The sequence below is a fragment of the Vibrio sp. STUT-A11 genome (genome assembly GCF_026000435.1).
In the GTDB taxonomy this organism is placed as follows: Bacteria; Pseudomonadota; Gammaproteobacteria; order Enterobacterales; family Vibrionaceae; genus Vibrio.
The window spans coordinates 1,439,777-1,555,119 of sequence record NZ_AP026763.1; the positions used below are offsets into that span (position 1 = coordinate 1,439,777).

Annotated in this window: 82 protein-coding genes and 15 pseudogenes (1 of these 97 cut by a window edge); 55 read left to right on the top strand and 42 right to left on the bottom strand. The window is 43.8% G+C overall.

Annotation, left to right across the window (positions count from 1 at the left end; all coding sequences use genetic code 11):
- Positions 1-735: 735 nt before the first annotated feature.
- A pseudogene (locus tag OO774_RS06875) lies at positions 736-1,266 on the bottom strand (transposase); the annotation flags it as partial.
- Positions 1,267-1,952: 686 nt separating this feature from the next.
- On the opposite strand from OO774_RS06875, the gene galE reads away from it, so the two are divergent.
- From galE to galM, 4 genes are all read left to right on the top strand, one after another.
- Positions 1,953-2,963 (top strand): UDP-glucose 4-epimerase GalE, encoded by a 1,011-nt coding sequence (galE, locus tag OO774_RS06880; RefSeq protein WP_264905769.1) that lies wholly within the window; start codon positions 1,953-1,955, stop codon positions 2,961-2,963.
- 55 nt (positions 2,964-3,018) lie between these two features.
- Positions 3,019-4,071, top strand: a complete 1,053-nt coding sequence (locus OO774_RS06885) for a UDP-glucose--hexose-1-phosphate uridylyltransferase (protein WP_041170237.1) — start codon at positions 3,019-3,021, stop codon at positions 4,069-4,071.
- Positions 4,072-4,194: 123 nt separating this feature from the next.
- Complete coding sequence (gene galK, locus OO774_RS06890; RefSeq protein ID WP_264905772.1) at positions 4,195-5,355, top strand: galactokinase; 1,161 nt, start codon at positions 4,195-4,197, stop codon at positions 5,353-5,355.
- A gap of 9 nt (positions 5,356-5,364) precedes the next feature.
- Complete coding sequence (gene galM / locus OO774_RS06895) at positions 5,365-6,429, top strand: galactose-1-epimerase (RefSeq protein WP_264905715.1); 1,065 nt, start codon at positions 5,365-5,367, stop codon at positions 6,427-6,429.
- 64 nt (positions 6,430-6,493) lie between these two features.
- Here galM and OO774_RS06900 read toward each other — a convergent pair.
- Positions 6,494-6,730 (bottom strand): annotated as a pseudogene (locus OO774_RS06900) (substrate-binding domain-containing protein); the annotation flags it as partial.
- A 10-nt stretch (positions 6,731-6,740) separates the two neighbouring features.
- On the opposite strand from OO774_RS06900, the pseudogene OO774_RS06905 reads away from it, so the two are divergent.
- Positions 6,741-6,890 (top strand): annotated as a pseudogene (locus tag OO774_RS06905) (IS3 family transposase); the annotation flags it as partial.
- Positions 6,891-7,251: 361 nt separating this feature from the next.
- Here OO774_RS06905 and OO774_RS06910 read toward each other — a convergent pair.
- Positions 7,252-8,142 (bottom strand): annotated as a pseudogene (locus OO774_RS06910) (DDE-type integrase/transposase/recombinase).
- Positions 8,143-8,526: 384 nt separating this feature from the next.
- Here OO774_RS06910 and OO774_RS06915 point away from each other — a divergent pair.
- Positions 8,527-8,799 (top strand): annotated as a pseudogene (locus tag OO774_RS06915) (DUF2007 domain-containing protein); the annotation flags it as partial.
- 11 nt (positions 8,800-8,810) lie between these two features.
- Positions 8,811-9,139 (top strand): annotated as a pseudogene (locus OO774_RS06920) (DDE-type integrase/transposase/recombinase); the annotation flags it as partial.
- A gap of 491 nt (positions 9,140-9,630) precedes the next feature.
- Here the strand turns inward: OO774_RS06920 and OO774_RS06925 are convergent.
- Complete coding sequence (locus OO774_RS06925) at positions 9,631-11,865, bottom strand: beta-galactosidase (protein ID WP_243978686.1); 2,235 nt, start codon at positions 11,863-11,865, stop codon at positions 9,631-9,633.
- 299 nt (positions 11,866-12,164) lie between these two features.
- Here OO774_RS06925 and OO774_RS06930 point away from each other — a divergent pair, with 299 nt between their 5' ends.
- Together OO774_RS06930 and OO774_RS06935 are read left to right on the top strand one after the other, a co-directional pair.
- Entirely contained in the window at positions 12,165-12,923 is a 759-nt protein-coding gene (locus tag OO774_RS06930; RefSeq protein ID WP_148263132.1) for an FCD domain-containing protein, read from the top strand.
- 373 nt (positions 12,924-13,296) lie between these two features.
- On the top strand, positions 13,297-13,767 hold the full coding sequence (locus tag OO774_RS06935; protein WP_014232240.1) for a YhcH/YjgK/YiaL family protein: 471 nt from the start codon (positions 13,297-13,299) through the stop codon (positions 13,765-13,767).
- Positions 13,768-13,971: 204 nt separating this feature from the next.
- On the opposite strand, the pseudogene OO774_RS06940 reads toward OO774_RS06935, so the two are convergent.
- From OO774_RS06940 to OO774_RS06960, 5 genes and pseudogenes are all read right to left on the bottom strand, one after another.
- Positions 13,972-15,070 (bottom strand): annotated as a pseudogene (locus OO774_RS06940) (IS3 family transposase).
- A gap of 212 nt (positions 15,071-15,282) precedes the next feature.
- Positions 15,283-17,067, bottom strand: coding sequence for a methyl-accepting chemotaxis protein (locus OO774_RS06945; RefSeq protein ID WP_014232237.1), 1,785 nt, complete (start codon positions 17,065-17,067; stop codon positions 15,283-15,285).
- A 170-nt stretch (positions 17,068-17,237) separates the two neighbouring features.
- Positions 17,238-18,245: an Ldh family oxidoreductase gene (locus OO774_RS06950; RefSeq protein ID WP_014232236.1), complete on the bottom strand. Its 1,008-nt coding sequence runs from the start codon at positions 18,243-18,245 to the stop codon at positions 17,238-17,240.
- 18 nt (positions 18,246-18,263) lie between these two features.
- The gene (locus OO774_RS06955) at positions 18,264-19,280 is read right to left on the bottom strand and encodes a zinc-binding alcohol dehydrogenase family protein (protein WP_014232235.1); all 1,017 of its coding nucleotides are present in this window, start codon (positions 19,278-19,280) and stop codon (positions 18,264-18,266) included.
- 22 nt (positions 19,281-19,302) lie between these two features.
- On the bottom strand, positions 19,303-20,763 hold the full coding sequence (locus OO774_RS06960) for a mannitol dehydrogenase family protein (RefSeq protein WP_243978685.1): 1,461 nt from the start codon (positions 20,761-20,763) through the stop codon (positions 19,303-19,305).
- A 375-nt stretch (positions 20,764-21,138) separates the two neighbouring features.
- On the opposite strand from OO774_RS06960, the gene OO774_RS06965 reads away from it, so the two are divergent.
- The 5 genes and pseudogenes from OO774_RS06965 (at position 21,139) to OO774_RS06985 (ending at position 25,391) form a co-directional block, all read left to right on the top strand.
- Entirely contained in the window at positions 21,139-22,104 is a 966-nt protein-coding gene (locus tag OO774_RS06965) for a sugar kinase (protein WP_014232233.1), read from the top strand.
- Between the two features lie 11 nt (positions 22,105-22,115).
- Positions 22,116-22,736 (top strand): bifunctional 4-hydroxy-2-oxoglutarate aldolase/2-dehydro-3-deoxy-phosphogluconate aldolase, encoded by a 621-nt coding sequence (locus tag OO774_RS06970; protein ID WP_243978684.1) that lies wholly within the window; start codon positions 22,116-22,118, stop codon positions 22,734-22,736.
- A 14-nt stretch (positions 22,737-22,750) separates the two neighbouring features.
- A complete protein-coding gene (locus tag OO774_RS06975; RefSeq protein WP_014232231.1) occupies positions 22,751-23,839 on the top strand; it encodes a 3,6-anhydro-alpha-L-galactonate cycloisomerase in 1,089 nt (362 codons plus the stop codon).
- A gap of 81 nt (positions 23,840-23,920) precedes the next feature.
- Positions 23,921-24,307, top strand: a pseudogene (locus OO774_RS06980) (VOC family protein).
- A gap of 163 nt (positions 24,308-24,470) precedes the next feature.
- Entirely contained in the window at positions 24,471-25,391 is a 921-nt protein-coding gene (locus OO774_RS06985) for a DUF4382 domain-containing protein (RefSeq protein WP_264905778.1), read from the top strand.
- Between the two features lie 52 nt (positions 25,392-25,443).
- On the opposite strand, the gene OO774_RS06990 is transcribed toward OO774_RS06985, so the two are convergent.
- The 4 genes and pseudogenes from OO774_RS06990 to OO774_RS07005 all read right to left on the bottom strand — a co-directional run bounded on the left by OO774_RS06990 (position 25,444) and on the right by OO774_RS07005 (position 29,035).
- Complete coding sequence (locus OO774_RS06990; protein WP_264905780.1) at positions 25,444-25,890, bottom strand: ricin-type beta-trefoil lectin domain protein; 447 nt, start codon at positions 25,888-25,890, stop codon at positions 25,444-25,446.
- A gap of 158 nt (positions 25,891-26,048) precedes the next feature.
- Positions 26,049-26,582 (bottom strand): annotated as a pseudogene (locus tag OO774_RS06995) (dihydrofolate reductase family protein).
- Positions 26,583-26,685: 103 nt separating this feature from the next.
- Positions 26,686-28,038, bottom strand: coding sequence for an MATE family efflux transporter (locus tag OO774_RS07000; RefSeq protein ID WP_014232226.1), 1,353 nt, complete (start codon positions 28,036-28,038; stop codon positions 26,686-26,688).
- A gap of 142 nt (positions 28,039-28,180) precedes the next feature.
- A complete protein-coding gene (locus tag OO774_RS07005) occupies positions 28,181-29,035 on the bottom strand; it encodes an AraC family transcriptional regulator (RefSeq protein WP_014232225.1) in 855 nt (284 codons plus the stop codon).
- A 187-nt stretch (positions 29,036-29,222) separates the two neighbouring features.
- On the opposite strand from OO774_RS07005, the gene OO774_RS07010 reads away from it, so the two are divergent.
- The 10 genes from OO774_RS07010 to OO774_RS07055 all read left to right on the top strand — a co-directional run bounded on the left by OO774_RS07010 (position 29,223) and on the right by OO774_RS07055 (position 41,399).
- Positions 29,223-30,731, top strand: a complete 1,509-nt coding sequence (locus tag OO774_RS07010; protein ID WP_264905783.1) for a hypothetical protein — start codon at positions 29,223-29,225, stop codon at positions 30,729-30,731.
- Positions 30,731-31,675: a carbohydrate kinase family protein gene (locus OO774_RS07015; protein ID WP_014232223.1), complete on the top strand. Its 945-nt coding sequence runs from the start codon at positions 30,731-30,733 to the stop codon at positions 31,673-31,675. The genes OO774_RS07010 and OO774_RS07015 overlap by 1 nt, the downstream gene beginning before the upstream one ends.
- Complete coding sequence (locus tag OO774_RS07020; RefSeq protein WP_243978680.1) at positions 31,659-32,477, top strand: class II fructose-bisphosphate aldolase; 819 nt, start codon at positions 31,659-31,661, stop codon at positions 32,475-32,477. The genes OO774_RS07015 and OO774_RS07020 overlap by 17 nt, the downstream gene beginning before the upstream one ends.
- A gap of 130 nt (positions 32,478-32,607) precedes the next feature.
- On the top strand, positions 32,608-34,203 hold the full coding sequence (locus OO774_RS07025; protein ID WP_264905786.1) for a solute:sodium symporter family transporter: 1,596 nt from the start codon (positions 32,608-32,610) through the stop codon (positions 34,201-34,203).
- A gap of 80 nt (positions 34,204-34,283) precedes the next feature.
- Positions 34,284-35,486 (top strand): hypothetical protein, encoded by a 1,203-nt coding sequence (locus OO774_RS07030; protein ID WP_014232220.1) that lies wholly within the window; start codon positions 34,284-34,286, stop codon positions 35,484-35,486.
- A gap of 25 nt (positions 35,487-35,511) precedes the next feature.
- On the top strand, positions 35,512-36,990 hold the full coding sequence (locus OO774_RS07035; RefSeq protein WP_264905787.1) for an aldehyde dehydrogenase family protein: 1,479 nt from the start codon (positions 35,512-35,514) through the stop codon (positions 36,988-36,990).
- A 9-nt stretch (positions 36,991-36,999) separates the two neighbouring features.
- Complete coding sequence (locus OO774_RS07040; protein ID WP_014232218.1) at positions 37,000-37,977, top strand: phosphotransferase; 978 nt, start codon at positions 37,000-37,002, stop codon at positions 37,975-37,977.
- Complete coding sequence (eno, locus tag OO774_RS07045; protein WP_014232217.1) at positions 37,974-39,272, top strand: phosphopyruvate hydratase; 1,299 nt, start codon at positions 37,974-37,976, stop codon at positions 39,270-39,272. The genes OO774_RS07040 and eno overlap by 4 nt, the downstream gene beginning before the upstream one ends.
- A 196-nt stretch (positions 39,273-39,468) precedes the next feature.
- A complete protein-coding gene (locus OO774_RS07050; protein ID WP_158308258.1) occupies positions 39,469-39,615 on the top strand; it encodes a hypothetical protein in 147 nt (48 codons plus the stop codon).
- Between the two features lie 633 nt (positions 39,616-40,248).
- Positions 40,249-41,399 (top strand): IS3 family transposase gene (locus OO774_RS07055; protein WP_264905791.1). Its coding sequence is split into 2 segments (ribosomal slippage): positions 40,249-40,492 and positions 40,492-41,399, totalling 1,152 coding nucleotides; the frame shifts between segments, so codons are not numbered across the junction.
- 162 nt (positions 41,400-41,561) lie between these two features.
- Here OO774_RS07055 and OO774_RS07060 read toward each other — a convergent pair.
- Entirely contained in the window at positions 41,562-44,762 is a 3,201-nt protein-coding gene (locus tag OO774_RS07060; protein ID WP_264905793.1) for an FG-GAP-like repeat-containing protein, read from the bottom strand.
- A 14-nt stretch (positions 44,763-44,776) separates the two neighbouring features.
- Here OO774_RS07060 and OO774_RS07065 point away from each other — a divergent pair, with 14 nt between their 5' ends.
- The gene (locus OO774_RS07065) at positions 44,777-45,433 is read left to right on the top strand and encodes a hypothetical protein (protein WP_264905795.1); all 657 of its coding nucleotides are present in this window, start codon (positions 44,777-44,779) and stop codon (positions 45,431-45,433) included.
- A 95-nt stretch (positions 45,434-45,528) separates the two neighbouring features.
- Here OO774_RS07065 and OO774_RS07070 read toward each other — a convergent pair whose 3' ends face one another.
- The 4 genes from OO774_RS07070 to OO774_RS07085 all read right to left on the bottom strand — a co-directional run bounded on the left by OO774_RS07070 (position 45,529) and on the right by OO774_RS07085 (position 50,061).
- Positions 45,529-46,782, bottom strand: a complete 1,254-nt coding sequence (locus tag OO774_RS07070) for an ABC transporter substrate-binding protein (protein ID WP_014232211.1) — start codon at positions 46,780-46,782, stop codon at positions 45,529-45,531.
- Positions 46,783-46,973: 191 nt separating this feature from the next.
- On the bottom strand, positions 46,974-47,873 hold the full coding sequence (locus OO774_RS07075) for a carbohydrate ABC transporter permease (protein ID WP_014232210.1): 900 nt from the start codon (positions 47,871-47,873) through the stop codon (positions 46,974-46,976).
- On the bottom strand, positions 47,873-48,739 hold the full coding sequence (locus OO774_RS07080) for a sugar ABC transporter permease (RefSeq protein ID WP_041170236.1): 867 nt from the start codon (positions 48,737-48,739) through the stop codon (positions 47,873-47,875). Before OO774_RS07080 ends, OO774_RS07075 begins: the two co-directional genes overlap by 1 nt.
- A gap of 68 nt (positions 48,740-48,807) precedes the next feature.
- Positions 48,808-50,061: an ABC transporter substrate-binding protein gene (locus tag OO774_RS07085; protein WP_014232208.1), complete on the bottom strand. Its 1,254-nt coding sequence runs from the start codon at positions 50,059-50,061 to the stop codon at positions 48,808-48,810.
- 303 nt (positions 50,062-50,364) lie between these two features.
- On the opposite strand from OO774_RS07085, the gene ugpC reads away from it, so the two are divergent.
- From ugpC to OO774_RS07100, 3 genes are all read left to right on the top strand, one after another.
- Positions 50,365-51,456 carry a sn-glycerol-3-phosphate ABC transporter ATP-binding protein UgpC gene (gene ugpC / locus OO774_RS07090; protein WP_014232207.1) on the top strand — a complete coding sequence of 364 codons (1,092 nt, stop codon included), beginning with the start codon at positions 50,365-50,367 and terminating at the stop codon, positions 51,454-51,456.
- A 504-nt stretch (positions 51,457-51,960) separates the two neighbouring features.
- Positions 51,961-52,716, top strand: a complete 756-nt coding sequence (locus OO774_RS07095; RefSeq protein ID WP_014232206.1) for an FCD domain-containing protein — start codon at positions 51,961-51,963, stop codon at positions 52,714-52,716.
- A gap of 180 nt (positions 52,717-52,896) precedes the next feature.
- Positions 52,897-54,339: a 3,6-anhydro-alpha-L-galactose dehydrogenase gene (locus OO774_RS07100; RefSeq protein WP_014232205.1), complete on the top strand. Its 1,443-nt coding sequence runs from the start codon at positions 52,897-52,899 to the stop codon at positions 54,337-54,339.
- 52 nt (positions 54,340-54,391) lie between these two features.
- Here OO774_RS07100 and OO774_RS07105 read toward each other — a convergent pair.
- Positions 54,392-54,669 (bottom strand): annotated as a pseudogene (locus tag OO774_RS07105) (integrase core domain-containing protein); the annotation flags it as partial.
- A gap of 53 nt (positions 54,670-54,722) precedes the next feature.
- Positions 54,723-56,233: pseudogene (gene ltrA, locus OO774_RS07110) on the bottom strand (group II intron reverse transcriptase/maturase).
- Between the two features lie 1,172 nt (positions 56,234-57,405).
- Here ltrA and OO774_RS07115 point away from each other — a divergent pair.
- The 5 genes and pseudogenes from OO774_RS07115 to OO774_RS07135 all read left to right on the top strand — a co-directional run.
- Complete coding sequence (locus tag OO774_RS07115) at positions 57,406-57,747, top strand: transposase (protein WP_243978674.1); 342 nt, start codon at positions 57,406-57,408, stop codon at positions 57,745-57,747.
- A gap of 15 nt (positions 57,748-57,762) precedes the next feature.
- Positions 57,763-58,446 (top strand): annotated as a pseudogene (locus OO774_RS07120) (IS110 family transposase); the annotation flags it as partial.
- 346 nt (positions 58,447-58,792) lie between these two features.
- Positions 58,793-59,038, top strand: a pseudogene (locus OO774_RS07125) (DDE-type integrase/transposase/recombinase); the annotation flags it as partial.
- Between the two features lie 190 nt (positions 59,039-59,228).
- Positions 59,229-59,525, top strand: a complete 297-nt coding sequence (locus tag OO774_RS07130) for a transposase (protein WP_014232200.1) — start codon at positions 59,229-59,231, stop codon at positions 59,523-59,525.
- A gap of 754 nt (positions 59,526-60,279) precedes the next feature.
- Positions 60,280-60,474 (top strand): annotated as a pseudogene (locus OO774_RS07135) (IS3 family transposase); the annotation flags it as partial.
- 214 nt (positions 60,475-60,688) lie between these two features.
- On the opposite strand, the pseudogene OO774_RS07140 reads toward OO774_RS07135, so the two are convergent.
- A pseudogene (locus OO774_RS07140) lies at positions 60,689-61,635 on the bottom strand (IS110 family transposase).
- A 199-nt stretch (positions 61,636-61,834) separates the two neighbouring features.
- Complete coding sequence (locus tag OO774_RS07145; protein ID WP_041170347.1) at positions 61,835-63,424, bottom strand: sugar porter family MFS transporter; 1,590 nt, start codon at positions 63,422-63,424, stop codon at positions 61,835-61,837.
- A gap of 1,205 nt (positions 63,425-64,629) precedes the next feature.
- Between OO774_RS07145 and OO774_RS07150 the strand changes: the two genes are divergently transcribed.
- Positions 64,630-65,391, top strand: a complete 762-nt coding sequence (locus tag OO774_RS07150; protein WP_014232197.1) for a MalM family protein — start codon at positions 64,630-64,632, stop codon at positions 65,389-65,391.
- Positions 65,392-65,990: 599 nt separating this feature from the next.
- Here the strand turns inward: OO774_RS07150 and OO774_RS07155 are convergent.
- Together OO774_RS07155 and OO774_RS07160 are read right to left on the bottom strand one after the other, a co-directional pair.
- Positions 65,991-68,411: a glycoside hydrolase family 2 TIM barrel-domain containing protein gene (locus OO774_RS07155; protein ID WP_264905800.1), complete on the bottom strand. Its 2,421-nt coding sequence runs from the start codon at positions 68,409-68,411 to the stop codon at positions 65,991-65,993.
- A 109-nt stretch (positions 68,412-68,520) separates the two neighbouring features.
- Positions 68,521-69,603 (bottom strand): family 43 glycosylhydrolase, encoded by a 1,083-nt coding sequence (locus OO774_RS07160; RefSeq protein ID WP_014232194.1) that lies wholly within the window; start codon positions 69,601-69,603, stop codon positions 68,521-68,523.
- Positions 69,604-69,995: 392 nt separating this feature from the next.
- Between OO774_RS07160 and OO774_RS07165 the strand changes: the two genes are divergently transcribed.
- From OO774_RS07165 to OO774_RS07180, 4 genes are all read left to right on the top strand, one after another.
- Entirely contained in the window at positions 69,996-71,324 is a 1,329-nt protein-coding gene (locus tag OO774_RS07165; RefSeq protein ID WP_014232193.1) for a carbohydrate porin, read from the top strand.
- 86 nt (positions 71,325-71,410) lie between these two features.
- Entirely contained in the window at positions 71,411-74,269 is a 2,859-nt protein-coding gene (locus tag OO774_RS07170; RefSeq protein WP_014232192.1) for a beta-galactosidase, read from the top strand.
- A gap of 68 nt (positions 74,270-74,337) precedes the next feature.
- Entirely contained in the window at positions 74,338-77,358 is a 3,021-nt protein-coding gene (locus OO774_RS07175) for a beta-agarase (protein ID WP_264905803.1), read from the top strand.
- A 192-nt stretch (positions 77,359-77,550) separates the two neighbouring features.
- Positions 77,551-80,466 (top strand): beta-galactosidase, encoded by a 2,916-nt coding sequence (locus tag OO774_RS07180; RefSeq protein WP_243978669.1) that lies wholly within the window; start codon positions 77,551-77,553, stop codon positions 80,464-80,466.
- A gap of 216 nt (positions 80,467-80,682) precedes the next feature.
- Here OO774_RS07180 and OO774_RS07185 read toward each other — a convergent pair whose 3' ends face one another.
- Together OO774_RS07185 and OO774_RS07190 are read right to left on the bottom strand one after the other, a co-directional pair.
- A complete protein-coding gene (locus OO774_RS07185; RefSeq protein WP_014232189.1) occupies positions 80,683-82,404 on the bottom strand; it encodes a solute:sodium symporter family transporter in 1,722 nt (573 codons plus the stop codon).
- 132 nt (positions 82,405-82,536) lie between these two features.
- Positions 82,537-84,639, bottom strand: a complete 2,103-nt coding sequence (locus OO774_RS07190) for an alpha-galactosidase (protein ID WP_264905806.1) — start codon at positions 84,637-84,639, stop codon at positions 82,537-82,539.
- Positions 84,640-84,870: 231 nt separating this feature from the next.
- Here OO774_RS07190 and OO774_RS07195 point away from each other — a divergent pair, with 231 nt between their 5' ends.
- Entirely contained in the window at positions 84,871-85,932 is a 1,062-nt protein-coding gene (locus OO774_RS07195) for a LacI family DNA-binding transcriptional regulator (protein ID WP_243978667.1), read from the top strand.
- Between the two features lie 215 nt (positions 85,933-86,147).
- Here the strand turns inward: OO774_RS07195 and manA are convergent, their stop codons facing one another.
- From manA to mngA, 4 genes are all read right to left on the bottom strand, one after another.
- Complete coding sequence (gene manA / locus OO774_RS07200) at positions 86,148-87,341, bottom strand: mannose-6-phosphate isomerase, class I (RefSeq protein ID WP_264905809.1); 1,194 nt, start codon at positions 87,339-87,341, stop codon at positions 86,148-86,150.
- 13 nt (positions 87,342-87,354) lie between these two features.
- Positions 87,355-88,494: a glycerate kinase gene (locus OO774_RS07205; RefSeq protein WP_264905811.1), complete on the bottom strand. Its 1,140-nt coding sequence runs from the start codon at positions 88,492-88,494 to the stop codon at positions 87,355-87,357.
- 42 nt (positions 88,495-88,536) lie between these two features.
- Positions 88,537-91,176 carry a mannosylglycerate hydrolase gene (gene mngB, locus OO774_RS07210; RefSeq protein ID WP_264905812.1) on the bottom strand — a complete coding sequence of 880 codons (2,640 nt, stop codon included), beginning with the start codon at positions 91,174-91,176 and terminating at the stop codon, positions 88,537-88,539.
- 156 nt (positions 91,177-91,332) lie between these two features.
- Positions 91,333-93,267: a PTS 2-O-a-mannosyl-D-glycerate transporter subunit IIABC gene (gene mngA, locus OO774_RS07215; RefSeq protein ID WP_264905813.1), complete on the bottom strand. Its 1,935-nt coding sequence runs from the start codon at positions 93,265-93,267 to the stop codon at positions 91,333-91,335.
- Positions 93,268-93,567: 300 nt separating this feature from the next.
- Here mngA and OO774_RS07220 point away from each other — a divergent pair, with 300 nt between their 5' ends.
- Entirely contained in the window at positions 93,568-94,287 is a 720-nt protein-coding gene (locus OO774_RS07220; RefSeq protein WP_243978656.1) for a GntR family transcriptional regulator, read from the top strand.
- A 230-nt stretch (positions 94,288-94,517) separates the two neighbouring features.
- Here the strand turns inward: OO774_RS07220 and OO774_RS07225 are convergent, their stop codons facing one another.
- The 3 genes from OO774_RS07225 to OO774_RS07235 form a co-directional block, all read right to left on the bottom strand.
- Positions 94,518-95,291 carry a hypothetical protein gene (locus OO774_RS07225; RefSeq protein ID WP_243978654.1) on the bottom strand — a complete coding sequence of 258 codons (774 nt, stop codon included), beginning with the start codon at positions 95,289-95,291 and terminating at the stop codon, positions 94,518-94,520.
- Positions 95,292-95,305: 14 nt separating this feature from the next.
- Complete coding sequence (locus tag OO774_RS07230) at positions 95,306-96,148, bottom strand: hypothetical protein (protein WP_243978653.1); 843 nt, start codon at positions 96,146-96,148, stop codon at positions 95,306-95,308.
- A gap of 142 nt (positions 96,149-96,290) precedes the next feature.
- Positions 96,291-97,703, bottom strand: a complete 1,413-nt coding sequence (locus OO774_RS07235) for an integrase arm-type DNA-binding domain-containing protein (RefSeq protein ID WP_264905814.1) — start codon at positions 97,701-97,703, stop codon at positions 96,291-96,293.
- Between the two features lie 255 nt (positions 97,704-97,958).
- Here OO774_RS07235 and OO774_RS07245 point away from each other — a divergent pair, with 255 nt between their 5' ends.
- A complete protein-coding gene (locus OO774_RS07245; protein WP_264905815.1) occupies positions 97,959-98,612 on the top strand; it encodes a GIY-YIG nuclease family protein in 654 nt (217 codons plus the stop codon).
- A 745-nt stretch (positions 98,613-99,357) separates the two neighbouring features.
- Here OO774_RS07245 and OO774_RS07255 read toward each other — a convergent pair.
- On the bottom strand, positions 99,358-100,557 hold the full coding sequence (locus OO774_RS07255) for an IS4 family transposase (protein WP_263837029.1): 1,200 nt from the start codon (positions 100,555-100,557) through the stop codon (positions 99,358-99,360).
- 213 nt (positions 100,558-100,770) lie between these two features.
- On the opposite strand from OO774_RS07255, the gene OO774_RS07260 reads away from it, so the two are divergent.
- From OO774_RS07260 to OO774_RS07280, 5 genes are all read left to right on the top strand, one after another.
- Positions 100,771-101,052, top strand: a complete 282-nt coding sequence (locus OO774_RS07260) for a type II toxin-antitoxin system Phd/YefM family antitoxin (RefSeq protein WP_011080399.1) — start codon at positions 100,771-100,773, stop codon at positions 101,050-101,052.
- Entirely contained in the window at positions 101,049-101,336 is a 288-nt protein-coding gene (locus tag OO774_RS07265; protein ID WP_053815743.1) for a type II toxin-antitoxin system RelE/ParE family toxin, read from the top strand. Before OO774_RS07260 ends, OO774_RS07265 begins: the two co-directional genes overlap by 4 nt.
- A gap of 178 nt (positions 101,337-101,514) precedes the next feature.
- On the top strand, positions 101,515-101,805 hold the full coding sequence (locus OO774_RS07270; RefSeq protein ID WP_264905825.1) for a hypothetical protein: 291 nt from the start codon (positions 101,515-101,517) through the stop codon (positions 101,803-101,805).
- A gap of 162 nt (positions 101,806-101,967) precedes the next feature.
- Positions 101,968-102,672 (top strand): hypothetical protein, encoded by a 705-nt coding sequence (locus OO774_RS07275; protein WP_264905827.1) that lies wholly within the window; start codon positions 101,968-101,970, stop codon positions 102,670-102,672.
- Between the two features lie 136 nt (positions 102,673-102,808).
- Positions 102,809-103,195 carry a tautomerase family protein gene (locus tag OO774_RS07280; protein ID WP_045595986.1) on the top strand — a complete coding sequence of 129 codons (387 nt, stop codon included), beginning with the start codon at positions 102,809-102,811 and terminating at the stop codon, positions 103,193-103,195.
- A gap of 127 nt (positions 103,196-103,322) precedes the next feature.
- On the opposite strand, the gene OO774_RS07285 is transcribed toward OO774_RS07280, so the two are convergent.
- A complete protein-coding gene (locus tag OO774_RS07285) occupies positions 103,323-104,522 on the bottom strand; it encodes an IS4 family transposase (protein WP_263837029.1) in 1,200 nt (399 codons plus the stop codon).
- 150 nt (positions 104,523-104,672) lie between these two features.
- On the opposite strand from OO774_RS07285, the gene OO774_RS07290 reads away from it, so the two are divergent.
- From OO774_RS07290 to OO774_RS07300, 3 genes are all read left to right on the top strand, one after another.
- A complete protein-coding gene (locus OO774_RS07290) occupies positions 104,673-105,140 on the top strand; it encodes a GNAT family N-acetyltransferase (protein WP_264905830.1) in 468 nt (155 codons plus the stop codon).
- Positions 105,141-105,293: 153 nt separating this feature from the next.
- Positions 105,294-105,653 (top strand): VOC family protein, encoded by a 360-nt coding sequence (locus OO774_RS07295; protein ID WP_264905831.1) that lies wholly within the window; start codon positions 105,294-105,296, stop codon positions 105,651-105,653.
- Between the two features lie 136 nt (positions 105,654-105,789).
- Complete coding sequence (locus tag OO774_RS07300) at positions 105,790-106,299, top strand: ClbS/DfsB family four-helix bundle protein (protein WP_264905833.1); 510 nt, start codon at positions 105,790-105,792, stop codon at positions 106,297-106,299.
- 736 nt (positions 106,300-107,035) lie between these two features.
- Here OO774_RS07300 and OO774_RS07315 read toward each other — a convergent pair.
- The gene (locus tag OO774_RS07315) at positions 107,036-107,224 is read right to left on the bottom strand and encodes a hypothetical protein (protein WP_264905836.1); all 189 of its coding nucleotides are present in this window, start codon (positions 107,222-107,224) and stop codon (positions 107,036-107,038) included.
- 374 nt (positions 107,225-107,598) lie between these two features.
- Between OO774_RS07315 and OO774_RS07320 the strand changes: the two genes are divergently transcribed.
- Positions 107,599-107,871, top strand: coding sequence for a hypothetical protein (locus OO774_RS07320; protein WP_346015259.1), 273 nt, complete (start codon positions 107,599-107,601; stop codon positions 107,869-107,871).
- Positions 107,872-108,043: 172 nt separating this feature from the next.
- Positions 108,044-108,391, top strand: coding sequence for a hypothetical protein (locus tag OO774_RS07325; RefSeq protein ID WP_188052772.1), 348 nt, complete (start codon positions 108,044-108,046; stop codon positions 108,389-108,391).
- Positions 108,392-108,531: 140 nt separating this feature from the next.
- On the opposite strand, the gene OO774_RS07335 is transcribed toward OO774_RS07325, so the two are convergent.
- Entirely contained in the window at positions 108,532-109,731 is a 1,200-nt protein-coding gene (locus tag OO774_RS07335; RefSeq protein ID WP_263837029.1) for an IS4 family transposase, read from the bottom strand.
- Positions 109,732-109,882: 151 nt separating this feature from the next.
- On the opposite strand from OO774_RS07335, the gene OO774_RS07340 reads away from it, so the two are divergent.
- Together OO774_RS07340 and OO774_RS07350 are read left to right on the top strand one after the other, a co-directional pair.
- Positions 109,883-110,464, top strand: coding sequence for a hypothetical protein (locus OO774_RS07340; RefSeq protein WP_029842326.1), 582 nt, complete (start codon positions 109,883-109,885; stop codon positions 110,462-110,464).
- Positions 110,465-111,146: 682 nt separating this feature from the next.
- Positions 111,147-111,656 (top strand): ClbS/DfsB family four-helix bundle protein, encoded by a 510-nt coding sequence (locus tag OO774_RS07350; protein ID WP_031850736.1) that lies wholly within the window; start codon positions 111,147-111,149, stop codon positions 111,654-111,656.
- Positions 111,657-111,783: 127 nt separating this feature from the next.
- Here the strand turns inward: OO774_RS07350 and OO774_RS07360 are convergent, their stop codons facing one another.
- The 3 genes from OO774_RS07360 to OO774_RS07370 form a co-directional block, all read right to left on the bottom strand.
- Positions 111,784-112,983 (bottom strand): IS4 family transposase, encoded by a 1,200-nt coding sequence (locus OO774_RS07360; protein ID WP_263837029.1) that lies wholly within the window; start codon positions 112,981-112,983, stop codon positions 111,784-111,786.
- A 130-nt stretch (positions 112,984-113,113) separates the two neighbouring features.
- Positions 113,114-113,431 carry a CcdB family protein gene (locus tag OO774_RS07365; protein ID WP_026050327.1) on the bottom strand — a complete coding sequence of 106 codons (318 nt, stop codon included), beginning with the start codon at positions 113,429-113,431 and terminating at the stop codon, positions 113,114-113,116.
- Positions 113,431-113,676, bottom strand: a complete 246-nt coding sequence (locus OO774_RS07370) for a type II toxin-antitoxin system CcdA family antitoxin (protein WP_026050326.1) — start codon at positions 113,674-113,676, stop codon at positions 113,431-113,433. Before OO774_RS07370 ends, OO774_RS07365 begins: the two co-directional genes overlap by 1 nt.
- A gap of 176 nt (positions 113,677-113,852) precedes the next feature.
- Between OO774_RS07370 and OO774_RS07375 the strand changes: the two genes are divergently transcribed.
- Both OO774_RS07375 and OO774_RS07380 read left to right on the top strand, forming a co-directional pair.
- A complete protein-coding gene (locus tag OO774_RS07375) occupies positions 113,853-114,308 on the top strand; it encodes a GNAT family N-acetyltransferase (RefSeq protein ID WP_140210238.1) in 456 nt (151 codons plus the stop codon).
- A gap of 293 nt (positions 114,309-114,601) precedes the next feature.
- Positions 114,602-114,817, top strand: coding sequence for a hypothetical protein (locus OO774_RS07380; protein ID WP_228841545.1), 216 nt, complete (start codon positions 114,602-114,604; stop codon positions 114,815-114,817).
- Positions 114,818-115,046: 229 nt separating this feature from the next.
- On the opposite strand, the gene OO774_RS07390 is transcribed toward OO774_RS07380, so the two are convergent.
- Positions 115,047-115,337 (bottom strand): type II toxin-antitoxin system RelE/ParE family toxin, encoded by a 291-nt coding sequence (locus OO774_RS07390; RefSeq protein WP_264905861.1) that lies wholly within the window; start codon positions 115,335-115,337, stop codon positions 115,047-115,049.
- Positions 115,327-115,343 carry the 3' portion of a type II toxin-antitoxin system Phd/YefM family antitoxin gene (locus OO774_RS07395; RefSeq protein ID WP_005377003.1) on the bottom strand. The gene runs 232 nt beyond the window's last position, so 17 of the gene's 249 nt are visible here — the last part of the coding sequence; the start codon falls outside the window, past its right edge; it ends in the stop codon at positions 115,327-115,329. The genes OO774_RS07390 and OO774_RS07395 overlap by 11 nt, the downstream gene beginning before the upstream one ends.

Below are 115,343 nucleotides of genomic sequence, written 5' to 3' on the forward strand. Positions count from 1 at the left end.
CCGATATTCCTGACGAGATACAAAACCTTCCAGCAAATCCTCACGATCTTGTAAGCTAAAGCAGTAAGAACAACATGATAGCAATGTGTCGCTTCGAGTTTTGCTATCCATTGGCCAAGTGCTGACTTGTCTCGCTTCATGTGTATCTTTACTGCCTTAGCTCCTTGTATCACCTGTCGTCGCAGATAGACGTTCCCCCCTTTTGGCTGATACCACCGAGGTTACTCTTCCCTCAGTTGAGTATTGTCTGGGAACCCAACCTAACTATGACGACATATCTCTGCCTCGTTTAAATTGTGTACCAGAACCAACAGCGGCAATTAATCCAGCAGCAACAATAGGACCGATGACTGGATCACTTGGCGATCCATAGCGACAATGAGAAACCTGTTTTTTCCTAAGTCGATACCGTAGATATATACCTCTAAGTTTAACATGGGTGCTCTCCTTGGTTTTGGCTTTCCTTGCTGAGTATAGATATCAGAGGGAGGAGCAGACCATCCCACTAGGCCGCAACCTACTTCGTATATGGAATCCACGGGTTTTACAAGACAAAAATGTGCAATGGATAAGATGCGGTTGTATATTCGGTTTCTTATTGAAGGAGCTATCCTCTAACCTTTGATGTATGCGCACCTACAGTCCTTGTCGCGAAAGAAGCTTTTAATAGTATTACGAAGTAGTTAGGGCCTCAGTAGGCTGGTCTAACCATTGAACATTATTATTTGTAATCTGTTAATTCATATAGCTAAATAGTAATGGCTTTGGCTGATATTCTGTTTCATAGTGGAGCATTGTCCAAGCAGTCCTCATAGTCTTGTTTGCTAAGGCGATACAGGCTCTTTTGAAGTCAACCCTATCGACTATCTTGATAAGCCGTGCCTGCTTCTGGTTTTTTGCGAGTCGGGCAGTCGGTAAATATATGCCATGGCACCAAGGTATAGCATTGAACGGAGGCAAATTGACACCGCCAAATTTATCTATGCCCAGCATCATCACTTTACCGTCTGAACTGTATTGTTTCGGTGTTAGCACAACAAACGCTGAAGCTTGCCGTCCATTGGTAAATTGCGTTCCGTTACCTAAAGTAGCGTAGAGCATGGAAGCTGTTGTTTCACCCACACCTTCCAGTACCATGAACCTTTTACAACGTTCTATTTGCCGAGTTGGAGAGTTCATGGATTTCTGGAGCTTGCTTAATTCATCTTTCAGGTTACGGTATTGCTACCTTAGTATTGACAAGGTTGTGGCCAAGTTTGCTGGCAGAACATCGCTTTCATAGAGTGTCGAAGTGACCAATGCAGCCAGTCCTTTAGTACCGAAACCAGCACGCAAGTTTAAGTGTACAACCGAGAGTAAAAAGTTCTTTCGGCTTCGTCTGCATATTTCACGATTGTGTATAATTTTTTCCTTGTGGGCCTAATTTACAGGTCTGAAAGACATTTTTGCCAAACCGATCGCTATAACATTATATTTCTGCATTGTATGGACTCTTAGTTAGGTTTTGGTCAACTTAAACCGTAGTTCCTCGAGGGGAGGGAGTCCGTACATCTTAGGAGGGTGGCACTCGGTAACGAGTGCTACCGATCCGACAAAGTTATGTTACAAGTACATAACTTTTGATGTTTATAAAGAATATATTTTATGGTAACGGTTACAAATTTAATGGTTGTTTTGTAAGTCACATTTTACCAAACGGAATGATTACTGTTTAATTCTGGTGTTTGAGGATATTTATGTCCGTTGTGTCTACAAATTATCTAAAGTAATTCTATTTTATTTAGTGGAAACGTTTACACTAATTTGAGTTTGATCACGGATCTAAATCGGTTTTGGTTGATAGAATTTTAACCAGTGAAGAATTGGGCGTATCGACTTGGTGTGTATAACGCTGGCTCAGTGAGCATCAGGTCCGGTACCGAGCAGGAAGTAGCAATAGCGGAGAAGCAAAAGTGAAAGTTCTTGTCACAGGTGGTATGGGTTACATCGGTAGTCACACATGCGTTCAGATGATTGAGGCTGGTATGGAGCCCATCATTGTCGATAACTTGTGTAATGCCAAAACAGAAGTATTGAGCCGTATTGAAGCGCTAACTGGAAAACAGCCAGCGTTCTACCAAGGCGATATTCGTGATGAAGTATTTTTGGACTCAGTATTCGCTAAGCATGACATTCAAGCGGTGATCCACTTTGCTGGCCTGAAAGCGGTAGGTGAGTCAGTCGTCAAGCCATTGGAATATTACGATAACAACGTCAATGGTTCATTGGTGTTGGCGCGCAGTATGCGTAAAGCGGGTGTGAAGAGCATCATATTCAGCTCTTCTGCAACCGTCTACGGCGATCCAGAAATCGTTCCGATCACAGAAAACTCATCAACAGGCGCAACCACAAACCCATATGGGCGCAGTAAATACATGGTGGAAGAGTGTTTGAGTGATTTGTTCAATGCAGAAAGGGATTGGAGCATCACTTTGCTGCGTTACTTCAATCCTGTTGGCGCGCATCCATCGGGCACAATGGGCGAAGACCCACAAGGTATTCCAAACAACTTGATGCCGTTCATCGCACAAGTCGCGGTTGGCCGTCGTGAAAAACTCTCGGTATTTGGTAACGACTACCAAACGCCAGACGGTACAGGGGTGCGTGATTACGTCCACGTAATGGACTTGGCTGATGGTCATATTGCGGCATTGAAATCAGTGGGTGAGAAAGAGGGGTTGCACATTTACAACCTAGGTACAGGTAAAGGCTCTAGCGTAATTGAAATGCTGGAAGCTTTCGGTGCTGCTTGCGGTAAACCTGTACCTTACGAGCTATGCCCACGTCGTCCGGGTGATATTGCGGAATGTTGGGCGAGCACAGATAAGGCAGAGCGAGATCTGGGTTGGAAAGCAATTCGCAGCATTTCTGAAATGACTGCCGATGCTTGGAGTTGGCAATCTAAGAACCCACAAGGTTACTAATTTAAATCCGGTGCAGCGCGTCGGACTAGCAAGAATATTAAGTTGAGTAAGTAAAATGTCGAACGTTGAATTTAACCCAGTGGATCATCCACACCGTCGTTACAACCCACTAACGGGTCAATGGATTTTAGTTTCACCACATCGTGCAAAACGTCCTTGGAGTGGCGCGGATGAGAAAGCTGCGATAGATGAGCTACCAAGCTACGATGAGAACTGCTTCCTGTGCCCGACAAATGAGCGTATTTCTGGCGATGTTAACCCAGATTATCAAGGTACGTACGTGTTCAATAATGATTTTGCTGCTCTGATGGTGGATTCACCAGATGCGCCAGAATCAGAAAGCTCACTATTTAAAACCCAAGGTGTGCGCGGTTTAAGCCGAGTGATTTGTTTCTCTCCAGACCACAGCAAAACCCTACCTGAACTACCCGTGGACAAAATTCGTGGTGTGATTGACACGTGGAACGAGCAAATTGAAGAGCTAGGCAAAGAGTACGTTTGGGTTCAAGCATTTGAGAACAAGGGTGAAACTATGGGCTGTTCTCAACCGCATCCACACGGTCAAATTTGGGCGAACAGCTTCTTACCAAACGAGATTGAACGCAAAGAGCAGAACCTAAAAGCTTACTACCAAGAAAACGGCACTAACCTGCTGGTGGACTATGTGCAGGCAGAGATAAAAGACGGCTCCCGCGTCGTGGTAGAAACCGAACATTGGGTTGCGGTTGTCCCTTATTGGGCGGCGTGGCCATTCGAAACCATGCTGCTACCGAAAACACACATCCGCCGTATGAGCGAGTTAAGTAATGAGCAGCGTGACGACTTGGCTGTCGCTATTAAAAAGCTGACCAGCCGTTATGACAATTTATTCCAATGTTCTTTCCCTTACTCAATGGGTTGGCACTACGCCCCTTTCTTTGAACAGGGCACAGACATCGACCATTGGCAGCTTCACGCACTGTTCTACCCGCCACTATTACGTAGTGCGACAGTACGTAAGTTTATGGTGGGTTACGAAATGCTGGCTGAAAGCCAACGCGACTTAACCGCAGAGCAGGCGGCACAGCGTCTGCGTGATGTAAGTGATTTGCACTACAAAGAACAGTGATTTGGGCGGTTCTAGGATCCTAGGTCCTAGAACCTAAAAACAGAAAATCAAATAAGTGGTTCACGATCGCGAATGAACAAAGGGTTCGGGGATCTAAATTCAATTTGAAACCGAGATTTAACTATGTCTGATTTAATCCAAAATGTGAAAGCGTCTTTTGAGAACGTGTTGGGCTATGCGCCAAGCCATATTATCCAAGCGCCTGGTCGTGTAAACCTGATTGGTGAACACACCGACTACAACGATGGTTTTGTACTGCCATGTGCAATTAACTATCAAACGGTTGTTGCGGCAGCAAAGCGTGAAGACAACCTAGTACGCGTGGTATCGGTTGATTACGATAACGCGGTTGATGAATTCGATATCACTCAAGAAATCACGTTCCAAGAAGACAAAATGTGGGCAAACTACATTCGCGGTGTCGTGAAGTGTCTGTTGGCTCGTGGCTACCAGTTTACCGGTGCTGATATCTCTGTCAGCGGCAATGTTCCTCAAGGTGCGGGGTTGAGCTCATCAGCGGCACTGGAAGTCGTGATTGGTCAGACGTTCAAAGTGCTCTTCAACCTGGAAATTAGCCAGGCGGAAATCGCATTAAATGGACAGCAAGCCGAGAACGAATTTGTTGGTTGTAACTGCGGCATCATGGATCAAATGATTTCGGCAGAAGGCCGTGAAAACCACGCCATGTTATTGGACTGCCGTAGTCTGGAAACAGAAGCCGTTTCTATGCCAGAGGACATGGCTGTCGTGATCATTAACTCGAATAAAAAACGTGGTCTGGTTGACAGCGAATACAACACTCGTCGTGAACAGTGTGAAGAAGCGGCACGAATCTTTGGTGTTAAAGCTCTACGCGATGTCACCATTGAGCAGTTCAACGAGAAAGTCTCTGAGTTGGATGAAATGGTGGCAAAACGTGCGCGTCATGTGATCACCGAAAACGACCGCACAGTCGAAGCGGCAAAAGCGCTCCGTTCGCATGATATTAAACGCATGGGTGAACTGATGGCTCAGTCGCATACATCAATGCGTGATGATTTCGAAATTACCGTCAAAGAAATCGACACCTTAGTTGAGATGGTGAAAGAGGTGATTGGCGAAGAAGGAGGTGTGCGCATGACCGGCGGTGGCTTCGGTGGTTGTATTGTGGCGTTGGTTCCACCTGCATTAGTGGATGAAGTGAAATCGACGGTAGAAGCTAAATATGAAGCTGCGACAGGTTTAACAGCGTCGATTTATGTTTGTAAAGCCCAGGATGGCGCAGGTCTGATCGAAGCGTTGTAAGGGCAGGCGATGAAAGAATATTTTGAACAATTAGAACAAGCGATGATTCAAACGCCATCGTTTGACGGTCAAGCGGCGAATCTGCTCCAGCTTACTAATGCAAATGGTATGACGGCATCGTTTATGGATATTGGTGCGACTTGGTTGAGTTGCACGCTGCCGTTAGATGGTGAACACCGTGAAGTGCTATTGCGCTCGCCAAATATGGCAGAACACATGAAGCAAGACGCCTATTTTGGTGCCATCGTCGGTCGTTTTGCCAACCGTATTGCAAATGGTCGATTTGAGATCGATGGAGAGCATTATCAACTTGGTATTAATAACGGTGAAAACTCGCTCCACGGAGGCTTGGATGGGTTCGATAAACGCCGTTGGAAGATTGCCGAACAAAGTGATCGACAAGTTGTTTTTACGCTTCGATCGCCTGATGGTGACCAAGGTTATCCTGGCAATCTCGATGTCAAAGTCACATACACGTTAACCGATGAGAATGAACTCGTTATTGCCTATGAAGCGAATACCGATAAAACCTCTCCGGTGAATTTAACTAACCACGCTTACTTTAACTTGGCGGGCGAGGCGAGCAACGCGAAAAGTTTGGACCATACGTTGCAGCTTAGTGCAGAGCATTACTTGCCAACGGATGCGGGTTTAATTCCTACGGGTGAACAAAAACCTGTCTCTGGTACCAGTTTTGATTTCACCGAGCCAAAACTTATTGGCCAGGCATTTCTTAGCGAGCAGGATCAGAAAAACGCGGGTGGCTACGATCACGCCTTTGTGTTCAAGCCTAAAGTGACCGATTGTGTGTCTGTTGCCGCGGTTCTTATTGCACCCAAAGAAGATGTGGTGATGAAGGTCAAAACCACTAAACCAGCCATACAGTTCTATTCTGGAAACTTTTTAGCAGGTGTGCCGGGCGCAAGCAAAACTTACGCGCTTTATGACGGCCTTGCCTTGGAAACGCAATACTTTCCTGATGGACCAAATAAACCAGAATGGGGACTCAACAGTGGGGTGTTGAGCTCAGGGGATTGCTATCAGCATCGAACCGTGTATCAGTTTGAATTTTAGATAGCATTTTTGGTGGGCTCTATGCCCACCTTTTTTTGATTCCTAGTCAATCGGATACAGATAATCAACAACGCTCAACAGAATTTCTGCGCACTAATGTTGGGCTGAAAATAATAGTTTCATCTTCATCTTCATCTTCATCTTCATCTTGTTCGTTACGAGACAGTGTCAAAGCCAATCGAGTGGCACGTTCAATCATTATATCTATTGTATAGCGCACTGCAGTTAAACGAGGATGAACAAAGTGTGCAATTAAGCCATCATCAAATCCTACCATTGATACTTTAGCTGGTACCTTAATGTCCTGAGCAGAGGTTGTACAATATGAGCCTATAATGACAACGGATTAGAGATGTTAAACGATCTTCGAATACATCGAGATTAATTATAATCGAACCAGAAGGTATGGTGTTCTGTGGTATCTAAGGTCGGTTAACCTTAAACAGCAAAATGTCGCTTAATAGAGTATCCAATCTGGCTGAAGCAGATCATTGATGCAAAACTAACGGTCATTAATTTCATAGTCGAAGTTACCGCCGTATACCCAGAAATACCTACCATTTCATCCTAATGACCTAATCCCAGATGAAGCTACCTTTATATGTGAATAAACTCACGGAACGCATCCTAGTACTCGTTAAAGTTCATTAAAGAGATGCGTCCAATTCGAATGATGATACCGAATTCGGATACTATTTGTTAAAAAGTGGTTTATCCTCTAAACCTTATGAGTTGTATCATACGGTAAATTGACAATAGTATGATCTTTTGCTGGGGAGATTTCGGCGTTTTTCAAGACAGTTGTCACTACATGCTTAACTATTAAGCAGCTTCTTTTTCTGGATTTAGGTAAACCTCTCCGATCGGCTCGCAGTTCCTGATATTCCGCGACCAGCTCTCTGGTTATTGTCTTTTAAGCTCCATCAGCACTTCTGCTCGATGACTTAAAATCGCTGCATCTTGATCACTGTGACGTTCTGATGGGGTAACGTAGTTCAAACGGCAGTGCTTATGCTCAGTGTTATACCAAGCAACGAAGGTCTCTACCCATTTGCGGCTTGCTTCAAGACTATTGAGTTATCATCACTAACTCTTGGACGGCTATAGGAAGGCGTGATACCCAGCTCTTCCGTTTTGGCTTTAAGCGTCAACGACTTCATTGGTCCGCCGTTATCTGAGTGCAGAACCAGAGGCTGATTGAAGCACTGCTCACGCATCAGTGTGCGTTGCAGTAACTGCGCAGCCAGTTCGCCACACTCTCGGTCATGCACCTCATAAACCACGATTTTCCTGCGGTAGATATCTTCTATCACGTACAGATAACAGTGCTGACCTCGCTCTCCTGACGGCAGATAGGTAATATCCCAAGTGAAGACTTGGTTCGGACCTTTTGCCGTATAACTTGTTGGTTTAGATGCCTTTTGCCAACTGCTCTGTATACAACCCTTTCTCACGGCAGTACTGGCTCAGTTCATTCTCGGTCATGGAATAAGTTTCTGCGACAACTGCCAGTGTGGTTTGAGCTGACCACTGCTCGGAAGAAGTATTACTGTCTGGCACAACGGCTCCTGATTCTCTTAGCGCTTGTCGCCAATTGTACAGGGTTGCTTCATGGATTCCTTCTTCTTTTGCGACCTCCGCTACTGAGCGAGAGTATGGTGGTAACAACTTCCTTAGTACTGCTTCTTTTCTTTCCTGCGAATAACGAGACATTCTTTACTCTGCTACCGCCCCAAACTTGTTAAATTTTAACAGTGACAACTATCCTCCCAGAGGGGGATTTACGGAAACGATGTCTTTAATCTCCATAAATTGCTCGCGAGTTTGCCCTGTCATTAGTATTAATCCATACTAGAATTTATACTCTTAGGTCTTACAATTGCTAAGGAAAACTATAGATTATTAGTATGAGTGGTGGACTTATCTAGGATAATAATTTTTTGAATCAAAAGCATAGATGCAAAAGTTGTTGACTAAGTAGAAACTGGATGAATGGGACCATCGAACATGGTGTCTACAGTTTAAATAATTACCATACTAGTGTTGTCGATTTACGGGAGAGGGTATACCACTCGTCTCAACCACAAGGAGAAATATATGATTGTAGTAGCGAAGTTTTCTTTTGCTCATGAAGCTCATATTGTGAAAGCGAGTCTACAAAGTGCAGGGATAGAAAGTCATATCCCTGACGAAGACGCGGTAAATACTCAGTGGCTTTACACGATCACCATGGGTGGTGTTCGCCTGATGGTGTCTGAGAGTGATATCGAGAAAGCGATACAAATACTTAGTGGTGAGTTATCAGAGTCATTGGATAGCGAAGCTGTGGTGGATGAAGAAAAATGTGTTTGCAAAAACTGTGGTAGTGCATAGATATCTGAGCAACAAAGCTTATGAGAACTCTTGGTTTAGTGAGTTGCCAAGAGCCAAAGCTCCACTACAGAAAGGCTTAACAAGAACATATTGAAGTTCCAAATCACTTAGGTCGTCAGTTAGACGTTACCGCCCCAAATGAGGTATGGGCTGGTGATGTCACGTATATTTGGACGGGTAATCGGTGGATGTTCTTAGCGGTTGTTATCGATCTTTTGCTCGCAAATTGATTGGTTGGTCGATGACTCTATCACCTGATTCTAAGCTAACAGGCAAAGCTCTTTTGATTGCTTATGAGTCTCGTGGTAAGCCTAAAGGTGTTATTTTTCTTAGTGACAGCAATAATGTGTTGGCTAGATTTCATCGTGCTCTAACTAGGAATATTGGTTCATGCATGAAAGATGGTACCAATAATGTACTGAGCCTTCTGACCCATATAGCGATCGACCTTATGTATACTGCCTTGGCTCTGTCGATTGCTTATTATCGCTATTTGGTGAGGGTTGTCTCGCCAATATTTTTGACTCAAGAAGGGCATGACGCCTGTCTCATTACTGTCTTGTCCAAGTATTTGGTTGTGTGGCCGTCCATTTGACATTTCAAAACCGTAGTCTGTCATTTTGTCGAAAAATATCTATATATTTTTCAGTTTCTCAAGCAAATATAGTCTCTACTTCGCACAATATGCTCCCTGTCACAAAAATATGGCTATAAATCAAAATCATAGCTAGTTTTAAGATTTTCGTACCGAACATTATGCATGGTTCTAAACTTCAGACCGATTAAAGGCCCATGAGAATAGTTAGTATGGGCCTGATGAATATATGATTACTTATAACGCCGTTTATACATACAGCTATGGAGACGCTTGGCGGCTTTAATCATAGGTTTGTATGGTATATCCGCTATGGATACAAAGCCTACGTTGTAATTTTCTCCATCGTAGGAGCGACCGGTGATAGGTGAGTCGACATATTGGAACCAATGAGCACCAACGAAGTACGGGTTGTCGATGACGGAATGCAAGTACGCCTCGAACATTTCTCCACGTTCTTGTTGGTTACCTGCCGTGACTAGGCCTGGGTGATAAAGCCCCGTGTCTTTAGAACCAATATGGAATTCACCAATGATACTCGGCATATCTACTTCGGCTAAGAACTGCCAAGCCTGTGGATGTAAACCTTCTTTATAGTAATTGTAACTTATCACATCACAGTATTTAGCAGCAGCACGAACAACATTTGGCGTCATACCCCAGTCAGCAAATCGACACCCTAGGTAAAGGTGATTTGGAAGTTCGCTTTTCAGTGCTTCACGAACGACTTTGAAGTACTGAGAGGCATATGTTTCAAGCAGTAAACAGTAATCTTCAAGTTGAGCTTCGTTGTGCTTTAACCCATTAACTCCGGAACTTAACGCATCCCAAGAGGCGATATCTGTATTCCAACAGATGTTTAGAGCTTCAATACTCAAATACTTTTTTTTCAGTACTTTCATGAACTCAGCTTTTGTTGGTGATTCTTGTGCATCACGACTTAAGGTATGGATGGCAATTCCGTGTTGGCCTTGAATTGTTCCCATACGACCCCAGCTCTTTTCATTGTCGATAAAGATACCTACACACCAAGGCGTGTCTTTAATTTCGGCTCTGACTTGTTTCACTGTCGCAATAGCGCGCTCTTTAAATATTGGATCGAATGGATCAGGCAGTGGTGACCAGAAATCATCGCCGCTGCTAACCGTTTTAAACTCACCAATGATCCACCCATTGGCGAAAAAAGGCACTTTTTCATTTGAATAAAACTCAGGAGCGGTCCAGTTACCAAGTGATGTAAAGCCCCAGTTGAGCATACGATCCAGTGTGACTTCACGCCATTTCTGCATGTAGTCTTTACCATACTTGCGTTGTAAGTTTGCAGCGTAGAAACTAAAGGTTTCACCTTGTTCAAGTGCTCCTTCAAAGTTTTCACGCATGTATGCATAGTGCTCGCCTAAATCTTCTTGATAACTCGGTAGCCATTGGAAGCAATTACGACGTACAGTACTGCCAACGAAGGCGGTCTTCTTGGCTTCCATTGACACTTCAAATTTCTCAATAGAGTCTTCAGGGGTCGTGTCATCTGGGGACCGCTGCTCCACTTTTGAATGATCATAGTCGATACCGGTTTGAGTATATGAGTTGGCTAGGCGGATGACATCGATACCTGTTGCAAAGTAGAGGTAGCCTTCTGGATCAATAAGTGACCATTTCCCATCAACTTTTTCAGTACGATAGAAACCAGTGGCTTCATAACGTTTACCTTGGATATAACCACCAAAGCGTGAACGGTCAGCCATTGCTCCTTGTTTTAAATCCTGAAGTTCGCGCTCAGTAAACAGTTTGAGTTCTTCATCATTGTACACTTTTTCTGGATATTCGCAGTTAGCGTTTTGCCCGTAGCAATCAATAATTTGAGATAAATAATTTGGATTGTACTCTGGGCTGAGCATTAATCGGAAATTAGATAATTCTAGCTTATGATCAATGAGTGTACCATGAATACTCAGCTCGATTTGTACTATGTCCGACAAGTCAATATTCATTACTCCCCACATCCATGTAGCATAGACAAACGGACTGTCCCATGGAGCAGGGGGGGAACGAAAACCAGAATAGTGATTTGTATTGCCCTTTAAGTAATCTCCTTTAAGTTCAATTAAATAAGAGTTACTTGTGTTACCTGTGACATTAACGCAGCGGCTGTGCATTTGTCCTTTTGAATCAAAGATGTTGATAAAAACTTGTGTCGATCGCGAACCAAGGTTTTTAGCTTCAAATGCAAAGCAAAAATTTGGCATTTGGCTCCAGTCCCATTTGTCACCATCTACAGGTTCTATTAAAACTGATGTATACATGTTTTCAGCGCTGTGGCAATGAATTTTCAATTTGCTTTCTAATGTCATTGATGCATCTATGTTGTTAAAGCGGAATTCAGCAGGTATATCTTGTGTGGAAAAATCAAATAAAGAGATGGAACTATCGTGCTCTGAGTGTCTAACCACATCATTTATAGTTGGTGTCATTGTTGTATTCTCCTGTAAAGGGTCTTTTTAAATTTTAAGTTTTAAATTTTCATTTGTTAACCAATATTATCTTTGGTAAGACCAATAATTGATCGTAATCGCACTATTTACAGGATCGCTACCAATTACTACTCTTTGAGCTATTACGTTATAACTATATATTCCCTATCTTGTCTTACAGATAGGGAACCAAAATGCGACCTATCGGTCTTTGCGCGCTATTGGTAGACTGGTACAATAGAATAAACAAACAATAACGCCAGGTAGACCGTTGGGCTGGCATTCAGGTTAGGATATAAATGATGAAAACAACAAAGCGCCGTTACTACGACATTGGTCTACAGATTGAAGAGTTGCTCTACTCAGGTGTGTTCAAAGCAGGAGAGAGACTTCCTTCTGAACGTGATCTGAGTGAACGTTTTGACACCAGTCGTGCTACTATACGAGAAGCTATAATCATGTTGGAGTTGAAAGGTTTGGTTGTAGTTCGCCAAGGAGCAGGTATCTACTTTATTGATTCTCCAGATAAAGTTGCTTCTTGCACCATTGTTCCACACAATGATATTGGCCCATTTGAACTCCTTCAAGCGCGACAAATTATCGAGAGTAATATTGCGGGATTTGCTGCTACCCAGATTAAAATTAATGAGTTACGAGAACTTAAGCGAGTGCTCTTAGAGCAAGAGAAGGAACTGAACGGGGACAGTGAGCGTTTTGAAGAGCTTGACCGTAAATTCCACATTCTAATTGCTGACTCGACACAGAACCGTGTTCTTATTAATCAAGCAAGCGAGATGTGGCGCAGTGTTCGTACTCAGAATCCTTTGTGGAAAGCTCTAAATGACAAGTACTTGCATGAAGAAGTACTAAAAGAAGTTTGGTTGGAGGACCATAAGAAAATCTTCATGGCTTTACAAAAACGTAACCCTGAGGAAGCAAAGCAAGCTGTATGGAATCACATCGAAAATAGTAAGCAAGAGCTATTGAAAATAGCCAGTGCTGAAAGCGTAGAAGCGGATCTGGATGATTACTTCTTTACAATGGACTTAGAAATATAATCGATCTTTTAATTTTTTTGGCTTTGCGCAGCAAAGCCTTTGTTCTCTTCAGCCTTTCTATCTATTAGTGTGAACAACCTCACGCAAATCAATAAATAAATTAAAAAACACATAATCTCTGTGTTTTTTTGGTTAACCAGTGGTTATATTGGTTTTCCGCTTTGGTCTGTTGAGCTTTTGTTTTAGTGTAATTGATGAACAACAATTTTGACTGACTCTAATTGTATTGCAACGGGTATTCTTAGTTTAGGTTGCTGCTTCAACATCAATTACAATATCGACATTGAGTTCATAGAAATCATCAAAGCCAGAGACCATGAGGTAAGAGTTGTTGGCAGCTTAGCGACACATTGAGATATTTAGAGGACAAAAAATGTTATTTGGAAATATACACAGATTAGAACTAGTCGGTTATATCCACCCAACAATGAAAGCATTGATTCGAGAAGCTTGGGTTCTCGCGAACGATGAATCTATAGAAGACGGTAAGTATGAGCTTTCACATCAGGGCGCTTTCGTTGTGTTAGTGTCTGCGAATACAGAGCCGTTAGAATCTCGTAAGGCTGAGTATCATAAAGAATATATTGATGTCCAAATCGTTAAATCGGGGGAAGAAAAACTTGGCTATTCGAACCATCTATCGGCGGATAAACTGGCTCTCGTACGTTTGAACAATGATGTGGACTTTCTGCGTGACGTAGAGCAAGAGCAGTTTGTTTCGTTGCGAGCGGGTGACTTTGCGGTGTTTTATCCGAACCAAGTCCATCGCCCCTTATGTGCCGTTGAAGAGCCTTGCAAGGTTGTGAAAGCGATCATCAAGATACCGTATACTTTGCCGGTTTAGCTTTTTCTTTGTAGCACTTTGGTATCACTGCTAGATTAACAAACATTACGTAAAAAGTGGCGTCAGAGACGATGAGCAATATTGGTACAACTAAGCTCTAGTTGGATAGTAGTGATAGCCCATCAAAGTCGACCCCATCGATGACATCTCGTAATCAATAACCTGTGTAAGACCTGTAATATGGCAGTGACCTACCCCCAAGAACTATTCCAAAACTTTGTTAGTGGTTCTTGTTAAATTACCACTGTTTCGTGCCGTTCTTGTGGTCGCTGCAAACTCAGACGGTGTCAGGTAACGCAGAGCTGAGTGGGGGCGATTTTCATTGTAATCCAATCGCCAGAGGCTGATTAGGTCACGAGCATGACTCAAATCCCTAAACCAGTGCTCGTTTAAACATTTATCTCTGAACTTACCATTAAAACTTTCAATATAAGCATTTTGTGTCGGTTTCCATGCCTGGATTAATTTTAAAATCACACCATGCTGATAAGCCCATTGGTCGAGCGCTTTCCCTGTAAATTCTGGGCCTTGATCCGTTCGAATCGCTTCTGGATAACCTCGAAAAGTAGGGATAGACTCCAGTGTGGTCATAACTTCATCCCCGAGATCCCTGTAGCACCAGGAATATCTAGGCAGTCCTTTGTATAGTCATCCACAATCGTCAGGCGTTTAATCCGTCTGCCGTTACTGAGCGCATCCATCACAAAGTCCATAGAGCAATAGAGCAAGTGTGATTTGGTACTGAAGGAAGCAAGAGAGGCTCTCGCACAACACTCTGTGATTTTCTACTGGTCGTTAATCCTAATTCGCAGTACAAGCGATAAAATCGCTTATGGTTAACATCAAAACCTTCTCGCCTAAGAAGGCGATGGATTCGACTATAACCAAATCGACGTCGTTCCAATGCCACCTCCTTTATACGAGCCTGAAGCTTATCATCCTCGCGGTAAGCTTGAGGTTGATATCGCATTGACGCGCGTTGAATACCGACGAGCAGACAGGCTCTTCGTTCTGAAAGCTGGGTGCCTTTCTGAATGACTTTGACAGCCTTGCGTTTGTCCTAGACGGTCAGTACTTTTGGCTGAGAGCTATTTTCAGTGCTTCTAAGTCCAGCAGCGTTTCAGCCAGCAGCTTTTTGAGCCGAGCGTTCTCGTCTTCCAGCGCCTTAAGGCTGCGGGTTTCAGAGATATCCAGTCCTGCGTATTTTTACGCCATGTATAGAAAGTCGCATCCGGTATCCCATGTTTGCGGCAAAGCGCTCTGGCGGGGATACCTACTTCCGCTTTATTTAAAATGGCAGGATTTATTGTTCATTGAATCGTTTTTTCATGTTCATCATCTCCTTAGTTGGATGCACATTACTAAGTATAGACTGGACTAGAATAAGGGGATCTGGTTAGTACCGATTAAACCTCATATTACAAAACTCTTCACGCCACAAATATTAGGCTATAAATCAATGTCTTTAATTGCTCGGTTTTATGATGTTTATAGACACTTATTAAGTCATTATCATTAATGGAGTTTGAATCGCTTAACTATGTTTTCCAGTGATTGATTGGTCGCGGCTAATTGCTCCATGTTAACGGTTGCTTGCTGAGAGTTCGTATCCAAAACCTGAACCATTTGGTTCATCGAAGTCATATTTGAATCAATCTCACTACTGACTTTAGTTTGTTCGGCAGCAGCTTGAGCGATCTGTTCACTGGTTTCACCAATGGCATTGATGGCATTGATCACCTCTTCGAGTGATTGTGTTATCTGTGTTGTTGACGCCGAAGTTTCTCTGCAGCGCTGTTGAGTGTCATTCAGTGAAGTGACGACCGTTTCGCTACTGGAGTGCAAAGAGTTCAACATCTCATTGATCTGGCTAGTACTGTCTTGAGTTCTTGCCGCTAAAGCGCGAACTTCATCAGCGACAACAGCGAAGCCGCGGCCTTGTTCGCCCGCCCGCGCAGCTTCAATTGCAGCATTGAGTGCAAGTAAGTTAGTTTGCTCGGCAATCCCGCCAATCACACCCAGCACAGAATGAATTTGTTCTACGTCCGACACCATCGAGTTAATTGAGCTCGACATCACTTCAAACTCTTGATTGAGCGCGTCAACGCTTGCTACCGCAGAGTGAACGACATTATCGCTTTGTTGTGCATGAGTAATGGCTTGCTGAGTAAGTTTGGCAGAGTGGGAGGCACTTTGTGAGACTAGCTCGGCCGTTGCACTCATTTCTGTCACTGCCGTTGCCGCTCGTTCCATCTCTTCGTTATGCTGTTGTACCATTTCTTTGTTTGACACTGTTTGCGTATGGAGTTGATGGATTTCGGTTGTAGAGTGACCACTAAGCCCTTGAACCTCTCGAAGCATGGTATTGAGTTGTCGAATGAACTCGTTGATGCTTTTCGCGATATTGCCTAAATCGTCATCGCTTTTAACGATGAGTTGTTGGGTTAAATCACCTTCACCATTGGCTAGTTCACCAACTAACGTTCTTAACTCTACAATTGGTTTGTAGGCAAAGTGAATGATTGTCATGCCAATGGCGACTAGGAGCACAGCTGCGAACAATGTGGTCAAGAGGATCTTTTGGTTGAGCGCTGAGGTGTGTGCGTCGATGTAATCACTGTCAACGTGCCCGATCACCTGCCATTGCTGTTGATCGAATTGAATCGGTAGGGTAATGCTATGAGTGTTTGACGAGTCTTTGTTCGTGAACAGCATTTGAGCGTTGTTATCGATGAGTTCAATGAAACTGCCTTCGCGATTCAGCATCGAAAGGTTATCTAGTGATGGTTGCAAGTTAATTTCGAAGATATCGATGCCACCGCTACTGTCTATAGATGGGTGTGCAATGGCAATGATAGGTAAACCATCTACGTGCTCGATAGAGCCAATGTAGTCGTTTGTCTCAGCAAACTTAGCTATTTGGCGGTATCGCGCCTCTTGAGTTGCGTCTAACTCCAAAAAGGTTGGAGGATTGTTCTCTACAAACGGAATGGACGGGTCTGGGCTGAAAACCGAACCATACATCACTTTTGTGATGCGGTGGAAGCTTGATGATTCGAGTACTTGTGCTACATTTGATAGGTTGACGGGAATGCTGTTAGCCAATTGGATATAGTATGAAAACTGATTTTCAAGTTGTTGGCTTATCAGCGATATTTGAGTTTGTACAGCTCGAGTGTCTGATTCAACAAACTCATCTTGAATAAAATATCGAGAGCTCATGAACGAGACAGTGATTGAAGCAAGCAACAGTGTGAGAATGACGGTAAATATTGTTGTTTTGAAAGATAACCGTTTCATACCTTTTCCTAGAAGTTTCACGCGTTAAAAGTAGTGACAAGTGCTTTATTTGCGTTGGGTTATGCAATTAAAAAAGGCTACACCCCGTGACTATCGAAGGGAATGCAGCCAAAAATTAACTAACAATGAAGAAGTTAGCTAAAGAGTAGGACCTAAATCCAAAAGCAAAGTTAGCTAATAAGGTAGTCATATACACTTTGCGCAACTGGGATGCCCTGCTCTTCACACTGTGCCTTGTACTCGACCTGAGGGTCATTGGGGGCGCGAACTTTATCTACTCCAGGAACTGGGCGAACCTCACGTAATTCTCGCATCATTACCGCCATAGTGGCGGAGAAGAGCGGTGTGCCCAGGCGAGTTGGGTCGATAATGATGACAAGGCTAGCTAGTTTACGCATCTTGTCGTATTCACCGTACATGCGAGTGATGTGGTTGCCGAAGTTAGCACCCATCAAAACACCTGTTAGTGCGTCAATTGCCAATGCGATACCTGAACCTTTGTGGCCTCCAAATGGGAGTAGGTTTTCTACCTCGTGAGGGTTGGTTGTTTCGTTACCTTCTTTGTCGATAGCCAAACCTTTACCAATCTTTTGTCCCGTTTCTTTGGCATGCAGCAGCTTACCAAATGCCGTTGCGCTGGTGGCCATATCAACGATCATTGGGTGAGAGCCTTCAACCGGGAACCCAAAGGCAATAGGGTTAGTACCCAAGAAGCGCTCTGCGCCGCCATGAGGTGCAACACAAGTATCGGTTTGAGTCATTGCAATCGCAATCATGCCTTGTGATGTTGCTTGTTCCATGAAGTAAGACAGTGCACCGCAGTGAGACGTGTTTTTCACGGTCACAAAACCTAGACCTGTCTCGGCTGCCATTTCAATACCGTGCTCAGTTGCTGCAATGAGTGCAGAGTGACCCATGCCATCATCAGAGTCTAGTATCGCGACTGATGGAGACACTTGTTCGATACTGAATTTCGCTTGTTTGTTTAAGCCACCAGCCGCTAGGCGAGTGCAGTAATGTTCTACGCGCATTACACCATGAGAGTGAACACCCGTTTTGTCAGCGTGCACCAACACATCAGTAACTTCTTGTGCAGTTGCAGCATCTAGCCCAGCCGCAGTCAGCTTGCTAAGGGCCAGTTCACGAAGCTGTCCTTCATTAACACGTACAGTTGTCATAATTTAATCCTTAATTCCTTAAAAGTTGATAACGCCTTTAACCAATTCGCGGTTTTCTACGACATCTTCGTTGTAGCGTTCGCCGAACGTTTGAAAGTCGTACTCTTTGTTTTTCATAATGTTTTGAGAAACCTTGCCATCGGCCATGAGCTCAATCACTTTTTCGAAATCTTGACGAGTCGCATTACGGCTGCTCAGCAATGTGGTTTCTTTTTTGTGGAACGTTGGATCATCTAGAACCAAATCACCTATATAGAGACCGATAAAAACGATCTTACCGCCGTGGCGAATCAGCTCTACGCTTCGACTCATCGAGCCTTTGTTGCCTGTAGCGTCAAGGACGGTGCAGGGTAAGCGACCGTTAAACGCGTCTTTGAGCGCTGCTTCGTAGTTATCTTCAAGAGGGTTTAGTGCTAGCACACCTAGGTTTACCTCAACGTGTTCACGGCGACCTGCATCGACATCAGCAACCGCAACCGTTGCGCCTTCTGCTTTTGCAATTGCTGCGGCAGCAAGACCAATTGGACCTGAGCCAACAACAAGAACATTGTTACCTTGACGTACTTCAGCACGGCGCACTGCATGAGCACTGATAGCAAAGCACTCAACCAACGAACCTTCAGATGCGGATACATTTTCTGGAAGCTTAACCAGGTTATCTTCGTATACCGCTAAGAACTCAGAGAAACCTCCATCTTGGTGTACACCGTACAGCGAAACGTTTTCACAACAGTTCGTTTTGCCTTCTTCACAAGCTGCACAAGTGCCACATGGAATACACGGAATAACAGAGAAGCGTTCACCAACTTTTGCACTCTTACAAGCCGCACCGACTTTTTCGGCAGTGCCACAGATTTCATGACCTAATACACGAGGGTAAGAGAAGAACGGCTGACGACCTGCATAAGCGTGAATGTCAGTGCCACAGATACCAACCGCATTGATTTTAAGAAGTACCTCGTTGTCTTGTATTTCTGGAATATCACGTTCAATGTACTCGATTGAGTGAGGTTCGTTACAGATTAGCGTTTTCATGTTAATACCTTAATTTTTTGAATTAGTGAGTAAGCTCAGCGAACATCGCTTTGATGCCATTCTCTTCGATGAATTCGAAGGCGCTTAGAATTTGTTGTTTGAATAACTTGTGTTGCTCTGCGTTGTCACCGAAAACTTTTTCTACTTTCAGCAGCGTTTCAGCGATTTGTAGTTTGTCATTAGCTCGAGAGACAATGTCGGTGAACTCTTCTGCCAATGGGTCAGCTAGAGCTTCACCTGACTTAATCGTGTTGATGACGTAGTGCATCCATCCGGCGATGAGAACAGGCAAGCAGCGCGTTGCGATTCCGCGATCGTACAATGTGAGGAAAGGATCAACCGCTCGTTGTGGAAGTTTTTGCGAACCGTCCATCGCGATTTGTCCGGTCTTGTGCTTGATGTTCTGGTTACTAAATCGTGCGACTAGCAGTTCGGCATACTGTTCTAGATCGACACTTAGGCTTGGGCTAAGTGATTTGGCTTGCTCTTCTCTCATTAGAGTCAGAGTGACTTGGCGCAACTCTTCGTCTTGCATACATTGATAGATGTATTCATAGCCCGCTAACGTGCCGTTATATGCAAGGAATGAGTGGCTACCATTGAGCATGCGGAGCTTCATCTCCTCATACGGAAGCACGTCTTCTACCAACATTGCGCCTGCTGCTGTCCAGTCAGGTCGACCTGCGACAAAGTTGTCTTCAACAACCCATTGACGAAAGTCTTCACACACTACGCCACAAGGGTCGCGATACCCTGTTTCTTGTTCAATTACATCAAATTGGTCAGGAGTCATAGCGGGGACAATGCGGTCGACCATCGTGCTTGGGAACGATGCGTTCTCTTCGATCCATGCACAAAGTTCTGGGTTACAAAGTTCTGCGAAGTCCAGTACTGCATTACGAGTGAGATGTCCATTTTCAGGAATGTTGTCACAGGACATAACACTAAATGCAGGTAGACCGAGTGCTTTGCGCTGCTTAAGAGCCTCGGTGATCAGACCAATCGCAGATTGTGGTTGAGTCGGGTTATCAAGGTCATGAGCAATCAGTGGGTTTGTGGTGTCAAGAACACGTGATTGTGGTTCAACACAGTAACCTTTCTCTGTAATTGTCAAAGAGACAATCTTAACCTGTGGCTCAATCAACTTGTTTATTGCTGTAGCGATGCCAGTATCTGGTGTATGGATTTGCTCAGTGATCGTGCGCACTAGACGGGTTTCTGTTTTGGTCGCAGATTTCTCGACCACAGTAAATAAACCGTTTTGCGTTTTCAAATCATCGATCAGTGCAGAAGGTCCAAACATGTTTATTTCACAAATGCCCCAACGAGAGCCTGTTATGTCATTTGTTAAGTCGTTATAAACAGCTTGATGTCCGCGGTGAAAAGCACCAAAACCAATATGCACAATGTTTGTTGCAAGTTCTTCACGAGCATACGTAGTTTTCGTTGTGTATCTCGCTTTCTCAATATTTAAACCGTTCATGTTCAACCTTTGTAGTTAATTGATTAACCAATGCGTCATTTATACTGTGGAGAAGTGGTTATTTCAGTGATAAAAGTCACAGATAGCATACCAAATAATTTTTATTGGTCAACCATAATGGGGCTGTATCTGTTTTTGTGATTTAATTAACGTTATATGTGATGTTTTTGAGTGGTTTCATAAAATCTTTGGACCTTATTTTTGGCCCTTATGAGGGTTAAAACAAGAACTGTGATCTTAGTTGGTAAATCAAAAGTTTGATTGGTTGACCATGTGGCGTCTCTAACTTAATATCTTTTACATTCCTTTGCTGGAGCGTATTTCAGCAAATATATTTGGTTTCAAGATTAAGATTAAGATTAAGGTTGAATGACAATGAGTTTGGAAATAAAACAAGATACGGAGTCTAGCTATAGCGATATTCTTAGCTTTGGTGAGCCAATGTTTGAGTTTAGCCAAGTTGGACAAGCAGGTTCAGGCCAGCCTGATTTCTTGAGTGGTTTTGGTGGTGATGCTTCGAACTTTGCTATCGCAGCAGCAAGACAAGGCGCATCAGTTGGAATGTTGACACAACTTGGCGACGATGAATTCGGTAAGCGTTTTGTTGAGCTGTGGGAACAGCAGGGTGTTAGCAGTTCAGCTGTGTGTATACTACCAAATAAAGCAACGGGCGTTTATTTTATTACGCACGATGATGAGGGACACCATTTTTCTTTCTTGCGTAAGAACTCTGCGGCCAGTTTAATGACACCGCAAGACTTACCATCAGATGCGATTGCCAATGCTAAGCTTCTTCATATCACTGCTATTACTCAGGCGATTAGTGATTCAAGTTGTGACTCAGTGTTTGCAGCAATTGAAACAGCGAAAGCGCACGGCACTCAAGTGTCCTATGACACCAACTTGCGCTTAAAGCTATGGTCACTGCAACGCGCTCGCGCCATCATTAATGAAACCGCGTCACTAGTCGATGTCTGCTTCCCTAGTATTGACGAAGCACGCTTGGTGACTGGCCTTGAACATGCTGACGATATCATCGATTTCTACCTAAAAGCAGGCGCGAAAGTTGTCGTACTTAAACAGGGTGGTGACGGTGCGACAGTGGCTAATGAGCATATTAGGCATTTCATCCTTCCGCATAAAGTGACACCTGTTGATGCGACCGCTGCTGGTGATTCATTTGCAGGCTCATTCTGTACGCATTATGTCAACGGAGAGTCTTTAGAGCAGTGTCTTGCGTATGCAAATGCCACCGCGTCTATCACGATTACTGGTTTTGGTGCAGTTGCCCCTTTACCGACATTTGAGCAAGTGCTTGAGAAAATCAACGAATCTAAATAGGGAGCAAAGAAATGGATCTCAATCAACGTTTAGCTAAGCTCAAAGTTGTGCCTGTGATTGCTGTAGATAATGCGCAAGATATTTTGCCTTTAGGTAAGGCGCTGGTAGAGAATGGTTTACCAGTCGCAGAAATTACCTTTCGCTCTGACGCGGCGACTGAAGCCATTCGTTTACTTCGTACTACTTATCCAGACATCTTGATTGGTGCGGGTACGGTATTGAACGAAGCTCAAGTAATTGAGGCAAAAGAGGCGGGTGCTGACTTTATTGTTTCTCCAGGCTTGAACCCAAGCACAGTAAAAGCATGTCAAAAACATAAAATAACCATCGTCCCTGGTGTAAACAGCCCATCGTTGGTTGAGCAAGCTCTTGAGCTTGGTGTTGATACTGTTAAATTTTTCCCAGCAGAAGCGTCGGGCGGTCTAGCGATGTTGAAGTCGTTGCTTGGCCCTTATCAACAAATCAAAGTGATGCCTACAGGTGGTATCAATCAAAACAACATTCATGATTATCTGGCTCTTCCTGCTGTACTTGCTTGTGGTGGTACGTGGATGGTGGATAAATCACTGGTACATAAAGGCGCTTGGGATGAAATTGGCCGATTGGTCAGAGAAATTGTCGCCGCAGTATAGAACAGGTATGAGTAATGAAAACAACAATCAAAGACATCAAAACGAGACTGTTTAAGATTCCGTTAAAGGAAATTTTATCTGATGCAAAACATGGTGATCATGACCACTTTGAGCTGATCACTACAACGGTCACGTTAGAAGATGGTTCGCAGGGAACCGGCTATACTTATACTGGTGGCAAAGGCGGTTACTCGATCAAAGCGATGCTAGAGTATGATATTCAGCCTGCGCTAATCGGCAAAGACGCGACGCAAATTGAAGAGATCTATGACTTTATGGAGTGGCATATTCACTATGTCGGTCGTGGCGGTATCTCTACATTTGCGATGTCTGCGGTAGACATTGCGCTTTGGGATCTAAAAGGTAAACGAGAAGGCTTGCCGTTATGGAAAATGGCTGGTGGAAAAAACAATACCTGTAAAGCGTACTGTGGTGGCATTGACCTTCAGTTTCCACTTGAGAAATTGCTCAACAATATTTGTGGTTATTTAGAAAGTGGCTTCAATGCCGTTAAGATCAAGATTGGTCGCGAAAATATGCAAGAAGATATTGACCGCATTAAGGCGGTTCGCGAGCTGATTGGGCCAGATATCACCTTTATGATCGATGCCAACTATTCGTTGACAGTAGAACAAGCGATCAAACTGTCAAAAGCGGTAGAGCAATATGACATCACGTGGTTTGAAGAGCCAACATTGCCAGATGACTACAAAGGTTTTGCTGAGATTGCTGACAATACAGCGATTCCGTTGGCCATGGGGGAAAACCTTCACACCATTCATGAGTTTGGTTATGCAATGGACCAAGCAAAGCTTGGCTACTGCCAACCAGATGCCTCAAACTGTGGTGGCATTACCGGTTGGTTGAAAGCGGCGGACTTGATTACAGAACATAATATCCCAGTGTGTACTCACGGTATGCAAGAGCTACACGTAAGTCTTGTTTCAGCGTTTGATACAGGTTGGCTAGAGGTGCACAGCTTCCCGATTGATGAATACACCAAGCGTCCTTTGGTTGTAGAAAACTTCCGCGCTGTGGCGTCCAATGAGCCGGGTATCGGGGTCGAGTTCGATTGGGACAAAATTGCTCAGTACGAAGTGTAAACATGTAGACTTTGAATCCAAACCCCTCTTTTGAGGGGTTTTGTGTTTTAATCAGACGATAACTTATTTGAAGTTGAAACTATGAAATTATTAGGCATCCATCACGCGGCGATAATCTGTTCTGACTACGTAAAATCTAAATCGTTCTATTGTGATGTGCTTGGGTTAAAGGTACTGGCTGAACATTACCGTCAAGAACGCGACTCTTATAAGCTAGATTTGCAGTTACCTGACGGTTCACAGATTGAACTGTTCTCATGTCCTAACCCGTCAGCCAGAGTGAGTGGCCCTGAAGCGTAAGGGGTACGTCATCTGGCTTTTCGCGTTCATTCTGTTGAGCAATACGCTGAATACTTAAAGGGCAGAGGATTAGAGGTCGAAGCCATTCGTGTCGATGAATACACCGGGAAACACTTCACCTTTTTCAAAGACCCAGATGATTTGCCTCTAGAGCTCTATCAAGTGTGATGTTCATTCCACGGGCTACTTGTTGATTGGAAAAGATCAATCATCGCATACCCTAATGACGGATTTCTGGCATTGAATAGATAGACTGCGCGGCGTTTATCCTTATCCAATGGAAATATAATAAATGAATACAAAACTTGTAGCAGTGGGCTGAGCTATTGTCTTGCTTGCGGGCTGTAATGATAGCAACTCAGACAACCCAACCAATTCAAACGAAACTGCGTTGGTCTCTTTTGCTGTCTCAGATGCACCAGTTGATGATGCAACTGAAGTTGTCGTGGCATTTGATGCACTTGAACTAACTCATGAAAGTGGCCAGCGCTACTACCTTAACGTTGTTGATACAGATGAAGACAATGATTACCAGCGAATCAATTTACTCGATTATCAAGGAAATGATTCTCGTGTAATTCTGTCCGATGAACGCATTGCGATCGGAAACTACAGAGAATTGATTGTCCATACCAAGTCAAATCAATCTCTTCAATGGGTTGAGGCAAATGGCAATCACAATCTGAAAGTGCCTAGTAATAAGTTAAAGCTAGGTGGATTTGAAGTCGACACTGAAACCGTACAAGCATTTACAATTGAATTTGATCTGCGCCAATCTCTGGTTTTACGTGGGAATAATAGCAACAACAATGGATACAACCTGAAGCCATATGGAGTAAAGATTGTTGATAATGGTGCTGCGTCTTCATTATCTGGTCATGTTGACCCTGCTTTGTTCACTGAGGGGGACGCGTGTACGGCTAACGGAGGAAATTTTGTTTACTTATACCGAGGTCATGACCATGAAGAGGGTACATTAGTCGACAATATCGATACTCAAGATGAAGATTATCTTGATGACTTTGAATTACCAGAAAACTATTCTGCTCCATATGCATTAACAGAGGTTTCTGATGAAGGGGAGTACTCCTTCGGCTTTATTCCTTCAGGAGACTACACAGTGGCGTTTACTTGTGGTGCTTATATTGATGACCCTGTTCAATACGATCAGATAAAGATTGCGAACCCTACTGAACAAGTAAAAGAAGTGACACTGGAGTCGACCAAAGAACACGTGGTTGATTTCAAATAAAATTTAGTTGAAATCAATTAAAATAGGGAGCCTAGCGCTTTCCTATGTGTTTCTATCTAGTCGTCCAAACCTGAAATATCTCTTTAGCCTCACTGCATTTATGCAAAGTCAGGGCTTTTATTTGATGATCTGACGTACCTCCTCGGCCACGTTTCGTTTCCAGCCCTGCGGTAAGACATAATTGCGTATCGAATGCAGAACGAATGGTGCCATCGGGCTTAAAATCAAAGCGCTGTAACTCAGAATCACTACATTCAGCAAGCTCCACGGGTGAGTGACTGTCTAGCTCGGTGGCTTGAACGCACACATTGAACTTAGAAAGATAGAGCCGATGTTCAGCGAATTTAATATCGTCAAAGGCTTGGTCATCACCGATAGAGCCTTGATAGCGATAGCACGTGTGTACTAGAAGGCCTTTATCTGGGGTAATGTGGTTTCCCTTACCGACAATATCGAGACAATAGCCATCCAAATAACCATCAAGGTTATCTGCTAGCATGATCTCAACATCTTTGGCGTTCAATTAGTGAGAGAGGGCAGATGTTACAAGTATGACGAGAGCGTGTATCTTGATCATGGAAACTCATCCTATTTTTGTTCGTTCCGGTACGGTAATAACAGTATAGAAAACAAGATGAATTTGGCTGGGAAAAGTGCCTATGGTGTTCTGATGCAATGATTTTGTACGATACAGTCGAGCAATCTTTTCGCTTTGACGTGCTTGAACTTTAAAGGCTGTGCAAGATCACCAAAGAGCGGAATGCCGCCACCGAGAAGTACAGGAATAGTTGTGATAATCATTTCATCAATTAAATCTTCTTTGAGGAATATTTGTACCGTTTTCCCACCGTCGATGTAGAGATTATTTAGGACTTTTGCATTGAGGTCTGAAATGACCAGCTTAAGCTCTCCTTTGACGAGAAATACTTTATCTTCGTAACCTGTCGGCACTTGCGTCATGGTATTACTCAGAACATAAACAGGCTTACTGTAGGGCCAATCAATATCAAAGCCCAGAACAATATCTAGTGTGTTTCTTCCCATGATTAAAGCGTCAATGGTTTCCATAAACTCAGCGAAACCCATATCTGATCCGTCAGGGTTTGGGAGGTCGTGCAGTCAATCAAGATTGTTCTCTTTATCTGCAATATACCCATCAAGGCTAGTGGCGATATAAATGATGTTTGACATAAATTGTTCCGTATTCAAGACCGGTCTAAGGGACGAGCATTATCGTTAACTCGATAGTTTGTGCAAGGTGTATTACGACGCTTTTAATTTATGCTCTTCTGGGTTAAGACGTCGGCACTAACGAGAAACGCTTCCAGTGCATTGAACGCCAGCGAACAAACATGATACTGCTACGAACCCACTCATCTGCGGCAATGGCCAACCATACTCCGAGAACGCCAATACCCCAATGTAGCCCTAATAAGTAGCCTAATGAAACCGACACACCCCACATGACAAGTATGGCAATTTTTACGGTAAAGTTAATATCGCCCGCCCCTTTTAGTGCAGAAATAAAAATGAGATTGCCAACACGACCAGCTTCAATAAGCAAAGAGGCGATGAGTAGCGTAGCTAACAAAGCGGTAATTTCTGGATCTTCAGTAAAGAGACGAATAATGGGTTCTTTTAACAGTATGACCAAACTGATCGCGGCTAAAGAGGTGGCGAGCCCAACAAAGTAGTATTTGTGTACCCGAGTGAAAATATTATCGAGCCATTGCTTACCTACGAAGTAGCTGGTTTGAATTTGTGTCGCTTGGCCTAACGCAAGTGCAAAAGTGAAAGTCACACGCGTGATATTTTGCGCATAGGTATAGGCGGCAAGTGAAGATGTTCCTAGTTGCACTACGATATAGACTAAAACGATCTGCGATAGGTTGTAAGAGAGAATCTCGCCACCATTCATTACGCCAATTCGGAATATCTGACGATAAATAGATTTCGGAATTCGCAGCCAATCTTTATAAGGAAAGTGAATATCACTGCGCTTTAGAATTACTATCAATAGGAGTGTGGTGACGATTTGACTAAACACTGTAGCGATAGCGACACCAGTGATACCGTAGACCGGTAGCCCAAAAGGCTGGTAAAGGGCAATATAGTTACCAATGATATTGAGAATACCAGCAATCAGGTTTATCACCATCGGTGAGCGAGAATAGCCATGGCTGCGTAAAATGGTGGTTAATACAACACTAAAAGTTAAGTTAAAGGTGAAGACTCCGCTGATAATAAAATAATCGAACCCCACCTGTGCAACGGCAGGTTCAAGGCCAAACACGCCAACAATAGCTTCGGCGCTAAAAAACATCATTAGACTCAATACTATCCCAACACTTAACCCTAGAATCATGCTAGCTAGCCCGACTTGGGACGACTTTTCATGTTGCTGGGCACCATTATATTGTGCAATTAGAATCCCTGTTCCGCTGCTGACCATCAAAGAGATGACAATCAAGAAGAAGACAATTTGTGACACCACACCGACGGCAGACACGGCTAAATCTGAATAGCCAGAGAGCATGAATACATCTGTGATACCAAGAGCACTTCGTAGCAGTGTTTCTATGAATATCGGCCAAGTAAGAGCGACAATATTCATTCTCCCATCAAGAGATTGAGACTTTAACGACATGTTTAGCTTCCTGCGAGATAGAATCAGGTCAACCGAGAAATGAAGATCAGACTTAGTGGTCAACCAATTACGCTCTATTGTGGTTTAAATAATGAGCAAAATCTTTGCGCTAATCCACAAAAGTTTGAAGTTTAAACAATTATTAATCAGCAAAAATAGCGGTCATCTTTCGATATGCACTCGGCGATGTGCCGTGATATTGCCTAAAGTTTCGGTTGAAACTGGACACCGTAGAAAAACCGACTCGAAAACCGATATCAGCAACACCTAATTTTGTTTCTAGTAAGAGTTTTGCCGCGGCCTCGGAGCGAATTTGCGTTATGTAACTCATTGGTGACTGGCCAGTGTGGTTTTTAAAGGCGCGACAGAAAGCGTTTTTATTCATACTGGTTCGCGTTGCAATCGCTTCAAGGTCAAACTCACGGTGGTAGTTGTTCTGCATCCAGTCAATTGATGCTGAAATTTTCGTGCTGGGTTGGACTTCGATTTGCGTATCGGTATGGTTTGCGAGGTATTCACATTGGCCTAGCTTACTGATTTCAGAGAGCAAAGAGAGAAACTGAATAACAGAGGAGACGCCCTGACTTTCTATTAGGCTTTTTATACTCTCGAATAGGTAAGTTGGTGCAGAGCGTATGACTAATCCGTGACGCGAATCTGAGATCATTTGAGCGATACGCGACAGTTCAGGGGTATCCACAAACAAGCTGCCGAAACAATCAGGGGTAAACTGCAAAACGTAAGAACAAAGAGGGTGTTTAGCATTCGCACTGTATGAGGTAAATCGGTGAGGTACATCTGCACCAATCAAGAAAATATCGCCCTCACAAAAGTTTGCAGTACTGTTTCCAACTAAGACTTTACCGTGTCCTTTGGTGATAAACACCAATTCTGTTTCGTGATGAAAGTGGTAGGGGTGCTCAAATTCAGCCGATTCAAATTGGTAAGCAGTAAACGAGCGCTCTCTTCGTGTAATGGTTTCTGCAGTGGCTTTCACTTGAGGCTCTCTCGTTTTGTTGCTCTTAAGGTGGGTATAGAATAAAGGCTAAAAATCAATAGGGTAAGTGATCCATTTCACGAATTTAAGTGATGCTAATTTCTGATCATTATGCGCAAATATCTGCGCAGATTGGTTTACCATAACCCTCTATGCTAGTCACCATAATCGAAATGGAGACAGATAGATGATTAAATCTGAAATATCGTTAGAGGGTGTTGCAACTGATTTTATTGCTTCACTGATTCCTGCTGAGAAACCTCGCAAAAAAACGCGCATTGCCTTTGTATCTGTAGCAATTGAGATCCACTTTAATTGGGATTTAGCGCGAGAGACAACATTGTCGGTCGCTGAGTCAATTCGTCAGATGTTGCCAGAAGAGCAGTACGACTTCGTTGCCGCTCAAGAGCCTTTTCAAGACCACACCGAACTACAACAGTTTCTTGATGACGCCGCTCATGGTGGCATCGACGGGTTGGTGTTGTGTCATTCAGCTTATACAACAGGCGAGGTCGCTTCACAATTAGGTACATGGCTGTCAAGGCACAAGACCCCAATTTTCAGTCTGGCGATGCCTGAGCCAATGGGCAATGGGCTAAACCTTCAAGCTAATCGTTTGTGTTCTCAGAACTTTGTATTAGGAATTTTGAATTCACTCGATGTGAAATATCAGTGGCTGTTCTGCGCACCGCAAGATGAGCGAGTTGAAGCGGAATTGCAGCGCTTTGCACGAGTTAGCCGTACATTATCACAGCTCAAAGGTCGTAAAGCTCTGATTGCAGGCGCAAGCCGAGTACCTGGATTTTATGATTGCGAAATGAATGAACTTGAGATTATGAAAAAGCTTGAACTGGGCTTTGATCGAGTGAACCTAGTCGATATTACCTCTCGCATGTCAGAGTTTAAAGACGACGATGTGCAAGAGGTGAAGCGTTTAATCTTGAGTCACCCAGACTGCAAGCTGAATAACGTTCCAGACAAGCAAGTAGAAGACACAATACGTTTGGCATTGGCTCTTATGGTTGTCGCTCGAGAAGGGGATTACCTTGGTGTGAGTTTCAAAAATTGGCCTGAACTATTTGATCACCTCAACGTCGCTGGTGACGGTGCGATGGCATTAATGAACGACCAAGGCATTATCGTAGCGGATGAAGCGGATACGGGAGCAATGATCACTATGTTGCTGTTTAAAGAACTCCGTCATGGCTTATCTCAGCCGATGTTGTCTGATATCTCCTATCTGTCGTCTGATGGTGAGCGCTTAGGAGTTTGGCACAATGGCTCTGCGGCGACTTGTCTGCGCAAACAAGCGGCGGGCTTTGAATGTCGTAAACACGGCATCTTAGAAAACTACGATGAAGAGACCGCTTGGGGCATGTTGTTTGAGTTTTTGGTTGAACCAGGCCCAGTCACTATCGCGAAATACCAAGCACCTTCGATTGATACAGTGTTGGCCTTTGAAGGTGAGATTGTCGAATCAGACATGAAGTTCCGAGGCACATATGGTGAGGTGATTCCGTCAGGTGTCAGTGCGGCGCAAGTCGTCGGAACCATTTTGGATAAGGGGCTTGACCATCACTGGATTGTGGGTCGCGGGCACTTCGCTGAAGACTTAAAAGTACTCAACTACTGGTTAGGTGTCGAAGATATTCCCGTAAGTAATGCCGGAGAAAGCGCAGGGTTTGGAGGTCAATAATGAAAACAGTGGCTTGTGTCGGGATGGCCGTGGCTGACTTGATCGTTGGCCCATTAGACTCCTTCGAATTTCATCACGACGTTACCTTGGTTGATAACGTCAATATTAAACCGGGGGGCGATGCGGCAAATGTGGCTCTCAACCTTGCAGCGATGGGAGTGGATGTCAGTTTGCACTCCAAGTTGGGCGATGATTTGTTTGGCCATCATCTGCGGGACGTGTATCAAAGGCGTGGTATCGATACTCAAACTTTAGCGGTATCTAAGAAAAATCCAACGGCAGTCGCGATCGCTTTAGTACAGCAGGATGGTGAGCGCGTGTTTCTTTATCAAGGTGGTGCAGTAGATGCACTAACAATGGACGATATCGACGTAGCTCAAGTTATGTCGCGAGACATGTTACACACCAGTGGTTTCTATCTGCTGCCCGGGCTTGAAAATAGTGGATTAACTGAGCTTTTTTACACAGCAAAACAGCAGGGAAAAATTACCTCACTTGACGTAGGTTGGGATTCACAAGGGCTTTGGTTGACAAAGATAGCGTCTTTATTGCCTTCACTTACGTACTTCCTGCCCACGTTAAATGAAGCGCAGCAGATCGCCGAAAAAGAGACCATTGAGGAGTGTGCAAACTTTTTCATCGAAAAAGGTGTCAGCGTTGTCGTCATCAAAGCAGGCGCTAAGGGCGCTTACGTGAACGATGGTACTCAGAGCTACTGGGTTGAAAGTGAGCCCGTCAGTAAAGTCGTGGACACAACCGGAGCCGGTGACGGTTTCGTCAGTGGTTTTCTAGCCGCGATCTCTCGTGGTTATGACGTCTATCAAGCGGTAAAAGTTGCTAATCGAGCAGGCGCAACCGTTGTGCAGCAATATGGCAGTAGTGGCGCTATTACTCATTTTGAACAAGTAGATATAACAAGGGAATATTATGAAGAAGTTATCTGAACTGCTGGCTGAATACCATAAAACAGATGAGTGTTTGGTTGGCTATAACTTCAATGATGTCTGGGATGTACAGGCTATATGTGAAGCAGCGGAGCGTAAAAATGTTCCGGTTATGTTGATGGCGTACACCAAGGTGGTGGATGCTCTTGGGTTGGATGTATTGCATGCCATCGTAGCCTGTATGAAAAAGCGTTATTCGGTGCCTGTTTACTTGCATCTTGATCACTGTGATGACATCACCTTGTGCTTACAAGCTGTCGATGTTGGTTTTGATTCAGTGATGTTTGACGGCTCACACATGCCGCTAGAAGATAACATAAAGCTCACCAAGCAAGTGGTTGATTATGCGCATGCTAAGGGTGTGGTTGTTGAGGCTGAGATTGGCAAAATTCGTGGTCGAGGCGTTGATGGTGATGATTACTTAGCGGCGGTCTCTGATGTTGTGCAACTTGCTGAGCAAACGGGCGTGGACATGATTGCAGTAGGGATTGGTACGGCTCATGGTCATTATGAGGGTAAGCCAGAGATCAACTTTGACCGTTTGCTTGAGATCCATAAAGCGGTTGATGTGCCGTTAGTTCTTCATGGCGGAACGGGGATTCCTGAAGAGGATATTCGCCGTTCACTGACTATGGGGATCTGCAAAATTAACGTGGGTACGGCGATTCACACAGCGTATATGCAGAATTTAGGTCAGCAGATACAGCTCGATGGTTTAGATGCGTATCCGCCATTTACGATTAAAAAGATATTGCCGAAAGTAGAAAAAGAAGTGGCTAACTATCTTGAGATGGTGGACTAAATAATAACAACAGAAGCGCCGCTTAAGGTGGCGCTAAATATAACTAGAACCAGTGAAGAGATGATTTTCAACCACTAGTGCTCATAAGAAACGCAGTGGAATCCAATAACGTGAAAACAAAGGAATTACTATGATTATTCCAATCTCATTTGCTTTAGTGACTGGGGCTGTTGCGCTCGGGTCGTGGTATAAAGTTCGAAGTAAAAAACGACAGCAAGAGTCGGCTACGTCCTATTTCTTAGCTGGGAGGGGCTTAACAGGCGTCTTGATTGCATCGTCATTGATGCTAACGAATCTATCAACAGAGCAACTTGTTGGTCTTAACGCACAAGGGTATACCGCAAATATGACGCCGATGGCGTGGGAAGTATGCGCAGCATTAACCCTTGTTGTGGTAGCGCTTTACTTGTTACCCCAATATCTCAGTGGTGGTGTGACAACCATTCCGGAGTTTATTGAAGTCCGTTTTGGCAAGAGCACTATGTTTTTCTGTACGTTCTTATTTTTATTTGGATATGTGCTGAATTTGTTACCCCCAATTCTTTACACCGGCTCAGTGGCACTGGGGGGTATTTTTGATATATCAGGCATTTTTGAGGTCTCTTACTGGGGCAGTATCTGGATCATGGTGGTCTCTATTGGTCTGGTGGGTGCGTGTTATGCCGTATTTGGTGGCTTGAAAGCGATTGCCTATTCAGACACCTTTAACGGTATCGGCTTGCTGGTGGGTGGTGTGGTCTTGATCCCTCTATTTGGTCTATCAGCACTGGGAGAAGGCAGTGTTATCGCGGGTTTTCAATACCTTATGACAGAGCATCCAGAAAAACTCAATGCGATTGGTGGCAAAGATGATCCGGTGCCTTTCTCAACCTTTTTTACTGGAATGTTGATTCTTAACCTCTTCTACTGGGGAACAAACCAGTCCATCATTCAACGCGCTTTGGGCGCACAAAACTTAGCGGAAGGTCAGAAAGGGGTGCTTTGGGCTGGCATGTTAAAGCTACTTGGCCCATTTTTCTTGCTGATCCCTGGAATCATTGCCTACGCAATGTTTGGCCCAGACCTACCAAACGGTGAAGTAGCGTATCCAATGCTCGTACGTGAAGTGTTACCGACACCAATGATTGGCTTCTTCGCTGCCGTTCTTTTTGGTGCCATTTTAAGCTCGTTCAATAGCGTGCTTCACAGTACATCAACGTTGTTCACGCTCAACGTATACAAACCTTTAATCAATAATAACGCTAATGACAGAGATTTGGTTCGTACGGGTAAGATGTTCGGTGCGGTGGTTGGTCTGTTCGCTATCTTTGTCGCTCCATTCATTTACTATGCGCCTAAAGGGTTCTTCCAATACTTCCAAACCATTAATAGCTTCTATATGGCGCCGATGTTTACCGTGATAGTGGTTGGGTTAGTAACCAATCGTGTTCCAGCTATGGCTGCTAATATCGGTATTGTGGTCTTTATGCTGGCTTATGCGCTGACCAGCTTTGTTTTCCAACCGGATATTCACTTCTTGCACTTAACCGGCATTTTGTTTGTAGCAACGTCAATTCTGATGCTCATAATTGGACACTTATTCCCACAAAAAGAGGTGTATGAGCCGGTAGAGAAAGACGAAGTGGAACTGACACCTTGGAAGCACGCAAAACTGTTTGCTGGTGTGATCTGTATCGGCGTCGTGGCGCTCTATGTGATTTTCTCACCACTGGGTATTGCTCAATAGATAGGTTAGGGCCGGCTTACATAGTGTGATGCGCTGTCAGCCCTTTATTCTCGCATCAGTCATAGCGTTAAGGATGAAGTATGTACGCAGATATTGGCCGTTATTTAGGGCAGGGTGGCGTTTGGTTAAAAAACGATGAAGTGACCCTGTTTGTACAAAAATTTGGCGGAATGACACCTGAGTTTTCGATTCAATTGAATGATGGCTTGTCGTCTCGCAGAGTCAATACACATTGGTTGCCACACTTCAAATCTCCTTTCTCTGGTAAGTTGGATCATCAGTCACAAGAGCAGGTGGACTACTGGTCAGTAGAGCTACTGCGTCAGGCGGCAGGAACATTCTGTTGCGCGCCCGCGTTTGGTGGTGGCAATCAAGAGATACCAACACATGGGGATACTGCGAACCAAGATTGGCAACTGACCTCAGCGCTCTGTATTGATGATGGCACAAGTGAATACAGTCTCGCTCAATGGCAGTTAAAGGGTGGATATAAAGGGCTTGAATACTGTAAAACCGACTACCTAAGAAGTGATGACAACAGCCACTATATGGTATTGGAAGTGACTAATCGTTGTGCAGAGAGCATTCCCATTAACCTAGCTTGGCACACGACTTTAGGCTCACCATTTCTTGAGCGAGGGTGTCGAATATTAGATAACTGTAGCGAGTATCAGGTTGCTCCTTCGGGGACAGAGTTTGACGAAACTACTCAGCTCATACCAGGCAGCCAGTTCTCGCGTCTTAATCAAGCTCCCAGTTCAAGAAACCACAGCATTGATTGCTCAACAATGATGGGCTATTCGGGGCACGCTGACTTTATTACGGCTACCACAACATCTGCTCGCCATATGTGGGCAGCTTGCTACAACCCGTTCATTCAGCTTGTTTATATTTCTGTAATTCCTTTTAATCAATTGGCTAACCAAGTGTCACCTTCGTTTATGAATTACTGGATTCATGCGGGTGGTAGAGGCGCGCAGCCTTGGGCAGATTATACCGGAGGTTGTGACCGTAATTATGCTCTGGGCATGGAGTGCTCTATTGGCGGATCATGCAAAGGGTATGACTGGAGCCTCGAAAATCCGACTGTTTTGGGCAAGCCGACAATGCATCACCTTCCTGCATACTCGTCGGCTGCCTTTCTTTGTATCAATTCACTGATGAAGCTGCCCGCAGAGGCGGCTATCACATTAACTGAAACTGAGCTGGCTTTGCTCATTGAGAGTCACATAGAAACGCTAGACCTATCGTTTCAAGGACTTAAGGCATGCCGCCAAGCTTAATCCAATAACACAAGGAGCGTTTGTTATGACAATCCAATCGTTACACCCTACAACGTTAGCGTTTTTAGAAACAAAACCACTGCCAATGCTCATCAATGGTGAGTGGAAAACTACCAAGCATACGCTGGGAGTAGAAAACCCAGCAACAGGAGCTCAAATAGTACAAGTGTGTTTAGCCGATGCACAAGATGTCGATTCTGCAGTCATGGTGGCAGATAGCGCCTTCCCAGCTTGGGCTGCGCTTTCACCTGTTGAACGCGCTCTCAGGCTAACCAAGTTAGCAGAGCTGATCAATCGAGACACTCAGGTGCTCGCTGAACTTGAATGTATTGATGTCGGTAAACCAGTGTCAGCAGCACTGGGGTTTGATGTTCCGTTTGCTGCACAGTGCTTTGAATATTTTGCTCAGATAGCACAAGAGACAGAGTATGAAATCGAACTTGGTCTTGAAGTTACTGACAGCCAAACCATCAAACGTCCATACGGTGTGGCGGCGTTCGTCTTCCCTTGGAATTTCCCTTTGACGCTGTGTGCATGGGGCATTGCACCAGCACTTGCGGCTGGAAATACTGTGGTAATTAAGCCTGCATCCGAAACCCCACTTTCTACATTATATCTTGCCAAGCTATGTGAAGAGGCAGGGTTTCCTAAAGGTGTCGTAAATATCGTTACAGGGCAGGGGAGTGTCGCGGGTGAGGCGTTAATCAATCATCCTAAGATCAAGCTTATGTCGTTTACAGGTTCGACAGAGGTTGGCAAACATGTGGGCGAGGTGTGTGGACGTAACCTTGTTCCAGCTAAGTTAGAACTCGGCGGAAAAGGGGCCGCTGTAGTGTGTAAAGATGTCAATATTGATGGTGCCGTGGAAGGGCTTACTGGTGCGTTAACTTTGAATGCTGGGCAAGTTTGTTGCACAGCATCTCGCTGGTATATCCATGAATCTATCTATGATGAATTTGTATCTAAAGCAAAAGCCGCGTTTGAAGCGATTTCAATCGGTAACGGATTGGATTCTGACTCGGTTATGGGGCCGATGTGTACTCATAAGCAAATGAGTAAAGTTTTGCAGTGTGTCGCTGAAGCACAATCGGCAGGTGCAGAAATTGTCACAGGTGGTGACAGGGTAACTGGTAGTGAGTTAGTCAAAGGATACTTCATTCTGCCGACATTGCTTGCAGGGAAGGACGATAATCCTTGGGCGCAAGAGGAGATATTTGGTCCAGTCGCATTCTTACTCAAATTTACCGATGAAGATGAAGTGATTGAACGAGCAAATCGCAATCCATATGGGTTGGCAAATAGCGTTTGGACAACAGACTTGCCAAGAGCTAAAGAGATAGCCGTTCGTTTAGTTTCCGGAAACAGTTGGATCAATGCGCACAATGTATTTGAGTATGGCTTGCATTATGGTGCGTGTAACCAGAGTGGTTGTGGCGGTGGTGTAAATAGCCGAGCAACATTCGAAGGCTACTTGCGACATCAGTCGGTCGCTTCAATTCGATAGAGGTAAGGCATGATTTTAGACATATTGAAAAAGCACAATGTAGTCTCAAAAGATCATGCCACAGCCACCCCGCTTACTGGTGGGGTGAGCTGTGAGATCTATTTGGTTGAAGACGATAACAGCTGCTTAGTCGTTAAGCGTGCACTGGAAAAGCTTAAAGTAGAAAAAGAGTGGTTTGCTGATACAAGCCGAAACTTATATGAGCAGCGTTATCTAAAATATGTAGGAGAGCGTTTCCCTCAATACGTGCCCAAATTACTCCACTCTTTTGAACGCGAGCGCTTGTTTACGATGGAGTATTTTCCTGAGCGTTTCAAAGACTGGAAGAAAGAACTCATGCAGGGGGAAGTGCGTGAACGTGTCGCGCAAAGTATCGGCGAAGCACTAGGTTACATTCATGCTGTGAGTTGGCATGATAAACAAGCAGAGGCGCTATTTGATTCGGATAGAAACTTCTATCAACTTAGATTAGAACCGTATTTTGAATCGATGGTAGAACAGCATAATGATCTGAAAACGCAGCTGCAGTCTTTGTGCTTGCAAGTGAGCACCACTAAACACTGCTTAGTACATGGTGATTTTAGCCCTAAGAATATTTTGGTGGCAGAAGATGAGATAAAAATCGTTGATTGCGAGGTGGCCTGGTATGGCGACCCAGCCTTTGATGTTGCCTTTATGCTTCACCATCTGTTGCTTAAAGCGTTTCATTTTGATCAGGTTCGGTATGTGCATGCTGCTCAAATCTTTTTGAACGCCTATCAGCAAGCAATAGGAGCTGAGCGTTATACAACCGTTGATGAGTCTAAAGTTGCAAAACTGACAGCGGCGATGATGCTGGCAAGAGTGGATGGTAAATCCCCAGTAGAGTATCTCTCTTCGCAAGAAAAATCAGAAGTTAGAACCGTACTAAAACCTATGCTTAAACATCAATTTACAACCATTGAACGTCTTATCGAAACGCTAGATTTAAGGAGTGATAAGCGATGAAAATTTTAAACGTTGATGCCTACCAAATTTTTGACTCGCGAGGCCTTCCAACAGTTGAGGCCGTGGTAGAGCTTGATTCAGGCATATGCGGTGTTGGGCTCGTCCCCTCTGGCGCTTCAACAGGGCAGTTCGAGGCACTTGAGCTAAGAGATGGTGATAATGCTCGTTTTCAGGGAAAGTCAGTGTATCAAGCGATTGCGAACATCAAGACTGAACTTGCCCCAGCACTTGTTGGAAAGGAGGTTAGTCAACAAGCCACGCTTGACCAAATTATGTGTGAAGTCGATGGCACAGCAAATAAGTCACGGCTGGGAGCGAATGCCATTCTGGCAGTGTCACTGGCTATAGCCGATGCCAATGCCAAAGCTCAAGGCTTGCCCCTGTTTAAGACTCTTGCTCCGACTTGTTCAGCTAACCTACTTCCTTTACCAGAAATACAGTTAGTGGGTGGCGGTGCGCATGCACAATGGCGGACAGATATCCAAGACTTTTTGATCATCGTCAATGGTGCAAAGAGTTACAATGAGACCCTTGAGGTTACTTCAAATATCTATCGTACTGCAGAAGGTTTGCTCAAACAGCGAGGGTTGTTAGCGGGTGCTGCGGATGAGGGGGGCTTTTGGCCGACGTTTGATAGTCATGAAGCCATTTTTGAGTTTGTTGTTGAAGCGATTAAGCAGGCTGGTTATCAGCCAGGACGTGATGTCTCTATTTCCCTCGATATCGCCGCTAGCGACCTTTACTCTGATGGTCGATATCACTTACCACTCGATGGGAAGAGTTACTCTTCTGAAGAGTTTTTGGCGTTGATGCTGGATTGGTGTGAACGTTATCCAGTGCTTTCAATTGAAGATCCGTTTGCCGATACGGATTTTGCAGCTTGGAAGGCTTTCACGCGTGAGGTGGGTGATAGAATACAAATTATCGGAGATGATTTATTTACCACAAATATCTCTAGGATTGAACAAGGAATCACAGAGAAGTTAGCCAACAGTGTGCTTATCAAACCAAATCAGATTGGCACTGTCTCAGAGACGCTAAAAGCGATCGAAGTGACGCAGAATGCGGGTTGGTTGCCTGTGGTATCAGCTCGCTCTGGTGAGACTGAAGACTCATTTATCAGTCATTTGGCCGTAGCGACCAATGCAGGCCAGCTAAAGGTGGGCTCGTTTACTCGTAGTGAACGAATGGTGAAATGGAATGAAGTGATTCGTATTGAACGTGCGTTATCAGGGCACAGTGAGTTTATTGGTGGCTCAATCTTTCAACAATTGATACAACTAGAACCCGCCTAACGACAATTAATATTCAGAATATGATAGCTAGCGATAGATTATCGCTGGCTTTTTTACGTGTGAAATAGGTAATTAAATCCATTTGTTAACCAAAGATCTCATTTTAGTAATCTAATTATGGAATAATGATTTATCTTTAAACTATCTTTGTTTGCGAGTAACCACTTACTTTTCAAAAATAAACAAAGCAATGAGAATGAAATCGACGACTAAACCCCTAGCACTGCTGCCTATTTTCTTGGTGAGCACTTCTTTAATGGTAGATGACTGGCGAGATATTCCATTACCAGCCCCGCTAGATGAAGGGCAATCATGGGAACTACAAGAAGCATATTCCGATTAGTTTAACTACATCGGAAAAGGTGATGAGTTTAGTCATAAATGGAATGACACCTACTACAACATTACGTTGCTCATACCCTTAATATGGCGTATGTGCTTTGATGAGTGCCGACCTACAAGAGCAGCTAAAACCAGTTAAGCTACAAATTTTGAAGTTTCGTGTCGGTAGACGCGCATGCCAGTCTGAGTATTCTCATATACAGCCAACTCATTTAGGTATGACCAAGCATGCACATTAGTTTTAGTCTGAGCAGCTAGTCGCTGGATTACAGTATCGATATTGCGGCCAGCATAGTCTTTAGTTGGTACGAAGATATTCTTAATTACTGATAGCATATTGGGTTCCTTATGTAATTAAATTACAAAATTCATCTGTAAAACTATATAGTAAAGCAAAAGTGTGATCAACATCCGTGGTAAACTTTCATGAATGTTTAACGTATGTAAACAATGGAATGGTATGGTTAAACAACGCACATATTGAAAGAAAGTGAGTTCATTACACTAAAATGAACATAATAAACGATCAAAGTATCAACACACTTTTCCTAATCTGACGGTAGCGTTGACACTGATCCGCCCCAGCAGTTTTGGACACCGAGTTAAGTGAGTACAATCACTAATGAGGTGAACAATGACAAATAACAAAACTAGAATTAAACATTCCCCTGAATTTAAGACAGAAGCCCTGAAGCTAGCAGAGAAAGTAGGCGTTGCTGAGGCAACGAGACAGCTCGGGTTGCACGAATCCCAGATCTACGGTTGGCGTAAGGCACTTAAGAAAGACACCAGTACCAGTCAGCGTGAAAAAGATCTGGCTGCTGAAGTCGCCAAGCTCAAAAGGCAATTGGCTGAGCAAGCTGAAGAGCTAGATATCGTAAAAAAGGCCGCCACCTACTTCGCGAGAAATCTAAAGTAGATTGCTATGAATTTATGCTCGAACACCTTCTGTGCTTCAATGTTGTCCGCATGACTAAGGTGTTCGAAGTTTCACGAAGTGGGTTTTATTACTGGATTAAGCATCGCTACAAGGCCATCCAGCGCGAGGCATTACGCCAAAAGCTCGATACAAAGGTCAAAGAGGCTTTTGACAATAGTAAAGGTCGTGATGGCTCAAGGCGCATCCAGAAAGAACTGGCGGAGAATGGTGATAGCCGTAATGTTAAAACCATTGCAGCCAGTATGAAGCGTCAGGATTTAACTCCGAAAGCGGCACGCAAGTTTAAATGCACGACGGATAGCAAGCATAAGATGTCTGTAGCACCGAACTTGCTAGCTCAGGACTTTAACGCAACGGCTCCGAATCAAAAATGGGCAGGAGATATCACGTATATTGCCACGAGCGAAGGCTGGTTGTATCTGGCTGTCATCATCGACCTTTACTCACGACAAGTAATAGGTTGGTCAATGGATACGAGGATGACGGCAACTCTGGTCTGCGATGCATTATCAATGGCTCTGTTCCGTCGAGGGTTCCCTGAGCATGTTATTGTTCATAGTGATCGAGGTAGCCAGTATTGCTCAAAAGACTATAGGGACATAATAAGTGCTTATAATCTAGAACAAAGTATGAGTAGAAAAGGAAACTGTTGGGATAATGCGTGTGTTGAGAGCTTCTTCCATTCTATGAAAGTTGAGGCGATCCAATACGAACCGATCATGAGCAGAGATGAGATGCGCCAAACGGTCTTCGAGTACATTGAAGTTGATTATAATCGGACAAGAAGGCACAGTGCTCTTGGGTATCTAAGCCCAGTTAACTTTGAGCAGCAAAATGTCGCTTAATGAAGTGTCCAGTCTGGCTGGTGCAGATCAATCTAGTATGAGTTATGACATTTGAGTTAATAAAGAATGTGGTATTTTATGAAAGGTCCATAGAAAAGAGCCAACCTAAAAGGTTAGCTCATTGCTAAAATGTTGAACGAGGTGTTACTCATTTTCGCTGATTTAGCTACATTCTACTATGTTGATATCACCGTGGGCCCACCCAATCCCTTTTTCGTGCTTCTTACCTTCATTGGTCACGAACTCAACAAATAAGAAGTGGAAGTTTCCATCAGGTAAATCTGCTGTTGGGATAACTAAAGGGTTGGTAAGGTCGAAGACCACATCGACAGAGCCAGAAACAGTTTCTGCCGAGTCTGCATGGTAAATGATGTAGTCATTTACTAATCCCCAGCTTGCATCCATCTGTCTTAAGCGGAATGTAAGTCCATTTTCATTTACGGTCGAACCAGAGCCTGCATGATAGTTTGCAATAACGCTCAAAGGCTGGTTGGTACATAGCGGAGACCCCATGTATTTATTGTTGTCATCAAATGTCACGCTCGCTTCAAACCAATCTTCTATATCTATACTTAAAGTGTCTGTCACCGCGCCCGGTTGGTGAGCGCCATTTGCGCTGGCTGTGATTTGGACTGAGCCTGCCTTGATCGCGTTGACAACGCCATCAACAGAGACAGTGGCCGTTGTGTTATCTGAAGAAGACCATGTCACGGAAGTATCATCAGGTGATTTACCAGGCTCACTTGAAGTTAGTTCTACAGACAGTGTAGCGCTTTGACCTACGTAAATTGGATCTGTCTCGTTCACGACTGAAATATCAGTTGCGTAGATAGGGTCAAAATCCCCTGAGCGAATAAGAAGTGATGATGACACTTGTTCCGCAACGCTTGATTGAACCAAAATTTCTGCATCACCAATGGCGAGAGCAGTAACAAGTCCGCTATCAGAAACGCTTGCAACGGATGGATCGCTTGACTTGAAAGTGACCACTGGATTGGCATTGAGTGGCGTGAATGAAGGCGTAATTTGATAGGTGGCTCCCGGGCGCAGTTTACGTTCGTCAGCACCCAAGCTAATACTCTCAGGAACTGGCATATCTGCATCGTCGCTAGACACTCGCTCGTTTATCATGACATCGTTGAGATAAACGGCCTCACCATTACGCCAAGTCACTTTGATTTCTTCAATGGTCTGATTCTTACCTAGGCCAAAATGAACTGTATTGAGCAAACTCTGTGAGAAGTTTTCACCCGCAGACCCGACTCTTCGCGTGTATGACTTGCTTTCTGTCGTGACAGTGACAACGGCTGACATCGGGTCGATGTTATGTAATGGGCTGTAACCTACGTGGACAAGGGAGTGGTTGCCAACGTTTTGTGTCTGGTTTTTATATAAATACCAGATACCGTCTTCGCTGCCGTTGAGTAGATCTACTTTACCATCTCGAGTAAGAGCAAAGGCTTGCCCCATGTCTCCATGACCTGAGTCGTTAACATCATGTGCACCATGCATTTGGGTAATTTCAAATTGTCCCTCTCCATCATTGATAAGAAGGTAATCGGTCACACGTTCTTTTAAGTATCCATAGCGATGAACAAAAATATCGTTGTGTCCACTATTATTGAAGTCGCCGTATGTTACGCCCCAGTGATTGCCACCTTTAGGTAGGTTCCACTCAGCGGACTCCTCGACAAACCTGCCATCACGATTGACTAAAAGAACATCTTGCTGATTACGGTTTTGTGGTTGCCAATCAACATTCACATCTTTGATATCATCCATGGTAAATGCGACCTGCCAGAATACATCCCCATTCTTAACCCATTCAACGTTCCACGTATTGTCACCGATATACCCAATATAGATACCATTTTCATCGCGCTCTGACGGCCAGCCAATTGCACTGTCCGGGGTGATTTCTAAGTCATCAGGAAGAGTGTAATAGTCTTCTACTTTCACAACTTCATGAGCTGTCTTCTGTTCGCCAAGCATGATAGGGAAGCCACCATCGTACTGTCGATAAGTAAGGTGAAGATCTTTAAGAGTGAATCCATCCTCTACGGTCAACTGCATGGTTCTTCGCCCTTTATTGCCATCATCGTTAAGATTGAGTGTTTGAGCAATAGGGTTAAAGTCTAGTGAGCGATTAGATAATTGATAATGTGGCAAGCCTTTTGAGAGGTATATGTCGGGTAAGCCATTTCCTGTCACATCGACATCTGCAGCAGCTTGAACCTGCCAAGTTTGACGGACATTTTCTGGAAGTACGCTATCGGTGACATCCGTAAATGTGAAGTCACCATTGCCTTTCCATAGCGTCATAGGTGTCAAAAAGAGTAGGTCATCTATGCCATCACCATCAAAATCGAGCACAAGAGCACGCTCAGTATTGGCTTTTTCGATACCGGGAACATCAATGCGGCTAAAGGTACCATCTTGATTGTTTTTGTAGAAAAGGTGCTGTGCACCACTGCCGCCGTTGATCCCTTCAGCATTTATAAATACAAGGTCAAGATACCCGTTACCATTCATATCTAAGAAACGTGCCCCACGTCCCCTAGCGCTCTCTGTTATCCCAACTTCTTGATAAGACTCGGTTAGCTTGCCTTCTTCATTCACAAAAAAGTCAGGGTAAGATGGAGTGGTTCCATTACCGCCACCTCGTGTAACAATAATGCCTAAATCACCTGAGTGGTTATAGTCTGCTGCTGCCGTACCATGCATATCACCCCAAGAGAGTGAGCCATCCCAACCTCCGTTTTCTACCGTAAAGGTACCATCTTGATTGTTCCAGTAGAGTTGGTTCGTTGGGCGCCAGTTATGGTTGTTAAGAATAATATCGTAATAGCCGTTGTTGTTGATATCAGCAACCGTAGGGCCGCCATATTTGGGGAGATCGTCTTGGTCAGCAATACCAGATTCCCCGGCGATGTCTTTGAATTGAGGTAGGAGAATATCTGGACGCTCTGCGAATTCAAGCTTATTTACAGTGATATCGCTACCGCGTGCCATAACCTTAATGTTCTTTACACCCGTAGAGCCAACGTCAACAAGCGCATTGATGTAGTTGATACCCGTTGAAGGGACGTCGATGTTGTCTATGGCCAACTTGTCATCAATATAGAGTGATAAATTCGCAAATTCACTCTCGATATCCAGCTCTAAATTAACTCTTTGTATTAGTGATCCTGCAACATCCCTTTGTACGGTTACTGGATCGAAAATACCGACTGTAAATGAACCATCAGATGGAGGAGGCGTCTCTTCAGTGTTATCACTGCCACATCCTACGAGTATGGAGATAGTACTCGCGAACAATGTCAACTGGAAGCACCTGTTAAGGTCTTTCATTGTGTAGGGCATATATTTTCCTTGTTATGAATATAAGAAGTGAACGTTTGCTCACTATTGATTTAATACTTTGGATAAACAATGAGCAATATTGGTCTGTTATTTGTGCGGGATTGATCAAAATTGGTGAACCTTTATTGTGGTGTAAGTCTAAGTTTTGCTGTGACCAACTCGCGAATTTTGTGAATATTAGCCATGTTAATGAGGTGGATAATAGGCTGTTTATAGATGCCAAACATAGGTGTAACTTATTAATGAAAATAAACAAAACTATCAGAGGACTGTTGTTTGTGTCTCTGGCATTCAGTGTGCCAGTGACCGCTTGTAATGATGGTCGCTTTCATGCAAGTGGTGATATGAAATTTAGTAGACCAATTCCTTTGCCTGAGGGAATAAAAATATCAACGCCACGTGTATTGGAATTGAAAGACAAGCAGTTTTCTTATGATGTTATGATCGAGGCAGAGTATCCTATCGAGGAGTTGGCCGTAAAGGTAACCCCTGGACCTGGCGTGATACCCAATGAAGCCTCTTTTGGTGTGTTTGAAGATCAGACACAGCTGACAGTCACTGGCAAGGCATTGGCGAATGTGATGACGGTGACATCGGTTCAAGTGATTGGGGTATATCAAGGAGAGCCATTCAATGCTTATCGGTTTGTCACAGCCAAACCGGTGAAGTAACGAAAAGAAAAATCAGGGCGAATGTTAAGTCATTCGCCCTGATTTAATGTTGGCGCTGAAGTTTATTTACAGCAGCGCCTTACTTAATTACTCAATTACTTAAGATTTTTAGCCACCGTACGGTCCCAACGTTCTAAGATCTTGGTGTAATCTTGGTCAGGTTTTAGCATGAATGCTGTTATATCATTTGGCATATCAGCCCCCAAATTCGCAGGGATGTTTCCAACAGGGAACGTAACCAGTTGGCCGGCAGAGCGAGCATCTTCATAAGGTTTGGCTAACTCAGGCACCCCAGAAGTACCGCCCGCGAGAGTCGTGATCGCGGTATCGGCTTCTAGATAGACTTTTAAGTTGTCATCATTCATCCAGAAATCGATCCATTTCTTCGCGGCTTCCACTTCACCCGAATCTTTTGGAATCGCCCAACCTGGGCCGTTGTAGTCCATAACAATACCTTTATCGCCGTTCACTGCCGGGAACGGGTGTAAAGAGAAGTGCTCAGGAAGTGAATCGTTTGAGAATGGAGTAATGTTCCACATACCTTGTGGCAGCATAGCAACACGGCCAGATTGGAATGTCGTTAGCGCCACTGACCACGGGTCAGTACCCGCCGAAACCATCGGGTTAAAACACTTGGCATCAATCATCTTTCTAAAGCCTTCAAAGGCATTTTTCATTGATTCATCGTCGGCAAACTTCGCTTCACCACTCACAAATTTGTCCATACGAGACAGATCTGGGTTATTACCATCGGCCAGTGCCATGGTCAAAAAGTAGACATAAGGGGTCCAGCCACCATTGTTTGCTGCAAGTAGCATTGGCTGAATCCCTTTGTCATTCAGCGCTGTACAAGCTTGAACTAACTCATCAACGGTTTGTGGGTAGCTTTTGATACCGGCGTCTTCAAACAAGTCGTTATTCACAAACACACCCATACCTGAAACTTGGAGCATTGAGTAATAAACGGTCTCATCAAGGCCAAGGTAAGGTTGAAGTTTAGGTTGTACACGTTCGACAAACGGGAGGTCATTGAGTGGCATTAACTGACCATTGCCACCCCAGTGTTGGATAAACTCACGGTCAACCATCACGACATCGGGTGGTGAACCTGCCTGCATGCGAGCAGGGATACTCGTCACCATGTCATTACGAGCCATGTAATTGAGCTTTACTTTGATATCAGGGTTTGCTTTTTCGAATCGCTCGATGATTAACGGGAAGTTAGCGACTTCTGCGCCAGCGCCTTTCCAGCTAGAGACTTCAAGTTCGATTTGTTTTGCTGCCACGTTGCTGGTGGCAAGTAAACAAGCAGTAATTGCAGTGGCAAGAGAGAGTTGTTTTAGTTCCATGTTATTAGTTTTCCTTGAATCGTTATTGGATAAATACTTGATAGTCTATACAAAATATTCAAATAGCGCTGGGCGCAATGTACTACTAAAAACATAATTATTATTGGATGTAGCGGTGTAGCTTAATAGAGATCTATGAGTGTGTTTTCTGCTAGAAAGTGAGCAAGGCAGGAATGCCTTGCTCTGTTGGGTTATTTCACAGCACCTGCTGTCATACCATTTACAATCTGCTTAGATAATGTAAAGAACACAACAAGAAGTGGAAGTGATGCAAGCACTGCTGCAGGGAACAACTGTGTTGGATCAACAGAGTAGGTTCCTAAGAAGCGCAGTACGGCTGGCATAATGGTTAACTTGCTTTCCGTTGTGATGAAGAGCAGTGGGTTAACCACATCATTCCAAACACCTAAAGTGATAAAGATCGCTAGTGTACCTGTAATTGGCTTAAGCATAGGGAAGATGATGTACCAGTAAGTCTTTAAGAATGTCGCCCCATCAAGTGTCGCAGCTTCTTCAAGCTCTTTCGGTATGGCTTTCATAAAACTAGTGTAGAAGAAGACACCTAACGGCAAGTGACCAACGGTATACACCAAAATCAGACCGAAGTAAGTATCTAGTAGGCCTAAATCACGAATGAATAGGTATAGCGGTGTTAGGGCCGCAAATGGTGGGATCACCATGCCTAGCATGAAGAAAATGTAAGCGATATTGCTCACTCGGCTACGAATTCTTGCTAGCGGGTAAGCAGCAAGCGAAGAGAGAATAGCCACAGAGAAGATAGTAGCAACAGTTATTCCGATAGTATTAAATACAGTACCAAAGTAGTTCATGTCAGCAATAACATTCACGTAGTTCGAGAAATGCAATTCTGTCGGCAACGCGAGAGGATCAAGCATAATTTCTCTACGGCTTCTGAATGACATAAACACCATATAGAAAACAGGAGAGAGAATGATGAACGTGACCGCGAACATCAGTGAAATCAAAAGCCCCTGTTTTACGTTGCGCGGCGAAAGAAGCTTTTTTTTACGTGTTGCTGTTGACTGGTCTGCGGTCTTTGTTGGCAGTTTATTGGATGTAATACTACTCATTAGATACGGTCCTCACGAGCTCGTAGGTAACTGTTTTGAATAATAGTAATCAGAGCTACCAGTACAATCATGACCACTGACAGAGCTGCTGCAGAGCCATATTTAAAGTCTTGGAAGATGAGCTGGAAGATCTTAAGGCCTAGCGTCATCGTTGCGTAATCTGGACCACCACCTGTCATGATGAATGGGAACTCGAATGATTTAAGAGTACCGATCGTAGCAAGCGTAATATTGACAGTAATCGCTGGGGCAAGCAGTGGAATATCAATATGGAAGAACGACTTGATTGGTGATACACCATCCACACGCGCTGCGTCTTTCACTTCGGTTGAAATACCCGCGTAACCTGCTAAGAAAATAGCGGTCGAGTAACCGACAAACATCCATACGTGAACAGCGGCAACAGAGAATAGGGCAATGGAAGAGTCTCCAAGCCAAATTTGCTGCATGCTACCCATGCCGAATGAAGCCAGAAGCTCGTTTAAGCCTCCACCCATTGGTGCATAAAGGTACTGCCATACATAACCTGCAATCACTAGCGACAGCATTGAAGGTACAAGTAGGGCAGTACGTAATGCATCGCGCACTGCGGGAATACTGTTTAAGATGGCGGCAAAAATCAGCCCCAACCCGTTTTGGAACACGACGACGACAATACCGTAGATCATGGTATTTTTCAGCACCTGAACATAGCGCTGATCGGAGAATATCTCACGATAATTATCTAAACCAACCCATGTTGCTTCACCAACACCAGCATACTCTGTCATCGACAATGAAATCCCCTTGAACACTGGATAGATAGTGAACATGAGATACAAAAATAGAGCCGGAATAAGGAAATACAACCTTTTATCGACTTTCATAACTACAACCCTCAATTAGCCTATGGGCAAAGACGGCAGCTATAAAGGTATAGCTGCCAAACAAGCAATTAACGTTTCGCGATATCGCGAGCTACAAGTGCGTCCCAACGCTCAAGAATCACGTTATAGTCTTGGCTTGGATTTAACATAAATGACATGATGTCATTCGTCATATCACGTGTTACTTCAACAGGCAGCGCACCGACAGGAAACGTTACATATTGCATAGCGTCACGCGCTTCGACATAATCTTTGGCAATATTCATTGGCAGACCTGAAGTACCACCAGTTAGTGTGGTCATTGCTGTATCTGCTTCCAAGAACAGTTTTAGGTTCTCGTCTAGAGTCCAGAAGTCGATCCACTTTTTAGCTGCGTCAACTTGCTTAGCATCTTTTGGAATTGCCCAACCAGGGCCAAGGTAATCTAGAGTGATACCTTTATCGCCATTAATCGATGGGAACGGTTTTAGAGAGAAGTTTTCTGGTAAAGAATCTTTAACAAATGGGTTGATGTTCCATAAACCCTGAGGCAGCATAGCGATACGGCCAGATTGAAATGTTGTCAGTGCCACCGACCATGGGTCTGTACCCGCACTAATTTTTGGATCGAAACACTTAGCATCAATCATTTGACGGAACGCCTCAAATGCGTTCTTCATTGATTGGTCTTCAGCGAATTTGATTTTGCCATTGTTAAACTGAGCTAAACGGTCTTGGCTAGGTACATCACCATCAGCAAGACCTAGTGCTAAGAAGAAAATGTAAGGTGTCCAAGCGCCGTTATTACCTGCAAGTAAAGTTGGTGTGATGCCTTCATTATTTAGCTGCTTACATGTAGCTGTAAACTCAGCAACGGTTTCTGGATACTTTGTAACACCCGCTTTGTCCATTAAGTCATCATTAACATAGATACCCATGCCGGAAACTTGAAGCATTGCGTAGTATACATTGTTGTCTAAGCCAAGATGTGCTTGTAGACCAGGTTGAATACGTTCAACGAAAGCTTGATCACCAATTTCCATTAGCTGACCGGCCCCACCCCAGTGTGTGATAAACTCGCGGTCAACCATGATGACATCCGGTGGGCTACCAGCCTGGAAACGTGCTGGAATGCTGGTTACCATGTCATTACGCGCCATGTAATTAAGACGAACTTTAATGTCAGGATACTGCTGCTCAAACTTTTCGATTAGAACTGGAAAGTTTGCAACTTCTGCTCCTGCGCCCTTCCAACTAGCGACTTCTAGTTCGACTTTATTTGCGCCAAAGCTAGATGCTGAGAGAGTAAGAGCTGTTATAGCTGCAAGTTTTGTTAGTTTCATTGTTACCTTCCTTTATGGTACTCGATGAATAAATAAGTTTACTCACCAAGGATCTTTGTTATTTGCCATTAAAATTTAATTGGAATACCAAATTTAGAGGTAAGATTACCAATTGGTTGATGATTAATGTGTGATTGGCTTCAAATTAGCTGGATTAAGCCGCTAGTATGGTTTGTCTGTAGCAACAATTATGAATTCAATCACAATTACGGACTAAATTACCAAAAACCTATTAACCAACGCGGTATGTTTAAGTTATTTTGGTTGATAAGTTGAGGTGTTTAAGAATTTAAGGCTCAGAAAATGGCAGATATCAAACTATCAAACGTTAAAAAGCGTTTTGGAAAAGTACAAACAATTCACGGCGTTGATTTAGAAATAGATCACGGAGAGTTCGTCGTTTTTGTTGGCCCATCGGGCTGTGGTAAATCAACTCTCCTACGTTTAATCGCTGGTCTTGAAACTATATCCGATGGTGAAATATTCATTGGCGGTAATATGGTGAACGACGTTGAACCTGCTGAACGTGGTATCTCAATGGTATTCCAATCATATGCGCTATACCCTCATATGACGGTTGAAGAGAATATGGGGTTCGGCCTCAAGATGAATGGGGTATCTAAAGATCAAGTGAATAAGCAGGTATTACTTGCGGCTAAAACACTTCAGCTGGAGCCACTCTTAAAGCGTCGACCAAAAGAGCTGTCGGGGGGGCAGCGTCAGCGTGTAGCGATTGGTCGTGCTATTGTCCGTAACCCAAGTGCTTTCCTATTTGATGAGCCTTTATCGAATCTTGATGCAGAGCTGCGTGTTGAAATGCGCTTACAAATAGCTCGTTTACACCAAGAAATTGATACAACTATGATCTACGTAACGCACGACCAAGTGGAAGCTATGACGCTGGCTGATAAGATTGTTGTTCTACGTGATGGTCGTATTGAACAAGTTGGCTCACCTTTAGAATTGTATAATAAACCAATCAATATGTTTGTTGCTGGTTTTATTGGTTCACCAAAAATGAACTTTATAGATGGCGCAATCACAGAAGTTGACAAAGAGTTTTTGAATGTTCGTCTTGCCGACGAACAGATTATCTCTATTCCGATGAAGCAGCAGAGTGGTTCAAAAGTAGGTGATCTCGTGAAAGTTGGCATTCGACCTGAACATATTCATGTTGAGGAAGAGAAGGGGAATGTGACGATTCGTTTTACAAGTGAAGTGGTTGAGCGCTTGGGTAACAGTACTTATCTATTTGGCCAGTATGCAAAGCAAGAGGGGTTCATTGTTCACCACCCAGGCGACAAAGAGGTGAGCGCATTCGACAACATCGACCTTTACTTTTCTGTATCGGATTGTCATGTGTTTGATGAGAGCGGGATCTGTATTAGCAACTAATTATTAATACGATGATTGTAAAAGGCGGCTGGGGTAAGCAAATCTCTAGCCGCGTTCTGGTGTACCCCACAGGTCTTTTCCAACCGAGTTTAATTCGTCACAACAGTAAGTTGTAAGGAGTTACTTACAACTAAAAGAGAATAAATGATGGTGAGGGATATAAGAAATTCCTAAGCATGGCGCTCAGGGCCAAATTACAGATTGTGCCTCCATGTTCTTACCTGCTATAGCGTTCCAGATCAATGGCATTTGGAAGATACATCACGGTTGATTCTTAATCTAAATCATTTTTCTTTTTTGGTAAACCATTGCTGGGTTTTAATCCAAAATTGGTTTGGCTTTATTTGAGGCCTGTCTTATTATAAGAGAAATTTCGAGGGTTATACTGGTTATCTAGGGATAAATATGTCACTTTGACCGTATATCAAACGAAAATGAGAAAATTAGAAGTTAACATCCTTACTAGTTGTTGACCAATGGTAATGGTTTAGGACAGAAATGACTATGGCTAAACACGCAAATAGACGAAGATATTTTGATGTAGGTAAACAGATAGAAGAGCTTTTGTACTCTGGGGAGTTTAAGGCCGGGGAAAGGTTACCTTCTGAAAGGGAACTGAGTGAGCGTTTTGATACCAGCCGCGCGACTATTCGTGAAGCAATCATCATGTTAGAACTTAAGGGATTAATCGCTGTAAAACAAGGGGCTGGAATTTACTTTATAGATTCTCCTGACAAGACTTGCAATACACTATTAACTCCAATAAGTGACATAGGGCCATTTGAGCTTTTGCAAGCCAGACAAGTCATAGAAAGTAATATAGCTGGGTTTGCTGCCACACAGATCAAATTCAATGAACTTCAAGCTTTAAAGAAAGTCGTTGCACAACAAGAAAATGAGCTTAACGGTGATAGTACAAGGTTTGAAGAACTTGACCAAAAGTTTCATCAGATGATCGCGGAATCGACTCAAAACCGAGTTCTAATCAATCAAGCGAACCAAATGTGGAGCACTGTACGCATTCATAACCCACTTTGGCGAGAACTAAACCATAAATACCTTCATGAAACAGAGCTGAAAACCGCATGGGTTGAGGACCATAAGCAGATTCTTATCGCGTTGCAAAAACGTTCTGCAGAAGAGGCTAAGATTGCAGTTTGGCGTCATATAGAGAACAGTCGGCAGGAGTTGATGAAGCTGGTCAATAACGAAGAGTCTTCTGCTGAGTTTGATGACCTTTTTTTTGCGCAAGATATTTAGTCACTACCTAGAATTACAACCATTTATTGTGTTTGACAGAGAGCGTTCTGCTCTAAAATACAAAATTTTGATTTTGCGCACGCCAAATTGGTTAAACTGTGGTTATATTGTGGTGGACCAGTTTTTTTTGGCTGTCTATTTTTTAAAGGCGGCTATCACTAGTTTAGAGTAGGAATAACTATGAAACGTTACCAAATGTACGTTGACGGCCAGTGGATTGACGCTGAGAACGGCAAAGTTGATCAGGTTATTAACCCGTCAACCGAAGAAGTGCTTGCTGAGATTCAGGATGGTGACCAAGATGATGCTGAGCGCGTTTTAAGTGTGGCTAAACGTGCACAATCTGACTGGAAACGAGTGCCCGCGCGTCAACGTGCTGAACTGTTGAGAAAGTTTGCTCAAGAAATCCGTAATAACCGTGAGCATCTTGCAGAGTTACTCGTGAGCGAACAAGGCAAATTATACCGAGTTGCGTTGGGGGAAGTCGATGTAGCTGCATCTTTTATCGAATACGCCTGTGACTGGGCTCGTCAGATGGATGGCGATATTGTTCAATCTGATAATGTGAACGAACATATCTGGATTCAAAAAATTCCTCGTGGTGTCGTGGTAGCGATCACTGCATGGAATTTCCCATTTGCATTAGCAGGTCGCAAGATAGGACCAGCACTGGTTGCGGGTAACACTATTGTTGTTAAACCAACCTCTGAAACTCCGCTAGCAACGCTAGAGTTAGGCTATATTGCTGAAAAAGTAGGTATTCCTGCAGGTGTACTCAATATAGTTACCGGTGGTGGAGCAAGCTTAGGTGGCGCTTTAACTAGTCACCGTTATACAAATATGGTCACTATGACAGGTTCAACACCCGTTGGTCAGCAGATAATCAAAGCATCTGCGAATAACATGGCTCACGTTCAACTAGAGCTCGGTGGTAAAGCACCGTTCATCGTAATGGAAGATGCTGATCTGGAGCAAGCTGCTGCCGCTGCACTACATTCACGCTTCGACAACTGTGGTCAGGTATGTACATGTAACGAACGTATGTATGTGCACTCTAGTGTCTACGATGAATTCATGGCGATCTTTATGGAGAAAGTCCAAAATATCAAAGTGGGTAATCCTATGGATCCAGAATCTGATATGGGTCCTAAAGTAAACAAACGAGAGCTTGATCATATGGAAGCATTAGTCGCGCAGGCATTGAAAGAAGGCGCGCAACTTTTGCATGGTGGCAAGCGCCTTACGGAGGGTGAGTTTGGAAAGGGCTTCTGGTTTGAACCCACAATCTTAGGTAATGTTCAACAATCAATGACGATTGTTCATGAAGAGGCATTTGGTCCAATTCTTCCTGTTATAAAATTCGACACTTTTGAAGAAGTCATTGATTACGCAAATGATAGTGAGTATGGCTTGGCAACTATGATTTGTACGCGAAATATGAAGTATGTACATCGCTTAACTCACGAGCTTGAATGTGGTGAGATTTATGTGAACCGTGGTCATGGAGAACAGCATCAAGGTTTCCATAATGGATATAAACTGAGCGGAACTGGTGGTGAAGATGGAAAATATGGCTTCGAACAATATTTAGAGAAGAAGACATTCTATGTGAATTTCGACTAAAATAGTCGAGATAGTAAGTGGCCCCGTCCTAATATGAGTTGACACTCTCTAACTAAAACGCTCGATGTGCTTCATCGAGCGTTTTATATTTTAAAGCCGCATTTGATAATAGCTCTCTACAGATTCTGCAACCATTTTTCTTGCTTCTTCCAGATCTTTCGGTTGCCTAAGAAAGAACCTCTTTTTGAGTATTCCATTTACACGTTCTGCTAGTGCATTCTGATAGCTGTCATCGCCGTCATTCATCGACCAACCGATAACTTTTCGTGAGTAAAGATCGATGACTACGGCTAGATAAAGCCAGCCTTGCCAGGTCCTAAGTAGAGTAAGAGACAGAGCGTAGTCGAACTATCTCTCTGCAATCCTCTCCGAACCGTATGCGCTTAGTCAAGGCCAATGGCCATAGCAACATCTGAATATCTCGAAGTAACCGTGTTTCTGGCTTCCGTCAAAAGGTAGGGATTGGTTGCTGGAAGACGCCACTTGAACGGCATCTTTTGGCTACTCACAAGCCGGAGAAGGGAGATACCACACAGATGCCCGTGATTCGTTTTACCGAAGAGCACCCATGTTTTGGCCTTCTTCGGCTCCGGTCGCTTACACCATTTCTTCAACAGTGCTTTAATACGACATTTGTACTTGCGTGCCAGCCAGTGCGCTAGCTTCCAGAACACCACTCTGTCTATCCGTCCATAAGTCATAGCAGGGCGATAGAACTGCGACCATCCACTGAGCTTCTGGTTTATCTTCTCGACCTTGTCTATCATGCTGCAACTAAAGTCCCCTGAAAGCTCTTTTACTAACGCGTGAGTGAATGGTTTCGCCTTAACCTTCGGTATTGTGGTAACGACTCGCATGTTTCCTCTAGGACCACGTTTTCGGATAATCCGATGCCCCAAGAAGACGAAGCCATCGTTCACGTGTGTGATATGGGTTTTCTCCATATTTAGAGTGAGCTTTAACTTCCCTTCAAGGAACTGTCGACTTTCGTTTCGGATATTTTCAGCATCTTGTTTTGTCCCTTGGACTATGAGAATAAAGTCATCGGCATAACGACAGTAGGCAACCGCTGGTTGCCACTGCCAGTTATTCTCAATTGCTGAACGGCGTCCTATTTTTATGCTGTTGTTTAGATACCATCGATCTTTGCGAGCTTTCTTACTCAGATGGCGTTGATGAAGATACTGATCGAACTCATTAAGCATGATATTCGACAAGAATGGAGAGATGACGCCGCCCTGAGGTACACCCTGTTGCGTTGCACAGAACAAGTTTCTCTCAACATGCCCTGATTTGATAAAACGCCAGAGTAAATCAAGAAAACCATTGCAGCTTATCCGCTTACGCACACACTTGATCAACAGTCTATGGTGTACGGTATCGAAGTAACTCGATAGGTCACCTTCGATTACCCATCGACCACGAGTGTCTGTACTGTCAGCGAGCTGTAATCTGACTGTGTGGATCGCATGGTGGACGCTGCGCTCTGGTCTGAAGCCATAAGATAATGAGTGGAAATCATTTTCCCATATCGGCTCCATTGCCATCAGTATCGCCCGTTGGACTATGCGATCACGCAGGGTTGGAATGCCCAGCGGGCATTGTTTCCCATTTGCTTTAGGTATATAGATGCGTCTAGCGGGCATAGGCTGGTAATTACCGGATTGTAGTTCCAGCTTGAGCTTGCGTAGATAGTCGCCCAATTTCCCTTGCAGGTGATGTTTAGTCACACCATCCACTCCCGGTGTTCTGGCTCCTTTTGAAGAGAGTGTTTTCTCTGCCGCATGGCATAGCCAGTCAGGATGAGAGATTAGTTGAAGCAGACGTTGACCCTACGGGTTTTATCGTCTGCTGCCCATGTTGCTAGCTTGTGTTGCATTTCACTGATTATCAAAGGTCTTCACCTTGTTACAGTCAGCTAGTTCGCTGACACAAGTTGATTAAACTGTTCTCCTGCGCCATGTAATGGGCTTTCCCCATCTCAGACTACTACGAGAACTCCGCCAGTCTGTTTGTCGTCGGGGGCATGCTCCCTATACATTCAAACAGACCTTCCCCGGTTTACCTATCTGAACTCAACCATATTGGGGTGGATGCTGATCGCAGTCTTTAACCTTATCGTTCTGTAAGGTGATGATGCTAAGAAGCTGACTTGTGGTGGCACTTCTCTCCATTGCTGAGGTTTACATATCCTCATTAAGTCGGTGTATTTGATCTTACTTGTATCAATCACACAGCATCATACCGCCTGATAACTCGTGTAGACGGTGGCGACATTTCAGCCCATAGATGCGGGTTAATCAGTTCATGTTCTTCATCCGTCCAATACTCAGTCTAGAAGAGCATCTTGGCTTAACGAGTTCGCCTCACTCTCCGTTGTCAGCGAGTTACATCACCTTACCAGCATCGGTAAGTCACTGTCGCTCAGACTCATACGCTGTCACAACCCAGCGTATCCACAGGCACTTAACTCCAAGTATCACAGTCTGTGGATTTCAGATAGACTCGTGGTTCAATTTAAGCATCCATGATAGCCCTGAACTCCGGGCACACTGTAGGTAATATCAGTTACTCACGATTTATCAGGAGCACTGACCTCAAACTGTCGGTTTAAATGATTGGGCATAATGATTGAGGGACGACCATAACCATAATTTCGGTGTATCTTATAGTTACGTATCGCTCTTATACCCATAATTTTTCATAATCTTAAGCACTCGATTAGGCCCACAACATTCGCCGAGTTCTTTAAGATCTAGAGTAATTCTCCGATAGCCGTAGATTCCATCGCTGGCATCGTAAGAGCTACGGGTCAACTCGAGTAGTCGCCGATCTTCAATAGCGCTTTGTGATTCTGGTTCATGCAGCCATGCATAATAGCCTGCTCTTGTTAGCCGCAACACAAGACACATCGTCATGATTTTAAACATCTCAGAGTGCACCAGAATAAACTGATACTTTATTCTGGCAGGCTTGCAAAGTATCTCGCGGCCTAAAGGGATGGTCTGCTCCTCCCTCTGATATCTATACTCAGCAAGGGAGATCGCAAAAGCAAGGAGACCGACCTTGTCTAGTTCAAATGCGCATATCTACGGTATCGACCTAGGAAAAAACTGGTTTCACATCGTAGCAATGGAACGCCAAGGGCATATTCTTTGGCGGAAGAAGCTCAATCGGAGTCAGCTTAAAACCTTTGTGGTTAACACTCCACCTACAATTGTAGCGGTTGAAGCTTGTCCGGGTTCTCAATACTGGGGAAGATTGTTTAATGATGCAGGGTTCTCAGTAAAAATTATTCCCGCTCAGTTTGTTAAGCCGTACTTAAAATCAAACAAGAATGACTTCAATGATGCTGGCGCAATCGCTGAAGCAGGCAGCCGTGGCACTATGCGTTGTGTTTCCCTATAGACACACGAACAACTTGCCTTACAAGCGACTCATCGAGTAAGGCAGCGTTTTATTGTTGAGCGCACAGCTACTGTGAACCTGATGCGGGCATTGCTATTTGAATACGGAATTACAGTTCCTGTAGGTCGCAAAGTCTTCGAACGCAACTTGCCCAGCATCTTAGACGATGCGGAAAATGTACTTCCCGACTTTATTCGTGCTTTAGTGTTTCGCTTGCGAGAGCGTTGGCAACATATTGATGTTCAAATTGATGAAATGAGCGAGCAATTACAACATGCCTCAATTGCGTCTGAGAAGTGCCAACTTATATACAGCGTTCCAGGTATTGGACCAATTGCCGCGACGGGGTTAATTGCAGCTGTTGGTTCAGGTACTCAATTTAAGCGAGGTCGAGATATGTCAGCATGGTTAGGCTTGGTTCCCAGACAATACTCCACAGGCGGGAGAAGCAATCTTGGCGGTATAAGTAAAAGAGGTAACGTTTATCTACGTAGTCAGGTGATACAAGGGGCTAAAGCATTAAAGATACATATGAAGCGAGACAAATCCGCACTCGGGCCGTGGATAGCCAAGTTAGAGGCGACACATCATCACCATGTTGTTTTAATTGCCTTGGCTAACAAGATAATGAGTATTTGTTGGAAGATATTAACCTCGGGTCAGGAGTATCAACATTATCCTATTTCGGCTGTGAAATAGCATATAACGAATTATATTTTCAATAGATTTTGCGAGAAACAAGCTGATGACAGAAGCGTTAAACCCACGATGTTGAAGCCTGGCTAAAAAGCAGTCTTTTATGACTGAGCGCTTTATTAGGACAACAACGTGCGGATCCCATCAAGGCCAGAACACTAGATGGTTCACAAACAGGCCGGATACATTGACGCAAACGTATTCTGACTGCGAGCTTTTACTTGCAAAAACGGAGCAGACCATACATTTTTTAAAATATCTCGCTCTTCTTCAGTCTGTTTTAAAAGCCCCTTAAGCCGGAGTATTTCTTTTTTCGCTTATAATAATTCATTTTCATCTTTAGGGCGAGTGGAGTTATCTCGCCGTGGTACTTGACCTCTTTAGCCGACGCGTCGTGGGTTGGTCTCGATCGGATAAGCCTTATGCAGAATTAGTTTCTAAAACCCTAGATATGGCCTGGGAGCAAAGAGGTGGGCCTCAGAACGTGATGTTCCATTCAGACTAGGGATGCCAGTACAGCAGTCGTAAATTTCGTCAAAGACTTTGGCGATATCGTATAACCCAAAGCATGAGTCGTCGAGGTAACTGTTGGGATACTGGGATTAGAATATAAATACAGGCTGTTTGTAATGGCCCGTGCTGGGATTGACAGAAATGTCTTTGTGTTGACCTGTCGTTCAAAGAGTCTGTTCAATTCTATCGACTCAGTTGTGCCCTAATAGGAGCTTTGTATTGCACCTCCAGTGTCCCGTCCTGCTGGACGATTCACACGGGAGAGTGGTTAAATGAACAGTAATGACCCCCGCTATAAATTGTATTTGGGCGTAGATACTCATCTGGAACTTCATGTCGCAACACTTATCAATGAGCTTGGACAAGTTGTTAAGAGTAAAGCATTTAGTGCCAACCTTTCAGGTTATCGTGAACTCTTCGCATGGTGTAAATCTTATGGTTTCCTTCAAAAAGCAGGTATAGAAGGTACAGGAAGCTATGGCGCAGAACTAACAAAATACCTGATCAAGAACGGATTTAACGTATATGAAATTATGCGCCCAAACCGAATGGAGCGGCGGCTGAAATGAAAAACAGACTGTATAGACTCAGAAAATGCGGCTAGAAGCGCGTTATCTGATGAGGCAAAAGTTATTCCTAAAAGCCATGCGGGGCCAGTTGAATCATTGCTAAGTCTGCTGATGACTCGTAATAGTGCGGTAAAAGCAAGAACCCAAGCAATGAACCAAATTCGAGCACTTCTTGTCTCGGGTCCTGATGAGCTAAAACAGTCCCTATCTCTGCCGAAACCAGGGGCGTGTGCCACGGCATGCTTAGTCCAATTAGTAGTGAGCCATTAATGATTTCGCTTGTACTGCTAGCACAACGGTGGAACTTTCTAGATGAACAAGTAAAAATACTTGATAAAGAGTTAAAAAATTAACTTTGAGTTCGGCTCAAGACCTTGTATCAAGATTTGGAGTTGGTGCAAATGTAGCAGCAACACTTCTTGTTGCTGCTGGAGATAACGCTAATCGATTGAGGAAGGAATCATCGTTTGCGGCATTATGCGGTGTTGACCCAATTCCTGCTTCATCAGGCAAAACTACTCGTCATCGGTTAAATCGTGGGGGGCCGCAGTGCTAATAATGCTCTCTGTACTGTAGCTATGGTAAGAATGCGTAGTGATCCCAGAACGAAAGACTATGTTGCACGAAGAACGGCTGAAGGGTAATCAACCAAGGAAATAGCTCGTAACTTAAAACGTTATATAGCGAGAGAGCTATTCCCACTCATCCTGAAAGATCTAGCGAGATTGGCTTGACATAGGAGCGTCACTGCTCAATGGAGAGGCTATTTAGAAGCCTGAAAACTGAATGGGTACCAGCAACGGGTTACTTGACCCAATCTCAAGCAAAGAAAGATATCAGCTACTATTTGATGGACTACTACAATTGGCAACGGCCTAATCAAACAAATGATGGACTGTCGCCAGTCAATGCCGAAAATCGGCTTAAATCTGTGTTCGGAAGTTCTTGACCATATATGGACGCCTCAGCTTTTACAACACTTTTGAATGATTGGTTCACTACCATTTATTCGGCGTCGTTACAGGCTCTTTCGCCTGCGCCTTGATGTAAATCCGAAAACTATTGCCTAATCACTACATCGGCATTTAATGCATCGGTCAACTCAGGTTACAATAGGTACGGTTAACCGTTTATTCATCAGTGTATGTAAACTTTCTTGAGGTTTATACAAAGGCTTTGTTTACGTCAAAGTCATGGCTTCCTGTTAATATTTTCCATGCTATACGAGCTAGTTTATTCGCAAGTGCTACCACAGCTTTATGTTTACCTTGTCTGACAGCTAAAGCGTTGAACCATTGCCCAAGTTTATCTTGCCGTTTGTTGGCAAAACGCCCTACAGCCCTCGCGCCATGAATAAGTAACACATGCAGATAACTGCCTGCCATTTTTTAATTGTAGACCTGAACCTATCTCACTAATAAAACTCGCTGTTACTAATGGCCCAAATCCAGGAATTGAAAGCAATGCTTCGTAGCGGGGTTGATTTTGACAAAGAGCATTTAATATAATGCTCGACTTGATCTATTCGATAATTTAAAGCGCATAAATCATCATATAGGGGCTTAAGAAGGCTACGGAGAGTATACGAAAGATCGTTGCTTCCATCTTCTAAAGCTTCTATCAGGGACACTTGCAGTTTTATTCTTCCGACACTAAAAATAACGCCAGATTCACCTGCTAAACTGCGAATTTGGTTTACGCTCGCCGTTCTGTTTTGGACTAAGCGGACCCGAACACAGCGTAATGATTTAATATCTTGTTGATCTACCGTTTTTATAGGCATTTTATGGGTATTAGGTCGAAAAGCTGCTTCACATATAGCAAGAGCATCATTCGCATCGTTCTTTTGGCTTGAGACAAATGGCTTAACATGTTGGGCTGGAATTAGCTGAACATCGAAGCCTAACTCTTTGAATTTCCTCCCCCCCCATTAGTGAGAGGTCCCACGCGCTTCCATTGTAATTAAAGTTCCTTGAGGAAATTGCCTTACTTTATCGAGTAGCTTATTGCGTCTAACTTTTTGATTACTACTAAATGAATGATCTACAAGACAAACACAAACCTGAAATACATTTTTGGCTAAATCAATTCCAACAACTTTTATATCCATAATGGCAGCCCTTTAGGTTTACTATCAGTATCAAGTTTGGCAGATACCTCGAAACTTGAGTGCTGAGGCGTCCATCACATCACTACAGTTCAAGCAATAATGCTAAATGGAAGTGTGTTTGAGTCGTACGCGATCTCCTACGGATTTGTGAGAGAGATGAGGCGATATCGCCTCATTCTACTCGATATTTCAACCGGAATTAACGAGACATGTTGACAGAACCTGTATGGTGCTCGAGGTTATCAGGTGCGAGCAGTAGTTCAATCTCTTCAATGGATTTATCTTTCGTTTCAGGCAGCATTTTAGCAATCAGTGCGAGACCAATGGCGCTGAACACCGCGTACATAAGGAAGGTGTTGCCTGCACCGAAGTTGGCAAGTTGCCAAGGAAAGAACTGCTGGATAAGATAACTTGCGATACTGGTGACTATGGCGGATACCGGGATTGCTGCGCTTCGTACCGAATTCGGAAAAATTTCCGAGAATAGCACCCACATAATAGGTCCAATGGAGATGTGGAATGCAGCGATAAAGCCCAGAATACCAAAAAGAACTATATATGGGTTAACGCTAATAGCAGTTTCGATAATTTGACTTTCATAGTGATGAAGATCTTGATCGTTGTAAACTGCTGATAGAGCTTCTTTAAACTCAACGTCGTTATTGAAGGATTTACCTTGTAGTATTTCCAATGGCTTAGCGTTAATATTTTCGCTAAGCGTAACTATTTTCTCTTCATTGATAGAGAACGTTGCGCTGTTGAATCCGTACCAACAAGTCACGTGGCTTAACATTGCGGTAACGAGACCAATAAGCAGCAAAGGACGGCGACCAAATCTATCAATAAACAAAATAGCCAACAGAGTAAACACTATACTAGTTAAACCGATATAGATAGATTGCTGGTATGCTGCATCACCACCGAAGCCAATCTGTTCAAACACGGTTGGAGCATAGAACAAGATAGCGTTCATACCAGTAATACCTTGTACAACAGCGATGATTATACCAATAATTAGGGAGGTTTTATATTTTGGTGTAACCAAGTTTTTTAATTGGTCAACAAAAGGAGTTTGTTTGTCGTCAACCATATTGGCGTTGATGTTCTGGACCGTATCGATGATTTCTTTTGGTGAATACAGTTTGCCTAATACCATTTTTGCTTCTTGTGAACGTCCCTTGAGGATAAGCCAGCGTGGTGACTCAGGTACAGTAAACAACAGACCAAACCAAACCAGTGCTGGGATAAGCTCAGAACCAAGCATGGTACGCCAGATCCCTTCTGGTGAGAGCAAATAAAAACTCTCGCTTGTGTTAATAACAAGATAGTAGTTGATAAAGTAAGCTGCTGACAGGCCTATAACTATATTGAGTTGATTGCCTGAAACCAACTTACCGCGTAGTCTTGAGGGTGCCACTTCGCCAATGTACATCGACGCCAATGACAGTGAACTGAACGCCAAGCCCCCGATAAGGCGAGATGCAACTAGCATCTCATAGCTAGTGGCTAGTGCTGAGCCAAGCGCAGATAATAGGTATAGGCCCGCGATCAGAATAAGTGTGTTCTTTCGACCCCAGGCATCGGCTATCTTACCCGCAAAAAATAATGCAATGATTGCCCCTAGGCTTGGTGCACTTACGACTGTACCGACTTCTAGGTTTGACAGGCCGAACTCTAAAGTAATGTAGCGTATTGTTCCCGAAATAATAGCGGCATCTAAACCGAAGACAAAGCCACCCAGCGCGACTATTAGCGCATATCGAATGGCATTTTTAGTATGTAAATCCATATAGGTATCTTGTTTGACTGTAACTGGTCGTCCAATTTTACATTTTGGTGAATCAAATTTCGTGTTTTTGATCACAAATAGTAGTTCGATGTTGTCCTTTATATGATTTCTGTTGGCCGGTGGCATATTCCGGAGCAATCCACCCTCTGGTTTACAGGTTGTCCGAACATTATTTTCGGAATAAACCAGCCCACTTTTCCTTTAATTATGGAATCATTGTCAAGTCGAACGAAACGCTGTCTGCTGATCAGCGCCAAAAAGATTATGCAGTTCAACCTTGCGTTCAAATACGATTGGATCTCAGGTATCCAAGAGCACCGTGCCTAACTAAACTTTATATATCAAAGTAATATTTTCCGCATCTGTCGTGATGTGACGGATGCCCCTCCAACGGCGTTCAAGCCACAACCTCGTTATAAAGCGTTACTATCTGTTCCTAGTTTAACTATTTGGTCAAGCGGAGAGGTAAAGTAAAAACCATTGTGGCATTGGCGAATTAAGATAGCTCGAATCAGTTGGCGAATTCTCACGGGTAAAGATGATTTCAACTTATCCCTTACGTTTAGGGTTGTATAGGTTGAATTAAGTACTAAATATAACCAACATATAAGTTTGCAAACACTGCTGAACAAACGGTCACCCGTCCCTGTCAAAACCTGAAGTTGACCATGGAACGCTTGAAGAAACACGCATAGTGACGTCGTATATATGGCATCGAACTGCACATTCATCAGCATCGCAAAAAACGAAGCCTCTAGAATAAATAACCGAGAAGAGGAATGTTCAGTTTTCCTAAACTTGATTGTAACAAGAGTTCGGTAGATTTACCGTCAAATCTACAGCGTAATAAAGCTTACTTCCGTAGTTTGGTCAGTCATTCTAAACGAAGGATGCCTGTATGAATGACAACAAAGCGAGCTCGTTTGTACTGATTATGTTCCTACTTTGGTTCCATCAGTAATTAGTACTTGCTCGGTAGCTTAGTGGAGTTTGGACCCTCCCACAAGATTTAGCATCTACCTCCATACACTAGATATGAACTTAAGATTAGAGAGAAAAGCAATGTCTTCCTCAATACTAAGTTTATTCTGTTAGAAATGTTGTTTGATATTGGCAACATTTTTTAAGTTAATAATCCAATCCTGTTTAATTGGTCCTATATGTGTAAAATAGAGTAGAACAATAAGTAATGGAGGTGTATACCAATGCTGAGAAATTTACTAATGACAGGGCTGATTTTAGGGTGTTTAAGTGGGTGTCAGACTGTTAATCATGTTTTTATGGGAAATGAAAAAGTCGAGCAATTAAGTAACAAAACATCTAACTCTTTGAAGGAACTCAATGCTTTGTATGTAGAAAAAGGAGATTTATCTGAAGTTAGTATCCAGCAGCAAACGCAGCGCTTAAAGGCTTATGGTGTAGATAGTCCTGTTGCTTTGTATGAGTTGCCATCAAATTATGAAATATTAGATCTAAAGATACAAGCTTACTATGATTCAAAAATATTTGCTCCTTCAGTTTTAGTTATTGATAAAAAAGGTAATATTTTATCTCGCATCCCTAATGAACAGTTCCAATATAAATCTGGAGATCTATTTCAAACTTATCGTCAAGAATCTAACGTGCGTGTAACTCCTCAAGTCGCTGATATTCCAATATATGTCATTGTGTATACGACCGCGCAAGATGCTAGCAGCAGTAGCCGAATTTGGGTAAAGAAAGATAGAACTATGGAAGAAGAAGAAGTTGTGATTCCACATAGTTATACAGGAAGGGTTGCGATTGAATTTGATGCCTTGGGCAAATTCGATACCGTGATATTGGCGAATGAAAATGGTTTAGAAGTTAAGACATTGGAATACAACACGAACAAGTTTGAAAACCTTTTTGACGAACTTCGCCATACTATAAAACAAGGAAACACTCAGAAAGCTCTTGATTTAGTTGATCAAATTCAAAAACTATAGTTGTTATTTTATTGGTCAGCGTTACGTTTATTGGTGATTAATTGTTTTTTAAAGACGTATTTTTTAAAGATGCGACGTTTTCGTCGAATGTATTCCTCTGAGCTTTTCGAATATAAGTGAGGTAGGTAAGAATACAGTGAGTACTCATTACCAAATAACTGAGGATAAAAGTATAAAATATCTAACTTATTCGTTGCAATACAATGTGTAGGTTGCTCTAACACACCAACAATGATGTAGAGAGCTGGCAGCAATTTTGGTACAGAATCATCGTTTGACGGTGAACGTAAGTTACAGTTGAGTAGTTTCATAAACAACGAGATATTGGCGTCACAGAGTCAAGGTTATCTTGATGACTTGGACTCATACAACATGCCAAGAGATAATATCTTTTGGCATGCTGTAAAAATATTAAAGGTGGATTTTGTATTGTATGACACGGTATTGTTCGAAATTACATTAGCAGACTTACACTAATGTATGTGTTTGCTTGCTGTGTAAGCTGCGACGCCTGTTGCTACTGCACGTATAGCTAAGCTTTAGGTATTTAGGCTCTTGTGAATACAAGAGCCAACTCAGAGTTAATGTATTAGTACAGTTTAAAGTAGTGAAAAAGAGGCTTTCACTCCTGAATTTGAGTAAATTTCGATATCACCACTTTGACCCTGCGATGATTTTACAACTGCTAAAACTCTGCCATGACGTGTAGCAATCGTTGGGCTATTATATGCGTTGATAGAAGATATACTGCCATTATCGGCTCCAATCCATTCACAACCGCGAACACGAAACTCTAACAATGCTTCTTCATGACTCACTGGATGGTTGTCTTTATCAAGCATCTGGACTATAAGTTGCCGGTATGAGCTTGAACCTTCATGGGTTTCATCTACAATCGAGATCTTCCTCGGCACTCCAGACGTGACAATTTCATCTCTAGTTACCTCTACGTCGTTCTTTAAACCAACCAGAGAGATCTTTCCTGCTCTATATGGTAAGGCCCAACGAAAGACTCTGTCGATTTGCTTTTCTAACTGTTGGGTTCCAACCAACTCATCGTTGAGGTAGAGTTGTACCTGCGGACAGTTGCTATAGGCTTCGATAGTGACCCATTGCTCATTTTCATAATTCCAGTGCGAGTTTCTTTCGTCCCAGACCCATAATTTTTTTTGCCAAGCATTTTCATCATGTTCAAAGGCAACAAAAGTTTGCTCGTCAAACTTCAGTTGTGTTAAGTCTGCTCGTTGAGTAAATACTTTGACATAAGGTTCGTCTGTCCACAGCGATTTAAAAAGCGCATAACTTGGTTTTTCAAACCCAGCGGTGTCTAGCAGGCCGCTGTCAGTGGTTCTTACAGGCCATTTACCATGAGATTCTCCCATATAATTGATTCCAGTCCAAAGAAACAATCCGGATACATGGTTGCGTTCAAGCACTGCTTTCCATTCATGCCATTGAGGTAAATTTTCATTACCGATTATCGGCAGGTTAGGTCTGATTTCATGCCCATAATCATATACAACACGTCGATAACTAAATCCAATTACATCGAGCGCGTCGGCGTAACCTGAATGGTAGCTGGATGATGGAAGGATACAGTTGGCAGTAATCGGTCGAGTTTGATCGATAGCTTTTACCCAACGAGCAAGCTTGTTCGCAGTTTTCCCAATATCATAAGTGTGCTGTGGCAAATTTTTGAGTTTATCTTTTATTTCATCGGGAGAGTTAGGTGGTAAGCTCCAGAAATAATTCCCATCCCAACTTGCATCAAAAAAGCCCGTTGCTTCGACGTTGCGTGGGTAGGTCCACTCAATTTCGTTGCCAATACTCCACATGAATATTGATGGATGGTTAATATGGCATTTCAACGTATTACAAAGATCGGTTTTTGCTCGGGTTTGAAAGTGCTCGGTGTAACATTGGCTGAAAAAGTCATCGTGTTGGTTGCCCATGTTAAGGCGTTTATCTTTAGGATAATCCCACTCGTCAAAAAACTCATCCTGCACCAGAAATCCCATCTTGTCACAGAGGTGCAATAGACGCTTGGAGGCTGGGTTGTGTGCGATTCTTATTGCATTTACACCACATTGTTTGAGCTTTGACAACCGACGTATCCATATTTCATCAGGTACGGCTGCGCCAACGAGTCCGCCATCATGATGAAGGCAGACCCCACGGACTTTAGTTGGCATCCCATTGAGGAAAAACCCCTGTTCTGGCGAAAACTCTATGCTACGAAAACCAATGTTTTCAGATACCTTATCAATGACGCAGCCATTTTCGTAGATTTGAGTTTCCAACTTATAAAGAATTGGTGAATCTGGGCTCCAAAGGCTCAGTTGATCACACGTTAGTTCTAAATCACATACTTCTCGATTGTTCACTGAACGATGCGTTCGAGCTGTAGCTACGCAATTATCGGAATTGGGCTCGAGCAAACGACTTACAATTGTCAAGTAATGCGTTTTCGTTTTTGCTTCAATCATCAGTTGCTGGTGGATATGGCCAATCTGGTTTGAGCTAACGGAAGCTTTTATATGATTTTCCCAAATAGGAACAAACACATCCTTAGTTAGAACCATTTCTATATCACGGTAAATACCTGAACCTGTATACCACCTACTGTCGATATACCTGCGTCTATCGACATGGATAGTAATTACATTGTCTGATTTCAAGTAATCAGTAATTTCTATATTGAATGGTGCATAACCATACGCTTGGAAATGTATATCACAGCCATTGATATTAATGGTTGCATTGTTGTAAATCCCGTCAAAAACGAGTATACAGCGCGAATAGTGTTTATTTAGAGGATTTTTAAACTGCTTTTTGTACCAACCAATTCCCCCAGGTAGGTAACCCGTGGCTCCATCATACTGTGGAGAAAAGGCCGAAGCTACACTCCAATCGTGGGGAAGCGTAACCGTCGACCATTGTTTGGTATTCGGTTTATCTTTTGCCAACTGAAAAAGCCAGTTGTCGTTAAATAATGTGGTACTTCTCGGTGAATTGTGCATATCAAAGTATCCTGAAAAAAAACAGTTAACGGCTGGGTAGGTATACAGGGAAAGGGTTAGTCATTGGCGAAAAAGTGGCTCCTTTATGAGCCACTGGTTTAGAGCGAACTTAATTACTATTTTGGAACGTACCCGCATCTAAAATTTGACGTTTTACGCGGTATCGGCAGATATAATTCCAGTTCCAGCTAGGGTCATACTTATGGCATAGCCCCCAGTTTAAGCCTGGCGCATCAAAGCTATCTTCTTGTGGATCACGGAATATACCTAGCGCCTCTGGTGCTCCTTTGATATGAGACATAATTTCGAAGTTAATACCGTCTTTAGCCCATTGAATCGTGTTTTTCTCAGGACCATCGGTAGTAATCAATGATGCGATACCACCATTGTGATGCCAGACCGCAACTTCATGCCCAGAGTTTGAGATAGGGTTGTATTCTGATTTGACGTAAGGGCCAGTAACTTTATCAGCTATGGCCACTCCATGCTTAATTTCACGACCGCCCATATTCATACTCTCACCCATAGTTTCGCCTTTATAGTATAGGTAAAACTTGTTATTGAAGAACATCAGGCAAGGATCGTGCACTTTGTGACTGTCAAAGCTACCTTTTGATTTTACATTGAAGCGGTTGTCTTCATCACCTTCCCATTCGCCATCTTTTTCGGGGCTAAGGATAGGAGCATCTGATTTGGTCCATGGACCGAATGGACTATCTGACCAAGCCAGTGCTATCTCTTCAAATTGGCGGTTGGTGTACGGAAATTGGACAGTTTGGTAAACAAGGTAGTAACAACCCTCGTGCGCTAAGACCTCGGGAGTGAACACTGCTCGGTCATCATATGAGCCTGATTTACCAGCTTGAATCGCAGGACCTTGCTCTTTCCATGTTATGCCGTCAGCGGAGGTCGCATGCCATACTTCAGTTTTGTCCCAAGGAAAAACTTTGTCTTCTGGGTTGCCTGTAAAACCTTTGGTTTCCCCCTCACCTTTGGTGTACCAACAGTGGTACAAGTCATGAACTTTGATGACAGCGGTAGGATCGCGGCGAATCACTCCCTCTTCATAGGCAAAGTCGCCTTTCAGTTTTTGTACATCAAATTCAATCAACCATTCAGGCCCGCGACTATCATAACCGCGTTCAATAGCACGTAAACTTGCCAGGCTAAGTTTTTTCTTAGGTGAATTCATGAGGTATCTCTCTATACAAATACAAATTTCGAACAAAGGTAAACCAATTTTGAGTTTGTGTCTATTTGCTGGTCTTCAAAATAACGACTCTTTGGTAATAAGGTGATGGAATACACAGTTTTAAGCATTGATATGACCAATATTCGTGTTAACCACAGTTTATTTTAAACTAACTTGGAATATGTAAGTGGTTGAAAATAAAAGGGTCGCATGATGTGGGTTACTGAGATTGGTAATTGGAGTTTTATCTTAGGTTGGTCTTTATTCGTTAATTGTTATACCTGTCACTGATTATTGGTTTGCCATTTTGTAATAATACTGACATTGAAGTTGCATTGGTAAACCATCTTCATTTATTAACTTACTATCTACTTAATCTTTAAGGACAAAAGATGAAACATAAAATCCTAAAGTACTCTGCAGTGTGTTCCAGTTTATTAGTTGCACTTTCCGCACATGCTAACACACCTGAGGGTTTAGCTTTCCACGGCTATCTAATGTATGGCGCAGGCTTTACTAATGATGAAGTGTTGAATGAGGCAGCTTATGACTGGGCTGGAACAGGTGGTAATATTTTCCGGTTACCTGGTCAATATCATGCAGACTCGTCAGCTGGTCGTCTAGGTAACGACGGTAACTGGTTACAGCTGCAATCTGATTATGGTTTAAATATGAATGATATGAACTGGGGTGTTCATGTTATGTTCTCATCCAATGGTTACTCTGACAATTTCGTACCTGAGTGGATATATGTTGATGCGGCTGGTGTGTTCCCAGCAATGCCTGACGCTACGGTATGGGCAGGCCAAAAGTATGTGAACCGCGTGTCGACGCCATTGGTGGTCAATGAAGCGCTTGCGAGTGATGGTCGTGGGTTTGGTATTGAGAAAATAGACTTAGATTTTGCCGCCCTTGATTTATCAGTAACTCGTAACCTTTACAACTCATATACAAATGGTGATATGAACCAAGGCGATACCGTCTTATTCTCATCTGCACTTCGAGGTATGGATATAACAGATACGATTAATAGTGAATTATATCTCAACTACGGCACTTACATTGGTCCAAATAGTGATGTAATTAACGAGTCCACAGGGGATAAGTACAAAGAAGCTGCGCCAGATTCCTATCAAGTAGGTTTAAAATTTAATCACAATTTAGACAATCTGCACCACCAACTATTCTTACGTTATAGCAGCGAAGCTCGACAAGTTGCGACACGCGAATGGTGGCAGCCAGTGCCAAGTGATCTGATTGGTGGGTTCTTTTATGGTAAATACCAGCTAACAGATCGTTTCCGCTTCGAATACACGTATGCTCACGAAACTGAAAAATATGACCAACGTGCACGTGAGACTGGGCATCCAAACCGTATGCCAATAGCAGCAATGCAAAGTGATTGGGACTCATTCATCATTCGTAATACTTATAACTGGAACAAGCGTACTTCGACTCAGCTAGAAGCTGGCTACGAACAGATCAAGTATGAAGCTGTAAACCCAAGCGAAGATGGCACCAACTCAGGTTACAAAATTACACTTGCTCAAAACCTTCATATTGGTAATGGAGAGTGGGACCGTCCGGTACTTAACTTCTACGTTACTTATGCTGAACAAGATGTAGAGACGGATGTTTTTGATACATGGGCAATTGGTGGCTTTAAAATGGGCAAATCGGATGCACTTACGGCTGGCGTAATGTTCGAAGCATGGTGGTAATCCTGACATAAATATCATTTAAACAGTTTCTCCACGGCTTAGGTCGTGGAGTACTTATATCGACTCCTATAAAGATAATAACGAGTATGAACAAGACAAAAATTGCACTTATCCTATCGAGCTTGCTGTTTGGCGCGTATGGTTGTCAATCGACGACAGGATCTCAACCGGAAACTTCTGGAGAGAGTGAGGAACAAGCGAGCATTGCTATCCCTGATTTTGAATCGGATAGTTTCTTTAATAACGTACAAGCATCACACGCGAAATCTGAAAAAGTGACAGGCGTTGGTGTTACCTCGGGTAACTCTGCTTTGAAGGTGACGTTTGATGCTGTCTCTGAAGCAAACAAATTTAAATACTGGCCTAATGTGAAGTTCTTCCCCGAGGGTGGGATGTGGAACTGGAATAATAGGGGCAGCTTAAAAGTGGATGTCACCAACCCAAGTGATACGCCTGCAACGTTTATCTTCAAGATCGTCGATAACGTCGGCCAGATGGGGGCGGCGACCAACCAGCTTAATTACGCAGTTACGATTCCAGCGAACAGCACCGAAAATGTTGAGATGCTATTCAATGGCGGTAAGCGTGGTCTTGATGGTTATTGGGATGGTCAGAACATTAACTTGCGCAAACTGGCTGAACTGCAGGTGTTTGTTCAAGGGCCAATGGATGAGCAAACCATTATTCTCGATAACCTACAGTTGGTTGATGCTACAGGTGATTTTATCTCTGCTGAGGAACAAGTCGTCGAAGCAGGGCCAATTCCGACATTAAAATCAATCACCAACTTTGAATCTGGTGAAAAGCACTTTATTTCAGACCGCAGCGTATCGACGACCATCGAAAAAGTAAAATCAGATGGGGGCCTTGGTCTTCAAGTGAAGTTCAAAGCAGACAACGACTATCCAAATATTACCTTTATGCCAAACCGTCCTTGGGATTGGTCTAAAGAGGGTAACTTTAACCTCGCCTTTGATATTGAAAATCCAACCAATGATCCTATCCAGATGTTTGTTCGCGTTGACCAAGCGGAGAACAAAAACTGGGGTGGTACGGCTGATGGTGTTAAAGACAGTATGTCAAACTATGTGACGCTGCTGCCTAATGAGACAAGCACATACTACATGAGCTTAAGTCAGCTAGAAGGTCATATTGTTTCCGGCATGCGCAGTGAACCACCTAAGAAAGCGTATAGCGCACAAGCCATTAGCTATGGCTGGGGTGAAACCAGCTTGGATTTGTCTAACATAGTTTCAATTCAGCTTTATCTGCAAAATCCAACCAAAGACGCCACGATTGTGGTTGACTCAATTCGCTTAGTACCAAACCTTGATGCCGACACGACGCGTTACGAAGGGTTAGTCGATCAGTATGGCCAGTTTACGGGTAGTGACTGGGCTGAGAAAGTACACAACGATGAAGAACTACGTGCTTCGGGCAAAGCGGCGCTTGAGCATCTTGGCAAAGCCGAGCTGATGTCTGACCGCAGTAAATTCGGTGGTTGGAATGCAGGCCCTCGTATGGAGGCCACAGGGTTCTTCCGCACCGAGAAACTGGATGGCAAGTGGACGTTAGTTGACCCAGAAGGTTACCCGTTCTTCATGACAGGTCTTGCCAACATTCGAATGGATGACACTGTCACCATTACCGGTGCGGATTTTGACAACCCAGAGACAAAGCAAGGGCGTCAAATCGCATCACAATTACGTGAATCGATGTTCACTTGGCTACCTGAGTATGACGATCAACTTGCAGTGAACTATGACTACGCCGGTTATGTCCACTCTGGTGCACTGAAGAAAGGTGAGGTATTCAGTTTCTATCGTGCCAACCTGATGCGTAAATACGAAACCTCGCAACAAGAAGCGATGGAGATTTGGCGTGATGTAACGCTTGATCGTATGCAAGATTGGGGTTTTACCACGTTGGGTAATTGGATTGATCCAATGTTCTTCGGAACAGAACGTGTTGCTTATGAAGCACACGGTTGGATCATGGGTGAACACAAGCGAATCAGTACAGGTAATGACTACTGGGGTCCTATTCATGACCCATTCGATCCTGAGTTCAAGCAGAGCACTAGAGTGATGGCAGAAGGTCTCGCGAAACAAGTGGAGAAAGATGACCCATGGTTATTGGGTATCTTTGTCGACAATGAGATCAGCTGGGGTAATGTGATGAATGAGGCCAACCATTATGGTCTGATTGTCAACGCACTAAGCTATGACGCGAAAGAGAGCCCTGCGAAGGCTGCATTCTCAACATATCTAAAAGAGAAATACACTACGATCAATGCCCTGAATCAGGCGTGGGGAACGACTCAGGTCAACTCTTGGGAAGAGTTTGATAAGTCGTTCGACTATCGTAGCAGCCTAAAGCCAGGTATGAAGCGAGACTATTCAGACATGTTAACCATGCTGGCAGATAAGTATTTCTCTACAGTAGATGCTGAACTAGAGCGCGTGTTGCCAAATCACATGTATCTAGGTGCGCGATTTGCTGACTGGGGTGTGACACCAGAAATTGCAAAAGGCGCGGCGAAGTATGTGGATGTCATGAGTTACAACCTGTACGCCAATGATTTGAATGACTCTAAAAAAGCACACTTTAGAAAGTGGCTAGCGGAATTAGACAAGCCAAGCATCATCGGTGAATTCCATTTTGGTTCGACAGATACAGGTCTGTTCCATGGTGGTATCGTGAATGTTGCCAATCAAACAGAGCGCGCGAAGATGTACACCAATTACATGCAGAGTGTGGTAGACAACCCTTACTTTGTTGGTGCGCATTGGTTCCAGTACCTTGACTCGCCAGCAACAGGTCGAGCTTGGGATGGTGAAAACTACAACATCGGTTTTGTCACCATCGCTGACGAACCTTATGTTGAATTGATTGAGGCGGCAAAGCAATTCAACGCAAACCTCTATAACAACCGCTTTAAATAACGTCGAAAATAGGCACGGACGCTTATTCCGTGCCTGATTATTTCATTAAGGAAAATGAGATCCATTTTATGAACGTGAATAAAACTCTAACAGCCCTGCTTATTGTGGGAATGGCTGCACCTACGCTTGCTTCAACGTTAGTGACTTCTTTTGAAAGTTCTGATTACTCAGCAGGAGAAAATAACCCGGAATGGCTACAAATTGTTGGTGATCAATCCTCATCATATTCACTGGTTTCTGACGGTGTTACAGATGGAGAACAAGCACTTAAAAGTGACTTTAGTGCTGAATTTGAACCTGTCATTATCTGGAACTGGGGAACATGGAATTGGTCTCAACACAATGTGATGACCGTAGACGTTACCAATTCTGAGAGCACAGATACTGTCTTTGCAATTAAACTTGTGGATAACGATATTCAGAATGATTGGGGTGACTCAACTCAAACAAGTCTGGACTACTTCACTGCACCCGCCGGAGAGACCACGACGTTTACATTTAATCTAGATGGTGGAAATGAATATCAAGATCACGGTGTGAACTTTGATAAAGATAAGGTGCTAGCTATTCAATTCATGTTGTCGAATAACGAGTCTAAATCTTTGCACTTTGATAATGTGCGCGTCTCTGATGGCACAACAGAGCCAACACCTCCACCAACTGACCCAGAAGATATGAGCGGAAGCGTTTCATCGGCACCAGTGAAAACCCTACTTCAGCTCGAAACGTTTGAAGAACTGACAGATTCTATCGAAGCGACAGGCGCGGATATAGAACTGATTGATGAAGGGGTTAGTATTGGTGAAACCGCGCTGAAAGCCACGTTCAACAATGGGTGGAGCTCGGTCAAACTGAATGGGAACTGGGATTTGTCAGCATTGGGAGAGCACCTAGCGATTGCGGTCGATGTGACAAACCCAACCAATACCGGTCTATTTCTGTACTCGAGAATAGAAGACAACAGCGGTAATGAAGCGTCGGGTATTGCACGCGGAAAGTATATTCCAGCAAAAAGCACTCAGACTGTTTATATAAGCGTTAAAGATACTCCAGCGATTGGTGATATTGTCAATACACTGGGTTTGCGTGAGCTTCCGGCAAAATCACTCGACGAAGGTTGGGGTGATTGGCTAGAGTTAAACCTTGCAGCGATTCAGTCGGTTACTTTCTTTATTCCTGATCTAGCAGAGGGAACTACTGATCACGAGTTTATCTTTGATAACGCTCGTGTGATCAAAGATCTTAATGATGTATCAGCCTACGAAGAGTTGGTGGATTCACTGGGTCAAAACAATCAACATGATTTCTACGCTAAGCTAGAGAGTCGTGAGAAACTTGATAGTTTGGGTGCACGAGAGACACAACTGCTTGGTAAACTACTTAACCGTAGTCAATATGGCGGTGCACCTGCTGGTAGTAGCATTGTTGCTGACCAAGACTGTAAACTGGCTAACCCAGCCACTTTTAATGTGTGTAAAACAGCAGACGGTAAATGGTATCTGGTTGATCCTGACGGTAACGCCTTTATTTCAACGGGTCTTGCTAACATTCGAATGACAGACACGTATACCTTTACTGGTGAATCGAGCACAATGCCTTCCGATGTGCGTAAGTCAATGTTCACTGAGATCCCGACAAATCACCGAAAAGAGATGGGTCCTGTTCATAGTGGACCTGTCAAACAAGGTGAGGGTGTGAGTTTCTACGCTAACAACATAGATGCGCGTCATGGTGGTGAAGAAGCTTGGCAAGACATCACTATCAAGCGTATGCAAGACTGGGGCTTTACGTCACTTGGTAACTGGACAGACTCTGCCTTCTATGCAAAAGCGGCCGCAGCGAACATGCCTTATGTTGCAAATGGGTGGGTACTTCACCATGAAACCTCAGAGAATCCTGTTAACCGTATTGGCGCAGGATATTGGGGGCCGATAGCTGACCCGTTTGATCCTAACTTTGCCTTAGCTGCTGAGAAAATGGCGGCGAAAATCAAAGAAGAAGTGACAGGTCATGAAGCGACCTTGATGGGTATTTTCGTTGATAATGAAATAAGCTGGGGTAACTGTCTGAATGGTGATGATGCGGCGTGTTATGGGCAAACGCTAGCGGCGATGAACACAGATGCCAGCACAAGCCCAGCGAAAGCTGCGTTTATCTGGTTCCTTGAAAATGGCTTTGGGCAATCGAAAACAATTGAGGCATTCAATACCGCTTGGGGAACATCGTTCGCATCATGGTCTGAATTAGGCGGAGCACAGAGCTTTGAATACTCTGCAGGCATGTTGGATGATTTAAAGTCATTGAACTGGCAGTTTGCAAACAAATACTTCGAGGTTGTGAATCAAGCAATCAAAGCAGAGTTTCCTAATAACCTGTATTTAGGTGCTCGTTTTGCTGACTGGGGAAGAACACCGGAAACGGTTGATGCCGCTAAAGTTCATGCTGATGTTGTCAGCTTCAACATCTACAAAGACAGCATCACGTCCGAAGACTGGCAATCAGATGTACTAGAACAAATCGAGGATTTAGATTTCCCAGCTATCATCGGTGAGTTCCACTTCGGTGCGCTTGATAGCGGTAACTTCGCAACCGGAATTGTTTCAGCAAACTCGCAAAAAGATCGTGGCGACAAGTACATTACGTACATGGAGTCGGTATTAGCGAATGATAACTTTGTCGGTGCGCACTGGTTCCAATACCTTGATTCACCGGTAACAGGCCGTGCATGGGATGGTGAAAACTACAACGTTGGTTTCGTTAATGTAACGGATACACCATACAGCCACTTAACGGATGCAGCACGACTCATTAATTGTGAGTTATATGGTGATGACTGTTCTGCGTTGGAGGCCAATACAGAAACGCGCTCTGCACGTGATGTTGGCTCGTTATATAATGGTCGAAATATCGGAATCACTTCTGGTCAGTTAAATGGATTAGAAACCATAGAAGGCATTGACCCTGAAGAGCCGGTTGATCCACCAACTGACCCTGATGAGCCACAACTGCGTACTGGTGGTTCATTAGGTGCCTTCTTTGTGTCAATCATTGCCGTTTTAGGATGGGTACGTAGAAAATACGTATCATAGTCATAACTGCATGAAAAAAAACAAAGCCGCGAAAGTGACTATCGCGGCTTTTTGTCGTCTAGCGCACAGAATAAGCAATCAGTGCATATGTTGACCGATAATTAGTATTGGATCACTCCAAAAAACTTTATTGGTATGTACTATTCGTTTTATTGGTTATCCAATAACTACGTGAAGGAAAGGAGAATCTCAGTGCGTTTCAACAAAAATACTATCGCGCTCGCTATCATTGCCAGCACTCTTGCAGCAGGCAGCATTGCCGCTACAAAAACACCAGACACATCCAATAACGAAACAACTCAACAAGATATGAGTAGTAGCGTTCAACCTGTTGTCATGACAGATGATGGGTTTCTATCAAAAACCGCCAACACACACACCTCATATAATGTGGCTGGCGAAAACCTGGAAATCGTGTTCGATGCGATTTCTGAGTCAGAAGCAAACTCTAAATGGCCAAACATGAAGTTTCGCCCGGAGTCTGGTTCTTATGATTGGAATACCAAAGGTGGCTTACAGCTGACACTCGAAAACCCCGGCGACAGAGAAGTTCGAATTGAAATGAAAGTGGCGGACAACATTGGCATTATGGGAGCGACGACGCACCAGCTCGATCTGCCAATATATTTACCTGCTGGCAAAACCACGACAGTCGATTTCCTTTTTAATGGTGCAGAGATGAATATTGAAGGTTACCGAGGTGGTAGTGAGCTTGATTTACGAAATATTGCTGAGTTCCAATTCTACGCGGTTGGCCCGATAGGTGAGCAAAAAGTAGTAGTACATGACATTGATTTTATTGAACGCACTGGAGATTTTGTTCTATCAGAAGCGCGTCAAGGTCAAGTTATTGAGGCGCAAATTCCCACTATTTTAACAGTAACTGACTTTGAAAGTGGTGTTGAAGGTATTGTTGAACGCCATTCCGGCTCTAATGTTGATATCGTCAAGTCTGACACAGGCTCTGCAATTAAGGTTCATTACACAACCGATGATGACTATCCGACAATCAAATTCTCGGCTGGAAAAGACGGTCAGGCTTGGGATTGGTCAAAGTATGGCGATGTTGCCCTAGCATTTGATGCGAAAAACATTGGTGATTCAGGCATGCAGCTATTTGTGCGTGTCGATGATGCACTAGATGAAAAGCTGGGTGGTACGGCTACGGGGGCAGTAAACAGCCGTACGGGTTATGTACAGATTCCAGCAAACTCAGAAGACAAATATTACTTCACATTTAAAGACTTGGCTGAAGGCTTGGATTCAGGTATGCGTGGCGAGCCGCCAAAGAAATCCTTCTCAGCAAGCCAAGTGGTGTTTGGTTGGGGCGAATCTGAGCTTGATCTATCGAACATTGTCAGCGTGCAGCTTTACATGATGAACCCTCAAGAAGAGGCGACATTGGTTATCGATAACCTATCGTTGATTCCTAACCTAAGTACGGACACTACGCGATACGCCAATCTGTTGGATGAGTTTGGTCAATATCAGGAAGAAACGTGGCCAGAAAAAATCACCGATTTGGATCAGCTAAAGGCTCAAGCCAAAGTCGACAAAAAACTGTTGAAGAATGCCTCGTTGATGAGTGATCGTTCAAAGTTCGGTGGCTGGGCTAAAGGTCCGAAACTAGAGGCAACAGGTTATTTCCGCACAGAGAAAGTCAATGATAAGTGGGCGCTGGTGGACCCTGAAGGATACCTCTACTTCGCTACAGGGGTAGACAATATTCGTATGGATGACAGCTACACAGTGACAGGGATGGACTTTGCTGATGCGGTAGAGGCAGACACTAAGGGGATGCGTCCAAGTCAGGTTGCCGCTGAGCGTTACATTGATGACAAGCGTGAGCGTGTAGAAGCCTCAACACTCCGCCGTGGTATGTTTGATTGGTTACCTGATTTCAATGATCCACTGGCTGACAACTACAGCTATACGCAAATGGTGCATAAAGGACCTCTCAAGCATGGTGAAGTGTTCAGCTTCTATTCGGCGAACTTGCAGCGTAAGTATGATACCGACTCTGCACAAGAAGCGATTGAGATTTGGAAGGACGTGACACTTGCACGAATGCAGGACTGGGGTTTCACTTCCTTAGGGAACTGGTCCGATCCTATGTACCGAAAAAACGGTAAAGTGCCGTATACAGCACATGGTTGGATTACGGGAGACCACCAACGAGTTAGTACAGGTAACGACTACTGGGGGGCTATGCATGACCCATTTGACACAAATTTTCGGGTCTCTGTGGCCATAATGGCGAAGGAGTTGGGTGAAGAGGTTGACAATGACCCTTGGTGTATCGGTTATTTCGTTGACAATGAGTTGAGCTGGGGCAATACCGTCAACAATACAAACCACTACGCACTGGCGATTTCTGGTTTACGTGCCAGCACAAAAGAAAGCTCGGCCAAAGCGGCGTTTGATGCATTACTTAAAGCAAAATATGGCTCGATCAAGAAGTTCAACGCTGCATGGGGCGTTGATGTTGCCTCATGGGATGCTTTTGCTAAAGGCTTCAATTATCAAGGTGAATACACTGAAACAGTGAAAGCCGATCTTTCAGTATTGTTAGATGCATTTGCTGATAAGTATTTTGCGGTTGTTAGTGAAGAGATGGAGAAAGTGTTACCTAACCATCTATACATGGGAGTGCGATTCTCTGATTGGGGGATAACACCTGAAGCTGCGACAGCAGCCGCACGTTATGTTGATGTGATGAGTTACAATCTTTACGCCACTGATCTAAATGCAAAAGGGGACTGGAGCCGTTTACCGGAGTTGGATAAACCTAGCATTATTGGTGAGTTCCACTTTGGTTCTACTGATTCAGGTTTATTCCACCCTGGTATTATCAGTAGTGACAATCAACAAGGTCGTGCGCAATCTTACGCTAAGTATATGGAAAGCGTGATTGATAACCCGTACTTTGTTGGTGCACATTGGTTCCAGTATATGGATTCACCCGTAACAGGGCGTGCATGGGATGGTGAAAACTATAACGTGGGTTTTGTGACAGTAACGGATACACCATATGAGCCCTTGGTGAAGTCTGCCAAAGAGATCAACCGTAATTTATACAATCGACGATTCGGATCTATTAACAAATGAAGTAATTTGTAACTCTTGACGGTAATTTTTATAAGTCTGTGTCATTTCAGTTGTATGTAAAAAAAGAAATGACACAGACGTAACATGCCTACGCTGAACAATCCAAACTTGAGGTTGTCTCAATTTCGGTGTGATAGTCTACGATTATCTAAAACATGAGAGAGTTAGGTATATAGACTATTGTGTCACTGTGAACTATCACGCAGTTAAAAAGCTTTAAGGTATATACATGTCTTTTAATTTGGTTATTTTGTCATTGCTTCTTCGTTTAAGCAGGTAGCTTGATAGCACGCCAAAGAACAGGATTACGCCACAGAAGCCGTATACATGCATGATGGTTGGATCGTTCGATACAAAGCCAGCATCCGAGAACATTACGTACGCGCCTAGTACCATGTAGATTATTACTGCTGAGGCCTCAAAACGGAATGACCAAGGCGTTACGTCAATACTCTCATTGACTGGCATTACATAATCCGTATCACGTGGCATAAAGTGACCAATCACAAACATTAGTACTGTACACACCACAAACAAGATTGCTAATTGGTGTAGGAAGTGAATCGGTGTATCAAATATCAGTTGCATTGCAGCGTAGGAGCTTACAAATACCGTGAGCGCTACTTTGGCAGCAATGGCAGGGACACGTTTTGAAATATAGCCAACAAATACGATAGTGAAGATAGGCACACTAAAGAATCCTGCAACCATTTGCAAATATTGAAATAACCCTTCTGGTGCATAAAGGATGAATGGTGCAATACACACTGAAATGACCGCGATAATGACACCGAAAATGCGACCTTTACCTACTAGCTCTTCATCGGATTTGTCGTTGCCAAAAAGAGGTTTGTAAACGTTCAAAGCAAACAGGGTTGTTGAGCTGTTTAATACTCCATTAAACGTACTTAATATGGCACCAAACATCACCGCAACAAAGAAGCCAACCAGAGGTTTAGGTAATACTTCGTTGACTAAGCGAGTGTACATCGTATCTGGGTTGCCCGCATCTGCACCAAACATATGGAATGCGATAATACCCGGAATGATAAGGAATAATGGGGATATAACTTTGATTGCGCCTGCCAAAATGACACCCTTTTGACCTTCTTTTAGGTTCTTCGCACCAAGTGCACGTTGAATGATAGATTGGTCGGTACCCCAGTAGTACAAATTCACCAACAGTAAGCCTGTGAACAACGTTGAGAACGGTAGTGGGTCGGTCTCTTGTCCGACTGATTGAAGCTTTTCTGGTGCCGCGGTCAGCAGCATATCTAAGCCTTCCATAAAGTTGCCACCACCCAGTGCCATCAGACCAAACACAGGGATCATCAAGCCACCTGTAATTAAACCTACGCCATTAATGGTGTCTGCGATAACCACGGCTTTTAGGCCACCGTAAATCGCGTAGAAGAAACCCAGTAAACCAATGGTTGCTGAGATAAGTGCGATGGAACTGAACTCAGATATTCCCAGTAAACTTTGTACATCGAAGATTTCACCCAACACTACTGCGCCAGCGTAAAGTGTTGTAGGTAAAATATTAATGACGTATTGGCATAAGAACAGTAGTGTTACAAATTTTTTCACCGACATATCATAACGGCTTTCCAAGAAGTCAGGGATGGTGGTGATGCCTTGCTTGAGGTAGCGTGGAACAAGCAGTAATGCGATTATCACCAGCGTGACACCAGAAGCAACCTCCCAACCCATGACACTCATATTGTGTGTGTAGGATTGCGCACTCATGCCCACAAAGCTGGTCGCACTGAGGTTGGTTAAAATCAAGGAACTGGCAATTAATCCTCCCGTTAAGCTTCGTCCACCAAGGAAGAAACCATCTTGAGAGTTGTGTTTATCGTTTCTGACTTTGCTGTAAGTGAACACCACAACAAAGCCTGTAAACAGCAAGAACGAAAGTAATACTGTAATAGACATTTTGTTTCCTTAACAAGTTAAGCAATAAGTTTTTGCTTGTTGGTCGTAGGGTGTCCCTCTAGCATCTAGTAAGAGTGTTTTATCAGGAACAACGTTAAGTTGAAACCCGTTGCTAGAGGGACATAAAGAGGTTTAAAGTTTTTTCAGGTGAACAATAAGCGCCGACTCAGGGTCGAGAATAGGGAGTGTTACCCCAATTTCTTTTAAGTTGTCACCACTGAGTACCAGAGTATTGTCTAGCCACTTGGGACGTTGTTTCATCAATTGGAAGCTGGTTTTTGGCATTTCAACAATCTTGATTTCGTAACGCGTGTTTTCATCCGCACAATTGACTCGCAGTGGGGATGGCAACGCGTAGTTTGGCATTGCCAACTGGCACACCGTAATCAGCATTTCTTGCCCGTTTTCTACGCCATAGATGTTCTGGTTTTGATCAGCAGGGTCGATACGGAAGGTACGTCCAGAATGCAGCAAATTGCGATATTGTTTATGCAGCTGAATGTAATGAGCGAAAGCTTGCTTTTCTTCTTTACATTCTCTTACAGGATCTAGTTCCACGCCCATGTGGCCACTTAATGCTGTCACGCCACGCATGTTGATCGCATGACGACGATTGGTTGAGTGACATTCGGCTGGACCAATATGAGCGCCCATCACTTCCGGTGGGAAGAAGTAGCTCATGCCACGTTGAATCGCTTGACGCTCCAGCGCGTCATTACAATCAGAAGCCCAGAAGCGGTGAGTGCGTTTCAATATTTCGAAATCAATACGGCCACCACCAGAAGAACAAGACTCAATCTCAACGGCAGGATGGGCTGCTTGAAGTTCATCTAATAAACGGTAAAGGGCTTTAGTTTGATCATGCACTGCTGGTTTGCTTTGATGCCCTGGTTGTACCAACTCGCGGTTCATGTCCCATTTCAGGTAACCAATGTTGTAGCGAGTCAATAAGTCGTTCAGACGGTCGAACAGGTAGTTGAAGCAATCTTGATTTTGTAAATCAAGTACGTATTGCCAACGGCCCGAAGGTTGGTCATAGCCTTGCAGACTTAACACCCAATCTGGATGTTGGCGATACAGGTTAGAGTCTTGGCTGACCATCTCTGGCTCAACCCAAAGACCAAACTCCATGCCTTGATTGTTCACGTGTTCGATAACAGGTTCGAGACCATTAGGGTATTTGGTTTCATCTAAATACCAGTCTCCAAGTCCCGCACGTTCGCCATCTCGGCCAATGAACCAACCGTCATCAATAATGAAGCGCTCAACGCCCATTTCAGCGGCTTCGGTAGCCATCTGCATAATGTATTCAGGCTTATGGTTGAAATAGATACCTTCCCATGTGTTTAGGTGAACAGGGCGTGGTTTATTGCTAGGAAACTTAACAATGTTGGCGCGAACAAACTCGTGGAATCGCTCTGAAATACCGTTCAAGCCTGAGGTGCTGTAGGTTGCGTATAGCCAAGGTGATTGGTACAGTTCACCACTTTTCAGGCGCTTTTCTCCAGACAGTAACAGCTCACCTGCTTGAACAAAACGACGACCATCACTACGAACGTCAGCACGCAATTGATGATTACCACTCCAGCCTAGATGGAAGCCCCAAACTTGCCCTAATTGCTCACTGAAGCCGTTGGTGCCAGCAAATAGTCCAGGGAAGTTTTCATGAGAGGTGCGACCACGGCGGTTTTCTTGCATAAAACCCCCATGCTCAAAGTTTAAGCGTTGAGTCTGAAACTCATGGCACCAACGTCCGTGGAAAGTCATCAGCTCGTTGGCATGGTTTGGAAGTGGCAGAGTAGAGGAGAGCTTACCCAAGCAATATTCGCCAGCAGCCGTGTTTTTAACGGTGATGCGTTTTTGTACCACGTCACTTCTAAAATCCATTTGCAGCTCTATTAATAACTCAAGTCCTGCAACGTCGTCTTGAAGCCTAAATGTTGCACTGTTATCGTCGTGTTCAATGGATTTGGTTTTGAATACTGGCGCCCAGTCATTGCCATTTCTATGCCCATCAATTCCCGGCGCATTGAAGTGACCACTACCTAGTTCTGGACATAGTGAAAGTGGGACATCAACATCGAGACGAGCCTGAGAAATAGGGCGCTCTGTTGATAACATTAAATCTGGATCGATTTGCGCGATCTTTGCTCCCCAATGAAGGATTTCAGGAACACGATCAACTTTAATAATCATGCTGTGATTCTTGGATTTTAGGTGAACGATTCTTTGCATTTTATTTTCCTGTTTACGCAAACATTCAATTTAAAAATAATAATGCGCTTATTAAGTTGAATTTCGACATAACTGCCATTTAAGTGTGATCTAGAGGAGGATTTTGAGTTTAAATTTGTGCCATGGATCGATTGTTTTCGGAAACATTAATTGATGTTTGTGTGACACTGTTCACGAGGGGGGACGCTTGAATTTGTTATCGTAGATGAAAAATAAAAATTGGAGAACACCATGGCTGTTACTTTTAAAGATGTCGCACGTTTAGCGGGGGTTTCAACACAAACTGTATCACGTGTAACCAATGGTGCAGATAACGTGGCGGAAGAAACTCGTAAACGAGTGAATAATGCGATCAAAAAGCTTGGCTACGTGCCGAACAAAGGTGCACAAATGCTTAGCCGAGCCAAATCACGCATTATCGGCATTGTCTCTTTGGATATATCGCTGCATGGTGTGGCATTAATCGCCAACGGCATTCGTAACCAAGCTCACGAGATGGGTTATGCGACTGCGCTGACAGTATTAAGTGAAAATTCCATAGATGAATTTCGAGGAGCAATTCGAGAACTGATCGCTCAACAAGTTGATGTCATTATTATCAATGCGCCCGTAGCACGAGATACGGCGGAGTGCCTTGTCGAGCAGTTCAGTCAACTCACAATGGTATTTATTGATGTTCCTGAGGGGACATTGGTTAATCACGTAAGTTGTGACCACAAAACGGGAGCGTACCTCGCCGTATCTCATTTGATTAATCAAAAGCGCGAAGCTTTTGTGTGTATTTCAGGGCCAGAAGCATCGACGGCCTCGATGCTACGATACAAAGAATGGGGGGCCCAAATCCAGCAACATGGGCTTACACTAGCTGCTTTCTACGAGGGTGATTGGCAAGCCGCCAGTGGCTACAATGCAATTAAAGATGCAGTGCTAAAAGGTATATCTTTTGATGCGGTCTTAGTCGCCAATGACCAGATGGCGCTGGGCGTATTGTGTGCGCTTTCCGAAGTGAGCATTAATGTTCCTAAAACCGTGTCCGTAGTTGGGTTTGATGGTATTCAGGACAGTCAATTTTTCTCACCTCCTTTGACAACGGTTAAACAAGACTTTAACGAACTCGGGCGTAAGGCGGTCAAATTGGTCCTAAGCCAGGTGGAGAAGGGAGCGGGAATTATCTCTGAAGTATTGCCCGTTAGTTTGGTGGTGAGGCAAAGTTCAGGTGAAAAATTGAATGCTTTGTATGATAAGCAGTCAGTGCTTAATTATCTGGAAAACATTCGTCGCCTATTGCCCTAACGCGGAGATTTACATTCAGGAACAGTTTTTATGAAGAAAAATCACCCACCAATGAACGTGAGCATTGGTGGGAATGGCCCAAGGAGGGAGTAGCGTCGGCCATATGTAACTTGTTTATATTTGATAACAAGCACTGTTTTTTCTTCAAATTAACAGTCACGAAAAATGAAGATAATATTAGTTGATTAGTCTTTGCGTTTCGCTCTTGCTTTTAATTAGTTAAATGCACGAGCTAATGTGCCGTTCCCTTCGCACAAATACTTAACGGAATGACTGCTGACAAAGACGGATTCTCCTGCTTTTAGATGTATTTGATCCTGCTGGTTGGAAATGGTCACATTTCCTTCAATACAAAATAGAATCTCTGGACTGCGAACGAATTGTATGATGTTTTGATTTGCGACAGGCACAACTTCAAATCCAAAATCATCAACTGGAATTGGGTAACTTAGTTTTCCGTTTTTATGGATGGGATCAAGTTTTATATGTGCTGGATCAATGGGTATAAACGTCGTATTTTCAATCAGCTCTGGCACATCTATGTACTTTGTGGTTAAGCCTGCGCGTAGCACGTTATCTGAGTTCGCCATAATCTCTAAGCCGGTGCCTTGAACATAGGCGTGTGGTGTTTCCGCATGCAAAAACATAGCTTCACCAGGTTCAAGCTCAATGGTGTTTAGCATCAATGGTGAAAACAAACCGATATCATCGGCATAGTACTGACGAAAATCTTTAATATAACCATAAGCCTCACGAGCTATAGCTGTTTTTGCTGGGCGCTCAAGACTCGTGTAAAGCTCTTCCAGTGCTTGTTGCTTGCGTTCACCTTCCAGAGACATAATTGCAGAAAAAAAGCCTTTGAGACCGTCACTGTTTGGAGACGCTCTTAATGCACTGATTTCTGCTCTAAGCGTTGTAATATTCGCTTGCTCAAACAAAGTTAAAATTTGTTCTATTGGTCTGAAACCATTCATCGCTTTGTAAAAGGTCAGCGCATAAACTAGCTCTGGCTTATGGTTTGGATCTTTGTAATTACGGTTTGACGCGTTAAGTGGAATACCTTGTTCATTTTCACGAGTAAAACCCATTTCAGCTTTGCTTTTGCTTGGGTGAACCTGGATTGAGAGTGGCATTTCTGCGGCCAACACTTTAAACAAGAAAGGCAGCTCGCCAAATCTTTCCTTTGTATAGTTTCCCAACGATTGAACTTTGTTCTGGTTTATTACATCGGATAGCAATTCATGGGTTTCGGCTTTACGCGAGCATCCGTTTGGGTGTGCGCCCATCCAAATCTCAGCTTGGGGTGAGTTGTCAGGGTTTTCTATACCAAAAAGTTCTTTAATCGCATCACGACTGCCCCAAGAATAGTTTTGAATGGTATTCTCAAGCTTAAAAAATAAATTTTTCATAGTGCAATCCTCTTTAGATTAACGTTTTACCTAGTTTGAGAGTTGCAGCAATATTTCTTGCTGTTCTTATCAAATTTGCTTCGGCTTCTATCAGGACTTGTGAGAGAGACTGAGGGCTGCGCACTGAGCCAAATACGCTATCAATATGTGAGTAAAGCTTGTGAATATCTGTCCCCAAAGAGCCTGCTATTGCGATCACAGGGACATCTTTTTCTTTGGCATACTTTGCAACCCCCCAAGGTGCTTTACCTTGTATAGTTTGGTTGTCCATTTGCCCTTCACCAGTTATAACGAGGTCCGCACTTTTGATGATGCTCCTGGCATCTATAGCTTCCAAAACCATATCTATACCAGGCTTTAATTGAACGTCGAAAGCTAACGACAAACCTAGTGGCGTCCCTCCAGCAGCCCCATATCCGGGAGTGAATAATGGGTCGAATTGCTTGTTAGGTGAAACGAAAGAGGAAAAAGTCATGAGACCGGTATCTAACTTGTCTATATCAGCCACCGAAGCACCTTTTTGAGGGCCGAACACATGACTCGCTCCGTGTGGACCACACAACGGGTTCGTGACATCGCAGGCCACTATCATCTCAATATTTTGACAACGAGAGTCGAGACCTTTTAGATCGACTTTGCTAAGCCGAGATAAATCTCCTCCCCCTCTAATCAATTCATTACCTTGAGAGTCATATAGGTGGCCTCCAAGTGCTTGAATGATACCTGCGCCTCCGTCATTGGTAGCGCTTCCCCCCAAACCAATGAGAATTTTACTCACACCATGGTCCAGAGCGCTTTTAATTAACTGACCCGTACCGTAGGTAGATGCAAAAAGAGGGGCGCGTTTTTCTTTCGTGAGTAAGTCTAGCCCTGAGGCCGCAGCAACTTCTATGAGTGCGGTGTTGCCGTCATCTAACAAAGCCCAGTGTGCGTTGACCCATTCACCCGTTGGTCCTTCAACTTGCGTTTTCTGCAATGAGCCACCTAAGCTTTCCAGTAGCACATCCACAGTTCCTTCACCGCCATCCGCGAGAGGAAGATGCACGTATTCAGTATTTGGAAATGAGTCGCGAAAACCCCGTTCAATTGCAGAGCAAACCATCTTAGCGCTGAGTGATTCTTTAAAAGAATCTGGGGCGATTACAATTTTCATGAAGATTCCTTAAGCTCCGCATGTCGCGGAGCTATGGTTAACTTAAAATTTCACTTGGAAAGACTTAACCTGACACGGTTTCAGCATGCCGAACGATGCTGTGTCTACCTCATTTGGTAGCACTTTTTCGTCTAGCTGTGTTTCTTTCCATGAGGCCACTTTTGAGGTGAACGTCACTGTGTCGTTAATCACGTCGCTTTCTGATGGGTTGTAAACGCGTAGGATGAGCGCATCTTCGTCTTCTGCTTTCTTCAATACGCTCAATACTGCGCCGTCTTGCGATTTGTTCAACAAGCTGTGTGTTAGTGGCAGGTTTTGCTCGCCAACGTTGAGCTTCATTGCGTTGTAAGGAATTTTGTTGTAGCACTGGATTGGAGTCACGTTGTCACGCGCCGCTGCCATGACGTTTGCTTCGATGTGGTTTCCTGCGAAACCGAACAATGCGAATTCACAAACAATCTTGCCGCGTACTTGTGAATCTGGCGTTGGGATCTTGATACCAGATGGACGACCCGGACGAAGTAACAACTCTTCTTTACCCAACACGCCGACACCACGCAGAAGGGTTAGGGCGAATGTGTCTCGCTCTTCATTACCTTGGCTTGAAATCACTTCAAACTCACGCAAACCGTTGCTCATTAACGCCATACCACCTTGTGCGTTTTCAACCGCGGCAAAGTTCATTAGCTGGTAAACTGGTACAGGCGCTTCTTTCCAGCCGTCTGCTTCCCAGTTCGCCATTTCTGGATCGTTGGTTGGGCGAGTGATCAAGCCGAACTGGTTATCCGCTACCACGGTTTCCGATACAAACGGTGTTGGTACTAGTACGCGTACGCGGTGGTCGTCAGCGTGGTTGTCCAGCTCCATACGAACTTCAATACGGCGTGTACCTTGTTTCAGAACCACTTGGCAGTTCACATCTAGGTACCCGTTTTGGCCTGTGCGCTCTTCACGTTGTTGTAGGTTCTCAGGCAAGTTCATGCGTAGCTTGATGGTTGCGACAGACTGGAAGCCTTCGTGCTTCACATTCACTTCTACATCGAACTCGTCAGAGTACAGTAGCCACTCTTTACGAGAAGGCGAGTAGTCGTATTCGTCGCCATCATCAGAGCCGTCTTCAATGCGCAGCGCTTGCTCGTAAAGATGCTCAGTCTCTTTGTCGAAGATATTCAGAGTACCGTTTGCATTTACGTTGATGCGATAGAATTCATTCTCAAGAAGGAACTCTTTTTGCTCAGCCACTTTTTGCGAGCCTTTCTCGTTGGCTTTAATGTGTAGGGTTGTGAAGCCCATGGCTGGCACTGAATACTTGATTTGAATGTCGTACTCGATAAACGGGTCGTAGTTACCGTAATGTACGATCTGACGGTCAATCTTACCTGGGTCAATGATGCGCTGGTCTTGAATGAAGTACTCAACTGGTGTGCCATTTTCATCAAAGATATTGAATTCTTCTGCTCGGATTGTGATGGTGGTGTTGACCACCTCTTCACGAGCGTATGGAGATAGGTTGAATAGCGCTAACTTGTCGCAGCCTTCGCGTGTTGGCATGTGGTCAACAATCTTGCGTTTGTAGAAGTTGATCAGGTTGGTTGCCATGTCGTCAGCAAGGATGTAGCGATTTAATATCTCGGCGTGCACTTTGTCTGAGCAGCAGCAGCCAATTGAATCGTGAGCATGATTCTTCATGCTCTCCTTCCACATTTTCTCGATCAAGCCGTGGTGGTATTCAAATCCGAGTGTCCAAGCGATAGACGCTAACGGCTCTAGGATGTTGACGATCTTATTCTCGACTTCTGCGTGGATGAGTTTGATGTCCATACGAGTTGAAGAGATAGTGCGATGCACACGCATGTATTTACCGTCGTTGAACTCGCCTTTGATGGTGTCAAGTTGCTCGCGCTCGGCTTCAATACGCTCGAACGCTTCTTCAAAACGGCTCATTTTGAATTCTTTATCTGGGTAGATTTCACGCAGCTTATCCATCACCTCGAAGATGTCTTTTTGGATAGGCATTTGGTCGTGACCGTTTGGTAGTAGAATGTCTTTGGTTACTGACGGCTTTTCTAGTACAGGAAAGTATTTATCTAGACGGGCGCGAAGACCTTCCTCGTCTTGCGGTAGATATTTACCAATGGCGTAACCCAGTGGCAATATTTGCGCTGATACTTCACTACCGTCGTTTGATTGCCATAAAAACTCGGTTTTATCTGTGCCGTGGCGCTCTGAACAACCACGCCAGAACATGGCTCGCGTAATACCGAAACCGTTGTAGATAGCGGGGAGCTGAGAACTCATTGAGAATGAGTCTGGCAGGTAACCAATCTTCATAGGCTCGCCCAACGCTAGACAGTCGCGCAATCCGTAAAGCATGTTGCGTACGATAGATTCGCCAGATACTTGCATCGTATCCGTTTGAGAGTACCAAGGACCAACAATCAGTTTACCTGCTTGTACGAGTTCACTTACGCGATCTTTATTTTCTGGTTTGATAGCGAAGTAATCTTCCAGAACTGCGGTTTGACCGTCTAGAACGTAGTATTTGTAGTCTGGATCGTTTTCCAGACGAGTCATGATTTCTTCCATGTTGTTCACTAGCAGAATGCGAGACTCTTCTGTAGTGAAATACCATTCACGATCCCAGTGCATGTGAGGAGTAATATGAACGCGAGATGTAGTCATAACTTTTACCGTCTTAGGCAATAATTGCCGTTAATTTGTTTTAAAATTGATTGTTTTCCATTCGCTTTTGCGGCATTTAAGTTTGCCAACGAATATTTAGGGCGCAGTAATCCCGCGCCCAAAGCTCGAGTTGAGCGAATCTATGAGTGATTCGAATTAATTTTGTGCAGTAGCCTCAGTGGCAAATTTGCCCTTTTTTACAGCATGTGCTCGCCACATAATGAGGGTGATGGTCGAGATGGTTGCACCAACCAGCGCAGCGCTAAACCAGATTGCTGCGGCAGTGAATGCGCCCAGACCAGCATCATGCAGTAGGAAGATTGAGAAAATACCTGCGCCTGGAGTTGATAGACCGATACCAGCTGCACCTACCATTGCCCCTGTTACAACAGAGCCAAGAAGGAATGAGCCAATAACACGAATTGGATCTTCAATTGCCATTGGGATAGCACCTTCTGTGATGCCAGCAAGACCAAGCAACCACGTTGATTTACCCGTTTCGATTTCAAAGTCCTTGAATAAGCGAGGCGCAAGCAGAGTTGAAGCCGTTACTGTGAACGCCGATACCATTTTGACCGAACCAAAGATGGCATACGGACCGTAAACACCGTTCGCCATTGCACCCAGACAAAAAGCGTAAGCCGCCTTGTTTACGGGACCACCAAGGTCGAAAGATACGAACAAGCCAATCACCGCACCCAGAAGTAGGGCGTTCGTGCCAGACATACCGTTTAGCCAGTCAGTCAAACCTTGGTTTAACCAAGCTACGGGTTTACCGATCACGAACAGCATGAGTGAGCCGGCAACCAAAGTACCAATAACAGGGTATAAGTAGAAAGTTAGGAAACCATTGAATGCAGGGTTTAGACGTACATTTTCTTTTACCCAACGCATGACGTAACCTGCAATCAAACCACCGACAACGCCACCAAGGAAGCCAGAGCCGATAAGGTTGGCTGCGATACCTGCTGCAAAGCCAGGTCCAAGTGCTGGTTTATCTGCCAATGAGTAAGCCGTGTAAGCTGCCAGTACAGGCACCATCAATGTGCCTAGTAGACCGCCACCTAGCTTGCGGTACATCCACAACCAAGAGCCTTCTTCAGCATACAAATCTTGTAGGTTGAACATTTGCGCTAATAGTACGGCAACAGCAAGCACGGTACCGCCTGCAACGATTAGAGGAACCGCGTAAGAGATACCTGATAGCAACGCTTGTTTCAATTCCGTTTTAAGCGGTAGCTTTTTCGGTTTATCGTCTGTTGCAATCGCTGCGCCAGCAGTTCGGCCTGCTTTACCCGCTTCTACTGCTTCGTTAAGAATGCGTTCAGAGTGTTTGATTGGCTCTGCTACAGGTACTTCAACGCGAGGAATGCCTTCAAAGCGCTCTAACTCTTTGATCGCTACTTCTGCCGCGAAAACGACCGCTGTTGCACTGTTGAGCTGTTCGGCAGTCAGACGATCTTCGATGCCGTTTGCGCCTTGTTTTTCAACGTGAACGTTATAACCGAGCTTCTTACCTGTCTTTTCAAGGTACTCTGCTGCCATGTAGGTGTGAGCTATACCCGCTGGGCAAGCTGTGACACAAACGATTGTTGGCGCATTTGTATCTAATTCGCTGTCCTTATCTTCTGGTTCGCCTTGTCCGTCAAGTAATGAAATAATTTGTTCTACATTTGTAGCATTTAGCACAGCTTCACGCACGTCATCATCAACTAGGGTTGTGGTCAGTTCGGTCAGCAAGTGCATGTGCGTTGAACCTGCTTCTGCATTTGGAATAGCAATCAGAAAGATCAGATTTACGTCTTCGTCTTCATCTAGACCTTGCCACTTTAAGTCTTCTTTTAGTGTGGCTACGGCAAATGCTGCTTCTTTTACTGCATCCGTCTTACCGTGTGGCACTGCTAAACCTTCACCTAGTGCCGTCGGTCCTTGCTCCTCACGAGCAAACACCGCTTGTAGGTATTCTTCCTTGTTATGCAGTTTGCCTTGCTGGTTTAACTGCTCGGCAAGTGCACGAATCGCTGCGTCACGACTTTCGAACGTCGTTTGTAAGTTTATCAGCGATGGGTTTGTAAGAGAGGTTAATTTCATAACGTTTGTCCCATTGTCACATTCGACATTGTTGAACATTCAACAATAGCTATAATAATACATCTTAAGTACAAATGATCCGTGATCATGATCGCGTTTAAGTTATAATATGTATTATTGTTGTATTGTTTGTTGTTCTGTTATGCGAACAAATACTTGTCATATTGACCTGATTTCGTATTATATGGGTCGTAAACCAAATCTTTTTGCAATGATAGTTCATCCTAATGTAACTGGTTTAGAGTTATCTCAAACAAGCTTATTCGAACCGTTATTTGTATTGTTTTTAAAGAGGTAAATATGGCCAGACTGCCAATGTATCGTCAGATAGTGAATGCAATTCGTGAGAAGATCATTAAGGGCGAATACAAAGTAGGAACGGCACTTCCTACCGAAGCCCAACTGCGAGAATCTTTTTCTTGCAGTCGAGTAACGGTTCGCCAAGCATTAAAGTTACTGATAGAGAATGGTGAATTGGAAAGTGTGCAGGGCAGTGGAACCTATGTAAAAGAAAACAAGATTAACTACGATATTTATCAGCAGAGCAGTTTTGCGGAAAAGTGGGCGCATTTAAATGTGATGACGCACAGTGATGTTTTAGCGTTTGAAATCACAAAAGCTTCACTTGCCATGGCGGACTTGTTGGATATTGGTGAAGGCGATAAAATCTTTTACGTGAAACGTGTTCGTTATTTGGATGACAAGCCAATCACTGTTGAAGAAACGTGGTTACCGACGGACATGTTCCCTGATCTGACCTATCAAGTGATGCAAGGCTCTAAATACCACTTTATCGAGAAAGAAAAGGGGATGGTGATTGACCGCAGTGAGCAGGAAATTATTCCAATTTTGCCTCCGCAAGAAATTGCTGAGCTTCTGGACATCGACCCTGCTCAACCGATCATCGAAAAACGCACTCGTGGTTTCTTACAAGGTGACGTGGTGTTTGAATACAGTCGCAATTACTTCAAATCGACCGACTACAAATTTACGTTGGTTGCCAAACGACACCGGTCATAACAAGTGCGGCTCGAAGAGCTTGAATCGACAGTGGTAAATGAATCGTTGTGATGATCTGTACCATTAAAACTGGGCACCGAATTAAGCGACTTCCCATACCTGTAGTTATTCATGAATCGCTAATTTAGAAAAGTCGCTGGCAAACTTTTGTCCAAAGAGAGTTTAAACAGCTTTCTTGCACGAAAGCTGTATCTCTAGTTTTAATGCGATGTTTGAGGCGTTCAAGGAACCTAATTTGGTATTGTGGTGTTACGTGTGTTTCTCTCAATCAGGGTTTTAAAATCAAGAATTTTTCTCTGATTTCTGAGCTTAGTCATGGCTTGAGCGTCATCCACCACACAAATCCCAGCGGCGGTGTTTTGACAAAATTTCGAAGCGAGGCAGCGCACCTCTATGACGGCGGCTTTATCGCGACGGTGCGCTTGTAAAGTCAGGAGCGATTTCGATTCGTCATATTCAATAAACTCGTAGTCGCGGAACAGTAAAGCAAAACTCACCGCCGCTGCTTCGACGTCTGTAGCGGGAACGGTGGCGTAATGGCTTCGGGTGATAGGCACGGAGCGAATCGAGAAATCCTCATTGAGCAACACCGATAAGTTTGGATGCATGTCAGCAATATGGCCTTGAATGTAGTCTCTGCGTATATCTTGATAAAATTTCTGGTATTGGAAGTACGAGAGCGTAATGCTGTGGTTAATATCCCATTTGTTATCTCGCAGTAAATCGCTAAAACAATAATCATCAATCTTCAACAGTTGCTTGAAGTTGTCAAAACCACCCAACGTCTGTTGGATTTGTATTTGGCTCACCCCACGTTCGAGCAGGTCAGTTTCATTGAGATACGGTTCAGTGCGTAATATCGTGGTGACCAGTTCAATTAGACCGATGTCCACGGCACTGATGCCTTGCATCAGAAGCGGTGCAAAGTAGTCTGAGTGGGAGTAAGCCAGACCGTCATCGAGTGCAGAAATGACGCTGAGGCGTATTGGGTTAGTCATCATCATGGTTAAACTCCTAATTAAGAGAAAAGGGGACGTGTCAGTATTGGGGTAGTGTAATAGCCTCGATAGGTCAGCCAGCGGAAGTAAAAACGAATGGCGTCGATACGCTGTTTTTGCTCTTTGTAGCATATGATCGATTGGCAGAGTGCCTTGCGATATTGGCGAATGTCTCGCGTCTGTATGTATAACCTTCCATTGCTGTTGGAGTGGTTGCCATCAACGAAGCGTAAAAACTGATGAAGGTAGTCTGCAATCTGATTGAGCCTGAATCGAGACATCCCTGAATGCTCGCGCTCTTCCATCAATTCATTTAACCAGTTGAAGTATGGAAAACGAATGTCCTCTTCTGCAATGCTCAAGTCGAGAGGGGGCAAAGTTGGGAAATCGTCTGTTGACGGTTTGTGTTTGTAAGCACGAATCACAGGAAAATGTTTAGCCATTAAATGGATTTGCACTAATAATTGCTGACTCAATGACAGAGAGTCGGGAAGGTCATGGGGGATGTTTTGGAAAAAGCATTTAGCTTGTAAGAACACTGCTTTCGCTCTGCTTATTGCATGTTGCGGTTCATCTGTTTTCAGTGCCACAAAATAATGAGACCTAGTGTGGCCTGAGATTCTTAAGGATAATGGCGGAGTGATTTTGACTTGATAAATGCCATGCTGATTGGTGGAGATATGATGGGCGCGAAGCTGGTGGTGTTGTTTTATTCCGATGTTTTCATTTTGATGAGTCACGGTTTGGCGTCCCTTTCGACGTAAACGGTGCAGTGTTTGCATTTCACCAAAGCGTGGATGTTCGCTGATGGGTTTCACTTCTAATTGGCTTAAGTGAGTTTGATGTAAGTGTGAATGCGACATGAAGACTATCCTTCTTAGCTGAATTTAGGGTGCAGAAAGCTGCACCCTAAACTGGTTGAGGGTGTCATAAGTGACGGTGAGTTAATTAGTTGGAGCTAAGCCGTTTAGGCTCAGCAGTAATACCTCAGGTAGAGGTGGGGTATCACGCGCTCCGTCTACACTCGGTACGGTACTGTCCTGCAATGGAATAGTATTTACCTGTCGATTCGACGATATATTCACTCCAGTACTGATGAATCTCATATCGCTCATTGAGATACAACGCACTGTTGTATGAGGCACGAGTAGAATTTGCATCCAAATGAGCAAGACACATTTCGATGGCATCTACTTTGAAGTTAGTGCTCTCGTTGAGGTAGGTGCTTGCGATGCCTCGGAACCCATGGCTGACTAAGCGTCCTTTTAACGTGGTGAGATTTAATGATGAATTCACTGCATATGGACTAATGTGTGGAAATTTAGTGTTCTGTTTATCAGACGGAAATACATGCGCCTGGTCCCCTGAAATAGGCCTCATAAACGCCAATAAGCCAAGCGTGTATTCGTTCAGGGGAACGAGATGCTCACGCCCACCTTTAGTGTAAAACTTAGGCACCGTCCAAAGCTTCAACTTAAAGTCAATGTCACACCATCGCATCGCGGCGAGTTCAAACGCACGTGTCATCGTGTGCAGTTGCATTTCAAACGCGCAGCGAGTGACTAATTTCATATTGTGGTTTGACATGGTAGCCATTACCTCTGCTAACTCATTGGGAGGGACAGCAGGCATATGCGTTACTTTTGGTTTAACAAACTCATGTTTGATATATGCTAAGCAGTTACTCTTGATGTAGTTTCTATTAAGAGCAAAATACATGACTTGATTAACAAAAGTACAAGCGCGTTTTACGTTTTCTAGTTGTCCTTTTGCTTGAAGTGGTTTGATGACTTCAATTACGGCGGTTGTGGTAATAAAGCTCAGGGGTATGTGGCCTAGCTTTGGGTATAAATGACGCTTCAAGAACAAGCGCTTTCGATGACTTGTTCTCACCTTATTCATAATGCGCTTGATTTCTTCTTCACCAAAATCTGTACCATTAATTTCGGCTTCCTTTTGAGCTTCTTCAAGTAACTTTTTACGAGTAGTCGTTTCTTTTCCTTCGTCTCGTTCAAGCATAAGCTCGGCAACCGACTCAAAGGTAAGCTCACTGACAATGGCACCGTCAAGTTTTTGCTTATCACGATAGATTTTCGGGTCAATGTTATTTGCCATCTGTTCACGAAGCTTTTCTGCTATTTTTCGGACTTCGGCGAGTGCTAGGCTAGGGTATGAACCAAGCCCGATTTTTTTACGTTTTTTTGTGTTAGATTCTGTGTAGATAAATAACCAGTTTTTAGAGCCATTATTACGTATTCTTAAGTAAAGGTTTCCACCATCCGATAGCGTGTATTCTTTATCAGTTGGCTCTGCATTTTTAATTTGTGTGTCTGATAATTTAAAGATAGCAGCCATGCTGTTACCCTCCTTTATTTGTGTATGTCCCCTGAACTTATCAATCGGTTTAGGGGTACGCAAGGGGGTACTAGAGCTGTGAGATGTAGTGAGAAATAATGATTGTTAAAGAGTGTTATTCTATTTTAAATCAAGTGGTTAGGTGGTTATGTGAGAGTTGCTGAGACCTAGTGATTCGTGTTTGGAGATTCTCAAGAGGGATTCGCAACGCGTGGCATTTTTACTGTGCGTTGAATTTAGTGATTAAGGTGGTTTGCGGCGGCTTCGGTATTGCGTTGCTCACCCCTTAGCAGGGCGTTAGCACTATTAGGAGTAACGTTGAACGTTCAGAATATCAAAAAGAATCAGAATGGTAAGTTTGTCGCTGATGTCCACTATGACAGTGGAGAATACTATTTCACGACTCAAGAATTTGAGACTTATGAACTTGCCGAAAACTGGATTTCAACTTGGTCAGATTGGGCTAATCAGGTGTGCCTTGGCACGATTGATAGTATTTACTACATAATTCAAGTCCCTGACACATGGGCTGGACCACATGAAAATGCCCATCCATTCCAAGGACTGTTCGTCAAAATCGGGCGCTCGAAAAATGTATTGACGCGATTGAGAAACTTACAAACCGGTACTTTTGGTCAGTTAGTAATTGGTGCGCTTGAGCCTGGTGGCTCCAAGCGAGAAACGGAATTACATAAAAAGTTTGCAAGGTTACGACGCCAAGGTGAATGGTTTTCTTGTAACCAAGAGCTATGTGATCATATTTTTAATACTTGGTATCGAAACAAAATGTTGCCACCTGAGCATCAACACGAAATGCTTAGGTTGGCGGAGCGTATTAACGCATATAAGCACGTTAAGAAGTTACTCGGCAAAACTCCTGACACGATTAATCCATCACTTGATGAGGATTGGCATGGGGTAACGTTTGTAGATTTGGTCTATAGCTCATTAGCAAAACCAAACAAGAAATAGTGCTAACAAACAATTTAAGAGGGATTCCCAACGCTTGGCATTTTTGCTTCTACTTCAAATTTAGTGGTTACGGTACAATGCTTTAGGTTGGGTGGTAGCGTTGCTCACCCCTTAATTGGGCGTTAGTTTGCAAGAGGAAAAACGCAGTTATATCGCAAGATCTAGTGGTTAAAGCTCAAAGTCGAAATTGTTGTATCGGTGTTCAATTTCAGTGTTAACTAGCGTGGTGAAAATTCAAAATTGGCATCGTTTCAACGTTTGACCTGTTCTTTGGTGCGGCGACTTTTGGGTTAACTGAGTTGAACTTTTTTGCTGAAACTCTGCTCGTTGAGTTTGTTGGTACAAAAGCCGATCATTTCGCTGAAATGACGTTTTCTCTGGTGTGGTAAGTTCACGTGGTTTCAGTGACTTTGTGGAAAGTCCGCATTGTGAGATTGGTTTTCCAAAAGCGCTTTTTGGTGTTGTTAGTCCGTTTTCTACGGCGTTGTTTGTTCCAAGTGGTTTCATTGAGCAGCCGCTTTGAGACTACGCCTGACTTAAGTGCATCAAAACACATGAAGTGTATTGTTTGCAAAGTTTAAAATAACGTAAAATCAACGCTTTGGGTTTGCAAACTAACAAGCTGCTCAAGAGGGATTCGCAACGCGTGGCATTTTCACTATGCGTTGAATTTAGTGATTAAGGCGGTGTGCAGAGGCTTCGGTATTGCGTTGCTCACCCCTTAGCAGGGCGCTGGCGGATCCCCTCATAATTCACCTAAGCCACAAGTGTGTGTGAGACGTTGATATTCCAACATAGCCCAATGATATTGGGATCCTTTTATTTGGTATCTCCGATGACAACGTACCTCTTTACCCAGTCTAGGGATGGATAGTACTCGGCGATGTTTGATGGTGTTGGCTTGGAAGTCATAATGCCATTGAGCTTGCATGGCGATTAAGCCATTCCACCACATGATGATTTCTGCCATTAGCGCCATGAGCAGCAGGATATCGATACGATTCGTACAGCGAGTTCGATTGTGGCGCAGTGCCAATCCGTAAGCGGGGCTTTTTAGATCTCGAAACGACTCTTCAATCTGCATTCTTTTGGCGTATAAGCGAGTGATTTTAACGCCATTCAATACCTGATTGGGGATGTTTGTTACTAGAAGCCAAGGCTCTTTTGCACCTTTGTGGAATACTTTTCCTGCTGAATGCTTTTGGCAGGTTCGGCTGTGTCGATGGGGTTTTCTGCCTTTAGGTTGACTCTTGTATAAGTAGGCAAAGCATGTGAGCGGCGAACGCCGTGCTAATTGGCTTTCCCCTAAAAACTGCGGCGTGTCAGTTGCCTGAGGATAGAAGGTCTTGTTCCATTGCCAAGGTGCATCACCACATTTGATCGAGACTTCGCCACGTACGCGTCCCAACCAGAACCAACCTTTATTGGCGACTTGCCGAAACCATGTATTTCTAAATCCAGCATCCGAGACAATGATAGGAGTGCAGCCTTCGGGCAGGAGCGTTTGAAGCTTATCGAGAAAGTATTGATGGCTCTTTGGAGAGTTGTAGTTTTTGTATTCAAACGCCTGCTCATAAAGCGTGACGGCTCGACCTTTAACGGCGACTGAAGCGCGCAATGTCATATAACGTAGCTGCTCACGAACATCTGACCAATCAACGAGCACCACAGGAAAAGGGTTGGCACGGGTAATAAAGGACGCATGCCACCTATAAATGGCGTCTTTTTCACGGTGTAGGTTGCGATTACCGAGCAATCGGTCGATACGTTTAATCGCATGCTTTACGGTGGTATCGGTGTCGAGTGCGCGCCCAATTTTGGTCAATGTGAGATCAGAGCCGTCGAGTACAGTTTTGGTTGCAAGCATCAGAGATCTCAGTCGTTTTTTGTGAATGTCAGGGCATTGATTCTCGAGAGTTTGCTGTAGAATTTGAATGTCGCGCATCGTTAGGGTTCCCTATTAAATCCATTTAATCAGGTGTGTTTTTGGCGAAATTCATTAGATCAGAATGAGCGATGCGCGTCTACTCATTGTTTTATATAGAAATTATGAGGGGATTCGTAAGAACAGGGCGTTATAACACAAAATCAGGCTATTGCTCAAAATGGCTAGTTGAACTATTATTTGTACATTAAATTGTACCGTTAGGAGTTCAACATGAGCCGCATCCACTTTGATCAAGATATTCAGCCTTTGTCTGAATTTCGTGCTGGGGTAACGTCATTTATTAAGCAGATTAACGAAACTCGCAGACCATTAGTAATCACACAACGTGGTAAGGGTGTTGCAGTTGTCCTTGATGTTGCAGAATATGAAGCAATGCAAGAGAAGATCGAGTTACTGGAGGAAATGCGTACTGCTGAAGCACAGCTAGCTTCAGGTTTAGGTGTTTCTAATGAAGATGCTCGCGCTCAAGTGTTGGGGCGTATTAAGAAATGAAAGTAGTCTGGTCACCACTAGCATTACAAAAGTTAGGTGATGCAGCCGAGTTCATTTCACTGGATAACCCAGTGGCGGCAGAAAACTGGGTTAATGAGGTTTTCGATAAAACTGAACTACTCTCAAGTATGCCTGAAATGGGGCGAACGGTTCCTGAACTACCTCATACCAATTATCGCGAAATCTTGTTTGGTCACTATCGAATCATTTATAGCCTCAGCCATGAAATTCGTGTCCTCACTGTACGAAATTGTCGTCAAATGCTAACTGAAAGTGACGTGTAGCAATTGTGTTATAACAAAGCGTTTAAGACAGATTCCCAACGCATGGCATTTTTCATTCTATCGTTGGGTTTTGCGTTTACGGTGGTATGGTTAGGTTTTGTGGTGGCGTTGCTCACTACTTAACGCGGCGTTATGACTCAATATGGAGATTGGTCGCAATAGAGTGTTTGACTGATTTATGAGCAAGTTTGCTTTTGTTACTATTCGGGAACAGGTTCAACAATCTCAGGCTCTTAAAATGCTGGATACTTACTTGTCCAACACTAAAACTCTTCTCATCGAGTTTGTTAAATATTATCTAGCTGCGGTTGTCGTTATTGGCCTGAAAGGTGAGCTATTCAATATCGCCTTAAGGGTTTGGTCTGATAATCAAATGTCTTTCTATGGTGGCGGTTTGTGGCAAATTACCTTGGTTTTAGCCTTCTTCGTTACTTGCTGTGTGTTGTTTAATAGGTATTGCCCGGAATAGTCTTCAAAATTGCGTCATAACAAAGCGTTTAAGACGGATTCCCAACGCTCGGCATTCTCGGTTTGAATCAGCTTTAGTGTTTACGGCACAATGGGTTAGGTAAGGTGGTCTGCGTTGCTCACCACTTAACGCGGCGTTAGCAGTACACGGTGGTAAATCAGTATGGAACATGACAAATCGAGATATTTTTTCTACGAGCCTGAAAATTCGATTCGTCGTGAGTCGATGTTAATGAACAAATTATTGTTTGATCTACAGTTAGCCTATGCGATGCAGGGGTATTACCTCAAAGCTTACCGTACTGATGTAGATGATAATGGCTATGACTTAGTCCTTGATTCTGAAGATATAAGCAGAAAGGTTCAGGTCAAATCAACAATGGTTGATTCCTCCACTAAGTCTTGGGATATAGCTAAGGGTGTACTGCGTCCCGAGCTTCACCAAATGCGTAAGCATTCTATGTGGTCTAATTTGACTGCGGGTATTGGTGGGGGAGTAATTTTGCAAGAAGTCACATTGAACCAAGATGACATTGATGTAAATTATTACTATACCGATTTGGTTATTCTCTCGCTCTACTGCTTTGAGATCATCGGGAACAAAGTGAACTATAAAAGTGCTCGTAGGGTTATAGGTGAGCTTCATCATGAACATTTTCATGACAAGGTAGCACTTTCAAAAAGCTGCTTTCTCAAGCTTAAATCACCGTCTGCTTTGCTAGAGTTAATGGGATTTACTCAAAGTCGAATGTATGGAGATATTATTTACAAATTGCAGTGTATTAATGATCCAAAATATCGTTCAGCGCCACACGAGTACTATCGAGAAAAAATTGTACAGCTGATAAATTCAGTAAAGTACTGCTAACAAACAATTTAAGAGTGATTCAGCTCGCTTGGCACTTTTGGTTTGGGTCAGTTTTAGTGATTACGGCGTTCAAATTGAGTATTGTGGTTGCGTGCTTCACACCTTAATTGGGCGTTATACGTTCTAAGGAGGAACGGTGGTAGTAATATATGGAATCAAAGAGTATTTAAACCCGATAAAAGCTGAATTATCTGATGTAATTCAAGCCTCTATGACACAAGTGTTGAGTCTGCCCGAAAGTAAGCGTGCTCACAGAATTGTTCCACTCGATAAGTCTGACTTCTATTATCCAGAAGGTCGCACGGATGCTTATACAGTCATTGAAATCAATATGATGGAAGGTCGTAAAGCTGAAACTAAAAAAGCTCTGATAAAGGCACTTTTTGCTAATATCGAATCTAGCTTGGGCATTTCTCCTGTAGACATCGAAATTACGATCAAGGAGCAACCACCGCACTGTTGGGGTTTTCGTGGCATGACTGGAGATGACGTTAAGGACCTGACATATAAGGTAAATGTCTAGCTGTGGTCATGGTGGAAACAAACGTATAACAAAGCATTTAAGAGTGATTCGCAACGCTTGGCAGTTTCGCTTCGCTCAAGTATAGCCAAGCGTCGCTCACACCTTAATGCGGCGCTGGCGGATCCCCTCATAATTCACCTAAGCCACAAGTGTGTGTGAGACGTTGATATTCCAACATAGCCCAATGATATTGGGATCCTTTTATTTGGTATCTCCGATGACAACGTACCTCTTTACCCAGTCTAGGGATGGATAGTACTCGGCGATGTTTGATGGTGTTGGCTTGGAAGTCATAATGCCATTGAGCTTGCATGGCGATTAAGCCATTCCACCACATGATGATTTCTGCCATTAGCGCCATGAGCAGCAGGATATCGATACGATTCGTACAGCGAGTTCGATTGTGGCGCAGTGCCAATCCGTAAGCGGGGCTTTTTAGATCTCGAAACGACTCTTCAATCTGCATTCTTTTGGCGTATAAGCGAGTGATTTTAACGCCATTCAATACCTGATTGGGGATGTTTGTTACTAGAAGCCAAGGCTCTTTTGCACCTTTGTGGAATACTTTTCCTGCTGAATGCTTTTGGCAGGTTCGGCTGTGTCGATGGGGTTTTCTGCCTTTAGGTTGACTCTTGTATAAGTAGGCAAAGCATGTGAGCGGCGAACGCCGTGCTAATTGGCTTTCCCCTAAAAACTGCGGCGTGTCAGTTGCCTGAGGATAGAAGGTCTTGTTCCATTGCCAAGGTGCATCACCACATTTGATCGAGACTTCGCCACGTACGCGTCCCAACCAGAACCAACCTTTATTGGCGACTTGCCGAAACCATGTATTTCTAAATCCAGCATCCGAGACAATGATAGGAGTGCAGCCTTCGGGCAGGAGCGTTTGAAGCTTATCGAGAAAGTATTGATGGCTCTTTGGAGAGTTGTAGTTTTTGTATTCAAACGCCTGCTCATAAAGCGTGACGGCTCGACCTTTAACGGCGACTGAAGCGCGCAATGTCATATAACGTAGCTGCTCACGAACATCTGACCAATCAACGAGCACCACAGGAAAAGGGTTGGCACGGGTAATAAAGGACGCATGCCACCTATAAATGGCGTCTTTTTCACGGTGTAGGTTGCGATTACCGAGCAATCGGTCGATACGTTTAATCGCATGCTTTACGGTGGTATCGGTGTCGAGTGCGCGCCCAATTTTGGTCAATGTGAGATCAGAGCCGTCGAGTACAGTTTTGGTTGCAAGCATCAGAGATCTCAGTCGTTTTTTGTGAATGTCAGGGCATTGATTCTCGAGAGTTTGCTGTAGAATTTGAATGTCGCGCATCGTTAGGGTTCCCTATTAAATCCATTTAATCAGGTGTGTTTTTGGCGAAATTCATTAGATCAGAATGAGCGATGCGCGTCTACTCATTGTTTTATATAGAAATTATGAGGGGATTCGTAAGAAGCGGGCGTTATGTGGCAAAGAGGAAATATGGAAATTTCATTGTTAGCGGAACATCCGCATGAAGTGTCAAAAATAGCTAGTTGGTATTTTCGAGAATGGGCATCGAAAGTACCTAATGTCACGGAAAAAATGGTGCAAGAAGATATTGCACTTAAAGCGACCAACCAAGCAATGCCTTTAAGTATTGTTGCACATGAAAATGGAAGCCTTGTCGGAACCCTAGAGCTTAAGTTTCGGGAAAATAAAAACTACCCTGACTATGAAAACTGGGTAGGTGGTGTCTACGTTGCAGCCGAACATCGTGGAAATGGAGTTGCCAAAAAGCTGTTGAGTGAAGCTAAAAAAATGGCAGTAGACTTTGGGGTAAAAGCCCTTTACTTACAATGTGAAAGTAAGAACGTAGGTTTGTATCTTGGGCAAGGTTTCACTTCACTTCATCAATCTACGAGTAATCAGGTTGAAACGACAATAATGGTGTGGCACGCAGCCACATAACAAAGCGTTTAAGAGGGATTCTCAACGCTTGGCATTTTCAGTTTGATTCGGCTTTAGTGTTTACGGCACAATGGTTTAGGTTAGGTGGCAGCGTTGCTCACCCCTTAACGCGGCGTTATACGCTTATCAGGACAATCAAAAAGGAGCAAGGAAATGAATCAGCATGAAAAACTTAATTATGTTGAGTTTGGCGCAAAAGACTTAGAGTCGACAAAATCATTCTTCTCTTCAGTTTTCGGTTGGGAGTTTGTCGACTACGGACCTGAATATACAGCTTTTTCAAATCAGGGATTAGACGGTGGTTTCTTTAAAGCCGATTGTTGCAGCCAAACTAATACCGGTGGAGCACTTTTGGTATTCTACAGCTCTGACATAGAAGGTACTCTAAGTAAAGTCGTTCAAAGTAGTGGTGAAATCATTCGCCCTATATTCGAATTTCCTGGTGGTTGCCGTTTTCATTTTCTAGAACCAAGTGGGAATGAGTTCGCAGTTTGGTCGGAAGCCCGCGTATAACAAAGCATTTAAGAGGGATTCACAACGCTTGGCAGTTTTGGTTTGAATCAGCTTTAGTGTTTACGGCACAATGGTTTAGTTTGGGCGGAATGCGTTGTTCACCCCTTAATGCGGCGTTATGTGAATGGAGGTAGAAATGTCTTCTGTGCCAAGAAATAAGGATGAATTGGAGTTAGCTATAAACTCAATATTTCCGAAACTCATGGCTGACTATCGTTCAATTCCGGAAAGCAAAGCTCGCAAACCTGGAGTAGAGGGAAACGTCAAAGGTACAGTCATTAGCGTCAGTGATACAGTGGCTTACTTGATTGGATGGGGAAGACTCGTTCTTAAATGGCATCACTTAAGATCTCAAAACCAACATGTTGATTTTCCGGAAACTGGTTATAAATGGAACCAATTAGGTTCACTCGCTGAAAGCTTCCACGAAGAGTATCGTGAGTGGAAATATGATGATTTACTCATTGAGCTAGAGTCTACGGTTAACGAGATACTTTTACTCATTTCAAGCTTAAGTGACCATGATTTGTATGGTGTTGCGTGGTATGAACAATGGACTATGGGGCGCATGATTCAGTTCAATACATCATCGCCTATGAAAAATATGCGCACAAAAGTTCGACGTTTCAATCGAGAATTCACATAACAAACAATTTAAGAGTGATTCGGCACGCGTGGCATTTTTACTATGCGTCGGTTTTAGTGATTGAGGTGGTATGCGGCAGCATAGGTATTGCGCGCCTCACACCTTAATTGGGCGTTAGTACTGGATTGGCATCAACGGTAAAATTTTCGGTGTTTATCGGTTTCTTTTCCTTGCTTTGCACCTGATCAAATGTGCCTTTCACGTTCTTTCCGGTGGCACTATATGTGTAGAGTTTGTTGTCACTTCACTGTTTACGGTTTCTAACTTTCGGGTTATTTCTTTGGTGTGGTTTCTTTGATGTTGGGAAATTTTCGTCAAAAACTGAGTTTTTCTGTCGCTGTCGTTTAGTTCTGAAGCCCGTATCCTTTGTTAATTTGAAAGCGGTGAAAATAGGGCGGTTAAGCAAGTTTTTCTTCTCGCCAACTTGCGTTTTGAGATTGAGTTCTAGTTTGGCAGTTGTCCCTTTATCTTCCGCGTTTTAAGCCAAAAGTTTCGTGCAATATTTCAATAACTTGGCTTGTGCCAAAGGTTAACGGGCAGCGTACTAACAAACTGTTCAAGAGGGATTCACAACGCGTGGCATTTTTACTATGCGTTAGTTTTAGTGATTAAGGTGGTATGCGGCGGCTTAGGTATTGCGTTGCTCACCCCTTAACAGGGCGTTATGTTTACTTGTATTTCAATGGCTTAAAATTCTTCGATCTCTGTTCTTTGTCCCTTTGGCAATTCATTCGAGTTACCACAGCAAATCTGCATTGTCAGCCCAAATTCGTGAATCTCTCAGCCAGTAAAACATGCCAATATTCGTGGGTTGCTTCATTTGCAGGTCGTGTCGGATGGCTTTAAGTGTCACTGGCTCAAAGTCGCTTTGAGTGTATTTTCCACGTAGCATGTTGGCTTGGCAGTTGCCTCGGCAATTTGCCATTGTACTGCGCTATAGTTGGAAAGAGAGGGCGCTTGTTGAAGCTAAGTCGGGTTGCCTCATTGGGCAGGGAAGTGGAATTACTTGTTTTAGGTTGGTCGCCTTTGGCGGCCAAGTCGGTTCTTGCCTGTGGTTTAGCTCATAAACCTAGTCAGAAATAGCAGTTCTTTCTCAAGTAAATCATGTGTTTGTGGTAAAACATAACAAGCAATTTAAGAGGGATTCCCAACGCTTGGCATTTTTGCTTCTACTTCAATTTTAGTGATTACGGTACAATGCTTTAGGTTGGATGATAGCGTTGCTCACCCCTTAATTGGGCGTTAGTTGCCAACGAGGAAAACGCAGCTAAAACAGAATGTTTAGGTCTAATAGTTCGTATGCTTTGCTCGATTCTGCACTTCGAACTTCGGGATCTTGGCTCGTGGGAATTGAGCTTCGATCTTTTCCTAGTTTGGTTTGCCATTTCAGAAGCTGGTTTACTTGTTGAAAGTCAGCTCTGTGGCATTGTTTCTCCAAAAGGCCTTTTTGGTGTTGTCAGTTCGTTTTCTACGGCATTGCGTGTTCCAAGTGGTTTCAGTGACAAACACTTTGAAACTGCGCCTGATTTGAGTTTTTCAAAGTACATAAAGCTAGCGTTGGCAAAGCGGTAATAAACTCCAAACCTAAGCTTTGGGTTTGGCAACTAACAAAGCATTCAAGAGGGATTCACAACGCTTGGCAGTTTTGGTTTGAATTAGCTTAAGTGTTTACGGCACAATGCTTTAGGTCGGGTGGAATGCGTTGTTCACCCCTTAATGCGGCGTTATACAACAAGGAGGAAAAATGAAGAGTTGTCCAAAATGTGAATCTACGAAAGTAGATAAGTTAAACTATGGGAAAAAAGCAGGGGCAACTGTAGGAGGCGTTGGTGGCGCTGCTGGAGGTGCAGTTGCAGCTACGGGAGGTGCTGCTGCTGGTCTCAAAGCAGGGCTCGCTCTAGGTGCTTTCGGTGGGCCTATCGGAGCAGCATTGGGCGGCACTATTGGCAGTATCGCTGGAGCTGTAGCAGGCGCAGTTGCAGGAGCTGGTACTGGTGCAGCAGCCGGAGCCGTAGCGGGTAAGGTCATTGATGACAATGTATTGGATAACTTCGAGTGTTTAGATTGTGGTTATAAATTCAGCGAAGATTAGCTTGCTTGTATAACAATCTGTTTAAGAGTGATTCGCAACGCTTGGCATTTTTGCTATGCGTTGCGTGTTGTGTTTAAGGTGGTATGCGGTAGCTTCGGTATTGCGTTGCTCACACCTTAACAGGGCGCTGGCGGATCCCCTCATAATTCACCTAAGCCACAAGTGTGTGTGAGACGTTGATATTCCAACATAGCCCAATGATATTGGGATCCTTTTATTTGGTATCTCCGATGACAACGTACCTCTTTACCCAGTCTAGGGATGGATAGTACTCGGCGATGTTTGATGGTGTTGGCTTGGAAGTCATAATGCCATTGAGCTTGCATGGCGATTAAGCCATTCCACCACATGATGATTTCTGCCATTAGCGCCATGAGCAGCAGGATATCGATACGATTCGTACAGCGAGTTCGATTGTGGCGCAGTGCCAATCCGTAAGCGGGGCTTTTTAGATCTCGAAACGACTCTTCAATCTGCATTCTTTTGGCGTATAAGCGAGTGATTTTAACGCCATTCAATACCTGATTGGGGATGTTTGTTACTAGAAGCCAAGGCTCTTTTGCACCTTTGTGGAATACTTTTCCTGCTGAATGCTTTTGGCAGGTTCGGCTGTGTCGATGGGGTTTTCTGCCTTTAGGTTGACTCTTGTATAAGTAGGCAAAGCATGTGAGCGGCGAACGCCGTGCTAATTGGCTTTCCCCTAAAAACTGCGGCGTGTCAGTTGCCTGAGGATAGAAGGTCTTGTTCCATTGCCAAGGTGCATCACCACATTTGATCGAGACTTCGCCACGTACGCGTCCCAACCAGAACCAACCTTTATTGGCGACTTGCCGAAACCATGTATTTCTAAATCCAGCATCCGAGACAATGATAGGAGTGCAGCCTTCGGGCAGGAGCGTTTGAAGCTTATCGAGAAAGTATTGATGGCTCTTTGGAGAGTTGTAGTTTTTGTATTCAAACGCCTGCTCATAAAGCGTGACGGCTCGACCTTTAACGGCGACTGAAGCGCGCAATGTCATATAACGTAGCTGCTCACGAACATCTGACCAATCAACGAGCACCACAGGAAAAGGGTTGGCACGGGTAATAAAGGACGCATGCCACCTATAAATGGCGTCTTTTTCACGGTGTAGGTTGCGATTACCGAGCAATCGGTCGATACGTTTAATCGCATGCTTTACGGTGGTATCGGTGTCGAGTGCGCGCCCAATTTTGGTCAATGTGAGATCAGAGCCGTCGAGTACAGTTTTGGTTGCAAGCATCAGAGATCTCAGTCGTTTTTTGTGAATGTCAGGGCATTGATTCTCGAGAGTTTGCTGTAGAATTTGAATGTCGCGCATCGTTAGGGTTCCCTATTAAATCCATTTAATCAGGTGTGTTTTTGGCGAAATTCATTAGATCAGAATGAGCGATGCGCGTCTACTCATTGTTTTATATAGAAATTATGAGGGGATTCGTAAGAACAGGGCGTTATAACCTAATGAGGTCAAAATGGAAGTATTCAGTTCTTTAGCTACGATAATTGGTCTGATTTATAACTTCAAATCAGATCGAAAGTCAGCATCTGACGATGAGTATCAAGAATTTGTAAATTGGCTTAGCGATAAAAGACATAAAAGTGTTATTGAAGAACTTCATACAAATCAGCTTCTAGGCTTGAGTATTAAAGGTTTACTTCAACAAAATCACGATTTAGTACTGAGTAAACTTAATCATTTAGATGAGTCCTTACTTCAGCTAGCTTCTGGTATAGAGGGCTTTCATGAAATTGCTAGTGCTATTAACCCAAACGCGGAAATTTCTGATCAAGCAATGACAATTTTGAGGAACTTAGTTGAGTCTCAAGGTAGTTTTATTTTGGAGTCAAAAACTCTCTCCGGCACAGACTATCGTGTTTATGATGGTGACAGACGATCATTAGGTATCACTGAATACCGTTTTGTAGACGATGATTTCAATCTTTTATGCTCACTTGGTTTGCTCATGCTCGATTTCAACGGTTCAGGAAGTCGAATGTTTCGTGTGACAAGAAGTGCAGTTAAGTATATCGCGCAGGTTGATGGGCGGTTATAACAAATTGTTCAAGAGGGATTCGCAACGCGTGGCATTTTTACTGTGCGTTGGTTTTAGTGATTAAGGTGGTATGCTGAGGCATCGGTATTGCGTTGCTCACCCCTTAACAAGGCGTTAGTACGGGTTTTGACATCAAAGGTCATAAGTTTTGGTGTTTATCTGTTTTGGCGCTCATATTTACACCGTCAAGTTAGTGCCTTTCACGTTCTTTCCGGTGGCACTATATGCGGAGTGTTCGCTTTGATTTCACCGTTTACGGTTTCTAACTCTTAGCCTATTTCTTTGGCGCTTCTTCATTTTTGTGGCGGCTTCTGAGTGAATCTTGGTTGCTATTGGTGCTGCCGTCGGAGTGCGAGGATCGAATCCTTTTCTAATTTGAAGCCAGTTGAAGTAGGGTATTTCGGTGTGGTTTTCTTCTAGCCAACTTTCGTCTCTCAAAGACGGTAAAGTTTTGTAGCTGTCCGTCTCACTTCAGTGTTCAAAGCCTTTCATATCATCTCATTTTTCAATATCTTGGAGCGCATAAATAGAAGTAGCGCATGTACTAACAAATTGCTTAAGAGTGATTCGTAACGCGTGGCATTTTTACTATGCGGTGGCTTTGGTGATTAAGGCGCTGTGCGGTAGCTTTTGCATTGCGTTACTCACACCTTAGCAAGGCGTTATGTGAATGGAGGTCAAAATGTCTTCTGTGCCAAGAAATAAGGATGAATTGGAGTTGGCTATAAACTCAATATTTCCGAAACTCATGGCTGACTATCGTTCAATTCCGGAAAGCGAAGCTCGCAAACCTGGAGTAGAGGGAAACGTCAAAGGTACAGTCATTAGCGTTAGTGATACAGTGGCTTACTTGATTGGTTGGGGAAAACTCGTTCTAAAATGGCATCACTTAAGATCTCAAAACCAACATGTTGATTTCCCGGAAACTGGTTATAAATGGAACCAATTAGGCTCACTCGCTGAAAGCTTCCACGAAGAGTACTGTGAGTGGAAATATGATGATTTACTCATTGAGCTTGAGTCTACAGTTAACGAGATACTTTTACTCATTTCAAGCTTAAGTGACCATGATTTGTATGGTGTTGCGTGGTATGAACAATGGACTTTGGGGCGCATGATTCAGTTTAATACATCATCACCTATGAAAAATATGCGTACAAAAGTTCGGCGTTTCAATCGAGAATTCACATAACAAACTGTTTAAGAGTGATTCGCAACGCGTGGCATTTTTATTATGCGTTGGTTTTAGTGTTTAAGGTGGTATGCGGCGGCTTCGGTATTGCGTTGCTCACACCTTAACAGGGCGCTGGCGGATCCCCTCATAATTCACCTAAGCCACAAGTGTGTGTGAGACGTTGATATTCCAACATAGCCCAATGATATTGGGATCCTTTTATTTGGTATCTCCGATGACAACGTACCTCTTTACCCAGTCTAGGGATGGATAGTACTCGGCGATGTTTGATGGTGTTGGCTTGGAAGTCATAATGCCATTGAGCTTGCATGGCGATTAAGCCATTCCACCACATGATGATTTCTGCCATTAGCGCCATGAGCAGCAGGATATCGATACGATTCGTACAGCGAGTTCGATTGTGGCGCAGTGCCAATCCGTAAGCGGGGCTTTTTAGATCTCGAAACGACTCTTCAATCTGCATTCTTTTGGCGTATAAGCGAGTGATTTTAACGCCATTCAATACCTGATTGGGGATGTTTGTTACTAGAAGCCAAGGCTCTTTTGCACCTTTGTGGAATACTTTTCCTGCTGAATGCTTTTGGCAGGTTCGGCTGTGTCGATGGGGTTTTCTGCCTTTAGGTTGACTCTTGTATAAGTAGGCAAAGCATGTGAGCGGCGAACGCCGTGCTAATTGGCTTTCCCCTAAAAACTGCGGCGTGTCAGTTGCCTGAGGATAGAAGGTCTTGTTCCATTGCCAAGGTGCATCACCACATTTGATCGAGACTTCGCCACGTACGCGTCCCAACCAGAACCAACCTTTATTGGCGACTTGCCGAAACCATGTATTTCTAAATCCAGCATCCGAGACAATGATAGGAGTGCAGCCTTCGGGCAGGAGCGTTTGAAGCTTATCGAGAAAGTATTGATGGCTCTTTGGAGAGTTGTAGTTTTTGTATTCAAACGCCTGCTCATAAAGCGTGACGGCTCGACCTTTAACGGCGACTGAAGCGCGCAATGTCATATAACGTAGCTGCTCACGAACATCTGACCAATCAACGAGCACCACAGGAAAAGGGTTGGCACGGGTAATAAAGGACGCATGCCACCTATAAATGGCGTCTTTTTCACGGTGTAGGTTGCGATTACCGAGCAATCGGTCGATACGTTTAATCGCATGCTTTACGGTGGTATCGGTGTCGAGTGCGCGCCCAATTTTGGTCAATGTGAGATCAGAGCCGTCGAGTACAGTTTTGGTTGCAAGCATCAGAGATCTCAGTCGTTTTTTGTGAATGTCAGGGCATTGATTCTCGAGAGTTTGCTGTAGAATTTGAATGTCGCGCATCGTTAGGGTTCCCTATTAAATCCATTTAATCAGGTGTGTTTTTGGCGAAATTCATTAGATCAGAATGAGCGATGCGCGTCTACTCATTGTTTTATATAGAAATTATGAGGGGATTCGTAAGAACAGGGCGTTATATGCCAGTAATCAGGAAGTCGATAGCAGCAATAATCTCGTTTCTAAAAGTGCTCAAATCATTTACCGGATCACGTAAAATCTTAGTTGGCACACTCGCCATTTGGTGAGTTAGGATTACGAAGTCACCTTCATCAATGTGGATCACTGGGCATAGGTGAGTAGGGGCTTTCTTCTCTAACATTTCAACCGGTGTTAATGGAATCACCAGCCGGGTATTCAGTGTATCAAGCATTTCACTTTGAACATCAACAAAGTATGGGTAAGCGGTAGCAGTGCTTTTATCGTTATTTTGGTATAGTGAAAATTGTGACATTAGAATACTCGGTAAGAATCAGAAAACAGACCGTGATTTTCGGTTAGTTCATTGCAAGCGTTGATAGCATCTGCATTTTGCTCTAACCACTCAGTCTTACGGCGCTGATTTACTTCTTTTTCAAGGGCTTTTTCCATTGTTGCCGAGAGGTTTATGTTTAGGCGCTTAGCTTCAGCGAGTAACTCGCTATTTAAGCTTAAGTTTGCAGCTTTCTTGGGTGCTTGCGTACTATATGCGTTTCTCATGATAATTACCTATGCGTATTTATGGTGCGCATTAAGTATAGGCGCACAAAAGGCATATAACAAACAATTTAAGAGTGATTCCCCACGCTTGGCATTTTTAGTTTGGGTTTAGTTTAGTGTTTACGGCGTCCTAGTTGAGTGCAGTGGTAGCGTGGCTCACACCTTAATTGGGCGTTATGAGGCATATGGATATTCAACTAATACAAATAGAAAATGATGAGTTTGAAAGTCTGTTCTCTGTTGTGAAACAGGGAATTTATTCGCATGTTGATGCCGTCTTTGGCTGGTGTGATGAGTTCCAAGTCAATCGTTTAAAAAATGACTACGAGCCGCATTGGTTTCACTGGGTTTATCTCAATAACACGCAAGTTGGAATGCTATGCTTCAAGCCTTACGAAAACGCATTTCATGTACATTTACTCATTGTGTTTCCAGAATTTCAGAATCAGCAACTTGGTGGAAGGGTAATGAATGTGGTTCACGAAATGGCGCGAGAGCAAGGGCGTAGTCATGTAACCTTATCAAGTTTTACTAGAAACGAGTCAGCGGTAAGGTTTTACAAATCTCTTGGCTATAAGGTAACTGAAAGCGATGAAAACTTCCTTTCTTTGTCGCTTCAAGTTGCCTCATAACAAAGCGTTTAAGACGGATTCCCAACGCTTGGCATTTTCGGTTTGATTCAGCTTTAGTGTTTACGGCACAATGGTTTAGGTGTGGTGGTCTGCGTTGCTCACCACTTAACGCGGCGTTAGTTTGCAAGAGGAAAAACGCAGCTATATCGCAAGATCTAGTGGTAAAAGCTCAAAGTCGAAATTTTCGTATCGGCGTTCAATTTCAGTGTTAACTAGCGTGGTGAAAATCCAAAATTGGCATCGTTTCAACGGTTGATTTGTTCTTTGGTGCGGCGACTTTTGGGTTAACTGAGTTGAACTTTTTTGCTGAAACTCTGCTCGTTGAGTTTGTTGGTACAAAAGCCGATTTACTCGCTGAAATGACGTTTTCTCTGGTGTGGTGGGTTCCACGTGGTTTCAGTGACTTTGTTGAAAGTCCGCATTGTGAGATTGGTTTTCCAAAAGCGCTTTTTGGTGTTGTGAGTTCGTTTTCTGCGGCGTTGTTTGTTCCACGTGGTTTCATTGAGTAGCCGCTTTGAGACCACGCCTGACGTAAGTGCATCAAAGCACATAAAGTTTATTGTTTGCAAAGTTTAAAATAACGTAAAATCAACGCTTTGGGTCTGCAAACTAACAAACTGCTCAAGAGGGATTCGCAACGCGTGGCATTTTCACTATGCGTTGAATTTAGTGATTAAGGCGGTATGCGGCGGCTACAGTATTGCGTTGCTCACCCCTTAGCAGGGCGTTATACCGCAATCAATCATCTAACCTTTTCATAGCTTTACAGTAAACATCGCTACGTTCGCGTTTCCCGACAGCTAAGACGGTTACAATGATGACATCGTCTTCAACTTTGTAGACGAGACGGTAGCCCGATTGCCGCAACTTAATTTTATACATGTTGTCAGCTCCAGAAAGCTTTGAAGCCGGAACATGTGGGTTATCTAAGCGCTCGATTAGCTTTTTCTTAAATTGTTGTTGCAGAGTAGAGCCAAGCTTCTTCCACTCTTTGAGTGCGCTCTTTTTAAAGTCGAGTTTATAGGTCATCAATAT

What these genes read in the sequence shown, in the direction of transcription:
- OO774_RS06885 (WP_041170237.1), top strand. Translation starts at nt 3,019, where the DNA reads ATGTCGAACGTTGAATTTAACCCAGTGGATCATCCACACCGTCGTTAC.
- galK (WP_264905772.1), top strand. Translation starts at nt 4,195, where the DNA reads ATGTCTGATTTAATCCAAAATGTGAAAGCGTCTTTTGAGAACGTGTTG.
- galM (WP_264905715.1), top strand. Translation starts at nt 5,365, where the DNA reads ATGAAAGAATATTTTGAACAATTAGAACAAGCGATGATTCAAACGCCA.
- OO774_RS06925 (WP_243978686.1), bottom strand. Translation starts at nt 11,865, where the DNA reads ATGACACCAACTATAAATGATGTGGTTAGACACTCAGAGCACGATAGT.
- OO774_RS06930 (WP_148263132.1), top strand. Translation starts at nt 12,165, where the DNA reads ATGATGAAAACAACAAAGCGCCGTTACTACGACATTGGTCTACAGATT.
- OO774_RS06935 (WP_014232240.1), top strand. Translation starts at nt 13,297, where the DNA reads ATGTTATTTGGAAATATACACAGATTAGAACTAGTCGGTTATATCCAC.
- OO774_RS06945 (WP_014232237.1), bottom strand. Translation starts at nt 17,067, where the DNA reads ATGAAACGGTTATCTTTCAAAACAACAATATTTACCGTCATTCTCACA.
- OO774_RS06950 (WP_014232236.1), bottom strand. Translation starts at nt 18,245, where the DNA reads ATGACAACTGTACGTGTTAATGAAGGACAGCTTCGTGAACTGGCCCTT.
- OO774_RS06955 (WP_014232235.1), bottom strand. Translation starts at nt 19,280, where the DNA reads ATGAAAACGCTAATCTGTAACGAACCTCACTCAATCGAGTACATTGAA.
- OO774_RS06960 (WP_243978685.1), bottom strand. Translation starts at nt 20,763, where the DNA reads ATGAACGGTTTAAATATTGAGAAAGCGAGATACACAACGAAAACTACG.
- OO774_RS06965 (WP_014232233.1), top strand. Translation starts at nt 21,139, where the DNA reads ATGAGTTTGGAAATAAAACAAGATACGGAGTCTAGCTATAGCGATATT.
- OO774_RS06970 (WP_243978684.1), top strand. Translation starts at nt 22,116, where the DNA reads ATGGATCTCAATCAACGTTTAGCTAAGCTCAAAGTTGTGCCTGTGATT.
- OO774_RS06975 (WP_014232231.1), top strand. Translation starts at nt 22,751, where the DNA reads ATGAAAACAACAATCAAAGACATCAAAACGAGACTGTTTAAGATTCCG.
- OO774_RS06990 (WP_264905780.1), bottom strand. Translation starts at nt 25,890, where the DNA reads ATGCTAGCAGATAACCTTGATGGTTATTTGGATGGCTATTGTCTCGAT.
- OO774_RS07000 (WP_014232226.1), bottom strand. Translation starts at nt 28,038, where the DNA reads ATGTCGTTAAAGTCTCAATCTCTTGATGGGAGAATGAATATTGTCGCT.
- OO774_RS07010 (WP_264905783.1), top strand. Translation starts at nt 29,223, where the DNA reads ATGATTAAATCTGAAATATCGTTAGAGGGTGTTGCAACTGATTTTATT.
- OO774_RS07015 (WP_014232223.1), top strand. Translation starts at nt 30,731, where the DNA reads ATGAAAACAGTGGCTTGTGTCGGGATGGCCGTGGCTGACTTGATCGTT.
- OO774_RS07020 (WP_243978680.1), top strand. Translation starts at nt 31,659, where the DNA reads ATGAAGAAGTTATCTGAACTGCTGGCTGAATACCATAAAACAGATGAG.
- OO774_RS07025 (WP_264905786.1), top strand. Translation starts at nt 32,608, where the DNA reads ATGATTATTCCAATCTCATTTGCTTTAGTGACTGGGGCTGTTGCGCTC.
- OO774_RS07030 (WP_014232220.1), top strand. Translation starts at nt 34,284, where the DNA reads ATGTACGCAGATATTGGCCGTTATTTAGGGCAGGGTGGCGTTTGGTTA.
- OO774_RS07035 (WP_264905787.1), top strand. Translation starts at nt 35,512, where the DNA reads ATGACAATCCAATCGTTACACCCTACAACGTTAGCGTTTTTAGAAACA.
- OO774_RS07040 (WP_014232218.1), top strand. Translation starts at nt 37,000, where the DNA reads ATGATTTTAGACATATTGAAAAAGCACAATGTAGTCTCAAAAGATCAT.
- eno (WP_014232217.1), top strand. Translation starts at nt 37,974, where the DNA reads ATGAAAATTTTAAACGTTGATGCCTACCAAATTTTTGACTCGCGAGGC.
- OO774_RS07050 (WP_158308258.1), top strand. Translation starts at nt 39,469, where the DNA reads ATGAAATCGACGACTAAACCCCTAGCACTGCTGCCTATTTTCTTGGTG.
- OO774_RS07060 (WP_264905793.1), bottom strand. Translation starts at nt 44,762, where the DNA reads ATGCCCTACACAATGAAAGACCTTAACAGGTGCTTCCAGTTGACATTG.
- OO774_RS07065 (WP_264905795.1), top strand. Translation starts at nt 44,777, where the DNA reads ATGAATATAAGAAGTGAACGTTTGCTCACTATTGATTTAATACTTTGG.
- OO774_RS07070 (WP_014232211.1), bottom strand. Translation starts at nt 46,782, where the DNA reads ATGGAACTAAAACAACTCTCTCTTGCCACTGCAATTACTGCTTGTTTA.
- OO774_RS07075 (WP_014232210.1), bottom strand. Translation starts at nt 47,873, where the DNA reads ATGAGTAGTATTACATCCAATAAACTGCCAACAAAGACCGCAGACCAG.
- OO774_RS07080 (WP_041170236.1), bottom strand. Translation starts at nt 48,739, where the DNA reads ATGAAAGTCGATAAAAGGTTGTATTTCCTTATTCCGGCTCTATTTTTG.
- OO774_RS07085 (WP_014232208.1), bottom strand. Translation starts at nt 50,061, where the DNA reads ATGAAACTAACAAAACTTGCAGCTATAACAGCTCTTACTCTCTCAGCA.
- ugpC (WP_014232207.1), top strand. Translation starts at nt 50,365, where the DNA reads ATGGCAGATATCAAACTATCAAACGTTAAAAAGCGTTTTGGAAAAGTA.
- OO774_RS07095 (WP_014232206.1), top strand. Translation starts at nt 51,961, where the DNA reads ATGGCTAAACACGCAAATAGACGAAGATATTTTGATGTAGGTAAACAG.
- OO774_RS07100 (WP_014232205.1), top strand. Translation starts at nt 52,897, where the DNA reads ATGAAACGTTACCAAATGTACGTTGACGGCCAGTGGATTGACGCTGAG.
- OO774_RS07130 (WP_014232200.1), top strand. Translation starts at nt 59,229, where the DNA reads ATGAACAGTAATGACCCCCGCTATAAATTGTATTTGGGCGTAGATACT.
- OO774_RS07145 (WP_041170347.1), bottom strand. Translation starts at nt 63,424, where the DNA reads ATGGATTTACATACTAAAAATGCCATTCGATATGCGCTAATAGTCGCG.
- OO774_RS07150 (WP_014232197.1), top strand. Translation starts at nt 64,630, where the DNA reads ATGCTGAGAAATTTACTAATGACAGGGCTGATTTTAGGGTGTTTAAGT.
- OO774_RS07155 (WP_264905800.1), bottom strand. Translation starts at nt 68,411, where the DNA reads ATGCACAATTCACCGAGAAGTACCACATTATTTAACGACAACTGGCTT.
- OO774_RS07160 (WP_014232194.1), bottom strand. Translation starts at nt 69,603, where the DNA reads ATGAATTCACCTAAGAAAAAACTTAGCCTGGCAAGTTTACGTGCTATT.
- OO774_RS07165 (WP_014232193.1), top strand. Translation starts at nt 69,996, where the DNA reads ATGAAACATAAAATCCTAAAGTACTCTGCAGTGTGTTCCAGTTTATTA.
- OO774_RS07170 (WP_014232192.1), top strand. Translation starts at nt 71,411, where the DNA reads ATGAACAAGACAAAAATTGCACTTATCCTATCGAGCTTGCTGTTTGGC.
- OO774_RS07175 (WP_264905803.1), top strand. Translation starts at nt 74,338, where the DNA reads ATGAACGTGAATAAAACTCTAACAGCCCTGCTTATTGTGGGAATGGCT.
- OO774_RS07185 (WP_014232189.1), bottom strand. Translation starts at nt 82,404, where the DNA reads ATGTCTATTACAGTATTACTTTCGTTCTTGCTGTTTACAGGCTTTGTT.
- OO774_RS07190 (WP_264905806.1), bottom strand. Translation starts at nt 84,639, where the DNA reads ATGCAAAGAATCGTTCACCTAAAATCCAAGAATCACAGCATGATTATT.
- OO774_RS07195 (WP_243978667.1), top strand. Translation starts at nt 84,871, where the DNA reads ATGGCTGTTACTTTTAAAGATGTCGCACGTTTAGCGGGGGTTTCAACA.
- manA (WP_264905809.1), bottom strand. Translation starts at nt 87,341, where the DNA reads ATGAAAAATTTATTTTTTAAGCTTGAGAATACCATTCAAAACTATTCT.
- OO774_RS07205 (WP_264905811.1), bottom strand. Translation starts at nt 88,494, where the DNA reads ATGAAAATTGTAATCGCCCCAGATTCTTTTAAAGAATCACTCAGCGCT.
- mngB (WP_264905812.1), bottom strand. Translation starts at nt 91,176, where the DNA reads ATGACTACATCTCGCGTTCATATTACTCCTCACATGCACTGGGATCGT.
- mngA (WP_264905813.1), bottom strand. Translation starts at nt 93,267, where the DNA reads ATGAAATTAACCTCTCTTACAAACCCATCGCTGATAAACTTACAAACG.
- OO774_RS07220 (WP_243978656.1), top strand. Translation starts at nt 93,568, where the DNA reads ATGGCCAGACTGCCAATGTATCGTCAGATAGTGAATGCAATTCGTGAG.
- OO774_RS07225 (WP_243978654.1), bottom strand. Translation starts at nt 95,291, where the DNA reads ATGATGATGACTAACCCAATACGCCTCAGCGTCATTTCTGCACTCGAT.
- OO774_RS07230 (WP_243978653.1), bottom strand. Translation starts at nt 96,148, where the DNA reads ATGTCGCATTCACACTTACATCAAACTCACTTAAGCCAATTAGAAGTG.
- OO774_RS07255 (WP_263837029.1), bottom strand. Translation starts at nt 100,557, where the DNA reads ATGCGCGACATTCAAATTCTACAGCAAACTCTCGAGAATCAATGCCCT.
- OO774_RS07260 (WP_011080399.1), top strand. Translation starts at nt 100,771, where the DNA reads ATGAGCCGCATCCACTTTGATCAAGATATTCAGCCTTTGTCTGAATTT.
- OO774_RS07265 (WP_053815743.1), top strand. Translation starts at nt 101,049, where the DNA reads ATGAAAGTAGTCTGGTCACCACTAGCATTACAAAAGTTAGGTGATGCA.
- OO774_RS07270 (WP_264905825.1), top strand. Translation starts at nt 101,515, where the DNA reads ATGAGCAAGTTTGCTTTTGTTACTATTCGGGAACAGGTTCAACAATCT.
- OO774_RS07275 (WP_264905827.1), top strand. Translation starts at nt 101,968, where the DNA reads ATGGAACATGACAAATCGAGATATTTTTTCTACGAGCCTGAAAATTCG.
- OO774_RS07285 (WP_263837029.1), bottom strand. Translation starts at nt 104,522, where the DNA reads ATGCGCGACATTCAAATTCTACAGCAAACTCTCGAGAATCAATGCCCT.
- OO774_RS07290 (WP_264905830.1), top strand. Translation starts at nt 104,673, where the DNA reads ATGGAAATTTCATTGTTAGCGGAACATCCGCATGAAGTGTCAAAAATA.
- OO774_RS07295 (WP_264905831.1), top strand. Translation starts at nt 105,294, where the DNA reads ATGAATCAGCATGAAAAACTTAATTATGTTGAGTTTGGCGCAAAAGAC.
- OO774_RS07300 (WP_264905833.1), top strand. Translation starts at nt 105,790, where the DNA reads ATGTCTTCTGTGCCAAGAAATAAGGATGAATTGGAGTTAGCTATAAAC.
- OO774_RS07315 (WP_264905836.1), bottom strand. Translation starts at nt 107,224, where the DNA reads ATGGCAAATTGCCGAGGCAACTGCCAAGCCAACATGCTACGTGGAAAA.
- OO774_RS07320 (WP_346015259.1), top strand. Translation starts at nt 107,599, where the DNA reads ATGCTTTGCTCGATTCTGCACTTCGAACTTCGGGATCTTGGCTCGTGG.
- OO774_RS07325 (WP_188052772.1), top strand. Translation starts at nt 108,044, where the DNA reads ATGAAGAGTTGTCCAAAATGTGAATCTACGAAAGTAGATAAGTTAAAC.
- OO774_RS07335 (WP_263837029.1), bottom strand. Translation starts at nt 109,731, where the DNA reads ATGCGCGACATTCAAATTCTACAGCAAACTCTCGAGAATCAATGCCCT.
- OO774_RS07340 (WP_029842326.1), top strand. Translation starts at nt 109,883, where the DNA reads ATGGAAGTATTCAGTTCTTTAGCTACGATAATTGGTCTGATTTATAAC.
- OO774_RS07350 (WP_031850736.1), top strand. Translation starts at nt 111,147, where the DNA reads ATGTCTTCTGTGCCAAGAAATAAGGATGAATTGGAGTTGGCTATAAAC.
- OO774_RS07360 (WP_263837029.1), bottom strand. Translation starts at nt 112,983, where the DNA reads ATGCGCGACATTCAAATTCTACAGCAAACTCTCGAGAATCAATGCCCT.
- OO774_RS07365 (WP_026050327.1), bottom strand. Translation starts at nt 113,431, where the DNA reads ATGTCACAATTTTCACTATACCAAAATAACGATAAAAGCACTGCTACC.
- OO774_RS07370 (WP_026050326.1), bottom strand. Translation starts at nt 113,676, where the DNA reads ATGAGAAACGCATATAGTACGCAAGCACCCAAGAAAGCTGCAAACTTA.
- OO774_RS07375 (WP_140210238.1), top strand. Translation starts at nt 113,853, where the DNA reads ATGAGGCATATGGATATTCAACTAATACAAATAGAAAATGATGAGTTT.
- OO774_RS07390 (WP_264905861.1), bottom strand. Translation starts at nt 115,337, where the DNA reads ATGACCTATAAACTCGACTTTAAAAAGAGCGCACTCAAAGAGTGGAAG.